The 115,343-nt window shown below is 67.9% G+C and carries 102 protein-coding genes, 3 tRNA genes, 1 other RNA gene and 1 pseudogene (1 of these 107 cut by a window edge); 43 read left to right on the plus strand and 64 right to left on the minus strand.

Going from position 1 to position 115,343, the window contains the following annotated elements; translation table 11 throughout:
- Positions 1-506, minus strand: a 506-nt coding sequence (locus tag ACWEQQ_RS20345) for a VC0807 family protein (RefSeq protein ID WP_452349273.1), incomplete at its 3' end; no start/stop codon positions are given.
- A gap of 227 nt (positions 507-733) precedes the next feature.
- Here ACWEQQ_RS20345 and ACWEQQ_RS20350 point away from each other — a divergent pair.
- Entirely contained in the window at positions 734-1,525 is a 792-nt protein-coding gene (locus ACWEQQ_RS20350) for a VOC family protein (RefSeq protein ID WP_452349274.1), read from the plus strand.
- Positions 1,526-1,671: 146 nt separating this feature from the next.
- On the opposite strand, the gene ACWEQQ_RS20355 is transcribed toward ACWEQQ_RS20350, so the two are convergent.
- The 12 genes from ACWEQQ_RS20355 to ACWEQQ_RS20410 form a co-directional block, all read right to left on the minus strand.
- A complete protein-coding gene (locus ACWEQQ_RS20355) occupies positions 1,672-2,547 on the minus strand; it encodes a fumarylacetoacetate hydrolase family protein (protein WP_452349275.1) in 876 nt (291 codons plus the stop codon).
- A gap of 19 nt (positions 2,548-2,566) precedes the next feature.
- Positions 2,567-3,739 (minus strand): glycerate kinase, encoded by a 1,173-nt coding sequence (locus tag ACWEQQ_RS20360; protein WP_452349276.1) that lies wholly within the window; start codon positions 3,737-3,739, stop codon positions 2,567-2,569.
- 9 nt (positions 3,740-3,748) lie between these two features.
- On the minus strand, positions 3,749-5,527 hold the full coding sequence (gene gcl / locus ACWEQQ_RS20365; RefSeq protein WP_452339109.1) for a glyoxylate carboligase: 1,779 nt from the start codon (positions 5,525-5,527) through the stop codon (positions 3,749-3,751).
- A gap of 2 nt (positions 5,528-5,529) precedes the next feature.
- Entirely contained in the window at positions 5,530-6,420 is an 891-nt protein-coding gene (locus ACWEQQ_RS20370; RefSeq protein ID WP_379399768.1) for a 2-hydroxy-3-oxopropionate reductase, read from the minus strand.
- A 54-nt stretch (positions 6,421-6,474) separates the two neighbouring features.
- Positions 6,475-7,296: a hydroxypyruvate isomerase family protein gene (locus ACWEQQ_RS20375; RefSeq protein ID WP_452339108.1), complete on the minus strand. Its 822-nt coding sequence runs from the start codon at positions 7,294-7,296 to the stop codon at positions 6,475-6,477.
- 161 nt (positions 7,297-7,457) lie between these two features.
- Positions 7,458-8,864, minus strand: coding sequence for a nucleobase:cation symporter-2 family protein (locus tag ACWEQQ_RS20380; RefSeq protein WP_452349277.1), 1,407 nt, complete (start codon positions 8,862-8,864; stop codon positions 7,458-7,460).
- A 31-nt stretch (positions 8,865-8,895) separates the two neighbouring features.
- Complete coding sequence (gene pucL, locus ACWEQQ_RS20385; protein WP_452339106.1) at positions 8,896-9,801, minus strand: factor-independent urate hydroxylase; 906 nt, start codon at positions 9,799-9,801, stop codon at positions 8,896-8,898.
- A gap of 6 nt (positions 9,802-9,807) precedes the next feature.
- A complete protein-coding gene (gene uraH, locus ACWEQQ_RS20390; protein WP_354840832.1) occupies positions 9,808-10,152 on the minus strand; it encodes a hydroxyisourate hydrolase in 345 nt (114 codons plus the stop codon).
- Positions 10,140-10,637 (minus strand): 2-oxo-4-hydroxy-4-carboxy-5-ureidoimidazoline decarboxylase, encoded by a 498-nt coding sequence (uraD, locus tag ACWEQQ_RS20395; protein ID WP_452349278.1) that lies wholly within the window; start codon positions 10,635-10,637, stop codon positions 10,140-10,142. The genes uraH and uraD overlap by 13 nt, the downstream gene beginning before the upstream one ends.
- Positions 10,638-10,851: 214 nt before the next feature.
- On the minus strand, positions 10,852-12,279 hold the full coding sequence (locus tag ACWEQQ_RS20400) for a nucleobase:cation symporter-2 family protein (RefSeq protein ID WP_452349279.1): 1,428 nt from the start codon (positions 12,277-12,279) through the stop codon (positions 10,852-10,854).
- A 266-nt stretch (positions 12,280-12,545) separates the two neighbouring features.
- Positions 12,546-12,935, minus strand: coding sequence for a helix-turn-helix domain-containing protein (locus ACWEQQ_RS20405; protein ID WP_452339103.1), 390 nt, complete (start codon positions 12,933-12,935; stop codon positions 12,546-12,548).
- Complete coding sequence (locus tag ACWEQQ_RS20410; RefSeq protein ID WP_452349280.1) at positions 12,928-13,167, minus strand: thiamine-binding protein; 240 nt, start codon at positions 13,165-13,167, stop codon at positions 12,928-12,930. Before ACWEQQ_RS20410 ends, ACWEQQ_RS20405 begins: the two co-directional genes overlap by 8 nt.
- Positions 13,168-13,249: 82 nt before the next feature.
- Between ACWEQQ_RS20410 and ACWEQQ_RS20415 the strand changes: the two genes are divergently transcribed.
- The 3 genes from ACWEQQ_RS20415 (at position 13,250) to ACWEQQ_RS20425 (ending at position 15,348) form a co-directional block, all read left to right on the plus strand.
- Complete coding sequence (locus ACWEQQ_RS20415) at positions 13,250-14,014, plus strand: IclR family transcriptional regulator (RefSeq protein WP_379379229.1); 765 nt, start codon at positions 13,250-13,252, stop codon at positions 14,012-14,014.
- Between the two features lie 126 nt (positions 14,015-14,140).
- A complete protein-coding gene (locus ACWEQQ_RS20420; protein WP_452349281.1) occupies positions 14,141-14,539 on the plus strand; it encodes a CD225/dispanin family protein in 399 nt (132 codons plus the stop codon).
- A gap of 320 nt (positions 14,540-14,859) precedes the next feature.
- A complete protein-coding gene (locus tag ACWEQQ_RS20425; protein ID WP_452349282.1) occupies positions 14,860-15,348 on the plus strand; it encodes a hypothetical protein in 489 nt (162 codons plus the stop codon).
- 23 nt (positions 15,349-15,371) lie between these two features.
- On the opposite strand, the gene ACWEQQ_RS20430 is transcribed toward ACWEQQ_RS20425, so the two are convergent.
- The gene (locus ACWEQQ_RS20430) at positions 15,372-15,794 is read right to left on the minus strand and encodes a MarR family winged helix-turn-helix transcriptional regulator (protein ID WP_452349283.1); all 423 of its coding nucleotides are present in this window, start codon (positions 15,792-15,794) and stop codon (positions 15,372-15,374) included.
- Between the two features lie 105 nt (positions 15,795-15,899).
- On the opposite strand from ACWEQQ_RS20430, the gene ACWEQQ_RS20435 reads away from it, so the two are divergent.
- The 6 genes from ACWEQQ_RS20435 to ACWEQQ_RS20460 all read left to right on the plus strand — a co-directional run bounded on the left by ACWEQQ_RS20435 (position 15,900) and on the right by ACWEQQ_RS20460 (position 22,723).
- Positions 15,900-17,336 carry an MFS transporter gene (locus ACWEQQ_RS20435; RefSeq protein ID WP_452349284.1) on the plus strand — a complete coding sequence of 479 codons (1,437 nt, stop codon included), beginning with the start codon at positions 15,900-15,902 and terminating at the stop codon, positions 17,334-17,336.
- A 113-nt stretch (positions 17,337-17,449) separates the two neighbouring features.
- The gene (locus ACWEQQ_RS20440; RefSeq protein ID WP_452349285.1) at positions 17,450-18,604 is read left to right on the plus strand and encodes a serine hydrolase domain-containing protein; all 1,155 of its coding nucleotides are present in this window, start codon (positions 17,450-17,452) and stop codon (positions 18,602-18,604) included.
- A 99-nt stretch (positions 18,605-18,703) separates the two neighbouring features.
- Positions 18,704-19,231: a phenolic acid decarboxylase gene (locus ACWEQQ_RS20445; protein ID WP_452339096.1), complete on the plus strand. Its 528-nt coding sequence runs from the start codon at positions 18,704-18,706 to the stop codon at positions 19,229-19,231.
- Between the two features lie 85 nt (positions 19,232-19,316).
- Entirely contained in the window at positions 19,317-20,006 is a 690-nt protein-coding gene (locus ACWEQQ_RS20450) for a DUF899 domain-containing protein (protein WP_452349286.1), read from the plus strand.
- A gap of 127 nt (positions 20,007-20,133) precedes the next feature.
- Positions 20,134-21,186, plus strand: coding sequence for a Rieske 2Fe-2S domain-containing protein (locus ACWEQQ_RS20455; RefSeq protein ID WP_452349287.1), 1,053 nt, complete (start codon positions 20,134-20,136; stop codon positions 21,184-21,186).
- A 130-nt stretch (positions 21,187-21,316) separates the two neighbouring features.
- Positions 21,317-22,723: an alpha/beta hydrolase family protein gene (locus ACWEQQ_RS20460; protein ID WP_452349349.1), complete on the plus strand. Its 1,407-nt coding sequence runs from the start codon at positions 21,317-21,319 to the stop codon at positions 22,721-22,723.
- Positions 22,724-22,769: 46 nt separating this feature from the next.
- Here the strand turns inward: ACWEQQ_RS20460 and ACWEQQ_RS20465 are convergent, their stop codons facing one another.
- Complete coding sequence (locus tag ACWEQQ_RS20465; protein WP_452339092.1) at positions 22,770-23,243, minus strand: NUDIX domain-containing protein; 474 nt, start codon at positions 23,241-23,243, stop codon at positions 22,770-22,772.
- A gap of 135 nt (positions 23,244-23,378) precedes the next feature.
- On the opposite strand from ACWEQQ_RS20465, the gene ACWEQQ_RS20470 reads away from it, so the two are divergent.
- The 3 genes from ACWEQQ_RS20470 to ACWEQQ_RS20480 all read left to right on the plus strand — a co-directional run bounded on the left by ACWEQQ_RS20470 (position 23,379) and on the right by ACWEQQ_RS20480 (position 25,123).
- Positions 23,379-23,591 (plus strand): DUF5302 domain-containing protein, encoded by a 213-nt coding sequence (locus ACWEQQ_RS20470; protein WP_452339091.1) that lies wholly within the window; start codon positions 23,379-23,381, stop codon positions 23,589-23,591.
- Between the two features lie 66 nt (positions 23,592-23,657).
- A complete protein-coding gene (locus ACWEQQ_RS20475; RefSeq protein ID WP_452349288.1) occupies positions 23,658-24,110 on the plus strand; it encodes a hypothetical protein in 453 nt (150 codons plus the stop codon).
- A 296-nt stretch (positions 24,111-24,406) separates the two neighbouring features.
- The gene (locus ACWEQQ_RS20480) at positions 24,407-25,123 is read left to right on the plus strand and encodes a DUF4240 domain-containing protein (RefSeq protein ID WP_452349289.1); all 717 of its coding nucleotides are present in this window, start codon (positions 24,407-24,409) and stop codon (positions 25,121-25,123) included.
- A gap of 84 nt (positions 25,124-25,207) precedes the next feature.
- On the opposite strand, the gene ssrA is transcribed toward ACWEQQ_RS20480, so the two are convergent.
- Together ssrA and smpB are read right to left on the minus strand one after the other, a co-directional pair.
- Positions 25,208-25,580: a transfer-messenger RNA gene (ssrA, locus tag ACWEQQ_RS20485) on the minus strand.
- 114 nt (positions 25,581-25,694) lie between these two features.
- On the minus strand, positions 25,695-26,171 hold the full coding sequence (gene smpB, locus ACWEQQ_RS20490; protein ID WP_154787106.1) for an SsrA-binding protein SmpB: 477 nt from the start codon (positions 26,169-26,171) through the stop codon (positions 25,695-25,697).
- Between the two features lie 226 nt (positions 26,172-26,397).
- Between smpB and ACWEQQ_RS20495 the strand changes: the two genes are divergently transcribed.
- On the plus strand, positions 26,398-26,682 hold the full coding sequence (locus tag ACWEQQ_RS20495) for a putative quinol monooxygenase (protein ID WP_379401741.1): 285 nt from the start codon (positions 26,398-26,400) through the stop codon (positions 26,680-26,682).
- A gap of 66 nt (positions 26,683-26,748) precedes the next feature.
- Here ACWEQQ_RS20495 and ACWEQQ_RS20500 read toward each other — a convergent pair whose 3' ends face one another.
- The 9 genes from ACWEQQ_RS20500 to ACWEQQ_RS20540 all read right to left on the minus strand — a co-directional run bounded on the left by ACWEQQ_RS20500 (position 26,749) and on the right by ACWEQQ_RS20540 (position 35,211).
- A complete protein-coding gene (locus ACWEQQ_RS20500) occupies positions 26,749-27,417 on the minus strand; it encodes a slipin family protein (protein ID WP_452349290.1) in 669 nt (222 codons plus the stop codon).
- Positions 27,418-27,777: 360 nt separating this feature from the next.
- Positions 27,778-27,850 (minus strand) — tRNA-Glu (locus ACWEQQ_RS20505).
- 113 nt (positions 27,851-27,963) lie between these two features.
- Positions 27,964-30,105, minus strand: coding sequence for a DNA helicase RecQ (recQ, locus tag ACWEQQ_RS20510; RefSeq protein WP_452349291.1), 2,142 nt, complete (start codon positions 30,103-30,105; stop codon positions 27,964-27,966).
- A gap of 105 nt (positions 30,106-30,210) precedes the next feature.
- Positions 30,211-31,116 carry a permease-like cell division protein FtsX gene (gene ftsX, locus ACWEQQ_RS20515; RefSeq protein ID WP_452339086.1) on the minus strand — a complete coding sequence of 302 codons (906 nt, stop codon included), beginning with the start codon at positions 31,114-31,116 and terminating at the stop codon, positions 30,211-30,213.
- A complete protein-coding gene (gene ftsE / locus ACWEQQ_RS20520; protein WP_354840562.1) occupies positions 31,116-31,805 on the minus strand; it encodes a cell division ATP-binding protein FtsE in 690 nt (229 codons plus the stop codon). Before ftsE ends, ftsX begins: the two co-directional genes overlap by 1 nt.
- 57 nt (positions 31,806-31,862) lie before the next feature.
- A complete protein-coding gene (locus ACWEQQ_RS20525; protein ID WP_452349292.1) occupies positions 31,863-32,024 on the minus strand; it encodes a hypothetical protein in 162 nt (53 codons plus the stop codon).
- 1 nt (position 32,025) lies between these two features.
- On the minus strand, positions 32,026-32,889 hold the full coding sequence (locus tag ACWEQQ_RS20530; protein WP_452339084.1) for a mechanosensitive ion channel family protein: 864 nt from the start codon (positions 32,887-32,889) through the stop codon (positions 32,026-32,028).
- Between the two features lie 151 nt (positions 32,890-33,040).
- Positions 33,041-34,159 carry a peptide chain release factor 2 gene (gene prfB, locus ACWEQQ_RS20535; protein ID WP_433562604.1) on the minus strand — a complete coding sequence of 373 codons (1,119 nt, stop codon included), beginning with the start codon at positions 34,157-34,159 and terminating at the stop codon, positions 33,041-33,043.
- A 194-nt stretch (positions 34,160-34,353) separates the two neighbouring features.
- Positions 34,354-35,211 carry a helix-turn-helix transcriptional regulator gene (locus tag ACWEQQ_RS20540; protein WP_452339083.1) on the minus strand — a complete coding sequence of 286 codons (858 nt, stop codon included), beginning with the start codon at positions 35,209-35,211 and terminating at the stop codon, positions 34,354-34,356.
- A 144-nt stretch (positions 35,212-35,355) separates the two neighbouring features.
- Between ACWEQQ_RS20540 and ACWEQQ_RS20545 the strand changes: the two genes are divergently transcribed.
- Together ACWEQQ_RS20545 and hisN are read left to right on the plus strand one after the other, a co-directional pair.
- A complete protein-coding gene (locus tag ACWEQQ_RS20545; protein WP_452349293.1) occupies positions 35,356-35,949 on the plus strand; it encodes an NADPH-dependent FMN reductase in 594 nt (197 codons plus the stop codon).
- A gap of 117 nt (positions 35,950-36,066) precedes the next feature.
- Entirely contained in the window at positions 36,067-36,852 is a 786-nt protein-coding gene (hisN, locus tag ACWEQQ_RS20550; protein ID WP_354840545.1) for a histidinol-phosphatase, read from the plus strand.
- Between the two features lie 20 nt (positions 36,853-36,872).
- Here the strand turns inward: hisN and ACWEQQ_RS20555 are convergent, their stop codons facing one another.
- Entirely contained in the window at positions 36,873-38,336 is a 1,464-nt protein-coding gene (locus ACWEQQ_RS20555; RefSeq protein WP_452349294.1) for an ArnT family glycosyltransferase, read from the minus strand.
- A 126-nt stretch (positions 38,337-38,462) separates the two neighbouring features.
- Positions 38,463-38,726 carry a hypothetical protein gene (locus ACWEQQ_RS20560; RefSeq protein ID WP_452339080.1) on the minus strand — a complete coding sequence of 88 codons (264 nt, stop codon included), beginning with the start codon at positions 38,724-38,726 and terminating at the stop codon, positions 38,463-38,465.
- Between the two features lie 234 nt (positions 38,727-38,960).
- Here ACWEQQ_RS20560 and ACWEQQ_RS20565 point away from each other — a divergent pair, with 234 nt between their 5' ends.
- The 9 genes and pseudogenes from ACWEQQ_RS20565 to ACWEQQ_RS20605 all read left to right on the plus strand — a co-directional run bounded on the left by ACWEQQ_RS20565 (position 38,961) and on the right by ACWEQQ_RS20605 (position 50,751).
- Positions 38,961-40,349: an acyl-CoA dehydrogenase family protein gene (locus ACWEQQ_RS20565; protein ID WP_452349295.1), complete on the plus strand. Its 1,389-nt coding sequence runs from the start codon at positions 38,961-38,963 to the stop codon at positions 40,347-40,349.
- Between the two features lie 27 nt (positions 40,350-40,376).
- Complete coding sequence (locus ACWEQQ_RS20570) at positions 40,377-41,624, plus strand: acyl-CoA dehydrogenase family protein (RefSeq protein ID WP_452339078.1); 1,248 nt, start codon at positions 40,377-40,379, stop codon at positions 41,622-41,624.
- 354 nt (positions 41,625-41,978) lie between these two features.
- Positions 41,979-42,887, plus strand: a complete 909-nt coding sequence (locus ACWEQQ_RS20575) for a serine hydrolase (protein WP_452349350.1) — start codon at positions 41,979-41,981, stop codon at positions 42,885-42,887.
- Positions 42,851-43,603 (plus strand): annotated as a pseudogene (locus ACWEQQ_RS20580) (SDR family NAD(P)-dependent oxidoreductase); the annotation flags it as partial. The gene ACWEQQ_RS20575 and the pseudogene ACWEQQ_RS20580, both read left to right, overlap by 37 nt.
- Positions 43,604-43,955: 352 nt before the next feature.
- Positions 43,956-45,617 carry an acyl-CoA synthetase gene (locus ACWEQQ_RS20585; protein ID WP_452349296.1) on the plus strand — a complete coding sequence of 554 codons (1,662 nt, stop codon included), beginning with the start codon at positions 43,956-43,958 and terminating at the stop codon, positions 45,615-45,617.
- Between the two features lie 248 nt (positions 45,618-45,865).
- Positions 45,866-47,527: an acyl-CoA synthetase gene (locus ACWEQQ_RS20590; protein ID WP_452349297.1), complete on the plus strand. Its 1,662-nt coding sequence runs from the start codon at positions 45,866-45,868 to the stop codon at positions 47,525-47,527.
- 76 nt (positions 47,528-47,603) lie between these two features.
- The gene (locus ACWEQQ_RS20595) at positions 47,604-48,179 is read left to right on the plus strand and encodes a hypothetical protein (RefSeq protein WP_452339073.1); all 576 of its coding nucleotides are present in this window, start codon (positions 47,604-47,606) and stop codon (positions 48,177-48,179) included.
- 239 nt (positions 48,180-48,418) lie between these two features.
- The gene (locus ACWEQQ_RS20600) at positions 48,419-49,894 is read left to right on the plus strand and encodes a PepSY-associated TM helix domain-containing protein (RefSeq protein WP_452349298.1); all 1,476 of its coding nucleotides are present in this window, start codon (positions 48,419-48,421) and stop codon (positions 49,892-49,894) included.
- A gap of 134 nt (positions 49,895-50,028) precedes the next feature.
- A complete protein-coding gene (locus tag ACWEQQ_RS20605; protein ID WP_452349299.1) occupies positions 50,029-50,751 on the plus strand; it encodes a hypothetical protein in 723 nt (240 codons plus the stop codon).
- 333 nt (positions 50,752-51,084) lie between these two features.
- On the opposite strand, the gene galK is transcribed toward ACWEQQ_RS20605, so the two are convergent.
- Entirely contained in the window at positions 51,085-52,197 is a 1,113-nt protein-coding gene (gene galK, locus ACWEQQ_RS20610; RefSeq protein WP_452349300.1) for a galactokinase, read from the minus strand.
- Between the two features lie 272 nt (positions 52,198-52,469).
- Here galK and ACWEQQ_RS20615 point away from each other — a divergent pair, with 272 nt between their 5' ends.
- The gene (locus ACWEQQ_RS20615; protein WP_452339069.1) at positions 52,470-53,990 is read left to right on the plus strand and encodes a diguanylate cyclase domain-containing protein; all 1,521 of its coding nucleotides are present in this window, start codon (positions 52,470-52,472) and stop codon (positions 53,988-53,990) included.
- A gap of 77 nt (positions 53,991-54,067) precedes the next feature.
- Here the strand turns inward: ACWEQQ_RS20615 and ACWEQQ_RS20620 are convergent, their stop codons facing one another.
- On the minus strand, positions 54,068-54,820 hold the full coding sequence (locus ACWEQQ_RS20620; protein ID WP_452349301.1) for a DUF6319 family protein: 753 nt from the start codon (positions 54,818-54,820) through the stop codon (positions 54,068-54,070).
- Positions 54,821-55,060: 240 nt separating this feature from the next.
- Positions 55,061-55,471, minus strand: a complete 411-nt coding sequence (locus ACWEQQ_RS20625; RefSeq protein ID WP_364607860.1) for a hypothetical protein — start codon at positions 55,469-55,471, stop codon at positions 55,061-55,063.
- A 182-nt stretch (positions 55,472-55,653) separates the two neighbouring features.
- On the opposite strand from ACWEQQ_RS20625, the gene ACWEQQ_RS20630 reads away from it, so the two are divergent.
- The gene (locus ACWEQQ_RS20630) at positions 55,654-57,618 is read left to right on the plus strand and encodes a molybdopterin-containing oxidoreductase family protein (RefSeq protein WP_452349302.1); all 1,965 of its coding nucleotides are present in this window, start codon (positions 55,654-55,656) and stop codon (positions 57,616-57,618) included.
- A 9-nt stretch (positions 57,619-57,627) separates the two neighbouring features.
- On the opposite strand, the gene ACWEQQ_RS20635 is transcribed toward ACWEQQ_RS20630, so the two are convergent.
- From ACWEQQ_RS20635 to ACWEQQ_RS20655, 5 genes are all read right to left on the minus strand, one after another.
- Entirely contained in the window at positions 57,628-58,536 is a 909-nt protein-coding gene (locus ACWEQQ_RS20635; RefSeq protein ID WP_452349303.1) for an SGNH/GDSL hydrolase family protein, read from the minus strand.
- 131 nt (positions 58,537-58,667) lie between these two features.
- Positions 58,668-61,049 (minus strand): MFS transporter, encoded by a 2,382-nt coding sequence (locus ACWEQQ_RS20640; protein ID WP_452349351.1) that lies wholly within the window; start codon positions 61,047-61,049, stop codon positions 58,668-58,670.
- Positions 61,050-61,305: 256 nt separating this feature from the next.
- Positions 61,306-61,965: a phosphate signaling complex PhoU family protein gene (locus tag ACWEQQ_RS20645; RefSeq protein ID WP_452339064.1), complete on the minus strand. Its 660-nt coding sequence runs from the start codon at positions 61,963-61,965 to the stop codon at positions 61,306-61,308.
- Between the two features lie 129 nt (positions 61,966-62,094).
- A complete protein-coding gene (locus ACWEQQ_RS20650; RefSeq protein ID WP_452339063.1) occupies positions 62,095-63,366 on the minus strand; it encodes a diguanylate cyclase domain-containing protein in 1,272 nt (423 codons plus the stop codon).
- Between the two features lie 116 nt (positions 63,367-63,482).
- Positions 63,483-64,361, minus strand: coding sequence for a DMT family transporter (locus ACWEQQ_RS20655; protein WP_379427148.1), 879 nt, complete (start codon positions 64,359-64,361; stop codon positions 63,483-63,485).
- Positions 64,362-64,569: 208 nt separating this feature from the next.
- On the opposite strand from ACWEQQ_RS20655, the gene ACWEQQ_RS20660 reads away from it, so the two are divergent.
- The 3 genes from ACWEQQ_RS20660 to ACWEQQ_RS20670 all read left to right on the plus strand — a co-directional run bounded on the left by ACWEQQ_RS20660 (position 64,570) and on the right by ACWEQQ_RS20670 (position 68,364).
- Entirely contained in the window at positions 64,570-65,190 is a 621-nt protein-coding gene (locus ACWEQQ_RS20660; RefSeq protein ID WP_452349304.1) for a TetR/AcrR family transcriptional regulator, read from the plus strand.
- Between the two features lie 57 nt (positions 65,191-65,247).
- Positions 65,248-66,810, plus strand: coding sequence for an FAD-dependent monooxygenase (locus ACWEQQ_RS20665; RefSeq protein ID WP_452349305.1), 1,563 nt, complete (start codon positions 65,248-65,250; stop codon positions 66,808-66,810).
- Positions 66,811-66,978: 168 nt separating this feature from the next.
- Positions 66,979-68,364, plus strand: coding sequence for a DUF2252 domain-containing protein (locus ACWEQQ_RS20670; RefSeq protein ID WP_452339060.1), 1,386 nt, complete (start codon positions 66,979-66,981; stop codon positions 68,362-68,364).
- Positions 68,365-68,376: 12 nt separating this feature from the next.
- Here ACWEQQ_RS20670 and ACWEQQ_RS20675 read toward each other — a convergent pair whose 3' ends face one another.
- Positions 68,377-69,357 carry a quinone oxidoreductase family protein gene (locus tag ACWEQQ_RS20675; RefSeq protein ID WP_452349306.1) on the minus strand — a complete coding sequence of 327 codons (981 nt, stop codon included), beginning with the start codon at positions 69,355-69,357 and terminating at the stop codon, positions 68,377-68,379.
- Positions 69,358-69,689: 332 nt separating this feature from the next.
- Positions 69,690-72,137, minus strand: a complete 2,448-nt coding sequence (hrpB, locus tag ACWEQQ_RS20680; protein ID WP_452349307.1) for an ATP-dependent helicase HrpB — start codon at positions 72,135-72,137, stop codon at positions 69,690-69,692.
- Positions 72,138-72,297: 160 nt separating this feature from the next.
- On the opposite strand from hrpB, the gene ACWEQQ_RS20685 reads away from it, so the two are divergent.
- Positions 72,298-73,836, plus strand: a complete 1,539-nt coding sequence (locus ACWEQQ_RS20685) for a DUF4185 domain-containing protein (protein ID WP_452349308.1) — start codon at positions 72,298-72,300, stop codon at positions 73,834-73,836.
- A gap of 175 nt (positions 73,837-74,011) precedes the next feature.
- Entirely contained in the window at positions 74,012-75,217 is a 1,206-nt protein-coding gene (locus tag ACWEQQ_RS20690) for an Ig-like domain-containing protein (protein WP_452349309.1), read from the plus strand.
- 6 nt (positions 75,218-75,223) lie between these two features.
- On the opposite strand, the gene ACWEQQ_RS20695 is transcribed toward ACWEQQ_RS20690, so the two are convergent.
- The 8 genes from ACWEQQ_RS20695 to ACWEQQ_RS20730 form a co-directional block, all read right to left on the minus strand.
- Positions 75,224-75,544 (minus strand): alpha/beta fold hydrolase, encoded by a 321-nt coding sequence (locus ACWEQQ_RS20695; protein ID WP_452349310.1) that lies wholly within the window; start codon positions 75,542-75,544, stop codon positions 75,224-75,226.
- Positions 75,545-75,753: 209 nt separating this feature from the next.
- Positions 75,754-76,404, minus strand: coding sequence for a TetR/AcrR family transcriptional regulator (locus tag ACWEQQ_RS20700; RefSeq protein ID WP_452349311.1), 651 nt, complete (start codon positions 76,402-76,404; stop codon positions 75,754-75,756).
- Between the two features lie 116 nt (positions 76,405-76,520).
- Positions 76,521-77,891 (minus strand): cutinase family protein, encoded by a 1,371-nt coding sequence (locus ACWEQQ_RS20705; RefSeq protein ID WP_452339053.1) that lies wholly within the window; start codon positions 77,889-77,891, stop codon positions 76,521-76,523.
- Positions 77,892-78,310: 419 nt separating this feature from the next.
- Entirely contained in the window at positions 78,311-78,442 is a 132-nt protein-coding gene (locus tag ACWEQQ_RS20710) for a hypothetical protein (RefSeq protein ID WP_452349312.1), read from the minus strand.
- A gap of 89 nt (positions 78,443-78,531) precedes the next feature.
- Positions 78,532-78,960: a hypothetical protein gene (locus ACWEQQ_RS20715; RefSeq protein ID WP_452349313.1), complete on the minus strand. Its 429-nt coding sequence runs from the start codon at positions 78,958-78,960 to the stop codon at positions 78,532-78,534.
- A 344-nt stretch (positions 78,961-79,304) separates the two neighbouring features.
- A complete protein-coding gene (locus tag ACWEQQ_RS20720; protein ID WP_452349314.1) occupies positions 79,305-79,991 on the minus strand; it encodes a cytochrome b/b6 domain-containing protein in 687 nt (228 codons plus the stop codon).
- On the minus strand, positions 79,978-80,685 hold the full coding sequence (locus tag ACWEQQ_RS20725; protein WP_452349315.1) for a molybdopterin-dependent oxidoreductase: 708 nt from the start codon (positions 80,683-80,685) through the stop codon (positions 79,978-79,980). Before ACWEQQ_RS20725 ends, ACWEQQ_RS20720 begins: the two co-directional genes overlap by 14 nt.
- 97 nt (positions 80,686-80,782) lie before the next feature.
- Positions 80,783-82,414 carry a tannase/feruloyl esterase family alpha/beta hydrolase gene (locus ACWEQQ_RS20730; RefSeq protein WP_452349316.1) on the minus strand — a complete coding sequence of 544 codons (1,632 nt, stop codon included), beginning with the start codon at positions 82,412-82,414 and terminating at the stop codon, positions 80,783-80,785.
- A 113-nt stretch (positions 82,415-82,527) separates the two neighbouring features.
- Here ACWEQQ_RS20730 and ACWEQQ_RS20735 point away from each other — a divergent pair, with 113 nt between their 5' ends.
- Entirely contained in the window at positions 82,528-82,737 is a 210-nt protein-coding gene (locus ACWEQQ_RS20735) for a hypothetical protein (RefSeq protein WP_452349317.1), read from the plus strand.
- Between the two features lie 456 nt (positions 82,738-83,193).
- On the opposite strand, the gene ACWEQQ_RS20740 is transcribed toward ACWEQQ_RS20735, so the two are convergent.
- Complete coding sequence (locus ACWEQQ_RS20740; protein ID WP_452349318.1) at positions 83,194-84,492, minus strand: MFS transporter; 1,299 nt, start codon at positions 84,490-84,492, stop codon at positions 83,194-83,196.
- A gap of 30 nt (positions 84,493-84,522) precedes the next feature.
- Positions 84,523-84,852 (minus strand): hypothetical protein, encoded by a 330-nt coding sequence (locus ACWEQQ_RS20745; RefSeq protein ID WP_452349319.1) that lies wholly within the window; start codon positions 84,850-84,852, stop codon positions 84,523-84,525.
- Between the two features lie 91 nt (positions 84,853-84,943).
- Between ACWEQQ_RS20745 and ACWEQQ_RS20750 the strand changes: the two genes are divergently transcribed.
- On the plus strand, positions 84,944-85,771 hold the full coding sequence (locus ACWEQQ_RS20750; RefSeq protein ID WP_452349320.1) for an MBL fold metallo-hydrolase: 828 nt from the start codon (positions 84,944-84,946) through the stop codon (positions 85,769-85,771).
- A gap of 52 nt (positions 85,772-85,823) precedes the next feature.
- Here ACWEQQ_RS20750 and ACWEQQ_RS20755 read toward each other — a convergent pair whose 3' ends face one another.
- The 6 genes from ACWEQQ_RS20755 to ACWEQQ_RS20780 form a co-directional block, all read right to left on the minus strand.
- On the minus strand, positions 85,824-86,849 hold the full coding sequence (locus ACWEQQ_RS20755; RefSeq protein ID WP_452349321.1) for a methyltransferase: 1,026 nt from the start codon (positions 86,847-86,849) through the stop codon (positions 85,824-85,826).
- Positions 86,850-87,034: 185 nt separating this feature from the next.
- A complete protein-coding gene (locus tag ACWEQQ_RS20760; protein WP_452349322.1) occupies positions 87,035-87,496 on the minus strand; it encodes a cupin domain-containing protein in 462 nt (153 codons plus the stop codon).
- A gap of 80 nt (positions 87,497-87,576) precedes the next feature.
- Positions 87,577-88,437 carry an SDR family oxidoreductase gene (locus tag ACWEQQ_RS20765; RefSeq protein ID WP_452349323.1) on the minus strand — a complete coding sequence of 287 codons (861 nt, stop codon included), beginning with the start codon at positions 88,435-88,437 and terminating at the stop codon, positions 87,577-87,579.
- A 101-nt stretch (positions 88,438-88,538) separates the two neighbouring features.
- A complete protein-coding gene (locus ACWEQQ_RS20770) occupies positions 88,539-89,369 on the minus strand; it encodes an SDR family NAD(P)-dependent oxidoreductase (protein ID WP_452349324.1) in 831 nt (276 codons plus the stop codon).
- Between the two features lie 35 nt (positions 89,370-89,404).
- Positions 89,405-90,256 carry an alpha/beta fold hydrolase gene (locus ACWEQQ_RS20775; protein ID WP_452349325.1) on the minus strand — a complete coding sequence of 284 codons (852 nt, stop codon included), beginning with the start codon at positions 90,254-90,256 and terminating at the stop codon, positions 89,405-89,407.
- A gap of 114 nt (positions 90,257-90,370) precedes the next feature.
- The gene (locus ACWEQQ_RS20780) at positions 90,371-91,255 is read right to left on the minus strand and encodes an aldo/keto reductase (RefSeq protein WP_452349326.1); all 885 of its coding nucleotides are present in this window, start codon (positions 91,253-91,255) and stop codon (positions 90,371-90,373) included.
- Between the two features lie 216 nt (positions 91,256-91,471).
- Between ACWEQQ_RS20780 and ACWEQQ_RS20785 the strand changes: the two genes are divergently transcribed.
- The 4 genes from ACWEQQ_RS20785 (at position 91,472) to ACWEQQ_RS20800 (ending at position 96,814) form a co-directional block, all read left to right on the plus strand.
- On the plus strand, positions 91,472-92,326 hold the full coding sequence (locus ACWEQQ_RS20785) for an alpha/beta fold hydrolase (protein ID WP_452349327.1): 855 nt from the start codon (positions 91,472-91,474) through the stop codon (positions 92,324-92,326).
- Positions 92,327-92,454: 128 nt separating this feature from the next.
- Complete coding sequence (locus ACWEQQ_RS20790; protein ID WP_452349328.1) at positions 92,455-93,060, plus strand: FHA domain-containing protein; 606 nt, start codon at positions 92,455-92,457, stop codon at positions 93,058-93,060.
- 199 nt (positions 93,061-93,259) lie between these two features.
- Entirely contained in the window at positions 93,260-93,988 is a 729-nt protein-coding gene (locus ACWEQQ_RS20795) for an AAA family ATPase (RefSeq protein WP_452349329.1), read from the plus strand.
- A 72-nt stretch (positions 93,989-94,060) separates the two neighbouring features.
- A complete protein-coding gene (locus tag ACWEQQ_RS20800; RefSeq protein WP_452349330.1) occupies positions 94,061-96,814 on the plus strand; it encodes a helix-turn-helix transcriptional regulator in 2,754 nt (917 codons plus the stop codon).
- A gap of 9 nt (positions 96,815-96,823) precedes the next feature.
- Here ACWEQQ_RS20800 and ACWEQQ_RS20805 read toward each other — a convergent pair whose 3' ends face one another.
- Complete coding sequence (locus tag ACWEQQ_RS20805) at positions 96,824-97,573, minus strand: alpha/beta hydrolase (RefSeq protein WP_452349331.1); 750 nt, start codon at positions 97,571-97,573, stop codon at positions 96,824-96,826.
- Between the two features lie 229 nt (positions 97,574-97,802).
- On the opposite strand from ACWEQQ_RS20805, the gene ACWEQQ_RS20810 reads away from it, so the two are divergent.
- Positions 97,803-100,514, plus strand: coding sequence for an AAA family ATPase (locus tag ACWEQQ_RS20810; RefSeq protein WP_452349332.1), 2,712 nt, complete (start codon positions 97,803-97,805; stop codon positions 100,512-100,514).
- Positions 100,515-100,541: 27 nt separating this feature from the next.
- On the opposite strand, the gene ACWEQQ_RS20815 is transcribed toward ACWEQQ_RS20810, so the two are convergent.
- From ACWEQQ_RS20815 to ACWEQQ_RS20835, 5 genes are all read right to left on the minus strand, one after another.
- On the minus strand, positions 100,542-103,280 hold the full coding sequence (locus ACWEQQ_RS20815; protein WP_452349333.1) for an AAA family ATPase: 2,739 nt from the start codon (positions 103,278-103,280) through the stop codon (positions 100,542-100,544).
- 93 nt (positions 103,281-103,373) lie between these two features.
- Complete coding sequence (locus ACWEQQ_RS20820) at positions 103,374-103,574, minus strand: hypothetical protein (RefSeq protein WP_452349334.1); 201 nt, start codon at positions 103,572-103,574, stop codon at positions 103,374-103,376.
- Positions 103,575-103,705: 131 nt separating this feature from the next.
- A tRNA-Met gene (locus ACWEQQ_RS20825) sits at positions 103,706-103,779 on the minus strand.
- A gap of 64 nt (positions 103,780-103,843) precedes the next feature.
- Positions 103,844-105,841 carry a YhgE/Pip domain-containing protein gene (locus tag ACWEQQ_RS20830; protein WP_452349335.1) on the minus strand — a complete coding sequence of 666 codons (1,998 nt, stop codon included), beginning with the start codon at positions 105,839-105,841 and terminating at the stop codon, positions 103,844-103,846.
- A 93-nt stretch (positions 105,842-105,934) separates the two neighbouring features.
- Positions 105,935-106,693: a PP2C family protein-serine/threonine phosphatase gene (locus ACWEQQ_RS20835; protein WP_452349336.1), complete on the minus strand. Its 759-nt coding sequence runs from the start codon at positions 106,691-106,693 to the stop codon at positions 105,935-105,937.
- A 127-nt stretch (positions 106,694-106,820) separates the two neighbouring features.
- On the opposite strand from ACWEQQ_RS20835, the gene ACWEQQ_RS20840 reads away from it, so the two are divergent.
- Entirely contained in the window at positions 106,821-107,096 is a 276-nt protein-coding gene (locus tag ACWEQQ_RS20840) for an alpha/beta fold hydrolase (protein WP_452349337.1), read from the plus strand.
- 161 nt (positions 107,097-107,257) lie between these two features.
- On the opposite strand, the gene ACWEQQ_RS20845 is transcribed toward ACWEQQ_RS20840, so the two are convergent.
- A tRNA-Met gene (locus tag ACWEQQ_RS20845) sits at positions 107,258-107,331 on the minus strand.
- Positions 107,332-107,864: 533 nt separating this feature from the next.
- On the opposite strand from ACWEQQ_RS20845, the gene ACWEQQ_RS20850 reads away from it, so the two are divergent.
- Positions 107,865-108,404 (plus strand): transglycosylase family protein, encoded by a 540-nt coding sequence (locus ACWEQQ_RS20850; protein ID WP_452339049.1) that lies wholly within the window; start codon positions 107,865-107,867, stop codon positions 108,402-108,404.
- 88 nt (positions 108,405-108,492) lie between these two features.
- Here the strand turns inward: ACWEQQ_RS20850 and ACWEQQ_RS20855 are convergent, their stop codons facing one another.
- A complete protein-coding gene (locus ACWEQQ_RS20855) occupies positions 108,493-109,353 on the minus strand; it encodes an NAD(P)H-binding protein (protein ID WP_452349338.1) in 861 nt (286 codons plus the stop codon).
- A 133-nt stretch (positions 109,354-109,486) separates the two neighbouring features.
- Between ACWEQQ_RS20855 and ACWEQQ_RS20860 the strand changes: the two genes are divergently transcribed.
- A complete protein-coding gene (locus ACWEQQ_RS20860; RefSeq protein WP_452349339.1) occupies positions 109,487-110,611 on the plus strand; it encodes an Lrp/AsnC family transcriptional regulator in 1,125 nt (374 codons plus the stop codon).
- A 104-nt stretch (positions 110,612-110,715) separates the two neighbouring features.
- On the opposite strand, the gene ACWEQQ_RS20865 is transcribed toward ACWEQQ_RS20860, so the two are convergent.
- Positions 110,716-113,700: a UPF0182 family protein gene (locus ACWEQQ_RS20865; protein WP_452349340.1), complete on the minus strand. Its 2,985-nt coding sequence runs from the start codon at positions 113,698-113,700 to the stop codon at positions 110,716-110,718.
- Positions 113,701-113,879: 179 nt separating this feature from the next.
- On the opposite strand from ACWEQQ_RS20865, the gene ACWEQQ_RS20870 reads away from it, so the two are divergent.
- A complete protein-coding gene (locus tag ACWEQQ_RS20870) occupies positions 113,880-114,488 on the plus strand; it encodes a PPA1309 family protein (RefSeq protein WP_452339045.1) in 609 nt (202 codons plus the stop codon).
- 6 nt (positions 114,489-114,494) lie between these two features.
- On the opposite strand, the gene ACWEQQ_RS20875 is transcribed toward ACWEQQ_RS20870, so the two are convergent.
- Positions 114,495-115,343 carry the 3' portion of a YlbL family protein gene (locus ACWEQQ_RS20875; protein ID WP_452349341.1) on the minus strand. 177 nt of this gene lie beyond the right edge of the window, so only the last 849 of its 1,026 coding nucleotides appear in the window; its start codon lies beyond the right edge, outside the window; it ends in the stop codon at positions 114,495-114,497.

The raw sequence follows: 115,343 nt of genomic DNA on the forward strand, positions 1-115,343 counted from the left end.
ACCAGGCCCACGCCCCACATCCCGGCGATCCGGTTGTGCACGCGGCGCACCAGCGGGTTGGTGCGGAAATTGTGCTCCATCTCCGCCAGCTTCGCCGGTGAGTTCGCGAAGGCCTTCCGGGCCGCCACGTAGGTCAGCGGCTTTCCCAGCAGTGCGCTCACCCCGAACGCCAGACCGATGACGGCGGTGGTGAGCGAGTCCCGCACGATCATCATCCGGGCGTCGCCGCTGATCAGCGAGCTGGCAATGCCGAAGACGAAGCCGGCCAGGATGAGCGCGGCCAGGGCGTCGACGCGCCGGGCCCGGATCGCCTCGACGACGACCACGACGCCGGAGAACACCGCGCCCGCCAGCAGCGCGAGGAAATCGGAGTACCCGGCCCAGTGCAGGAGGTAGTACGCCGCGAGCGGCACCGCGATGTCACGGGCGGTGGGTGCGAGCATGCGCAGCAGGTTCGGCCGGTCCTGCGACTGCGGCGCGGGCACTGCGGCGATGTTGTCGGCCATGGTCGGAACTCCTGTAATCGGTTTGTGCGCTACAGGAATGACGCTACGGTCGCGCCGACCTCGCCGAATCTGCCAACCATCACCTCCCGGCCATGACAGTTGTCATGCCGGCGCCGGACACGCCGTCCGCCGCCATCCCCGCTTCGGGCCCGCGGAAGACGATGATTTCCGGAGCCGGGCGTCGTCTCCATTCCCGGGGACCGAAATACCGATTCGAGGAGTTGACCATGTCCTACGTGACACAGCCGGGCGATCCGGTCTGGACCGATCTCTTCACCACCGACACCGACAGCGCCATCGACTTCTACGGCGAGCTGTTCGGGTGGAGCGCGGATGTCGCGCCCGAGTACGGCGACTACATCACCTTCCGCAAGGACGGCCTGGCCGTCGCGGGCGGGATGCGCAATGACGGGAGCGGCGGGCCCGATCAGTGGACCATATACCTGGCCAGCCCGGACGCCGAGGCGACCGCGGCGGCCGTCCCGGCGGCCGGCGGGATGATCGCGGCGCCGGTGACGACGGTCGGGGACCTCGGCAAGTTCGGCGTGTTCGGTGACAACGGCGGGGTCGGGATCGGCGTGTGGGAAGCCGGGACCATGGCCGGGTTCGAGCAGCGCGGCATGGTCGGCGGCGGGCAGTGGGAGGAGCATGTGGGCGCGCCCTCGTGGTTCGAACTGCACACGCGCAACTACGACGACGCCCTGAAGTTCTATCGCGAGGTCTTCGGCTGGAAGGACCCGTTCACCATTGGCGATACGCCCGAATTCCGGTACACCACCATCCATTCCGTGACCCCGATGCTGGGCGGCGTGATGGACTCGAGCAGCTTCCTGCCGCCGAGTGTGCCCGGATACTGGACCGTCTACTTCGGCGTCGAGGACGTGGACGCCGCCGTGCGCAAGGTCGCCGAGCTGGGCGGCAGCGTGGTGCGGCCCGCCGAGGACACCCCGTACGGCCGGCTGGCGGCGGTGGCCGACCCGTCCGGCGTGCGATTCAGCCTGGGCGGCAACAAGTCCTGACCGGCTGCCTGGCTGCGTGTACCCGATCGATAACCGGCCCCGGACAGGACGAACGGCCCGGTCCCCACAGTGACCGGGCCGTTCGGATCATCCCGCGGCGACGTCGTCGGCGCCCCAGCAGCGCTTCGGACGCCGCCGCGGGAAACTCATCCCCCGGTGACGACGGCGCCGCGCACGCCGGTGGCCAGGGTCTGCTGCCTGCCCAGTCCGGCGACCTCCACGACGACGACATCACCGTCGCGCAGATAGGGTTTCGGCTCCGGCCGGCTGACCGCGACGCCACCCGGGGTTCCGGTCAGCACCAGATCACCGGGTTCCAGGGTCATCAGCGTGCTCAGGTACCGCAGCAGTTCGCCCACCCCGGCGACCATATTGCCGGTCGTACCCGCCTGCCGCTGTTGCCCGTTCACCCACAGCTGCAGGCTCAGCGCCTGCGGTTCGGCGACCTCGTCGGGTGTCACCAGCCACGGGCCGATGGGGGTGAAGGTGTCGAAGGACTTGCCCTTCACCCAGGTCGGTTCGCCCGCAATGCCATTGCGCTCGGTGACGTCATTGGCGGTGACATAGCCGCCCACCGCCCCCAGCGCGGTGGCGGCGTCCGGGCAATCGCGCAGCGTGCGGCCGATCACCACGCCCAGCTCCACCTCGTGGTCGGTGGCGCGGCTGCCGGGTGGCAGCTCGATGGCGTCGTAGGGACCGCTCACCGTGGTGCCGGGCTTCAGGAACACCACGGGCCGTTCCGGAATGGCCGCGCCGATGGCGGCGGCATGGTCGGTGTAGTTGAGCCCGATGCCGATCACCTTGCCGGGCCGGGAAATCGGTGCGCCGACCCGCGCGGCCGGATCCACCTCGGGGAGAGTTCCGGCGGCGAGCGCGGACCGCACCGCACTCAGCGCCGCCGGATCACCCAGCAGCCGGCCGTCGATATCGGCGGTGACGGACGACAGATCGCGCAGCGCGCCCTCATCATCGATGGCCACGGGACGCTCGGCGCCCCGGGCCCCTACGCGCAGCAGTTTCATACGTCGCCTCCCGGCTGCTTCATTTCTCGGCCCCCGATTGCTCGGCGGTCACGGCCGCCACCCCCGCGCCACCCGGCAGGTGTTCGTGCGCGATGCGAATACCCAACTGCTGCAACAGCATTGCGCCGGCACTCAGGCAGCGCAGTTCGTCCGGCTCGATCTCGATGAGCGAATACGCCGCGGCGAAGCCGGTTTCGCGCAACCGGTCCGCCGGCAACGTGTTCCGGCCGCACACGGCGACCACCGGTACCCCCGCGGCCCGCGCGGCCGCCGCGACACCCGCTGGCGCCTTGCCGTGCAGGGTCTGCTCGTCGAGCTTGCCCTCACCGGTGACTACCAGGTCCACCCCGGCCAGCCGCGCGTCGAAACCGACCAGCTCCAGCATCAATTCGATGCCGGGCCGCAGGGTCGCGCCGAGGACGGCGAGCGCGGCGAATCCGACACCCCCCGCGGCGCCGGCCCCCGCCGCGTCGCGCCGATCCGACCCGAGTTCCGCGGCCAGCCGCTGCGCCCACTGCCCGAGCGCGGCGTCCAGCTCGGCCACCTGGGCCGGATCGGCGCCCTTCTGCGGTCCGTAGACCGCAGCGGCCCCATAGGGCCCGGTGAGCGGATTGTCGACATCGCAGGCCACCGTGACCTCGACGCCGTCCATCCGCTCACGCAGGGCGGTCAGGTCGATGGCGTGCACCCGGGTGAGAGCCGCCCCGCCGTCGCCGATGGGCTGCCCATCCGCGTCCAGCAGCCGGGCGCCGAGCGCCTCCAACAGACCTGCGCCGCCGTCGGTTCCGGCACTGCCGCCGATGCCGAGCACGATGCGGCGGCACCCGGCCGCGACCGCGGCCGCCATCACCTCGCCGGTGCCCCGGCTGGTGGCGGTCATCGGTCGCAGCCGGCCTTCCGGCAGCCGCACCAGGCCCGACACATCCGCCATCTCCACGACCGCGAGATCGTCGCGGCGGGCGTAGGCGGTCAGCACCGGTTCCCCGGTCGGCCCCGACGCGGTCAGCGGGACCGCGTCGAAACCGGCTGCGAGCGCGGCGGCGACGGTGCCGTCACCGCCGTCGGCCACGGGCACGACCGCCACCGAGGCGTCGGGACGCGCCCGCCGGATTCCGGCTCGCACGGCGGCCCCGACCTGCGCCGCGGTCAGCGAGCCCTTGAATTTGTCGGAGGCGATCAGCACACGAGCCATGGGAATCCTCTAGTCCAGCGGGACGGTTGCGGTCGGGGCGTCGACGAAGGCCGAGGCCAGCTCCTCGAACTCCACGACCTCGTTGATCTCACGCGCGCCCATGGACACATTGGTGACGCGCTCGAGAATGCACTCGACCACGACGGGCACCTTGAATTCGGCCATCAGCGACTTGGCCTTCTCGAAGGCAGGACCGATGTCCTGCGGCTCGAAGACGCGAATCGCCTTGCAGCCCAGACCCTCCGCGACCTTGACGTGGTCCACGCCGTAGCCGTTGACCTCGGGCGAGTTGATGTTCTCGAAGTCGAGCTGGACGTAGTAGTCCATCTCGAACGCCCGCTGCGCCTGCCGGATCAGCCCCAGGTACGAGTTGTTCACCAGCACATGGATGTACGGGATGTTGAACTGGGCGCCGACGGCCAATTCCTCGATGAGGAACTGGAAGTCGTAGTCACCCGACAGCGCGACGACCTGCTCGTCCTTGCACGCGGTGGCGACACCCAGGGCGGCGGGCAGGGTCCAGCCCAGCGGACCGGCCTGACCGGCGTTGATCCAGTGCCGCGGCTTATACACGTGCAGCAGCTGCGAGGCCTGGATCTGCGACAGGCCGATGGTGGTGACGTACCGGGTGTCCCGGCCGAACGCCTTGTTCATCTCCTCGTACACGCGCTGCGGCTTGAGCGGCACGTTCTCGAAGTGCGTCTTGCGCTGTCCGGTCGCGCGGCGGGCACGCACCTGCTTGGCCCAGTCACCGTGGTCGGTCAGACCACCCACGGCGTCAAGGGATTCCGCGACGGCGATGAACTGCTCCAGGGCCGCGCCGGCGTCGGAGACGATGCCGTAGTCGGGCGCGAAGACCCGGCCGATCTGGGTCGGCTCGATGTCGACGTGCACGAACTTGCGGTCCCTGGTGTAGGTGTCGAGACCACCGGTGTGGCGGTTGGCCCACCGGTTGCCGATACCCAGCACGAAGTCCGAGGCCAGCAGCGACTCGTTGCCGTAGATGTGCGAGGTCTGCAGACCCACCATGCCGGCGTTCAGCTCGTGATCGTCGGCGATGGTGCCCCAGCCCATCAGGGTCGGGACCACCGGAACACCGGTCAGCTCGGCGAATTTCACCAGCAGGGCGTCGGCGTCGGCATTGATGATGCCGCCGCCGGCGATGATCAGCGGACGCTTCGCGGCGTTCAGCATCTGCAGCACCTTGGCGGCCTGCGCCCGGGTGGCGGCCGGGCGAGCCACGGGCAGCGGCTCGTAGGTGTCGATGTCGAACTCGATCTCGGCCAGCTGCACGTCGATCGGCAGATCGATGAGCACCGGGCCCGGACGGCCTTCGCGCATGAGCCAGAACGCCTTCTGGAAAGCGCCGGGCACCTGGGCGGGCTCGAGCACGGTGTGCGCCCACTTGGCCAGCGGCTTCGCGATGGACGCGATGTCGACGGCCTGGAAGTCCTCCTTGTGCAGCTTGGACACCGGGGCCTGGCCCGTGATGCACAGGATCGGAATGGAATCCGCGCTGGCGGCGTACAGACCGGTCACCATGTCGGTGCCCGCGGGGCCCGAGGTCCCGATGCAGATGCCGATATTGCCGGGCTTGGCCCGGGTGAAGCCCTCGGCCATGTGCGAGGCGGCCTCGACGTGGCGGGCCAGCACGTGCTTGATGCCGCCGTGCGCCTTCATGGCGCTGTAGAACGGGTTGATCGCGGCGCCCGGCAGGCCGAAAGCCTGTGTGGCCCCTTCCTTTTCCAGGATCAGGACCGCCGCGTCGACGGTGCGCATGCGCGCCATAATCAGTTCTCCTTGTCCAGCTTGCCGCTCAGGCGCTCGACGCCGCGCAGCAGTGCAGAGTGGTCCAGGTGGCCGTCGCCATTGGCGCGGGCCGAGGCGACCAGCTGCGCGATGAGCGAGCCGGCCGGGGTCACCAGACCGGCCTCACGCGCGGCGGTGGTGAAGATGCCCATGTCCTTGTGGTGCAGGTCGATACGGAAGCCCGGCGCGAACTCGCGGTTGATCATCTTGTCGCGCTTCTGGTTCAGCACGGCCGAACCGGCCAGGCCGCCGCCGAGCACGTCCAGGGCGGGGCCCAGCTCGACGCCGTAGGCCTCGAGGAAGACCACGGCCTCGGCCACGGCCTGGATGTTGCTGGCCACGATGAGCTGGTTGGCGGCCTTCACGGTCTGGCCCGCGCCATTGGTGCCGACGTGCACGATGGTCTTGCCGACGGTGTCGAAAACCGGCTTGGCGGTGGCGAAGTCCTCGGCCGAGCCGCCGACCATGATGGACAGGGTCGCGTTCACCGCGCCCGGCTCGCCGCCGGAGACCGGGGCGTCCAGCAGGCGGAAGCCGCGCTCGGCGGCCTGTTTCGCCAGCTCCTGGGTGACATCCGGGCGGATGCTGGAGAAGTCGATGATCAGCGCGCCGGGCTCGGCGGTCTCGAAGACACCCTTCTCACCGGCCAGTACCTCCTGCACGTGCGGGGAGTCCGGCACCATCACGGCGATGACCTCCGCGCCGCGTACGGCGTCCGCGATCGAGGTGACCGCACGGCCGCCCGCGTCGACCAGCGGCTGGGCCTGGGCCGGGTTGCGGTCGAAGCCCTTGACGGCGTGGCCGGCGTTCTGGAGGTGGACGGCCATCGGGCTGCCCATGATGCCGAGGCCGATGAAAGCGATGTTGGTCATGATCTATTCCCTAATCCTCTGTATGGCAAGTTCTCTGGGTCTCTGGACGGCGGGCTACTTCGCGGCGCGGCGCTCGCGCGGCAGCCATTCGAAGGCGTCCTCGGAACGGCCGGACGGCTTGTACTCGAGGCCGACCCAGCCCCGGTAGCCGCGCGACGCGAGGTCGGTGAGCTGAAGCTCGAGCTGGAGCTCACCGGTGCCCGGCTCGTTGCGGCCCGGGTTGTCGGCGATCTGCACGTGGGCGATCCGGTCGGTGTACTCGGAGATCACCTTGTCCACGTCGTCGCCGTTCACGGCGAGGTGGTAGAGGTCGGCGAGCAGGCCGATATTGCTGACGCCCGCGTACGCCTGCACCCTGTCGATGACGGCGAGGCCGTCGACGGCCTTCAGCAGCGGGTAGCGCGGCGCGCCGGAAGCGGGCTCGACCAGGATGGTGGCCCCGATCCGGGAGGCGGCCACGGCCGCCGCCGCCAGATTCTCGACGGCCAGCTCGTCCTGCTGCTCGGGGGTGGCGCCGTCGACGCGGTTGCCGTAGAGGGCGTTGAAAGCCTTGGTGCCCAGTCGTTCTCCGATGCCGACCGTGACGTCGATATTGTCCTGGAACTCCGCGGACCGCGACGGCCAGGAGACCAGGCCGCGGTCGCCGCCGGCCATGTCACCGGCGAAGAAGTTGAGGCCGATCAGCTGCACGCCCGCGTTCTGCACGGCGGCGACGAAAGCGTCCACGTCCCGGTCCGACGGGACCGCCTCGGCGAAGGGCCACCAGAACTCGATGGCGTCGAATCCGGCCTGCCGCACGGCTTCCGGGCGCTCCAGGATGGGCAGCTCGGTGAACAGCAGCGAGCAATTCACGGCGTAGTTGAGCGAGTGGGTCATCAGGAATCCCTCCAGTTCGTTCCCGCAGCGTTTCCGCTATTTTCCACAATGCGGAAATATTTTTTCGGGATATGAAAATGCTAGTGCTCCCGAAACAACCCCGTCAAGGGAGTTCCGGGAGCTACCGGCCAGTACGGCACGAGATATACGAAATTGCCGATTCAGTCGCGGATATCGTCGTCCAGGCGCTCGCCCAGTTCGTCCTTGCGATCCTCGGCTGCCGCGAACACCGAAGCGCCCGACTTGTTTCCACCCTTGATCTCGTTGAACACCAGGTTCAACGCGATCGCCACCACCGCCGTGGCGGAGATGCCGGAGTGCATGATCACCCCGAGCCAGGTCGGGAACCGGTCCCAGAACGTCGGCGCCGCAATCGGAATCAGGCCCACGCCCATGGCCACCGCGACGATGACCATATTGAGGTTGTCGGTGAAGTCCACCCGCGCCAGCGTGCGGATACCGCTCGCCGCCACGGATCCGAACAGGACGATGCCCGCACCGCCCAGCACCGGATACGGAATCCCGGCCACCACCGCGCCCACCACCGGGAACAAGCCCAGCAGTACGAGCACCAAACCGCCTGTCGCGACCACGAATCGGCTCTTGATGCCGGTGAGCGCCACCAGTCCCACGTTCTGCGCGAAGGCACTGCACGGGAAGCTGCCGAACACCGGCGCGACCGTAGTGGACAGCATGTCGGCCCGCAGGCCGGCCGCCACCCGCGCCGAATCCACCTCGGTACCGACGATCTCGCCGATGGCGAGGATGTCGGCGGTGGTCTCGGTCATGATCACCAGGATCACGATGGTCATGGACACGATCGCCCCGGCCTCGAAGGTCGGCCCGCCGAAGTGCAGGATCGGCGGCAGCGCAATGATTTTCGCCTCGCCGACCGCCGAGAAGTCGGCGTGGTGGGTGACCACGGCCAGCAGGGTGCCGATCGCCAGGCCGATCAGGATCGACAGCCGCGAGATCGCGCCCTGGAAGAGCCGGCTGATCACCAGAATGATGAGCAGGGTCAGCCCCGCGAAACCGATATTGCCCATCGAGCCGTAATCGGCCGCCTTGGGATCGTTGCCCATTGCCCACCGGAATGCGGTGGGCAGCAACGAGAGTCCGATCACCGTGATGATCGTCCCGGTCACCACGGCCGGGAAGAGCCGTACCAGCTTGGCGAAGAAGCTGGACAGCACCAGCCCGATCAGACCGGCGACTATGATCGCGCCGAAGACCGGCCGGAGTCCGCCGTCGCTCGCGATGGTGACCATCGTCGAGACACTGGCGAACGAAATACCCTGCACGATCGGCAATCTGGAGCCGACGCGCCCGATGCCGAGAGTCTGTAGCAGGGTGGCCAGACCGGAGAGGAACAGGCCCGCCGTCACCAGCAGGGCCATGTCCGACGCCGAGAGCCCGGCCGCACCGCCGACGATCAGCGGCGGTGCGATCACACCGCCGTACATCGTCAGAATGTGCTGAGTTCCGTAGACCACCAACTGGCCCAGGGGATGTCGCGCATCCTCGGGACGGGTGATGGTCTCTGTCACGCGGCTCTGGTCATCACCCATCGCCGCACCTCCTAGATCAGCACTGAGCCATTCAGCAAAAGCCCGGGGTGGCGAGCCAGGCGTTCCCGGCCTCGTTGGCGTCGTCGCGCTCGACGGTGGCCTCGATCAGGCCGTACGGACGGTCCGCGGCGATGAAGACCTCACCCGGGTTGTCGACATTGAAGGGGCTCAGGTCCACCAGGAAGTGGTGCTTGTTCGGGGCCGAGAAACGGATCTCGGCGACCTCGGTGAACTGCTCGAGCACCGCGCGGCCCATGGAGTAGAGGGTCTGCTGCAGCGCCAGCGAGTGCACCACGGCGAACTGCCGCAGGATGGTCTTGAGGATGGCGTCGTAGGTCTTGTCCCAGTCGACGTCGGTGTGGTTGTAGCGCCAGCGGGCCACCAGCGAGGTCGCCATGATGCGGTCGCTGGTCGGCTGCAGGGTGGTGTACTTGTCCTTGAAGAAGCCGTGGAACTCCGAGCCCGTGGTCTTCAGCAGGGTCAGGTCCTGCACGCCGGAGACCACGTGGGCCTTGCGATCCGGGCCGACGCCGTCGACATTCACCACGGTGGTGCGTACGCCCCGGCCCGACTTCACGAACGAGTGATCGTGGCCCTGGCCGTCGACCTCGATGCGATCCCAGGCGTACTCCTCGATCTCGACGCGCGCACCGGTGGCGGTGGGGGCCCGGGAGATGAAGTGGTCGGCGAGGGTGAGACCGAACTCCTCGATGGAGTGCACGCCCTTCTCCTTGGCGAAGGAGAAGGCGGTGTTCTTCTGGGTGTCGGTGGGCAGCACGTCGCCCTGATCACCGGTGATGTGGGCGTCGGCGAAGTCGCCGCGCAGCGCCGAGGAGACGTTCAGGTCGCGGATCTGGTGGCGCGGGGTGTCGCGGTAGACGCGGACGACGCGGTTCTCGGCCTTGCCGTACTGGTTCTGTCCCAGCTTGATTGCCATGTGAGTTCAGCTTCCTCGGTAGGTGGAATAGGCGAAGGGGCTCATGAGCAGGGGCACGTGGTAGTGCTCGCCTGCCGCCCCGGCGACCTTGAAGGTGATGGAGACCGACGGGTAGAAGTAGGTCTGATTCGTTGCGGCGGCATAGCTTTCGATATCGAAGGTGAGCCGGTAGACACCGGCCGCGAGCCCTTCGGGGCCGAGATCGCGGATCCGGCCGTCGTCATCGGTCTTGCCCTCGGCCAGCACCCGCGCGTCCGGGCCGACCTGTTCCAGCCGCACCTCGACACCGGCCGCGGGCTTGCCCAGCGCGGAGTCCAGGATGTGCGTCGTAATGGTGCTCACTGCTCGAATACCTTTCGCAGGCGCAAGACCGCGATCTTGCGCAGCTCCTCGGCCACCACGGCCGCCTCGGTGGTGTCGTCGTTGGTGAGGCGCTGGTGCAGGCTCGCCAGAATCTGCTCGGCGGACAAGCCGGTGGCGCAGATCAGGAAGACCCGGCCGAACCGCTGCTCGTAGGCGCGATTGCCGTCCAGCAGCTGCGCGGCGATGGCCACGTCCTGGCCGACCCCGGCCTGCTCCTGGCGCGACCACGCGGATCCGGTGTCGGCGCCCTGCACCCGGTCGCCGATGCGGGGGTGCGCGGCCAGCGCGCGATCCACCTCGGCTCCGCTCAGGGCGCCGGCCAGTTCGCCGGCCCGGGCGAGCACGCTGTCGATATCGGCATAGGGCCGGGCCGCCAGCACGCCGTCGGCCCAGGCGGGCACGTCACAGCAGGTCAGCAGGTCCGGCCGGAGTTGTTCCCCGGCTGTCGAATTGAATTCGCTCAATGTCACCATCGGCGCTACCTCTCTCGGATAGCGGAAGGGTGATTCCGCTACTCGAGAAGAGTGTCACGGGCCACAACAACTCGTCAACATTTTGTTGAAAATATACAGAGACTGCAGGTCAGGGCACTCGCCGAGCATACGTGCCGACCACCCCGAAACGCGGACAGCGGCGTCGAGCCGACCGTGGTCGACCCTCCGCCGCTGCTCATCGCACCGGAGTCGGTTAGGTATTCCGCGCGGCCGGTGCCGCCGCCAGGGCGGCGCTGGTGCGGGATCCGAACAGCTGGTGCAACACCAGGGCCGCCAGACAGCCCGCACTGATCCCCGACGCCAGGATGATCGACACCGGTCCCGGCAAACCGGCGTAGAAAGAGGGCGCGACCGTCGGTGTCATGCCGATGAACAGCGCGACGCCCACGATCAGGGAGTTGATCGGATCGTGCAGATCGGCCTTGGCCAGGGTGCGGATACCGCTCGCGGCGACCGTCCCGAAGAGTACGAGACCCGTTCCGCCCAGAGCCGGTTTCGGCACCAGCTCCACCACCGCGCTCGCCACCGGGAACAACCCCAGCAGCACCAGCAGCGCACCGCTGGCGGCCACGACGAAACGGCTGTACATGCGGGTGAGCGCCACCAGTCCGACGTTCTGCGCGAAAGCGCCGCAGGCGAATCCGCCCATGACCGAGGCCAGCATGGTGCCGGCACCGGCCGCCCGCAGACCGCCCGCGATGTGCTGTTCCTCGGCGGGCCGGTCCACGATCTCGCCGAGCGCGATCATGGTCGCGGTCGACTCGGTCATCACCACGAGCATCACGATGCACAGCGAGACGATCGCACCGATCTGGAACTGCGGTGCACCGAAGTGCATGGGCGGTATGAAACCGACCAGCGCGCTGTTGCGCACCGGGCCCGTATCCAGCAGTCCCAGTGGCCATCCCGCCAGCGAACCCGCGACCAGTCCGATCAGCAGGGCCAGCTGCCGCCCGAACCCTTTCAGGAATCGATGGCACAGCAGCACGACCACCAGCGCGATCGCCGCGTCCAGCAGGTTCTTCGGCGGCACATGCGCCGAGCCCATGGAGCCCTCGCCCGCACCGCTGATCCAGCCGAGCGCGACCGGCAGCAGCGACAGGCCGATGAGCGAGATGACCGTGCCACCCACGATCGGCGGGAAAAACCGGTGCAGCCGTGAGAAATACGGGGCGGCGAGGACGGCCAGCATGCCCGCCACCAGGGTGGCCCCGAAGATGACCGGCAGCGCCTCGCCCGGCGCGGCGTCCTTGGCGATGGCCAGGATCGGTCCCACCGCCGCGAACGATCCGCCATTGATGAGCGGCAGCCGCGCGCCGAACTTCCACCAGCCCAGGGACTGCAGCAGGGTGGCCAGTCCGGCGGTGAACAGGCTCGCGGTGATGAGCAGGACCGTGTCCCGGGTGCCCAGGCCGACCGCGGCCCCCACGATCAGCGGTGGCGCCACCACGCCGGCGACCATGGCGGCGATGTGCTGCAGGCCGCCGGCGAGCAACTGCCAGGGCGGCGGGACGACATCGACCGGATGTGATTCGGGCGCTTCGGGTTCCAGGACCGCCGGTGCGGTGGACCCCGGCGTGGAGGGAGTTCCCGGGACGCCGGGTGCGGATTCAGCAGTCACGGGCGGGCCGGCCCCCTCGATCAGCGGAGGAAGCAGCACTTCCGTCGCGTAGTCGGCCCGATCGCGACGGCCGGACGACCGTCGACAGTCTTCGGTATGGCGTCGAAACTCTTTGGCCCACAGGTGAACCGCGTTCGCTCAACGTCTCCATTGGCGCAACCTCTCTCGGATAGCGGAAGGGTCATTCCGCTATCCGAGAAGAGTGGCACGGGCCACATTGGCCGTCAACAATTCGTTGAATATATATCGGTCGGCCGACAGACCGGTCAGGCGCGTTCGCGGTTCAGGTAGTTGTAGACGGTGAAGCGGGTGACACCCAGCGCCGCCGCCACGGTCTCCGCCGACTTACGGAACGTGAACGCGCCCCGCTCTTCCAGCAATCGCACAGCACGCTGCTTCTCGACGCGCGGCAGACCCGCCAGCGGCCCGCCCAGCTCGGCCGCCACCTCGTCCAGCAGCCGCTCCAGGCCGCCGAGGGTGTCGGACTCGGGCGGACCGAAACGCACGCAGGCCAGGGTCGTTCCTTCCCAGACCAGCGGGACATCGTCGGCGGTGGCCTCCTGCGCGGACACCAGGCGGCCGCCGGTTCTCTCCAGCAGCGGGGCGAGGGTCACCAGCACGGGGTGCGACTCGTCCATCGGCGAACGCTCAGTCATCCTGCTCGACCTGCATGGTCACCCGGGTCGCCCCGTGCGCGAAGGCGGTCACCATGATCTGGCCCAGCACCGGCAGCAGCTGGTCGTCGGTCCCGGCCACCGAGGTGCCGAGCGGACCGAAATCGCATTCCAGACCGGCCGACTCCGCCAGTTCGAGAGCCGCTCTGGCATGCGGCGGCGTCTCCCCTTCGCCATGGAACGGTTCGGTCGTGAACTCCGCGCGTAGCCGCATGGGCCTCAGGCTACTGGGCAGAACAGGTGATCTACGATCTGCCCTAGAATTCCGGCATTCGGAAAAACTGAGGAGGACCGGGGTGCCAGCAGCGAAGGAGCCCAAGAGCGGCACCGGCGGCGTGCAGTCCATCGAGCGCGCGTTCGCCCTGCTGGAGCTGATGGCCGACGAGGGCGGCATGATGGGCCTGTCCCAGCTCGCCACGGAGTCGGGGCTGCCGCTGCCGACCATTCACCGGCTGGTGCGGACCCTGGTGGATCTGGGCTACCTGCACCAGGAGCCGTCGCGCAAATATGTACTGGGCCCCAAGCTGATCAAGCTCGGTGAGAGCTCCTCGCAGATGCTGGCGGTGCTGGCTCGCCCGCACCTGTCCCGGCTGGTCGACGAGCTCGGTGAATCCGCGAACATGGCCATGCTGGACGGCGATCAGATCGTCTATGTGGCGCAGGTGCAGTCGCGGCACTCCATGCGCATGTTCACCGAGGTGGGCCGGCGGGTGCTGCCGCACTGCACGGCCGTGGGCAAGGCCATCCTGGCGGGTTCGGCGCCGGACCTGACCCGAGAGCTGTTGCAGCGCACCGGAATGCCGCGCTACACCGACAACACCATCACCGATCCGGAGGAGTTCGCCCGGCAGCTGGACGAGGCCGCGCGCACCGGATACGCCATGGACGAGGGCGAGCAGGAGCTCGGCGTGCGCTGTGTGGCGGTCGCGGTACCCAAAGCGCCTGCCCGGCTGGCGATTTCGGTGTCCGGCCCGGTGGGCCGGATGACCGAGGAGCTCATCGACCGCGCCGCACCGCTGCTGACAGAGGTCGCCGCCGCCCTGTCCGACGACCTCCGATAGTTCTCGAATCTCCTACGCAGCAACCTCACCGGCGGTTCTCGGTCGGCTACCAGACAGCGATGTCGTAATCGACCTCATAGAACCCGCGAAAACTCGCGGACCAGGCAATTCGAAAAGGATGCTGCCATGACGACCCCCGAACCGGCCGCGACGCCCGACGAGCCCCGAACAACCGAGCTTCCAGACGCGGCCACCGCCCCCGCAACCTCACAGCGACCCATTACTCGCCCGCCGAACAATATCGGCTGGGCCGTCGCGTCCCTCCTGTTCTTCTGGCCCCTCTCCTTCTCCGCGTTCACCCACGCCCTGAACGTCTTTCCCCTGTGGTCCGAAGGCGATGCCGACGGCGCCCGCTACGCCTCGCACCGAGCCCGCTACCTCGGCATCCTCTCCCTCTGGATCGGCGGCGCCCTCTTCGTCCTGTTCGCCATCCTCTACATCGTGGGCATGCTGGTCCTCATGCACCACGGCCATCACGGCCACCACAATTGGGGCGGCCCGGGCCCGCGGATGCACCGCGGCTGACGGTTCCGGGGCCCGTGCACGACAGTGCGCGGGCCCCGGATTTCTTCCCATACCTCGCACAACTTCGTCCGACACCTCGCAAAACCCGTCGCTGCCAACAATTCCCATAATCGGGACAGATCCGAGAGGGTTCCGGTTTCGAATCCTGATGCGAAGTCATCGACATCTCGGAATGAGGTTTCCCTATGGGCACAAGGCAGCCCACAAGTTCGGTTCAGCTTTGTCGGCGTGCGGCCCGGGTCGCCGTTGCGGGGGCTCTTCCCCTCTCCCTGGTTCTCCTGGGAGTAACACCCGCCCTGGCCGAGGAAGCGCCACCGGCCGTGGCGGATCAGCCGGCCCTGGATATCCCGGACTCGTCGATTCACATCGGCACCCTCCAGCTCGACCGGCCGTTCTTTCTGACCCCCGAGCAGACCCAGCAGATCAATACCGCGACCACGGGCACCGAAGCCGGTCTGGCGCAGTCGCTCGAAGCGGCCGGGCTCGACCATGACCGCTCCACCAGCGTCGCGAAGGCCGTCCTCGGTGACGCGGCCATCGGCGCGTCGATCGGGTCCGTCGTGGCCAGTCCGATCGCGTGGACCGGCGCACTGGTCGGCGTGGTCTCGGGCGCGATCGCCGGACTCCCCTTCGCGCCGATCGGCCTGGTCATCGTCCCGGCCATCGGCGGCGTCATCGGCTACGCCATGGTCGCCGCACCGTTCATGGCGCTCGGCGCAGGTGTCGGGGCGGCCGTCGGCGTGGCGGACGGTCTGATCAATCCGGCGCCGGCAGCCCAGCCCGGCCCGGCTGCGCCCCAGCCCAGCTGAACACTGCGCAGCTCAGCTCAACCCTATTGGGAGACAACGAGTTCCAGCAGCGCGTAGAGCTCGCGCTGCTGGTTCGCGTCCAGCACGGCCAGCGCCGGTACCGCCCCGAAGACCTGTTCATCGAGCTGGGTGCGGAGCGCCTCCCCGGCCGCGGTCAGCGTGACCAGGCGGGCGCGGCGGTCGGTTGGATGAATCTGCTTCTGCACCAAGCCCTGTGACTCGAGCCGGTCGATCGAGGTGGCCGTATTGGACAGGTCCGCCCCGAGCCGGGCGGACAGCTCCTTGAGAGTCAGCGGTTCGGCGAGGTGCCCCAGCGCCTTGGCCTGCACCGGAGTGACGCCGAGCCGGGTCGTGGTGACCGCGAAGTGGTTTCGGACCAGTGCGACGGCGCGCTGCAGCACATCGACCAGTTCGGCGGTGGTGGGCTGGCGCTGCTCATCGGTCACTCGCCCACTCTACCGGCGCGCGCCGAGAAATTAGTGGTTGACCACCAACAGTTTTGGTCGCACACTCTCATTTATTAGTGGTACACCACCAATAAATGGAGAGTCATGACAACCGCACCTCCCGTGGCGAGCCGAGCCACCCTCCGCTACCTCACCCTGGGCCTGCTCTGCTCGGTCCAGATGATGCTCAACCTCGACGACACGGTCGTGAACGTCGCACTGCCCACCATCCAGCGGCACCTGCACATGTCCGAGTCCGACCTGACCTGGATCATCAATGCCTACCTGCTGCTGTTCGGCGGCTTTCTACTGATCGGCGGGCGCACCGCGGACCTGTTCGGCGGCAAGCGTGTCTTCCTGATCGGCGTGACGGTCTTCGGCCTCTCCTCGCTGGCCACCGGCCTGGCGCAGGACTCGGCCATGCTCATCGCCAGCCGCGCGGGACAGGGCATCGGCGGCGCGTTCGCCGGCCCCGCCGCCCTGAGCATCGTCGCCGGACTCTTCGCCGAACCCCGCGAACGCAATCGCGCCCTGGGCATTTGGGCCGGGCTGGGCGGTCTGGCGGCGACCCTCGGTGTCGTCCTCTCCGGGGTCATCACCGAATATGCCGGGTGGCGTTGGTGCTTCCTCATCAATGTGCCGGCCGGAGTCCTGGCACTGGTCCTGGTACACCGGCTGCTCCCGGACAATCGCCCGCCCCGCACCGACATCCGTCTCGACGGCCTGAGCGCGGCCCTGATCACCGGCGCGATCGCCGCCTTCGACCTCGGCCTCATCGACAGCGGCCACTCCGCCGGCCTCGCCACCGCAGCCCGCATCACCCTGGGCCTGATGCTGCTGACCGCATTCCTGCTGCGCGCCGGCCGTTCCCGGGCCCCGATGATCCCGCTGTCCTTCTTCCGGGACCGCGACCGCGCCGTCGCCAACATCGCGAACATCCTCTTCTGCTCGGCCATCCTGTCGATGCTCTTCTTCCTGACCCTGTACCTCCAGCAGGTCCTCCGCTTCTCCCCGCTCCGCACGGGCGTGGCCTGGCTCCCGTTCTGTGCCCTGGTCATCGCTGGTTTCGCCACCGCCGCCGGCCTTGTCCCCAGGGTCGGCGTCCGCCCGATCCTGGTCGCCGCCATGGCCTCCGGCGCCGTCGGCATGCTGCTGCTTGCCCAGATTCCGGTGACCGCCTCCTACCCGGACCTCCTTCCCGGCATGCTGACCGCCGGTTTCGGCATGGGCCTGGGGTTCGTCTCCATCACCATCGCCGCCGTCGGCGAAACCCACGCCGATATCACCGGCCTGGCCTCCGGTTTCGTCACCACCACCCAGCAACTGGGCGGGGCCCTGGGACTCGGCGTCCTGACCACCATTGCCCTCCATCACCGCACTGCCCGGCTGGCCGCCGGCGCCTCCCCCACCGAGGCCCTGGCCCAGGGTTTCCAGCTCACGTACCTGGTGAGTGCGGGAATCCTTACCCTCGCAGCCCTTCTCGCCGCCGGCATCACCGCGACGGCGGGAGCCGCCCGCCCCGACCCGGTGCCCGTCGCCTGACCGACCGGCGAAATCCCGGCACCCCGGTGATCCGTGGCGAAGACGGCCCGAGCGGCGGCGTAGATTGTCATCCACGCTGCTCGGGCCGTCTTCTTCGATGAAGGGATCCGGTGATGGGTGTGTCTACTCGATGCCGAGTGGGTGTGGTCCTGGCGATCGTGCTGACCGTGGCCGCCGGTGCCTGCGGATCCGATCGGGGCGGTGGGACGCAGAGCTCCGGCACCAACTCCCCCGAAGCCGCGCAGATCGCCGATATCGTGCGCACCAAACTGACCCAACTCGACCTCACCGCAGCGGTTTTCGGGGTGTGGCGGGGTAAGGCGCCGATCGCCATCGGCGCGGTGGGCGACTCGCCGCTGGGCATCCCCGCGACCACCGACATGCAGCTGCGGGTGGGCCAGCCCATGGAGCCGATGCTGTCCACCGTGCTGTGGCATCTGGACGCGGCCGGCACCCTGTCCATGGACCAGCCGATCGCCACCTGGCTGCCGGCCTTCCCGCGCGCCGACCGGATCACCCCGCGCATGCTCGCCGACAGCACCTCCGGAATCTCCGACTACGTCACCGACCCCGGCTTCCTGAAACGCTTCGCCGACAATCCGTTTCGCACCTGGACCGCCCAGGAGCTGTTCGACCTGGCCAATGCCCGCCCGCCCCTGTTCGATCCCGGCACCAGCTTCGCCTACGCCCACAGCGACCTGGTTGTCCTGGGTGAGGTGCTGCAGCTGGCCAGCGGCAAATCGCTGGGGGACCTGATCTCCCAGTACGTCCTGGGACCGCTCGGCATGCGGCATTCCGCGGTGGTCCGCACCGCCCGGATCGACGAGCCGATCCTGCACGGCTACACCGACGAGCGAAAGATCTTCGAAGACGCCACCTTCTGGAACCCGACGGCCTTCCTGCACTCCGGCAACATGAATTCCACCGTCACCGACGTCGGCCGCTGGGTCCGGGCCCTCGGCACGGGAGAACTGCTCTCCAGCAGCCAGTTCCAGCAGATGATGGCCCCCTCCACCGCCGGTCTCGGCCCGCTCACCGGCCAGAAGTACTTCGCCTTCGGCGTGCCCCATATGGCCGACTGGCTGTTCATGAACCCCGCCTACGGCGGCTACCACGGCATCGCCCTCTACGACACCAAATCCGACACCACCATCGTCGTCTACGCCACCCTGGGCCCGGCCGCCAAGCCCGACACCGACAACGCCATCCCCATCGGCGCCGCCATCGCCACCCTGCTGGTGCCCGACCGCCCGCCGCCTCTGCCCTGATCTGGAACATCCGTGGAGATCATCGGGGAAGCCGTGCTCAGCGGATAGGCTGAGCGCGACGCCCGGGTCCTGACGCAGGTCGGCCGAGAGGAGTTAGCGATGAGCGCCGAGGATGCCGCAGCCGCACCGGCCCTGGCCGGTGACCTGTCGGGAATCGTCGGGCGACATCTGATCTATGCGTACGAGAACGGCTGGAAGTTCGACCTGTACGTGCGCAATTCGCAGACTGTCGCCTTCCGCTGCCTGATGGGACCGATGTTCGGGCGCTGGTCCACGGCGCAACCGGCCAAGATGATCCAGCTCAGCGGCGATATGTACAAAATCGCCTGGGTGGAGCCGACCGGGGCGGTCACCGTGCTCATCGTCTGGCTCCGCGAGCGCCGGGTGCACACGACGATCTGCTATCCGCAGTGGATGCTCGACTTTCCCGAGAGCACCGTGGGCCACTACGAGGACGACATCCCGCAGATCATCGCCGACCGCGACCAGGGCCCGACCTACCCGCAAACCCTGGTCGCCTCCACCGGTCGCATCACCTACCTCGAAACCCGGGAACCCGACGACGACACCGTCATCGACTGCCCACCGGCCAAACTCCCCCTCGATTACGCGAATCGCACCAACTGATTCGACGGGGCACCGATGAGTTCTGCGCGCCCGCGGCGTCCATGCCTACAACACGCACTCTGTGAACCCGGTGAGGGAGGATCCTGTGAGCACCAACCCGCTGCCGCCCGTCGTCGACATCGACACCTGGCGGACCGAACTCGAAGCACTGCGTATCCGTGAGAAGGCCGCGACCCGCGAGCTCGACGCCATCGCCGCCCAGCGCCGCCGCCTGCCGATGGTCGAACTGCCCGACTACATCCTGGAAGGCGAGGACGGCCCGGTCCGCCTGGCCGACATATTCGGCGGCAAGTCCCAATTGATCGTCTACAGCCACATGTGGTTCCCGGGCGAGGAATGGCAATGCCCCGGTTGCACCGGATTCACAGCGCAGTTCACCCGTTTGGAATTCCTGGACCTCTACGACGCCCGCTTCGTCATCGTCACCCAGGGCCCGATCGACGAGGCCCTCGCCTACAAGCGCCGCGTCGGCAACCAGATGCCCTGGTACTCCACGGCCAACAGCCCATTCGGCGCGGACATCGACGCCCCACCCGGCGGCGGCTTCGGCGTCAACGTCTTCCTCCGCGACGGCGACACCGTCTACCGCACCTGGCACACCAACGGCCGCGGCGTCGAACAACTGACCCACACCTTCCCCCTCATCGACCTCCTCCCCTACGGCCGCCAGGAAGACTGGCAAGACGTCCCCACCGGCTGGCCCCAGTCCCCCACCTACAACCGCTGGCCCAGCTCCAAAGACATCGCCGCCACCTACGGCAACCCGAATCCCTGAGCCCGCCAATGGAATAACGAGTACCCGGCCGATCACGAATCGAGTTGCGTTCCCGTCCAACACGATTCACAGCAAACCGACGGTTCCGTTCATTGTGTTGTAACAGGTTCCAGTTAGGGTTTGCGGCGTGTTCCTTCGACGTGATCGTTCGGGCCTGTCCGAGCTGGCGCGCGATCCGCGCGCCGACCACTATCCGATGCCGACGGTGCCCGAGGGCTGGTATGCGGTGTTGCGCAGCAAGCACCTCCGGTCCGGAAAGATCGTGAATCTGCATTACTTCGGTCGCGCGCTGATCGCCTTCCGGGGCAGCGATGGCCGGGCCACCGTCCGCGACGCGCACTGCCCGCATTACGGCGCCCATCTCGGGGCCGGGGGCCGGGTGGTGGACGGGCAGGTGGAGTGCCCGTTCCACGGCTGGCGTTTCGACGCCGACGGTGCCTGCGCCTCAGCGCCTTTCGCGTCCCGCCCGCCGCGGGTGACGCTGGGTGGTTTCCCGGTGCGCGAGCACAGCGGGCTGATCTTCGTCTATTCCGGTGCCGGCGAACCGCTGTGGGAAGTGCCCGAGATCCCCGAGGCCACCGATCGCGCCTTCGCCCGCCCCATCGACGATGTCGTGCAATCGCGCATCCACATCCAGGAGATGCGCGAGAACATCGTCGACGAATCCCACTTCCACCACATCCACGGCCAGAGCGAGCCCCCTGTCCAGGAACTCATCCCCGACGGCCCCTTCGCCGAAATCCACACCCGCTTCTGCAAACCCGTCCTCGGCTACCCGGTCGACAACAGCTTCGACGTCTTCATGTACGGCCCCGGTGTCATGGTCGTCCGCACCACCGGCGCACTGATCACCATGACCGCCGTCGCCCTCACCACCCCCATCGACGACACCACCAGCGAACTCCGCATGCTCTACTACATCCGCCGCCGCCCCGGATTCCCCTTCGCCGCCCCAGTTCTCAAACTCGCCCTCCGCCTGGTCGCCTTCGGCGAGGTCCGCGAAGAACTGGCCATCTGGGACCACAAAATCCACCGCCCCCGCCCCGTCCTCCTCCCCCACGAGAAGGGCATCAAGTCCCTCCGCCGCTGGTACGCCCAGTTCTACCCGCCCCAATCCCCTCAGGCCCTGGAAGATCTGGCGCTGCCCGGCACTACCCGCGACCTGGAAACTCTCCACTAGAAGTCAGCCCGCTACCGGCCCGAAGAAACGAGAAGGCCCGCTCCGTCCAGTACCGAGGGATGAGGAGCGTCAGTACCGTGGTGCGATGCCCGGAAGTGGTTGACGTCCCTATGTTTCCGGTGTGCGAGTGATGATGGTCGCGATGCTTGTCCTGCTGTGCTTCGGAATCGGTGGTGGTAAGGCCGAAGCGCAACCCGGACCAGCCGATCCCGAGCAGGAGCAGGTGGCCTTCGACAGCGACGGGGTGACGCTGCACGGTGCGGTCTACCGGCCCACGGGTGCCGGGCCGCATCCGGGGATCGTGCTCATCGGCGGATCGGGGCCGGGGCCTCGGGCCGAATACCATCCCGAGGCAGCGGCTTTCGCGCGTGCGGGCATCACCACGCTGGTTGTGGACAAACGCACCGTCGGATACTCGACCGGCCACCGGGACTTCTCGGTACTGGCCGACGATGCGCTCGCCGGGGTGCGACTGCTGCGCGATCGGCCCGATGTGGATGCCGCTCACGTCGGCCTGTGGGGGTTCAGCGAGGGCGGCTGGGTGGCGACACTCGCGGCGTCCCGCTCGTCGACGGTCGATTTCGTGGTCACCATCGGCGGGTCCGGACTGACACCCTTGCGCACCCAAACCTGGTATCTCTCGAATCTCCTGCGGCACAACGGCGTTTCCGGCCACCTGCCGGAGGCAGTGAGCGGCCCCGGCGCTGCTGTGGTCGACGGACTCGGCGCGTTCCCGGAAGCGGACTACGACCCGACGCCCGCTCTGCGGCAAGTGCGAGTGCCCGTGCTGGCGCTGTGGGGTGACCACGATGTGAAGGTGCCGAGCGGCGAGAGCGCGGCGATCTTCCAACGCGAACTGGCAGTCGCCGGAAATCACTCGGTGACAACACGCTTCATCCCGAATGCCGGCCACAACGGCCATCGCACCACCAACGGCTTCGACAGCGTCGGCGGCGAGCTCTTCGAGGGCAAACCGCTCGGTGAACTCGACCCCGGCTACACCGACGTCATAACCGACTGGATCCACGCGGTAGCCGCCGATCAAGCACCACCCACCAGCGCCGCCACCCCACCCCGGCAGCCGGCCAGCCGCGCACCAGGCGCCCACCCCGGTCTCGAGTACGCAGCACTGGCTGCCCTACTGCTCGGCTTCGCCACCTACCCACTCGCCGCCCTCGGCCGGATGATACGGCGACGCAGTCCATCCGAAGCCCGTCGCGGACCACGCCGGGCAGCTCGAGCAGTATCCGCCATCGGACTGCTGGCCACCCTGGGCACCGTGACCTACGTCGTAGGAATCCTGGCCATAGGTGGCAAGCTACCGCAGACAGCCTTCACCCTCGGCCAGCCACTGCCCTGGCTCCTACTCCACGGACTGGCATTGGCAGTCCCCGTAACCGCAGCCATCCTGGCCCTGTCGGCATGGCGCGCGCGAGCCCAGATGCACGCACCACTACGCCGACAGACGCTACTACTGCTCGCAACTGCAATGGCATTCGTACCCTGGGCCCTGCACTGGCAATTGTTCAGCCGATGAGCCGGCTCACCACCGCAATCCGAGCATCGCCCCGGAACCTCCCTGATCAACCAGACAAAAGCGCCAATTGCGTCATCTTCCGTGCCACCGCCCCAACTTCGGCTGCGGACAGCGGCAGCGAAACATATTGGCAGGCAGCAACATCAACATCATTGCCGTGCGGACGCACGGTTCCCACTACACCACCGACGTAATAGCACCGCGTCGACTCCCAACCTCGCCGGGACTGAAGGTCATAGAAGTATTCGACGAACTCGCAAAGATAAGCGGGCTCACCTGCCAGGCGAAGTCCCGTCTCCTCCAGCAGTTCCCGATCGAGAGCATCCAGACGCTCCTCGCCGGGCTCGAGGCCACCACCGGGAAGATCCCATCTCCCCTTCTGCCCGGTGCCATCTCGAACCAGCAGCACGGCATTGTCGCAAAGCGCTACGAGGTAAGCGGACGTCCGTTGGACCAGTTCATTGTCGGGCACCAGGTGAGCATCGCCATCGATGTCACAGCACAGATACATCCTGCTCATGTGGCCTCCGGTTCGGGCCGAACCTCCCACGAACACAATAAGATCTGCGCTCGGTCTCGCCGAGCGCCATGGTGAGCATGATCCGCTCGCGCTCGGCAACACGCCAGAGACGAAACGCAACGATAGGCTGGGCCCATGGCCGACGAACAAGAAGTCCCAGCCGAGCTACTCGCGGGTGATGCTATCGAGTCGCCGGAGGAGGCGACCAAACGGAAGTTCCGGGAAGCACTCGACCGAAAGAATGGCCACGCCTCCACAGGCGGTTCCGCCCAACACTCCGCCAAGGTGCGCGGCACGCACGCTCAGGCAGGCGGCAAACGCACCTTCCGCCGCCGAGCGGGCGGCTGATCCAGCAACGAACGGCGAAGGCCCGATCCGAGTGGACCGGGCCTTCGCTGTCGCTAGCATCCATCCATGCTCACCGCGTGCGGAGGATTCCTGCTGGCCGTCCTCTGGATGGATTTGATCTTCGACAGCCAAGTGCTGCGTTACCGCGCGGAACCCGAATTACCCACCGAGGTAATCGATTCCATCGCCGCCTACTACCGCCGGGCCACCACCACGTCTCGCCCGATGAGCACCCTGATCGCCCTGGTCATGGTGGTCCTGTTGGCGGGCCTGGTCTTCCAACTGCTCCGCGGCCACCACCCTCTCTGGGCCTCCCTGCTCGCGCTCGTACTGGCGCTCGCGGCGATAGCCCCGGCTGCCCTGCGCACCGTCCCCAACGCGGTCCGGCTGGGCTCCCGCGCGGATCCGCTCCCCGAACAGTCCCGCCTGGCCCGCCTCATTCTTCGCGACCACATCACCAGCGCGATCTGCATGCTCGCGTTCGTCATCCTGTGGTCGGTTCAGCCCGCGTTCACGTGAGTTGGATAGCGCTGCACGGCTCGACCTTTGCGGTCGAAGCAGTCGTGGCCCGGCGCGGTCAGGCGTCAACCCGGTGTTCCGAGGGCACTCAGGATCGCCAGTGCGTCCTCCCGCGTGGATGAGTACACATCCGAGGCGAGTTCGCGAAGCTGTGCCACGAGTCGACTCCGGTCCGCCGCAGTGCCCCACCGAGGATCGCTCGTGATCGCATCCCGAATGTCCTCGGCAGTCAGCAGATCCGCCGAGCACTCGACCAGTGCCGCGAGGACCAGGCATAGTTCGTACGGCGCGGCATAATGCTGGTCCAAGAAGCCTTCAGCCGTGGCATGTACGGCCGCGAGGTCCTGCCCGTCATCCTGCAGCCGACGCAGCAGACCCGATACCCCGCGGATGCTCGCATTCATAGTTGCCACTCTGACACAGTGTCATTCGTGAATAGCGATTCGTTCTGGCGCATCATCGACGCCGCCGGCACCGACCGTGCACCGTTCGCCGAAGCGTTGGTCGATCACCTGGCGGACCTCGCCCCGAATGAAATCCTCGAATACCAGGACCACTTCCTCAATATCCATGACGCCCTTTACCGCTGGGACGTGTGGGCCGCCGCATACCTGATCGGTGACGGTTGCTCAGACGATGGGTTCGAAGACTTCCGCGCCGGCATCATCGCGCTCGGCAAAGACTGGACCGACAAGGTATACGCCAACCCCGACAACCTGGCCGACCATCCGGTCGTGATCGCCGCCGCCGCAGAATACGACCAAGACGCGATAGCCGACGAAACCGTCCTCTACGCAGCCATGACCGCGTACGAACGAGGTACGGGCGAGGACACCTTCACCGCAGCATGGCAACAGTTCCAGGCCACCGACCCGGACAGCGAGCCGATGACGGCAACCGATGAGGACCTCGACTTCCCCGACATGGGCGAGCCGTTCGATTTCTCCGACCACGAGCAGATGCTGCAGCGACTCCCCCGGCTCGCCGCCCTCTACCTCCACCGAGATTCGTAGACGGCGAACGGCGACCACGCGTGGCACCGTCACAGGCACGCGGAACGAAAAAGGCGAGTGCTCGCCATGAGCACTCGCCTCCGTCAGTGGAGCTGCCGGGAATCGAACCCGGGTCCTCCGCCGCATCTTCAGGGCTTCTCCGTGTGCAGTTCGCTATGCCTCTGCTCGGATCTCTCGGTCACGCGAACAAGCCGAGATGACGATCCCAGTCGCTGTTGGATGTCCCGTCCGGCGCCGCGACCGCGTCGGACGGTAGAGCCCTCTAGCTGATGCCAGGGACCGGGTCGAGGGCGAACCCGGGCTGACAGACACGCTTCGTTGCTTAGGCAGCGAGAGCGTAGTCGCGCTGATGAGAATCGGCGCTTATAGGGTTACAGCGACGCTTATACGGTGGTCTCCTGCCTGCACCGACACGCTTCCCCTGAATCAACGTACGCAGTCGAAACCGTTCAGCCCCGTCTGTGTTCACCGATTCAGATGAACTACCCGGCTCTCACCGGGCTACCTATCCTAACACCGAACAAACCTTGGTTCATTCCATTAACGCGCCGTCAGCCGGGGGTCCCGGGGGTCAGCCGCGCATGCCCTTGATGCGGCGGCCGAGTTCGCGGGTGACCTCGCGTTCGGCGTCGCGTCGGGCCAGGTCCTGGCGCTTGTCGTAGTCCTGCTTGCCCTTGGCGAGGGCCAGTTCGACCTTGACCTTGCCGTCGGAGAAGTACATCGACAGCGGGACCAGGGTCAGGCTCGACTCCTTGGTCTTGCCGAGCAGCTTGTCGATCTCGCGGCGGTGCAGCAGCAACTTTCGGGTGCGGCGCGGCGCGTGGTTGGTCCAGGTGCCGTGCCCGTACTCGGGTACGTGCAGGCCGCGCAGCCACACCTCGCCGTCGTCGATGGAGGCGTAGGCGTCGACCAGCGAGGCTTTGCCCTCGCGCAGGCTCTTCACCTCGGTACCGACCAGCGCGACCCCGGCCTCGTAGGTCTCGAGGATCGCGTAGTTGTGCCGCGCCTTCTTGTTGCTGGCGATGACCTTGCGCCCCTTTTCCTTCATGTCTCCTCTATCGTCCCGTCGCTGCCCGGAGTGCCCAACCAGCTTACGGATGCTCCGGCCCGAACCCGCACGGTGACGGAATCGGGCCTCGTTGTTCAACCACGCCGGCCGGCGTCTTGTTCCGGTGGCCGGGACGCGCCCAGCCCGTCCCGGCGGGCCCGGTGTTAGTCATGAGAACAGCGCTGGCGTGAGCCAGTTCACAGCGACTCTCCTCGAAAGGACTTCCGTGCACACGGCTTTCATCCGCATCAAGGTCGATCCCGTGGCAGCCGACCGGGTCGCGCAGGCGATGCTGACGCTGACCGCGCCCACCCTCGCCGAACCGGGCTGCCACACCTACGAGTTCTACCGCGACCAGGACGACCCGTCACTGTTCCTGTGCTTCGAGCACTGGGATTCACGCCAGGCGCTCGACGCTCACGGCTCGACTCCGCACGTGCAGGCCTTCCTCAGCGAGTTCGGGCCGCACATCCAGGTGTGGGAGCAGAACCATACGACCGCGCTGGCCTGAACCGGCCCCGGCCGGAACGGGATGTTCCGGCCGGGGCGGTGTCGTGCCTCTCGGTGCCCGTACTGCTCAGACATTCTCCCGCGAGTCGAGGACCACCTTGGTGCCCGGAGCGGCCGCGACCTGCAGGGTCCGCAGGCGCAGCAGGACCGGGTTGTCCGCCAGGAGCTTCGCGGTATTGGCCAGCGAGCGCAGGGCGGCAGCCTCGGCGCGGGCGCGCTCGAGTTCGGCGCGGCCACGTTCGCGCGCCAGCACCGTTTCGAGGGCGGCCTTACGGAGCTCGCCCGGGAGCATGAGGTCCTTGGCGCGCAGGCTCTCGACGCGAATGCCGAGACGTTCGACGGCGGCCGCCACGCGCTCGGTGCCCGCGCCGAGCCGGGTGCGGTCGGCGACCAGCTCGTCGAGGGTGTGCGCGGCCACGAGATCGCGAGCGACCTCCTGGACGGTCGTGTAGAGCACCGTCTCCGCGGACTGGGCTCCGGTGGTGAAGGTCACCGGATCGGTGACCGCCCAGTCGCCGACGAAGCTGACGCGCAGCGACAGACCGTCGCGGGTCAGCAGCTCCTGGCCGCCGACCTGCAGCAGACGCGGGCGCATATCGACCGTGACCAGGGTGCAGCGCTCCTTGTTGTAGCGGTGCCGGCCGGGGCCGAGAACCTCCCGCAGGGTGCCGTCCTCGAATCGCAGCGTGCGCTGGTATTCCATGACCGTCTTGTATTCCATGACCGTCGTGAACATGCGTATCTCCTTCCCCCACAGTGGTTTCGGCGTGACCGGACACGCCTCGCCCGGTCACGGGACCGCGGCGGGGGCGTCCCCCGACCGAAGTCGGAGAGCCCGCAGGGCCACGGCACCGCACCCGACCGGGCGAGGCGTACCGGTGAAGGGAATCGAACCCCGGCAGATTTGTTCTGCGCCAACCTGAATGACGTGGCCGCTCTCGAACGGGGAATACGATCCGGAGATTCCGGGGCACCCCTCGAACGACCGGGACCCACGGTAGCCACGGTATCGCGGTGCACGCCAATGATTTTCGGGCGCGGATGAGACGCGAAATACAGAAATGCCCTTCAGCATTCGCTGAAGGGCCTTTCTCAGTAGTCCCGACGGGATTTGAACCCGCGCTACCGCCTTGAGAGGGCGGCGTCCTAGGCCGCTAGACGACGGGACCAGGTCGCTTGCTGCGATCCGTGGACCGCGGCAGCTCCGAAAGCTTATCGTGCCGCCGCCCAGCAACCAAATCGCCTGCTAATGGACCTGCGCGAGGTCATTTCCGGACACCGATCACTGGTAGTCGGGCGGGAGCTCGTCGAAGTCCGGTGGCGCTTCGTCGGGCCAGGGGATCTCGTCGGCGGGGGTGACGGTGGCCTGGCTCGGTTTCGGTGCAGCGGCCGATGTGGTGCCGAACCGCGAGGAGCGCCGCTCAGGGGCCGCCGATTGTGGGCTCGCATTCGAGGCCGCGGACCGAGATCCCTGGGACGAGGCCGCCGACCGGCCGCTCGGCGTGGCGACGGCGGAACCGGAAGCCGGTGCGGAGCTTGATGTTTCGGTGCCCGAACCGCCGGCGGCGATCACTTCCAGCACGCCCTCACCGTATTTGGCGCGCTTGTTCTCCCCGATGCCGGAAATACCCGCGAGGTCGGACAGGGTGGCGGGTTTGCGGGTGGCGATCTCGCGGAGGGTGGCGTCGTGGAAGACCACGTAGGCGGGGACGCCCTGCTCCTTGGCGGTGGCCGCACGCCAGGCGCGGAGCTTTTCGAACAGGTCGGTGTCGGACTGGCTCAGGTCGCCGACGGCCAGGCGGGATGCCTTGGCGGGCTTGGCGGTTCGGGCGGCCTTGGCGCGTTCGGGCTCACGCCGGAACATGACCTGGCGCTTCTCGAACAGCACCTGGTTGCTGGCGTCGGTGAGGGTGAGCACACCGTAGTCGCCGTGCACAGCGAGCAGACCCTGGGCCAGCAGCTGACGCACGACGCCGCGCCACTCGATGTCGCGCAGCTCGGTGCCGATGCCGAACACCTTCAGCTCGTGGTGGGCGTGCTGCTCCACCTTGGGATTGCGCTTGCCGATCAGGATGTCCACGATGTGGCCCGCGCCGAAGCTCTGACCGCGTTCGCGTTTGAGCCGCAGCACGGTGGAGAGCACCTTCTGGGCGGGCACGGTGCCGTCCCACGCCTCCGGCGCGTTGAGGCAGGTGTCGCAGTTGCCGCAGCGCTCACCCTGCTGACCGAAGTAGGCCAGCAGCTGGACGCGGCGGCACTGCACGGTTTCGCAGAGCGCGAGCATGGCATCCAGGTGCAGTTGCAGCTGGCGCCGGTGCATGGCGTCGCCGTCGGAGGAGTCGATCATCTTCCGTTGCTGCACAACGTCACTGAGGCCGTACACCATCCACGCGGTGGACGGCTGCCCGTCACGCCCGGCACGGCCGGTCTCCTGGTAGTAGCCCTCGACCGACTTGGGCAGATCCAGGTGTGCGACGAAGCGCACGTCCGGCTTGTCGATGCCCATGCCGAAGGCGATGGTGGCGACCACCACGAGCCCGTCCTCGCGCAGGAACCGCGCCTGGTTGGCCGCGCGGGTGCGATTGTCCAGCCCCGCGTGGTACGGCACGGCTTCCACGCCATTGGCGGTCAGGAAGGCCGCGGTCTTCTCGACGGAATTGCGCGAGAGGCAGTAGACGATGCCCGCATCGCCGGCGTGCTCGGTCTGGATGAACGCGAGCAGCTGGTGTTCGGGCCGATTCTTGGCCTCGATCCGGTACTGGATATTGGGCCGGTCGAAACTGGCCACGAAGTGCTTGGCGCGGGTGAGGTCCAGCCGCTCGGCGATCTCCTTGCGGGTGGCCTCGGTCGCGGTGGCGGTGAGCGCGATGCGCGGCACGTCCGGCCAGCGCTCGTGCACCATCGACAGGCCCAGATAGTCGGGCCGGAAGTCGTGGCCCCACTGCGAGACACAGTGCGCCTCGTCGATGGCGAAGACCGAGATCTTGCCCCGATCCAGCAACTGCGCGGTGGACTCCAGCCGCAGCCGCTCCGGTGCGAGGTAGAGCACATCCAGCTCACCCGCCACGAATTGCGCCTCGACCGTGCGCCGTTCGTCGGGGAACTGGGTGGAGTTCAGGAATCCGGCGCGCACGCCGACGGCATTGAGCGCGTCCACCTGGTCCTGCATGAGCGCGATGAGTGGTGAGATCACCACGCCCACGCCCGGGCGCACCAGCGCCGGAATCTGATAGCACAGCGATTTGCCACCACCGGTGGGCATGAGCACCAGGGCGTCGCCGCCGGCGATCACCTGGTCGACGATGTCCCGCTGCGGTCCGCGAAAACTGTCGTACCCGAACGTCTTTCGCAGCACCTGGTGCGCCGGATCACTTCCGGCGTCATCCAGGTTTCCGACTACGGTCTCGACCTCCGGCGCACTCACGCCCGCAATCCTACGGACACCGCCCGACACCGGAATGCCGTTGGGGCCAATGGCCCGAACTTCGCACCCTCTGCGAGTTGACAAGCCTCAGGAAGAGCGTGGCACTCACTCGCGGACGTAGTACCGGAGCGCGGCATATGCCGTGAGAGCGGCGAATCCGACACCGATCGGGGTGACGATCATCGCGACGGCCGCGATGTCGTCGCCCGTGATCCGCGGCAGCACCTGGTCGTTGAACAGCGACCCCAGCGCCCGGTTGATCACCAGCGGTTGCGCGACGAACAGACCGCCCACCGCCAGCACCGACCCCACCAGCGCGGCCAGCACCGCCTCCAGCAGGAACGGCAGCTGCGTGTACCACCGCGTGGCGCCGACCAGCCGCATGATGCCGACCTCGGTCTTGCGGGCCAGCGCCGCCACCTGAACCATATTGGCGATCAGCAGCAGCGCGGCCAGCGCCTGCAGCGCCGCCAAACCGAAGGCCGCATTGCGCAATCCGACGAAGAAGCTGACCAGGCGATCCACGATGTCCATGTCATTGAGCACGGTCATGACGCCGGGCCGCTTGGAGAAGTCGTCATAGATGGACCGGTATTGGGTGACATCGTCGAGCTTCACCCGGAACGAGGAGGGCAGCCCGTCCTTGCTCACCTCGTCGGCGAGCCCGGGCTGATCCTTGAAGGTGGTCTCCTTGACCTCCTTCACCGCGTCCTGGCTGTTGACGAACTGCACGTTCGCCACATAGTCGTGCTTCTTCAGATCCGCCATCAGCGAGGCGCACGGCTGCCCGGTGCAGTCCGGATCGGTCTTGGAGACCTGATCGTCGAGATACAACCGGATCTCGACGCGCTGGACGTAGTAGTCCTGGATCTTGTCCGCCATGCGGACCGCCAGCAGACCGCCGCCCAGCATGGTCAGCGACACCGCGGTGGTGAGGATCATGGCGATGGTCATGGTGACATTGCGGCGCAGGCCGGTGAAGACCTCGCTGAACAGGAATCCCGCGCGCATTACCGGCCCACCCCGTACACGCCCATCTCGTCGTCGCGCACGATGCGCCCGCGGTCGAGTTCGACCACGCGCCGGCGCATGGCGTCGACGATGGTGTTGTCGTGGGTGGCCATGACGACCGTGGTTCCGGTCCGGTTGATGCGTTCGAGCAGCGTCATGATGTCCTGGCTGGTCTCCGGGTCGAGGTTGCCGGTCGGTTCGTCGGCCAGCAATACCAGCGGCCGGTTCACGAAGGCGCGTGCGAGCGCCACCCGTTGCTGTTCACCGCCGGAGAGCTCACCCGGCAGCCGGTCGGCCTTGCCGGCGAGACCGACCATGTCGAGCGCCTCGGGCACCGAGCGATTGATGAATGCTCGTGATTTGCCAATCACTTCCAGCGCGAAGGCCACGTTCTGTTCCACGGTCTTCTGCTGCAGTAGCCGGAAATCCTGGAAGACGCAGCCGATGCGCTGGCGCAGTTTGGGAACCTTGCGCCCGGGCAGCCTGTCGACCCGGAAGTCGGCGACCCACACCTCACCGGTGGTCGGCTTCTCGTCCTTGAGCAGCAGCCGCATGAACGTGGACTTTCCGGAGCCCGAGGGCCCGATAACGAAGACGAACTCGCCTTTTTCGATATCGACGGAGATATTGTCCAGCGCCGGCCGCGTCGAGGTCTGATACGACTTGGTGACGTTGCGCAGGGTTATCACGGGGAGCCAGTGTAGCCAGCACGCCACTGCGGCCGACTACACCGCGCGGACTCGGGCTCAGCGGCCCGCGTGCTCGGAAGAGTTCGGCAGATAGTTGCTGAGCATGGTGTTCACGATCGGCGGGGTGCTGCCGGTCTCGTGTTGGGCGGGCTTGACGAAGACATACAGAACGAATGTTCCTACCCACACGGCCATCAGGATCGCCGTGGACTTACGCATTCTATTGATCAGCACCGACACTGAGACCCTCCCGGCGCAACGCGGCGGCCACTCGCACCCGCAGCTCGCGCCCGACTTCGAACTGTTTGCCCGGCAGCGTCCGGGCGACCATCTTGATGTTCATCTGGTTGACGGTGAGATCTTCGACACCCATGACGGTCGGCTCGTCCAGCAGCAGTGCTCTGAGCTTGCGATCGGCGAAGGCCTTGGCCCCCACCTCGCGCAGGATCTCGTTGACCTTGTTGATGTCGGCGGTGGCGGGAACGGGCACGTCGATGGCGGCGCGCGCCCAATCCTTCGACAGGTTGGTCACTTTCACGATCTGACCGTTCGGGACGGTTATCACTTCGCCGTCGGCGCTACGCAGCGTCGTGATGCGCAGCGTGACGTCCTCGACCGTACCCTCGGCCTCGGTCGAATTGCCAGTGACCGCGATGCGCACGACATCGCCGAAGCCGTACTGCCTTTCGGTGATCAGGAAGAATCCGGCGAGCAGGTCCTGCACGATCCGCTGCGCCCCGAAACCCAGGGCGGCGCCGAGCACCGCGGCCGGGGCGACCAGTCCGCCGAGCTCGAAACCCAAGCGCCGCAATACTTCCAGCGACACCAGGAAGTAGACGATGGACAGCACCACCCAGGTGATGACCTGCGCCAGCGCATGCCGGTGCTTGGCCGCCTCGGAGCGCACCAGCGAATCGCTGCTGCGGAAGCCGGCGTCGATCTTGCGAGTGATGCGGTCGCGCACGAAGGTCGCGGCGCGACTGAACAACATGGCGCCGACGACCAGCAGCACGATCTCGAGACCGCTGGACCGTAGCCAGTTCCCGAAATCGGCTCCGGTGCCCGCGGCGAGAATCGTGCCCATTTTGCCTCCGCTTCGCTCCGGTGGTTCGCGGCCCTCGTAACCCCGGTCTTCCCTCCTCCGCTCCTCCGCTTCCGCGACAAGGCGGAGGTCTATCAAGCCGCAGTCCAGACCGGGGCGGGTCGCGAACACCGAAGTGAGCCGCCAACAATGGCTAGTTTGTCGCCTGCTCCCGCATGCGCCAGCGGATGCCGGATTCGATGAAAGCATCGATGTCGCCGTCGAGCACGGCGGAGGGGTTGTTGACCTCGTAACCAGTGCGGAGATCCTTGACCATCTGGTACGGGTGCAGCACGTAGGAGCGCATCTGGTTGCCCCAGGACGCGCCCTCGTTGGTCTTGAGCGCGTCCATCTGGGCGCGTTCTTCCTGGCGCTTGCGTTCCAGCAGCTTGGCCTGCAGCACACGCATGGCCGAAATCTTGTTCTGCAGCTGCGATTTCTCGTTCTGACAGGTGACGACGATGCCGGTCGGGATGTGGGTGAGGCGGACCGCGGAGTCGGTGGTGTTGACCGACTGGCCGCCGGGGCCGGACGAACGGTAGACGTCGACCCGGACCTCGTTCTCGGGAATCTCGATGTGGTCGGTGGTCTCGACCACCGGCAGCACCTCGACCTCGGCGAAGGAGGTCTGGCGGCGGCCCTGGTTGTCGAACGGGCTGATGCGGACCAAGCGGTGCGTGCCCATTTCCACCGAGAGCGTGCCGTAGGCATAGGGCGTCTTGACCGCGAAGGTCGCCGACTTGATGCCCGCCTCCTCCGCATACGAGGTGTCGTAGATCTCGACCGCGTACTTGTGGCCCTCGGCCCAGCGCACGTACATGCGCATGAGCATCTGCGCCCAGTCCGCGGCGTCCACGCCGCCCGCGCCGGAGCGAATGTTGACCAGCGCCTCACGCTTGTCGTACTCGCCCGAGAGCAGGGTCCGGACCTCCATGGCCTCGACATCGGCGTGCAGGCTGGCCCGCTCCGAATCGGCGTCGGCGAGCGCGGCCGTGCGATCCGCACCTTCTTCCGCCTCGGCGAGCTCGTAGAGCACGGGCAGATCCTCGAGCCGCTGGCGGAGGTCGCGCACCCGGCGCATTTCACTCTGCGCGTGGGAGAGCTGACTGGTCACGCTCTGCGCGTGTTCCTGGTTGTTCCACAGCTCCGGGTCGGCCGCCTGCTGCTCCAGCTCGTCGATGCGGCGAGCCAGCTCGTCGATGTCGAGCACCGACTCGATGGTCTTCAGAGTCGTGTCGAGTTCGGCCAGATCAGCGGAGACGTCAGGATGCACGATGTTCAAGGCTACCCCGCCTCCCCGAGCCTTCAGCGGACGGCCAAGTGCCATAGTCACTTAGGCACCCGTGCCGGCGGGTTGGGAGCCAACCCGATTTTGGACGTACCCGGTGAGTTACCCCGACCGTTGCGCAATCAGCTGTCACCTCTCGCACGGGACAAGACCCCGCCACCAGGTGCTATTCCGACAAATCACCCGGCGACAGCGCGCAGTCCGCCCGGGCGGCGGCCGACGAGGCGGTCCAGGGCCGTGGCGGTGGCGGCGTCGGCCGGGAGGTAGACCATGAGGAATTGGTCGTCGTCGGCGGAGAGGTTCAGGGTTTCGTAGGCCAGGCGCAGGGGACCCGCCTCGGGGTGGGTGAGGCGGCCGACGCCATTGGTGTCGGGAAGGCCGGGGAGGGTGTCGAGGCGGCGGGTGAATTCCGGGCCGACGGTGGCGGCCAGTTCATCCATGAGGGCATCGACGTGGGGATCGGCGCGGCCGGGGCCCTGCTTGAGGGTGGCGACCACCTTGTCGGCCTTGTGTTCCCAGTCCGGGTAGGCGTCGCGGGCGCGCGGGTCCGACAGGACGTAGCGGGCGTAGCTGCCGGGCAGACCGCCGTCGAGCAGGCCGATCGGGCCGAACAGGGCACGGTAGCCGTCGGTCACCGCGAGGATCTCGCTGAGCCGGTTCATGATGGCCGCGGGCGCGGGTTCGAGCTGATCCAGCATGGCCTGCACGGCCGGGCGGATGCGGCGGTTGGGCCCGGAACCGCCGCGGCAGTTGAAGTTCGGATCCCCGGCCTTGGCGAAATTGAGCAGGTGCACCCGTTGCGCCGGGGTCAATCGCAGCGCGTCGGCCAGCGCGATCAGCACGGGCGCGGACGGGTGCCGGTCGCGGCCCTGCTCCAGCCGGGTCAGGTACTCGACGGAAACTCCTGCGAGCGTGGCCAATTCGGCGCGGCGCAGGCCGGGCGTGCGACGACGCGGACCCGTCGGCAGGCCCACTTCGGCGGGCGTGACCGCCTCCCGGCGTAGCCGCAGGAACAGGCCCAGCTCGTTCTCACTCACGTATTCGACGCTAGCAACGGGCGCGGTTCTTATCGTGTCCCTGCCACTACCACCCTCAGCGTGGCCTCCCTAGCGCCCGGCCGGGCTCGCAGAGTTGATCTCGAGCGGCCGACCGGCTGCGGCGAATCTCGAAGGAGACCCACAATGACCAGCACTCCCCTGCGCCTCGCGGTGATCATCGGCAGCGTCCGCGAGGGCCGCTTCGGACCGGTGGTGGCGAACTGGTTCGCCGAGCGAGCCCGCGCCCACGGCGGGTTCGAGGTGGATGTCATCGACCTGGCCGACTACCCGCTGCCGCACGCCCTGCCCGCCGTCTCGCCGCTCATGGACCCGAACCCGGTGCGCCCCGGCAATACCGCCGAGCTGGCCGAGCGACTGGCCGACGCCGACGCCTTCGTGGTGGTCACGCCCGATATCAACCGCAGCTTCCCGGCCTCGCTGAAGACCGCGATCGATTGGCACTTCACGCAGTGGGATCGCAAAACGGTCGGATTCGTCGGCTACGGCGGCAGCACCGGCGGCCTGCTGGCCATCGAGTCCCTGCGCACGGTATTCAACGAACTCAACGCCCACACCGTCCGCTCCACCGTCACTTTCCCCCGCTACTTCCTGCACTTCGCCCCCGACGGCACCCTGCCCAACCCCACCGAGTTCGACGACTCCGCCACCCACCTCCTCGAGCAACTCCACTGGTGGGCAACCGCCCTCGCCGCCGCCCGCACCGCCGTCCACGCGTGATGGGCGGGTGGCACGCCGGCGAGCACGAAAACGGGCAATTCACCTCACCGGTGTGCCACTCGGTGTTAGGGACGTGGGACACCACCTGTTAACGGGGGAGGACTAACGTGCTGGGGCGTGACCGGATACTCCGCTGACCTGGAACTCGCGCTGAAGCTGGCCGACGCGGCCGATGGGATCACCCGTGAGCGGTTCGGGGCGCTCGATTTGAAGATCGATTCCAAGCCGGATCTGACGCCGGTGTCGGATGCGGATCTGGCGGTCGAGCGGACGCTGCGGGAGATCCTGGCCGTCGAGCGGCCGGGGGATCTGGTGCTCGGTGAGGAGTTCGGCGGGGATGTCGAATTCAGCGGCCGGCAGTGGGTCATCGACCCGATCGACGGGACCAAGAACTTCGTGCGGGGGGTGCCGGTGTGGGCCTCGCTCATCTCGCTGCTCGAGGACGGCGTACCGGTGGTGGGCGTGGTCAGCGCGCCGGCGCTGGCGCGACGCTGGTGGGCGGCGACCGGTCACGGCGCGTGGAGCAGCTTCGAGCAGGGTGAGCCTCGGGCCATCTCGGTGTCGGCGATCGCCGAGCTGGGTGCGGCCAGCCTCGCGATCTCCAGTCTGTCGGGCTGGCGGGCCATCGGGCGCCGGGCCAAGCTCATCGCGCTCACCGACGAGGTGTGGCGGGTGCGCGGGTACGGCGACTTCTTCGGGTACACGCTGCTGGCCGAGGGCGCGGTCGACATCGTCACCGAACCCGAACTGTCGCTGTGGGATATGGCGGCGCTGGACATTCTCATTCGCGAGGCGGGCGGCACCTTCACGGCGCTGGACGGCAAGCCGGGACCGCACGGCGGGAGCGCGGTGGCGACCAATTCGCATCTGCAGGACCAGGTGCTGGCGGCCCTGCAGGCCTGATCCGGGCCGGAGGTCCGGCCTCAGCCGAGTTGCCGCATGGCGGGCCACATCTCGGACCAGGGGCAGCGGGGTGTGCGGCACAGGATGATCGCGCGCTCCTGCTCGAGATTGCGGATGTTCAGGCCATTGTTCAAGTGCCCCAATGGTTCCGGGTCCACGCAGAAGCGGCTCACCCGGTCGGCGGGCATGCCGAGGACGAGCACCTCGTGCGCGCCCGGCGGCGGGCCCCACCACCAGTACGCGTTGTGCACGCTGTGCGGGGTCGGCAGGTGGTAGCGTCCGCCGAAGTGTTCGAGGGCGGCGGCCTCACCGTAGTTGGCGGTGAGGAGGTCGGCGTCGGGCGCGGAATGCGCTCGGACATCGGCGATCTGCGCGGTGAATTGCGGCCAGCCGACGGTCTCCCCCGCCTCCTTGTTGATCGCGAGCAGAGCCGACGGGTCCCGGAGGGCGGACATCGGGAGCACGGGCAGGAAGACCACCGCCGAGAACACCGCGTTCAAGGCGATGACGAAAGTCAGTGCGGCAAGCCGTATCCGATGCCCGCTCAGCCGCGGCTCCAGTCCGACCACGCCCGCGGCCACCAGCAGCGGATACATCCCGCCGAGGTAGTACGCCTTGCCGACCATGACGAGGTAGCCGACGAACAACATCGCGTAGGCGACGGCGAAGGCCCGGTAGCGCCGCCACAGCCACCACAGGCCGAACGCCCACAGGGGCACCAGCAGGACGCCGATCAGACCGAATTGCAGGAGCACGAAACCGATTCGCGAATTCGAGCTGCCCGAGGAGCCGCCCGCGATGGCCCGGCTCAGCGCCCACTGCGGCCAGCCGTTGCGCGCCTGCCACACCACGTAGGGCGCGCTGATCACCGCCGCGATACCGAGGGCGAGCGGGAAATACCTGGTGGCAAACACTTCTCGCGGTCCGACCACAAGCAGTGAGAAGGCCAGCGCGGCAAGGGGAACGACGATCAGGGCCTTGTTCTGCACCCCGATTCCGGCCAGCGCGCCGATCGCGAGCCACCATCGCGGGTCGGCATCCGGCCGCAGGAGATGCAGGACCAGCAGCATCAGTACCGACCACACCGCGAGATCGATGTCCGCCGTACTGAGCGTGTGCCCGGCCCCGGCCACCACGGCCGCCGACGCCATGGTCCCGGCGGCGACCGCCTGCGCCGCCCGGCCGCCGCCGAGTTCGCGGGCGGCGAGTCCGGTGCAGATCACCACGATAGTGGCCGCCAGCGTCGCCGGAAGACGCAGCAGCAGTAAGGAATTCGGATCGATGGCCGACATCGCACGGGCCAGCAGTGGCACCAGCGGCGGCTGATCGGGATAGCCCCAGTCCAATCGCCGTCCCGCGGCCAGAAAGTAGAGCTCATCGCGGTGGTACCCGTACCGTCCGGAGAGCGCGGTGAGCAGCACCGCGAAAATTCCGGCTATCCAGTACGTTTCGCCACCCGAGACGTTGACCGGCCGTTCGCGCATCCCCCGCATCGTCGCATCTCCGGGGCAGCCGGGCCACCGGTGCCGGGGGTACCCGGCGCGGGCTGCGGTCCCGCCACCGGGCGCGTTGCTACGCTCAGCTATCCAGCGTCGCTACGCCGTTGTCTCTCAGCCGAGCGGTACGCAGACCGAGCCGAGGTCGAGGAACGGGCCGCCGGGGGCAGCGGAGCCCACACCGACCGAACCGAGTCCGATCTCGGTGCCGACACCGCTGATGCAGCCACCCGTGCCGCCGGATCCGGTACCCAGGCCGACACCGGAACCGCTGATGCCCACATCGACCGGCTGCAGCTGCACGTCGGCGCTGGCGTTGGGGGCGGCGAGGAAGAGACCGGCGGCAATGATGCCCGCCGTTCCGAGCGCAATCTTCATATGTACGAACCTCCATCAGGAGCGGGTTATGCGCCGACACCCTAGCCCACCTCGGGCACGTCTGAAGCATATTTGTTTCACTAGATCCGAGTGATACCGGTCGGTAAGTTCGAACGACCGCCCTGACCTGCCGATTCGACAATCCTCGACGCCAGTTCTTACTCTGAAGTAAGATAGTCTTACTCAGGAGTAAGATTGCTGGGCAGGATCACCCACCTCCTCGATAGAAAACTGGTGATTATGAGCACTCGAGACACCGCAACGAAGCGGGATACCTCCGCCGTTGGCCTCAACCCGGTCAAACGCGACTGGATGGGCGCGGCGATGCGGGTCATGACGACCATCACGGGATCGGAGCTGGCGGAGAAGTACAAGCTGCGCAAGCCGATCGAACGAATCACCTACGAGGGCACCAAGACCGGGTTCCGCACCCTGGGCGCGGCGACCCGGGTGTTCGAGAAGGTCGCCGGCGGTGGCGCTCCGAAGCGGCTGCCCGCCAACGAGTCTCGCAAGAAGGACTACTTCGACCTCACCCCGACCGACGAGCAGCAGATGATCGTCGAGACGGTGCGCGACTTCGCCGGCGAGATCCTGCGCCCGGCCGCGCACGAGGCCGACAATTCCGCCAAGGCCCCGCGCGACCTGCTCGAGCGCGCCGCCGAGCTGGGCATCACCCTGATCAACGTGCCCGAGGAGCTCGAGGGCGCGGCGTCCGAGCGGGGCGCGGTCACCAATTCGCTGGTGGCCGAGGCGCTTTCGTACGGCGACATGGGCCTGGCGCTGCCGATCCTGGCGCCGAGCGGTGTCGCGATCGCGCTGTCGCAGTGGGGTACCGACGCGCAGCAGCAGACCTACCTGGGCGCCTTCACGGGTGAGAACGTGCCGCAGGCCTCGGTCGTCGTCGCCGAGCCGCAGGCCCTGTTCGATCCGTTCGCGCTGCGGACCAAGGCCACCCGCTCTCCCAGCGGTTTCCGCCTCAACGGCGCGAAGACCCTGGTCCCGGCCGCGGGTGACGCCGAGCTGTTCATCGTCGCCGCCGAGCTGGACGGCCGCCCCACCTTCTTCATCGTGGAGTCCGATACCGACGGTGTGGTGATCGACGCGGACCCGAGCATGGGTATGCGCGCCGCGGGCCTGGGCCGGCTGGTGCTGAACAATGTGGCCGTGCCCGCCACCGCCCTGCTGGGCGACTCGGAGGGCGCACAGCGCGCCGAGGAGTACGCCGACGCCGTGCGGCTGGCCCGACTGGGCTGGGCCTCGCTGGCCATCGGCACCGGTCAGGCCGTGCTGGACTACGTGATTCCGTACGTGAAGGAGCGTGAGGCGTTCGGTGAGCCGATCGCGCACCGCCAGGCGGTCGCGTTCATGGTCGCCAATATGGCGATCGAGCTGGACGGTCTTCGGCTCGTGACGCTGCGGGGTGCGTCGCGCGCTGAGCAGGGGCTGTCCTTCGCCCGTGAGGCCGCGCTGGCCAAGAAGCTGGCCACCGACAAGGGCATGCAGATCGGGCTCGACGGCGTGCAGCTGCTCGGCGGCCACGGTTTCACCAAGGAGCACCCGGTCGAGCGCTGGTACCGCGATCTGCGCGGCGTCGGCGTGGCCGAAGGCATCGTCCTCATCTGACCCGACTTCTCAACGGAGAGACACCTCATGATCAATCTCGAACTCCCCAAGAAGCTGCGGGCCAGCGCCAACCAGGCCCACCAGGTCGCGCAGGAGATCTTCCGTCCCGCGTCGCGCAAGTACGACCTGGCCGAGCACGAATACCCGGTCGAGCTGGACACCATGGCCGCCATGGTCGAGGGCCTGTCCGACTCCGGCTCGGCCGACGTCTCCGGCGCCACCGGTGGCCGCAAGGCCGGCGAGAAGACCGAGGGCGCTGGGTCCAAGGACGCGCACGCCACCGAGTTGCTCGGAAACACCAACGGCGGCAATATGTCCGCGCTGATGAACGCGCTGGAGACCTCGTGGGGCGATGTCGGCCTCATGCTGTCGATCCCCTACCAGGGTCTCGGCAACGCCGCCATCGCGGCGGTCGCCACCGATGAGCAGCTGTCGCGTTTCGGCAAGGTATGGGCCGCCATGGCCATCACCGAGCCGTCCTTCGGTTCCGACTCCGCGGCCGTGTCCACCACCGCGGTGCTCGACGGCGACGAGTGGGTGCTCAACGGCACCAAGATCTTCGTGACCGCCGGTTCACGCGCCACCCACATCGTGGTGTGGGCGACCGTCGACAAATCGCTGGGCCGCGCGGCCATCAAGTCGTTCGTGGTGCCGCGGGATGCCAAGGGCCTCACCGTGTCCCGCCTCGAGCACAAGCTGGGCATCAAGGCCTCCGACACCGCCGAGCTCCGCCTCGAGGACTGCCGCATCCCCAAGGACAACATCCTGGGCTCGCCGGAAGTCAATGTGGAGAAGGGTTTCGCGGGCGTCATGCAGACGTTCGACAACACCCGCCCGCTGGTCGCCGGCATGGCCGTCGGCGTCGGTCGCGCCGCCCTCGAGGAGCTCCGCACCGTCCTCACCGACGCGGGCATCGAGATCTCCTACGACAAGCCGGCCAGCAACCAGCACGCCGCCGCCGCGGAATTCCTCCGCCTGGAGGCCGACTGGGAAGCCGCCTACCTGCTGTCGCTGCGCGCCGCGTGGATGGCCGACAACAAGAAGCCCAACTCCCTCGAGGCTTCCATGTCCAAGGCCAAGGCCGGCCGCATGGGCACCGACGTCACCCTCAAGGCCGTCGAACTCGCCGGCACCACGGGTTACTCCCAGCGCACCCTCCTGGAGAAGTGGGCCCGCGACTCGAAGATCCTCGACATCTTCGAAGGCACCCAGCAGATCCAGCAGCTCATCGTCGCCCGCCGCGTGCTGGGGCTGTCGAGCGACAAGCTGAAGTAGCAAGTCCCCCGAGAAAACCGGTGCGGGCCGCATTCGTGGCCCGCACCGGTTTTCTCGTTCCGGACGCCGTGATCCGGGTCAGTTTACGAACGCCTTCCACAGGCTGCCGATAACCGGAACGGAGTCGGCGCTGCCCGTGCGGGTTTGCGCGGCCGTCACGTTCACGGCCGACGTCGCGGTCGGCGGGCGGACAATGGCAGGCCGGCCGGGGCTATCGCAGCCATACTCTGATTCAAGCTGGGAGTATCGGCGTTGCAGTTGCTGAAATGTGATTTACGCGGATAGGTTTCGCCGGTGCGTGGATTCAGTAGGCGGATGCTATTGGGGGCCGGCGCTATTGTCGCTGGGGGGATGATGCGGGCGGGGACGGCGCGGGCGGGGGTGCCGCTGGTGGGGCCGGCATTCGATGCGCAGTATCGGGCGATCACGAAGGTGGCCGGCGGGCGGTGGCATTGCCTGGTCAGCGATTTGGGATCGGGGAAGCCGGTTCCGGTGGTGGAGGAGGACGCGGACTTCGTCATCGAGGGGGCCAGTGTGCAGAAGCTGGCGGTGATGACGGCGCTGATGAGTGAGGTGGATGCGGGGCGGATCAAGCTGTCCGACACCACGACTCTCGATGCCGACATGGTGGCCGAGGGCAGCGGGCTGTATTTGAACCAGGCGGCGTTCGGGGATCAGCTCACGGTGGCGAATCTGCTGACCACGATGTTGCAGGTTTCGGACAACACCGCGGTGCGGCTGCTGTCGCGGTTCGTGTCGGGGGAACAGGTCAACGCGACGTTGGATCGGCTGGGTTTCAAGGAGACCCGGGTGGTGCCGTTACCCGGGGAGAGCCGGTTCTACCTGGGGAATACGACGGCGCGGGAGAACAACGACCTGCTGTTCCGGCTGGCGTCGGGGACGCTGCTGTCGAAGGAGTCGACCCAGGCGGTGCTGCGAATCATGACGTGGACCTCGGTGGGATACACCGACGGGATCCGGCGGAACATGTCCTCGGACGAGCGGGCGCGGTTCGCCACCAAACACGGTGCGTCCGAGGACAAGCGGCACGATACCGGGATCATGTTCGATGCGGCGGGGGCGCCGCTGGTGGTGTTCTCGTTCTTCGCCGATCAGGCGCCGGACGCGGACAACTACGGGGCCACGAATCCGGTGGTGGAGGCGCATGCCACGCTGGGACGCGGGTTGCTCGACACCTATACCCATCTGTCGCCGCTGCAGTCGTTCATCGATCCGAAGAAGATCGCCTCGGGCGGACACTGAACGCCGGGCAGCGGAAGCATCAGCCCGCCAGCAGGTTTCGCATGGCGGTGAAGACCTCCGAGGTGCCGCCCAGGGCCGCCGAGCGGGTGGTGAAGGAGGCCGGGCGGATCGACGTCCTGGTCAACAATGCGGGCTACGGCATCGTCGGCGCGATCGAGGAGACCACCGAGGCCGATCTGCGGGACGCCATGGAGGTCATGTTCTTCGGCCCGCTGCGGCTGACCCAGCTGGTCCTCCCTCAGATGCGCGAGCGCCACGCGGGCGCCGTCGTCCAGCTGACCAGCATGGGCGGGTTCCTGTCCTTCGCGGGCGTGGGCGCCTACAGCGCCGCCAAGGGCGCGCTGGAGCTGGCCGGTGAAGCCCTTGCCGCCGAGGTGAATCCGCTCGGCATCCAGGTGCTGATCGTCGAACCCGGGGAATTCCGAACCGGTTTCGCCAAGCCCGCCGCCCTCACCATCGGTTCCGCCATCCCGGACTACGCCGGCACCGTGGGCGCCATCCGCGACGGCCTGCCCGCCTCCGACCAGCAGCAGCAGGGCGATCCCGGCAAGGCCGCGGCCGCCGTCCTCGCGGTGGTCGGCCAGGCGGACGCCCCGCTGCGCCTGGCCCTGGGCCCGGACGCGGTCGGCGCCATCCGCGACAAGCTGGCCACCGTCGCCGCCGAGCTGGACGCCACCGCCCACCTGGGCCTGACCACCGGCTTCGACGAGGCCTGAGCCCGGATATGCGAACAGCCCGCCGATCGGTCGGCGGGCTGTTCGCGTGAGCGCCGGATTACAGCGCGGCCAGCGACGCGCTTCCGGTGCTCATGGCGGCGACGATGTTGGCGAGTGCGGCGAGAATTTCCATGGGGGTACCTCATCGGTTCGGGGAAGGGGAACCCGCAGCCTGGGCGACCCGGGTTACGAGCGAGCTATCAACAGGTGAACACAGTAGGGCCATTCGCTCAGAATTGCCGTGTGTCTGTTGTGACCGAATTTGTGTAACGGCCGTCACAGACCGCTGTTACGGTGACGCTACCGCCGTCGGGTCCGGGCGGTGGACGGCTCGTCAACGGAGGTGGTCCGGATGGCCTCGGTTCTGCATTCGGCTCGGCAGCGCATGGCGCACACCGGTGCGGCGCTCAAGGGTCTGAGGCGTTTGCGGGAGCTGGGGTTGAGCGATCCCACGGACCCGGTGGGGACGGTCCGATTGCTCAGGGACGCCAGGGTTTTCGGGCCGCCGGCGACCGCGGTACGGCGCGCGGCACGCCTGTTCGGGGACCGACCGGCCCTCGCCGACGAGCGGGGTGAGCTCACCTACCGGGAGCTGGACGAGCGGTCGAACGCGCTGGCGCGCGGATTGCAGCGCAATGGCGTCAGACCCGGAACCGTGGTGGGCGTGCTGGCCCGCGATCACCGGGGCCTGGTGCTGACCATGGCGGCGCTGGGCAAACTCGGCGCGCGGCTGGCGCTGATGAACACCGGATTCGCCAAACCGCAGTTCGCCCAGGTCTGCGAGCGCGAGAACGTGCGAGTCGTATTGCACGACAGCGAATTCCTCGGCCTGCTCGACGCCCTGCCGGAGGATCTTCCGCGCATACTGACCTGGGTCGACGAGGGCACCGAAATACCGTCCGGCGCAAAAACTCTGGACGAGCTCATCGCGGCCAACGCGCCGACGCCGCTGCCCGCGCCGAAACAGCCGGGCGGCTTCATCATCCTCACCTCGGGCACCACCGGCCTGCCCAAGGGCGCCCCGCGCGAGCGCACCGGACCGCTGTCGACGGTGCAGATGGTGGACCGCATCGACTTTCCGCAGCAGGGCACGATGGTCATCGTCTCCCCCATCTTCCACTCCACCGGGTTCGCGACCTGGCTGACCGCGTGCGCCTTCGGCAACAAGGTGGTGATGGCGCGCCGCTTCGACGCCGAGCGGACGCTGCGCCTGATCGCCGAGCACCGCGCCGACATGCTGGTGGCGGTGCCGACCATGCTGCATCGAATAGTGGAGCTGGACAAGGAGATTCGCCAGCAGTACGACACCTCGTCGCTGACCGGGATCGTGCTCGCCGGTTCGGCGCTGTCGCCGGAGCTGTCGGTGCGCACGGCCGAGGTGTTCGGGCCGGTGCTCTACAACCTCTACGGCTCCACCGAATGCGCGATCGCCTCGGTCGCCCGGCCCGAGGATCTGGCCCTCGCACCGGGGACGGCGGGACGGGCGCCGCTCACCTGCGAGGTGGCGCTCTTCGACGACGACGGGCGGCGCGTCCTCGCCAAGAACGTGACGGGCCGAGTCTTCATCCGCTCGGGCTCGCCGTTCAAGGGCTACACCGACGGGCGGATGAAGGAGGTCATCGACGGGTACATGTCCAGTGGCGACGTCGGGCACTTCGACGATCGCGGACTGCTGTTCATCGACGGCCGCGATGACGACATGATCGTCTCCGGCGGCGAGAACGTCTTCCCGCAGGAGGTCGAGAACCTGCTGCTGGAGCGCCCCGACGTATTCGATGCGGCCGTGGTCGGCGTGGACGATGTGGAATTCGGTAAGCGCCTGCGCGCGTTCATCGTTCCCGAGCCCGGCGCGAAGCTCGCGCCCGAGGAGATCAAGACCTATGTGAAGGCCAATCTGGCCCGCTACAAGGTGCCGCGGGACGTCTTCTTCCTCGACGATCTACCGCGCAATGCGACCGGCAAACTGCTGCGCCGGGTCCTCGTGGAGTACGAGCCACCCGTCGCGAGTCAGTAGGCGGCACAGCGCCGAGTCAGCAGGCGGCACAGCGCCAAGTCAAGAGGCGGCACAGCACCGATGACGTCCGCGACCCAGCGGCAATCCTGGGATCCCCACCAGCTGCGCGGTTTATTCGTAACCGCGAGTAACGGAGACCTCGGCCACACCCCGCTGCCTGCGCTTGCTAGGGTTAGCACCGCACTGGATCTCGATGTTGCGGTCCGTCGGCCGACTCGTCCGGCGGGGGATCGCGGAAGGTTGTACCCATGTCACTTGCCCTTCCATCGGCTGGCACGGTTCTACGCAAGGCCGGCGATACGGCGCTCAGCGTCAATGCCATGGTCCGAGGGGGACTCTTCAATCCGCTGCGCCCCGATCACGCGGTGCGCTCGGCGCTCAATGTGCTGAAGTTCGGTCCGTTCGCGGGCGCGGTCGTGCACGCGGCCAACACCAATCCCAAGTCCGCGGCCATTGTCGACGAGCGCGGAGAGCTGACCTTCGAGCAGCTCGACCAGCAGTCCAATGCCTTCGCGCGCGGCCTCGCCGCCCAGGGCCTGGGCCCCGGCGATGTGATCGGCGTACTGGCCCGCGACCACCGCGGCATGGTGCTGAGCCTGGTCGCCGCCGGCAAGCTGGGCGTGCGCGCGGTGCTGATGAACACCGGCTTCGCCAAACCGCAGTTCACCGATGTGGCCGCCCGCGAGAACGTCAAGGCGGTGCTGCACGACACCGAGTTCTTCGATCTGATGTCGGCCATTCCGGCCGAGATTCCGCGCATCCTGACCTGGGTCGACGAGCAGGACAATGCCGACCCGTCGATTCCGACCATCGAGTCGGTGGCGGCCGGGCAGTCCACCGCGCCGCTGGCCCCGCCGGAGAAGCCGGGCGGCATGGTCATCCTGACCTCGGGCACCACCGGCACCCCCAAGGGCGCGCCGCGCGACAAGGTCAGTCCGTTCATCACGGCCCAGTTCCTGGATCGAATCCCGTTGCCGCGCAACAGCACCGTGGTGATGGCCGCCCCGATCTTCCACGCCACCGGCCTGTCGCAGTTCACGCTGTCGATCGCGCTGGGCAACCGGGTGGTGTTCCAGCAGCGCCGCTTCGATCCCGAGGGCACGCTGGCCAATATCGAGAAGTTCCGCGCACAGGGTCTGACCGTCGTCCCGACCATGCTGCAGCGCATCCTGGACCTGCCGGAAGAGACGCTGGCGAAGTACAACCCGGCGGAGACCCTGAAGGTCGTCTTCGCCGCCGGCTCGGCCATCCCGCCGGACGTGGTCACCCGCACCCTCGACTACTTCGGCGAGACCCTCTACAACGTGTACGGCTCCACCGAGTGCGCGGTCATGACCGTGGCCACCCCGTCGGAACTGCGCAAGGCCCCGACCACCGCGGGCAAGGCGCCGGTCGGCATTCGCATCGCGCTCTACGACGAGAACCGCAAGCGCATCTCCGCGCCCAACGTGACCGGCACGATCTTCATCGAGAACGGGCACTCCTTCAAGCAGTACACCGACGGCCGCACCAAGGAATACGTGGACGGCCTCATGTCCTCCGGCGACGTCGGCCACTTCGACACCGACGGGCTGCTGTTCATCGACGGCCGCGACGACGACATGATCGTCTCCGGCGGCGAGAACGTCTTCCCGCAGGAGGTCGAGAACCTGCTGTCCAACCGCCACGACATCCTGGAGGCGGCGGTGGTCGGCGTCGACGACCGCGACTTCGGAAAGCGCCTGCGCGCCATCGTGGTTCCGGGGCCCGACTCCAAGCGGGACGTGCAGGAGATCAAGGACTACGTGAAGGAGAACCTGGCGCGCTACAAGGTGCCGCGCGAGGTGATCTTCCTCGATGAACTGCCGCGCAATGCCACCGGGAAGCTGCTGCGCAAGCCGCTGATCGAGATGGAAGTCACGGAGAATTAGCCAAAGCCGTTAGCGCCCCGCCGGTCAACGGCAGGGTACGGATAGGGTCGAGATCAGGCCTGGCTATTATCAGCGCGTGAACATCGAATCCGGCCGCTCTACAGCGCATTCCCGCAGCGATGCTGCGGTATTGCGCGGTGGGGCGGCCGGTTCGGTATCCGGGGCGCTCGCGGTGGCCGCGCACGGCTGGATCTCGGGGGCCGCGCCCCTGGAGTCCGGTCCGCTGACGCTGCTGGTCGCCGCCTCGGCCGCGGTCGGCGCGGTGGTGGCGAGCGTGCACACGCTGCGCACCACGGCCCTCGGGCTGGTGGTCGCGCTGATCGGCGGGCAATTCCTGGGTCACTTCAGCATGATGTGGGGCTCGCCGGGCAGCATGCACCATCACCACCACAATGCCTCGATGTGGAGTCCGGCCATGCTGGCCGCGCACATCGTGGCAGCGTGCGCAGCGGCCGTCGTCATCCTCGGTGCGGAGGCGGCCTATCGGATCGGCACCACGGTGCTGTCCTGGGCGCTGCCGCTACCTATTTCACTACCGGTGCACATCGGGCCGCCGCTGCTGCCCATCGCGCACCGGGATCTCGTCGTGCTGCGCATCTTCGCGGCCGACGTCTTCCGCACTCGCGGACCACCCGCGCTGGTTCGAGGCTGATTCCCTTCTTTTCACACCCGGGCACACGGACTTTCGCGTCCGTGTGACTTCGCTGTGCGCCCGCGTCCGTCGCGGTGGCGTCATGCGCGTCCGGGCTTCCCATGACCGCTGTGCGCACGCGGTGGCAGTCGCGTGCGCACCATGAGGGGGTCATGGTGTGCCCTGACATGCGTCGCCTCGACGTGTTCGCTCCCTGTACCGCGTGTCCCGGGTGTTCCCTCGAACCCGAAAGATCGCTGGTGACAATCACTGACAGCGGTGTCGATACGACACCGCCGCCCTCCCCTACCCGGACGACGGAGCCGCCGCCGTCCGGCCGGCCCCCGAAACGTGGCGCGGGCAATGCCTTTCAGGCGCTCATGCTGCGACTGCACTTCTACGCCGGCGTCTTCGTGGCGCCGTTCATCCTGATCGCGGCCGTGACCGGTGCGCTGTACGCGATCTCGCCGACGCTGGAGACCATCACCTCCAGCGGCCTGCTGCACACCGACTCGACCGGCCCGGCCAAGCCGCTGCGGGAGCAGGTCGCCGCCGGGCAGGCGGCCGAGCCGAACCTGGCGCTGGTGGCGGTGGCCCCGGGACAGCACGCCGGGGAGACCACGCGCGTGCTCTTCAGCGATCCGTCGCTGGGCGAATCCGAGCGCCGCGCGGTGTTCGTCGACCCGGTGACCGCGCAGCCGGTGGGCGACAGCGTCGTCTACGGCAGCTCGGGCGCGCTGCCCATGCGCACCTGGATCGACCAGCTGCACAAGGATCTGCACCTGGGCGCGTTCGGCCGCTACTACAGCGAGATCGCGGCCTCGTGGCTGTGGCTGGTGGCGCTGGCCGGGCTGGTGCTCTGGTACCGGCGGGTGCGGGCGCGGCGCGAGAAGCGGTCGCCCGGCTGGCTGCTGCGGCCGGATCGGTCGCGGACGCGGGCCCGGACACTGAATTGGCATGCGGTGGTGGGTGTCTGGATCCTGCCGGTGCTCCTGCTGCTGTCGGTCACCGGTATGACCTGGTCGAAGTACGCGGGTGAGAACGTCACCCAGCTGCGGCAGGCGATGAGCTGGACCACGCCCGCGGTGAGCGCCAAGCTGCCCGGGTCGACCGGTCCGGCCATGTCCGCGGGCGGTGAACACGATCACCACGGTGGCGGTGCGGCCGCGGCCGTGCCGCCCGCCGACAAGGCGGCACTGGTCGACACCGTGTACGGCGTCGCCCGGGCCAACGGCCTGACCGGGCCCTTGGAGATCAGCATTCCGGCCAAGGACGGCATGGCCTTCGTGGCGCAGGAGCTGCGCCGGCCCGGCCAGTACACCCGCGATGCCATCGCGGTGGACGGCGCGACCGGCAATGTCACCGACAAGCTGCCGTACTCCGACTGGCCGCTCATGGCCAAGCTCACCAACTGGGGCATCCAGTTCCACATGGGCCTGATGTTCGGCCTGGCCAATCAGCTGTTGCTGCTGGTCATCATGGCCGGACTGGTGACGGTGATCGTGCGCGGCTACCTCATGTGGTGGCGGCGCCGCGCGACCAAGGAGTCGAGGCTCGCCGCGGGCAAGGCCCCGCGCCGGGCACTGGCGCAGACCCCGCTGATCGTCCTGGCGCCGTTGGCAGCGGCCGCCGCGGTGGTCGGCTGGTTCGCGCCCATGATCGGCATTCCGCTGCTGGGCTTCCTGGTGATCGACGTGCTGGTGGGTGTGGGAGCCCGCCTGCGCGCCACCGCATAGTCCACGAAAACCGCTGAGCGACACGGCCTCCGGGCCGTGCCGCCGGCCAGTCACATCCTTCCGCGGCTCACGCACATAGCAGAGCCGCGCCATCCGTGCGGCCCCTGACCCGCACTGACGAAAGACGAAACCTGATGAAGCTCAACAAGTTCGCCGTGTCCGCTGCCCTCGTGACGACCGCGCTCGGGGTCACCGCCGGAACCGTGAACGCCGCGCCCGCCCAGTCCGACGCGGGTGTCGTCAACTACAGCGCCACCACCGGCGAGAGGGACCTGACCATCCGCACGGATGCCGGGGCGCTGGTGGTGGACAACGGCGTCCTGAAGATCGAGGCCGCCGACGGAACCACGGTCGCGGGCACCGAATTGTCGTTCCGGGTGGACGATTTCGTTTTCCCGATCGCCGCCGACATCCACGACCGCGTCGCCACGCTCACCCCGCAGTTCGACACCGCCCACGCGGTCTACCAGCCGGTCGCGCTGCCCTTCGAGAACAGCGCCCCCTGGAAGTCGGACTACGAGCGTGAACAGGCCGCCTGGAGCCGCATGACCAGCACCATCTCCATGGGCGCCACGGTCGGCACCCTGGCCGGCGGCCTCGGCGGCGCGGCTCTCGGCTGCCTGCTCGGCGCCGTCGGAGCCGCCGGCCTGGTCACCCTCGGCTCCGCAGGCGTCCTCGCCGCCATGTTCGTCCCGCTCCTCGGCGCAGCCGGCACCGGCTGCCTCATCGGCGCAGGCGCCGTCGGCTTCGTCGGCACCATCGCCGGCCAGCTGTTCGTAACCGCCCCGGTAGCCATCGCCGCCGCAGTCCAGTACTTCACAACCATCACCCAGCCCTCGATCACACCCGCGAAGTAACCCGAAACCCGTTGCCGCCGGCCGATCCACAACTCCACGATCGGCCGGCGGCACCGTGGTTACGACCGAAAAACGGGTGTCCCGTCACCATTTACACCGGCCCGGACGACAGCAGCACACCAACGGTCTCTGTTCACTGCTGTCATACCGCCGAACTGACCGAGGCCGGGCGAATGACCCACGCGCACTACAGTTTCGCGGCCTCGACGACCAGCGCGTTGCTCGGCGGAGCGCTACCGCTCGAGTCCGGCCGCACGTGGATCCTTCTACGGCGGACAGCCGCTGACGACGAGTTGGATGTACAGCGCGGTCGGCCTCTTTCACGACGTCGAGTCAGGCAAGGCGGTGGGCGCCGGCCGAGGGGGTCACCGTGTAGTCGTGGGGTGGGGGGAATCCCTTGGTGGTGAAGGATTCTCGAATGGCGGTGACGATGTCGGGAGTGTCGTCGCGGTCGGCGAGGGCGAGGATGCTGCCACCGAAGCCGGCACCGGTCATGCGGGCGCCGTGCGCGCCGGCGGCGAGGGCCGCGTCGACGGCGGTGTTCAAGGGTGGGGCGGAGACTTCGAAGTCGTCGCGGAGGGATTGATGAGCGGCGGTGAGGAGAGGGGCTATGGTGCGGGGGTCGGCGCCGGTGCGCAATTGTTCGGCTATTTGCAGGACGCGGGCGTTTTCGGTGATCACATGGCGGGCGCGGCGGCGGAGGACGGGGTCGGTGAGGCGGTCGGCTTCGGCGGCGAAGGGGATGTCGCGGAGGGTGGGGGCGTCCAGTTGGGCTGCGGCGGCGGCACATTCGGCGCGGCGGGCGGCGTAGTCGCTGTCCACCAGGCGGTGGGGGGTGCCGGTGTCGATGATGAGCAGCGTCAGGCCGAAGGCGGCCAGGTCGAAGGGGATCTGCTCGGTGGCTCCGGTGCGGGTGTCGAGGAAGAGGAGGTGGCCTGCGGTGCACAGGAGAGCAGCGGACTGGTCGAGGGTGCCGGTGGGGACGCCGGCGTAGACGTTTTCGGCGGCGCGGGCGATGTCGATGAGCTCGGTGTCGGTGATGGCGGGGGCGAACAGGTCCCGCAGGGCGATGGCGACCGAGCAGGACAGGGCCGCCGAGGAGGACAGGCCCGCGCCGATCGGGACGCTGCCGTCGAGGTCGAGGTGGACGCCCGGCACCTCGTGGCCGCGGCGCGCGAATTCCCGGATGACGCCGAGGGGGTAGCGCGACCAGGCGGGGAATTCGGACCAGCCGCCGGCGGCGAGGGCGGCCGTGCTGGTGTCGACGGGGTCATCGGGCGCCTGCCGGGATCTCAGCCGCACCACACCACCCGGTCCGGCCGCCGCGGTGCAGGTCACACCCAGTGGCAGGGCCATCGGGAGCACGTAGCCGTCGTTGTAATCGGTGTGCTCGCCGATGAGATTCACCCGGCCCGGGGCCCACCAGCGTCCCGCCGTCGTTTCCACTTCCGGCTCCTGTTCACAGGTTCGCGCAGGCCGTACGGTTCGATTCGCTGGGGAGCATAACGAGTCTCGCGAAAAGTGATCCTGCGGGTTCGCCGAACTCCGCTCCGGAGCGGCCGTTTTCATGTCATGATCGGATCGGTTGCCCAGATAGTGGCAGCGCCTTTTCTCTACCGGGCACTCTGCCACCGCTGCGCGGGACCTATGCTCGTACCGCAACACTCGGTTGATGATCGGCGGTGTCTTTTCGAGTACTGCTCGGACAAGGGGGGCTGGTGGGAACGGACGCACAACCGGCCGAACGGTCTGGTCCGCGCTTCAAAATCTGCTGGCGCACCGTGTTGTTCGTCGGTGGCGTACTCATTCTCGGACTGCCCATGGTGGTCAATACCCGCGCGGTGGCCCTGGGCACCCTGTTCGTGTCGGTGGCCATCAGCCTCACCATGATCGGGCTCGGTGTACGCAGGTACCACCCCCGCCATCCCCTGCCCTGGTATCTGCTGTCGGCGTCCGCCGTGCAATTCGCCATCGGCACCGGGCTGCGCCACATCTCCGAATCGCAGCGCCACCCCTTCGACGATCTCTTCACCCTCAGCGGGTACTGCTGCGTCGGCGTGGCCGCGGTGCTGTGGCTGCGCCCGCGGCAGAACAGCACCGATCACGATCTGCTGCTGGACTCCGGGCTGATCGGCCTGGGCGCGCTGCTGCTGTCGTGGACGTTCCTCATCTCACCGGTGCTGCACATGACGCACCACACCTACTTCACGACCATCACCTCGGTCGCGGATCCGATCGTGGACGCCCTGCTGCTCACCGTGATCGTGCACTCGGTGATCACCTCGGCGCGCTCGGAAACCTCGCTGCGGCTGGTGCACCTGGCCATGCTGGTGATCCTGGCCGGTGACCTGGCCTACAACCTGGAGACCGCGGGCTCGGCGGTCTTCGGCCGCCAGATCCAGCTGCTGCCACTGCAACTGGGCTTCACGCTGATCGGCGCGGCCGCCCTGCACCCGAGCATGGTGGTCCTGGGCGAGCCGCGCGACATCCATCCGCACAGGTCCCGGCAGCGGGCCAGCATCATCGCCATCGTCATGATCGTGGCCTCGCTGGTGCCGGTGGTGGGCTCCAGCCTCGACACACTCGACCGCGTGGTGGTGTCCTCGCTCTTCGCCCTACTACTAGCGGGCGTACTACTACGCAGTGAACGCGCCATCGAACGCAGCGCCCGCAGCGAACGGCGCGCGCAGTATCAGGCAGACCACGACATGCTCACCGGACTCCTGAACCGCGCCGCCCTGTTGCGGGCGCTGCATCGTAATCGGGAGCGTTGGGCCGGACAGCCTTTGGCCCTGCTGTTCATCGACCTCGACGGCTTCAAGCGGGTCAACGACAACTACGGCCATGCGGTGGGTGACGAGCTCATCGCCAATGCCGCCGCCCGCATTCGCCGTGTGATCCGCCGCGATGACGCGGCCGCCCGCTACGGCGGTGATGAATTCGTGGTGCTCGCCCCGCTCGCGCAGCAGCAGGCCCGCCAGCTGGCGGAGCGGCTGCTGGCCACCCTGGGGGAACCGTTCGAGCTGAGCGCGGCCGAGGTGCGAATAGCGGCCAGTATCGGAATCGCCTGCACCAAGCCACGAGAGACCGAGACCACCGTCTACGAGCTACTGCGCGAGGCGGATTCGGCCATGTACCACGCCAAGGAATACTCCCTCGGCTACATCTTCCACGACGACCTGCGCCGCAGCCGTCCCGAATCCGGTCCTCGCACCTGGCAACGCGAATCCGCGATGTGACCCGGAAGCGGCCCAGCCCTGCACGAAAAGGGTTGGGCCACCGGTCCTCGCGCCGGAGTTACCCGGGTGGAATCTCGTCAGGCCAGGTCTTCGAGTAGCCGACGGGCCGATTCGAGTTCGGCCTGCAGCTGCGCGACCTTGGCATGCTGGGCGGCGCGGACCGACTCGTGGATGGAGTCGACGACCTCGGCGAATTCGGGGTGGAGAATCTTGGCGGCCTGGGCCACAGCGGAACTCGTGACGGCAAGGCCCTTGATGGTGCGCTTCTTGCCGTTCACGACGTCCAGGGTCCACTCCCCCTCGGCGGTGCCGCTGAGGGTGACCGTCACCTCGGGAGCCTTCGGCTTCTTGGCGGCGGCGCTGTTGGCGGCATTGCGGGCCGGACGCGACGCGGCGGGCTTGGCCTTGGCCTCGGGCGCGGATTCCGCAGCCGGCTGCGGGGTCTCGACCTTGGCTTCCGGAGCGGGCGAAGCGCTCGGCGCGCTGGCCGGCATCGTCACGGGAGACGACATCGTCACGGTGGGTTCCTTCCTGGTTGCCGTTTTCGGTTGAGCTCCGGCCGGTTTGGCCGGGTTCTGCCGGGCCGGTTTGGTCAGGGTCACCTCGGTGGGACCGAAGGACAATACATCCTTCGAACCCGTCGGCTTCACCTGCAGGAAATCCCCCTCGGACGGATCCCCGAGGGACATCACCTTTCCGGAACGGCCTTCCGGGACGCCGACCGCCACCGCGGTGAACCACACCATCGGTGGCCGGCCCGCGTCGATTTCCGCGGCGATCTGCCGAATTTCGGTATCCGACAAGGGCTGTGGCTTGGTACGGGTCGACATGGGGCACTCCGGGCGGACGGGGCGGACATCTGCGTGCCAAGAGCATGCACCATGGCACCGACAAATCCACATCCGGAGAACGCACATGGTCACCGCCCGAGAGCCAGTGAACCGTCAGCTACTCCTACTGGTGCGGCCCACAGAGCATGGCCGGCGCTCGTGATCCTAAGCGTCCGCCCCTGTCCCCGCGCAACTTTCGAGGCAGCGCGACCGCCCGGCCGCCCGATTCGCGAGCATCGGTCAGAGTTGCTCGACCCCGCGCAGCACACACCGGACGGTCTGTGGCCGTGACACCGGATTCAGCCGCGTCTCCGTGGTGAAGTCCTGCGTCGAGCCCGGCGCCACCAGCACCTCGGTGCGTGTCCGTTCCAGATCGGTGGATTCCGGCGACATGAAACTGATCACTACCAGATACCGGTGCTCCACCACATCCCGGTTGCTCACCACCGCTGTCGCCTGCCAGCCCGCCGAGGTCCCCGCGCAGGCGGTGACGAAGGCGCTGCGCTGCATCTCGCCCGAGTCGCTGGCGGCCATCTCGCTGTTCGCCTGGTGTACGTGCGCGGCATCGGTGTGGCCGGCGTGGGCGCATCCGGTCAGCAGTGCCGCACATCCCGAGACGACACCGACGAGACCTCGGCCGGGGGTGATCATGAATCTCCCATTCCACCGCGCACTTCCGCCCCCGCACTCCTGTTGCGGCTGATTAGCCGCGCGCCGAGAGTACCCCAGCTCGACAGCGTGTCGTCACATGACGGCATAGGCGTGTCGCACCCGGAAACCGGCCGTACGCTCGCCTTTCGCGCGCCCGAGCGGACCTGCCTACGATCGATCGGGTGAAGGTTCTCGGAGCATGCCCACTCGACTGCCCGGACGCCTGCTCCTGGGTGGTGGACGTGCAGGACGGCCGGGCGACCGGCCTGCGCGGCAACCGCGAGCACCCGGTCACCCGGGGCGCGCTGTGCGTGAAGGTGAACCGCTACCTCGACCAGGTCCACTCCCCCGAGCGCCTCACCCGGCCACTGCGCCGGGTCGGCCGCAAGGGCGAGGGCCGCTTCGAACCGATCACCTGGGACGAGGCGCTCGACGAGATCGCCAACCGGCTCACCGGCATCATCGCCGAGTACGGCGGCGAGGCCGTCTGGCCCTTCCACGGCACCGGCAGCCTCGGCTACATCCAAGGACTGGAGGGCTTCTCCGGCCGGCGGTTCTTCAATGCGCTCGGCGCCTCCCTGCACGACCCGACCATCTGCTCCGTCGCGGGAAGCACGGGTCTGAAATACACCCTGGGCACCGCGGGCGGCATGGACCCGGAGCAGCTGGCGCAGTCGCGGCTGATCCTGCTGTGGGGCACCAATCCGCTCAGCTCCGGGCATCATGTCTGGAAGTTCATCCAGGACAGCGGCGCGTACACGGTGGCCATCGACCCGGTGCGCACCCGCACCGCCGAACGCTGTGACGAACACCTCGCCCCGCTGCCCGGCACCGACGCGGCGCTGGCGCTGGGGCTCATGCACGTCATCGTCGGGCTGGGGGCCGAGGACACCGAGTTCCTGGAAACCCGCACCGAGGGCTGGCCCGAATTCCGCGAGCGCATCGCGCAGTACCCGCCGGAGCGGGTCGCCGAGATCACCGGGCTGCCGGTGGAACGCATAGTGGCTCTGGGCGAACGCATCGCCCGCACCCGGCCCACGGCCATTCGCGCCGCGCAGGGAATGCAGCGGCACGCGGGCGGCGGGATGGCGCTGCGCACCCTGGCCTGCCTGCCCGGTGTCACCGGCGACTGGGCGATTCCCGGTGGCGGACTGCACTATTCGACCAGCGGGCACTTCCGGCTCGACACCCCCGCGCTGATGCGATTCGATCTGCTGCCGCATCCGGTGCGGACGCTGTCCATGACCCGCATGGGCGAGGTGCTGCTGAATGCCGACGGGCCGCCGGTCAAGGCGCTGTTCGTGATCGCGGCGAATCCGGTGGGCTCCAATCCCGATCAGCGCCGGGTGATCGAGGGCCTGTCCCGCGAGGATCTGTTCACCGTTGTCCTGGAACACTTTCCGACCGACACGGTCGACTACGCCGATATCGTCCTCCCGGCCACCATGCAGCCCGAGCACCTCGATGTGCTGGCCGCGTACGGCAATCTCTATCTGGTCTGGAACGAACCGGCAGTGACCCCGCCCGGTGAATGCCTGCCCACCACCGAGACCTTCCGCCGGCTGGCCCGGCGCCTGGGGCTGACCGAACCGGCGCTGTACGAGTCGGATGAGGACCTGGCGAACCAGCTGTTGAAACAGTACGACGTCGACCGGCTGCGCGCCGACGGCTTCCTGAGGATCGATCCGCGCCCGGTGCCGGTGGACAAGCTCCGGTTCGTCTCGGACCGCGCGGCGCGGGCCGGCCACGATCCGCTGGCCGGGTACACCCCGCCCGCCGATCCGGGCGACGGACTGGTGCTGATCTCCGCGGCGTCGCACTATTTCCTGAACACCAGCTTCGGCATCGATCCCGAATTACGCAGGCGCGCAGGCGAACCGACCGTCACGCTCCATCCCGGGGACGCGGCGGCGCGCGGCATCGCGGACGGCGATCCGGTCACCGTCCGCAATGACCGCGGCTCCTTCGAGGCCGTCGCCGAGGTGTCCGACCGGGTCCGGCCCGGTGTCGCCGCGACCACGAAGGGCCGCTGGGCCAAGCACTCCGGCGGTGCGACGGTGAATGCGACGGTCGCGGAACGTGATTCGGACTTCGGCGGCGGCGCGGTGTTCCACGACAACCGGGTATCGATCACCCCGCGCCGCTGACTGCGCCGGTCAGGAGGTGGCGTCCAGGGTCTCCAGGACCCGCCGCGCCTGGTAGTCCGCGCCGAGCTGGTTGGGGTGGAACGGCACCGCGAGCCCGACCGGGCTGCCCGAGAACGGCAGCAGCCCCTCCACCCAGCGGGTGCCGACGGGCCGGCAGGCGTCGTGCCCGGAGCTGCCGTCGTAGGTGTCGACGAACTCGACTCCGGTCTCGGCGGCCACCCGCCCGAGCATGTCGTGCAGTTCGATCAGCTTCTGCCCCAGCCAGATGGCGTCGGCGTCGGAGATGGGGATCTCCGGCCAGCAGCCGCCGTCGAGGCCGATGCCCTCGAAGTAGTCGAGCAGCAGGATGCGGGCGTGCGGGGCGCGCTCGCGAATGCCGGCGATGGTGGCGGCCACCCGGGGTTCGGTGCGGGCGATGTTCTGCGACATCCGGTCGACGCCTCCCACCACCATCTCGTTCAGGCAGGGGCTGACGGCCGGGTCGAGGGTGATGCAGTCGGTGACGGTGGCCGCGAGATCCGCGTCATTGCCGCCGATTTCGAGGGTGACCAGGTCGGTGTTCTCGGTCAGCCGGTCGAACTGCGGCGCGTTGTCGCCCAGCGCGGTGTGCTGCGGCCGGGTCATGTTGGCGGTGACCGCGCCGCCGCAGGTGGCGTCGCGGAACACCGGCACGGCCAGGGCCGCGGCGACCTGCTTGGCGTAATTGTGGACGCTCTGTACGCACGGCGCCGGGGTGAAGGCGGTGGTGAGCTGGCTCAGGGTGGCGTCGGCGGCCCAGGAATCGCCCAGGGCCACATACTCGTTGACGGCTGTGCCGGTGTCGGGGGCGGCGGGTTCGGCCTGGGCGGCGGCGGTCGGCACGAGGGCGGCGGTGAGCACGAGGGCGGCCACGGTCAGCAGTGCACGCGAGGTCTTCATGTCGGTTCTCCCCTGGACCAGCCCAATACCGAACATTGAACTGTATTCAGCTCGGAAACCTAACAGCTGCAGGACCGCCGCGCGCGGCGAATTCAAACAATCCTCGGTCGCAACCGCTCCCGGCCCCCGGCTCAGACCCGATCCACCGACTCCCAGCGCTCGCGCCCCGGCGATTCCACCCGCTCGTAGCCCAGCAGGACATCGTGGGCGATCTCGCCGTCGGCGACCGTGACCCGGCTGAACGCCGCCGGATATCCCCGGGCCATCACGGTGTAGCGGCCCTCCGCCAGATCCGGCACGGCATAGCGGCCGGTGTCGTCGGTGCGGGTCACGGCGATCAGATCCCCGGCCTCGTCCAGCACCGTGATCTGGGCATCGGGCACGCCGTGCCCGCGGTCGTTGCAGGCCGATCCGGCCAGCACCGCGCGCGGCGCCAATTCGATGTCGTGGCGCAGCATTCCGCTGTCCGGCACGGTCAGGGTGACCGCGGAGGGACGCATGTGATCGGCCACCGCGACCAGCGTGTAGGTGCCGGCCAGCACGCCACGGCAGATGAAATCGCCCTCCGGGGTGGTGACCGTCGAGCCGACCACGTCACCGAACGCGTCGGTGAGGGTGATGGTCGCATCGCCCAGCGGCGCACCGCGTCCCACCGACCGCACCACGCCCGACACCTCACCGGATCCGAGCAAGGCCACATCCAGGCGGTGCGGGCGGCTGCCGACCGAAATGGTCACCGCGGCGGGCTGATACCCGAACGCCGAGACGATCAGTACGTAGCCGCCCGCCCGCGGGACCGCGATGACATAGCCGCCGTCGGGTTGGCCGACGGCGCGCGAAACCTGGCGTCCGCGTTGGTCGATGAGGGTGAGCACGGCGTCGGGCACCGACTGCCCGTCCTCGCGGTGCACGCACCCCGACACCGACAGCCCCGACGGCGCGGAGATATGGAATTCCGGCTCCGGCTCGGGCTCGAGTTCGGGCTCGATTTCCGGCTCGGCGATCTCCTCCACGACCGGCGTCGGAACATCCTGCAGCGGAATCTCTTTCATGAACATGAGCACGAACGCCGCCACCACCGCCACCGCGGCCGCCACGACGAACACCCCGCCCATGGCGTGGGTGAATCCGGTCAGGATGGGTACGCGCAGCTGGTCCGGCAACGCCGCGATGCCGCTGGTGTTGCTCTGGATCCGGCCCAGCTGCCCGGCGTCGAATCCCGGCGGCAGCTGTCCGCCGAAAGCCGCCAGGATCTTGCGCGGCAGCAGGTTGAACAGGATGGTCAGGAAGACCGCGACGCCGAGCGTGCCGCCCATCTGCCGGAAGAAGGTGGCCGACGCGGTGGACACACCCATATCCGAGCGCGGCCCGGCGTTCTGCGCCGCGATGATGAGCGTCTGCATGCACCCGCCGAGGCCGAAACCGATGATGCCGCAGTACAGCAGCGGCTGCCACAGCGGGCTGTCGTAGTGCACCAGCGCGAACAGCACCGACCCGGCGCCGATCACCAGCGAGCCGAGGATCGGCAGCACCTTGTAGCGTCCGGTGAATTTGGTGATGAGCCCGGACAATTGCGCGCCCAGCATGATGCCCACCACCAGCGGCAGCATGAAGAGCCCGGAGCGCGTGGGCGAGTACCCGCGCACCACCTGGAAGTACAGCGGCACCAGCACGATCGCGCCGAACATGGCGACACCGACGATGAACCCACCGAGGATGGCGATGCTGAAGGTGCGATTCGCGAACAGCCGCAGCGGAATCAGCGCGCTGTCCTTCATGAGGAATTCGACGATCAGGAACAGCACCAGTCCGGCCGCCGCGATGCCGTAGCAGAGCAGCGCGCGATGGGAGCCCCAGCCCCAGTCCCGGCCCTGCTGGGCGACGATGAGCAGTGGAACCGTGCCGGCCGCAAGGGTTATCGCCCCCAGCCAGTCGGTGCGGTGGCGGTGCCGCGCGAAGGGCACGTCCAGCACCTTGCCGACCACCAGCAGCGCCAGCACCCCGATCGGCACGTTCACCAGGAACACCCAGCGCCAGCCCGCGAGCCCGAGAATGTGGTCGGCATTGGAGAAGAAGCCGCCCAGCACCGGTCCCAGCACCGTGGCGATGCCGAAGACCATCATGAAATAGCCCTGGTACCTGACCCTTTCGCGGGGCGGCACGATATCGCCGATGATGGTGAATGCGAGTGACATGAGCCCGCCCGCGCCGACGCCCTGCAGCGCACGGAATCCCGCGAGCTGGTACATGGAGGTGGCGAAGGTGCAGCACACCGAGCCGGTCACGAAGATGCCGATGGCGATGAGGTAGCAGGGTTTTCGGCCGTAGATGTCGGCGAGCTTGCCGTAGAGCGGCGTCGAGATGGTGGCGGTGATGAGGTAGGCCGTGGTGGCCCAGGCCTGTTTGTCGAAGCCGTGCAGGCTGTTGGCGATGCGGACGATCGCCACGCTCACGATGTTCTGGTCCAGCGCCGCCAGGAAGACGCCCAGCAGCAGGCCGGAGAGGATGGTCATGATCTGACGGTGCGACAGCGTTCTCTCGATCGGCGCTGCCCGGTCGCTCGGCGCCGGGGCGGCCGGGGCGACCCGGACCGGCGCCGCCACCCGCGCCGGGGTGGACACCGATGTCTGGGTGGAGATGTTGGTCATGTTTGGGGCCCTTGTCGGATTTCGGCTGTCCGTGCGTGCGGTGCTACTCGAAAAGACCTCGCCATGAAGCAATTCGGGCAGCTTACTCCCGCCGATCGGGGCCCCTCACACGAGGTGGTGGTTACGCCTCCGTTTGCGCGTAGAGCGGAATACCGGTGTGGAAGAAGCGAATGAGCCGCCCGATGCGCACGCAGTGGTCGGCCCCGCGCTCGAAGTGGTGGGCCAGCAGCGCGATATCGATGGCCATGGCCGACCCGTGCGGCCAGCCGTCATCGGCCGCCAGCTCCACCAGCCGGCCGCGCAGCCGCTCCAGGTTGTCGTCGTGCGGCACCAGGGCGCGATCGCGCGGCGGGTTCTGTGCGGCAATGACTTTGCCCGCCAGATCGGCGAGATCGGTGACCGCGGCCGACATTTCCGCGAGCAGGTCGAGGACGTGCTGGGGGGCCACCGCATTCGGGTAGCGGCGCACCACCACATCGGCCACCCGGCTGAGGGCGCGGCTGACCGCCAGTAGGTCGTCGGCGATCTGCATGGCCGTCACCACCTGGCGCAGGTCGCGGGCCACCGGCGCCTCCAGGGCCAGCAGGATGACCGACCGGTCCTCACATTTCGCGTGCTCGATCTCCACCTGCTCTTCGAGCGCGAACACCTCGTAGGCGGCGGTCAGGTCGCTGCCGAGGAGCGCCGCCGCGGCCCGTTCGGAAGCCTCATGCGTCAGCCGCGCCATATGCGCGAGCTCATCGGTCAGCGCTATCAGCTCGCTGGAGAATTTCGTGCGCACTCGCATATCTTGGCCGCCCACCCGCATGCCTGCACACTATCGCGGCAAAACCTTTATCCCCGAATGGCTCTCGGTTCTCTTCCCGAGGCAAGAACCGACCGCCCAGTCGGGCGTGCGGCGGCTCCATGGCTACTGCCTGGCTGCGGGGTCGTTCTCGGTGCGGTGCAGTACCCAGGTGCCGCGGCCCGCGGCCTTGGCGCGGTACAGGCCGACATCGGCTTCGTCCAACAGCTTTTCGGCATTCGCGCCGGCAACCGGAGTGACAACGGCGCCGATGCTGGCCGAAATCGACAGCAGATCGCCGGAACCGACCGGAACCGGGTCTCGCAGCGTCGCAAGCATGGTCTCGGCGGTCGCGTGGGCCGTGTCGTCGTCGCAGGGCGGCGCGAGCAGCGCGACGAACTCGTCTCCTCCGATGCGGGCCGGCGTGACCGTCGGCGAGGTCAGGGTCGCGTCGAGCCTGCGGCCGACCTCGGCCAGCACGCTGTCTCCCGCGTGGTGGCCGTAGCGATCGTTGATCATCTTGAACGCGTCGAGATCTAGGAAGCACAAACCGATGTGATCGCCGGGACGGGCCGCCGCCACAATGGCCTCCAACTGCTCGAGCAGGCAATGACGATTCGGCAGACCCGTCAACGGGTCATGACGGGCCTCCCACCACAGTTTCTGCTGCATGGCCCGCCGTTCGGTGATGTCCTCCCCGACGGCGAGCACGCGCACCTCACGCCCGTCCGCGTCGTGCACCAGCGTCATCGTCCATGCGCCCCAGCAGACGGTGCCGTCGGGGCGGCAGAAGCGGCCTTCCAGGTGCGCGGTGCCGCTTCTGCGCTTGAGCAGACCGACGACCGCGTGCCGGAGTTTGTCGCGGTCGTCGGGGTGCATCAAGTCCAGCGCGGACACCCCCGGCAGGTCCTCCTGGTTCATCCCGACCATCCGTGCCGTCGTGGAATTGGCCTCGAGCGTGATGCCGTAGTCGTCGTAGAGCGCGATAGCCACCGCGGCGTTGTCGAACACCACGCGGAAGCGTTGCTCGGCAGCCTGCTGGCTGCGGGCGTGGACGTCCAGCAGCTCGGTGGTGTAGCCGCGAGCAAGCTCTCCCAGCAGCGCGCCGAACCGCTGTGCTCGATCCGGGCGCCGTGACCGCTCCAGCAATCCGGCCAGCACCGCCGCGGTCGAGGTCATCATGGCGGGGACCGTCAGGTTCGACCGGACCATCTCGACCCCGACTCGGCATGCGGGCGACGGATCGAACGACTCGGCCGACAGGGCAGCTTCCAGCGTGACGATCCATCCTGTCGTCAACTGGCGGATGTCGGGCGGCACAGCTGTCGGCACGCCACCGCAATCGACCAGGGCCGCCGACCATTCCCGCGCCATCTCGGCAACCTCACGACTGTCCATCCGTGAGGACCTTCCTCCATAGCCGAACCATCGAGGTCCAGCACTTCCCTCCCCACTCGCTAACAATGAGCATACGAAAGAAGCGCTGTGCCCGTGCCGGGCACCGGCCGACCGCGCTAGGCCGGCGCGGGCTCGGCCGCGGGCCGCACCCGGGCCCGGGCGGTGCCGAGGATCGAGCCCAGGATCACCAGCGGGAAGCCGATCGCCATGCCCGCGGTGAGGGGCTCGTCCAGCAGCGAGACACCGATCAGCAGTGCCACCGCGGGATTGATGTAGGTGATGACGGTGGCGCGCGACGGGCCGACCTCGCCGATCAGGGCGAAGAAGACCACGAAGGCCAGCGCGGTGCAGATCAGGCCCAGGCCCACCACCGACCAGCTCGCTCCGGCCGGAAAGCGAGAAGGCATCCGCCACAGCGCGAACGGCAGATAGATGGCGGCGGCGAAGATCAGCGACCCGGTCACCACGCCGATCGGCGGCAACTCGGCCAGCTTGCGGTCGATGATGATCGGGCCCAGCGCATAGCCGATGACACTCACGCCGATGGCCGCCAGCGCACCCAGATTCGAGACGTCGATATCCAGACCGACCAGGGCGGTCACGCCCGCGAAGCCGATCACCAGGCCGAGAATGCGCCGCGGATCGAGGCGTTCGTGCCCGAGGCGGGTGGTGAGCACGATGGCGATCAGGGGCACCGCCGCGATCAGCAGGCCCACCGTCGAGCTGGTCAGCCTGGTCTCGGCGCGCCCGATGAGCAGCCACGGACCGGTGATCTCGACGATCGTGTACACCAGCACCCAGCGCCAGTGCCGCAGTGCCGGCCGCAGCACCCGGGTGGACAGCGCGATGGGCAACAGCACCAGCGCACCCAGCAGGGTCCGTCCGAAGGCCACGAAGACCGGATCGAAATCCCGCACCGCGACCCGGATCATGGCGTACGGCACACCCCAGATCACACCCATACCCAGGAACAGCAGCCAGCCGCGCTTGCTCACCGCCCCACCCCACAACCTCGTCGCACGACACGCTCCTTCCGAATCCCCGGGAGCGTAAGCCACGCCGCCGACACGCTGAATCGGTCGTCCGAACGCCATGGGCGTCCGAACTATTTCGGTCAGGCATGCGACAACCGCGAACCGAGCGGCGAAAACTTTCCCAGCGAGAAATATTGCCCATTGGGCACGTTTTGTGCATACTGGAGTCATGCCGGACGAACAGACCCTCGGTCTCCGCGAACGCAAGAAGCTCGATACCCGGAAAGCCTTGAGCGACGCGGCACTTCAGCTCATGTTCGAGCGCGGCCTGGAGAACGTGGTGCGCGAGGACATCGCCGCCCGCGCGGGAGTGTCCGTGCGCACCTTCAACAACTACTTCTCCGGCAAGTACGACGCGCTCGCCTACCGGCATCTGGCCCGGATCAACAGCGCCGTCGAGATTCTGCGCTCCCGTCCGGCGAACGAGCCGCTGTGGGAGTCGCTCACGGCGGCGCTGCTCGAGCCACTCGAGGCGGAACTCGCCGAGTCGCCCGGGTATCTGCCCTCGCCCACGGAGCTCGCCGAGGTCCGGAAACTGGTGGCCGCCCCCGAGACCCGGGCCCTGCTGTCCAAGGGCGTCGAAGACAACCTGATCACCGCCATCGCCGAACGCACCGGCACCGACCCGGAACTCGATCTGTACCCGCGGCTGGTGGCCGGGGCCGCCGGCGCCGCGCTGCAGGCCGCCTTCGAGGTCTATGTGCGCACGGCGCCGACCGTCCCCGTCACCCATCTGCTCCGCCAGGCCCTGTCCGCGCTAGCGGCGGGCCTGCCGCAACCGCCGGCATAGCAGCGCCGCTCTCGCCGGTTTCTCCAAATACCCTCAACGACAAGAGGTTTATTTGCCATGCCCGAAAACACCGTCGACATCGTCATCGCCGGAGCCGGACCCAACGGCCTGATGCTCGCCTGCGAACTCGCACTCGCCGGCCTCCGCCCGATCGTGCTGGATCGGCTACCCGCACCCAGCCCCGAACCGAAGGCCAACGGCCTGGCCGGGCAGGTGGTCCGGGTCCTCGATATGCGGGGGCTGTACGGCGCGTTCAGCGGCAGTCCGGCCGCACCGGCCCCGACCCCGCGCTACATCTTCGGCGGCCTGCCCCTGGATCTCACTGCCGTACAACCGAATCCGGTGCACCTCGTCTTCAAGCCGCAACCGGAGATGGTGGAGATCCTCACCAAGCGCGCCATCGACCTCGGCGTGGACCTGCGCTGGGGACACGAGCTGACCGGCATCGAACCCGCCGGCGACCAGGTCACGGTCACGGTGTCCGGACCCGACGGGCCCTACCCGCTGACCGCCCGCTTCCTGGTCGGGGCGGACGGCGGAAAGAGCCTGGTGCGCAAGCGGATCGGGATCGAGTTCCCGGGCATCACCTCCGACGGGCACGTCAGCCGGGTCGGCCATGCCACCCTGCCCGACGAGTTCCGTTCCGGCGACGGCGGCATCGAGATTCCCGGGGTGGGCCGGTTCGGACTCGGCCATCACCGGCTCGAACGCGGCATCTTCATCTACGCCGAACTCGATCCGGGCCGGCCGATCATCGGAACCATGGAATTCCAAGGCGGCGAGCAGTTTTCCGACGACGAACCCCTGACGTTCGAGGAACTGCGCGCGAGCGTCGAACGCGTCCTCGGCGCCCCGCTGCCCATCACGCCGCCGCCCGGCCCGGGCCCGCACACGCTGCGCCGCACGATCGGCCAGAACACCCGGGTGGCGCAGCACTACCGGCAGGGCGCCGTCCTACTGCTCGGCGATGCCGCGCACGTGCATTCGGCGATGGGCGGGCCCGGGCTGAACCTCGGCCTGCAGGACACCGTCAACCTCGGATGGAAGCTCGGGGCCGAAATCCGGGGCTGGGCTCCCGAGGGCCTGCTCGACACCTACGAGTCCGAGCGTCACCCGGTGGCCGAACGCGTGGTGATGTACTCGCTCTCCCAGGCGGCTCTGGTCTCCCCCGGTCCGGAAATCACCGCTCTCCGAGAGCTTTTCGGCGAACTGCTGCGGCTCCCCGCGGCGGCCGCCCATATCGCCGGGCTGCTGGCGGGCTCGGACATCCGCTACGACGTCGGCGACGATCATCGGCTGTCCGGCTACTTCTTCCCCGACTGCGCCCTCGAAACAGCCGGCGGCCCCACCCGGATCGCCGAACTCCTGCGCGACGCCCGGCCCCTCCTGCTGACCTTCGACACCGCCCTCGATCCGGTCGCCGCCGCGGCGGGCTGGACCGACCGCGTCACGCCCATCGCCGCCACCGCCACCGACGCACCGGCCGCAGCGCTGCTGATCCGGCCGGACGGCTATGTGGCCTGGGCGACCGACGACATCACCCCGGCTGCTCAGGAGAGTCTCCGGAACGCACTGCGCCGATGGTTCGGCGCACCCACTCCCGACGCCGCGGCCGATTAGGAGGGCCGCGCGGGCTCGATCAGGAGTCGCTGGGCAGCCAACCTGATCGAGCCCGTCGGCACTTGTCGCCGGCGGTGTCCGGACCCGTGGCCCTGCGACCAGCGTGATCGCGCCGGCCGCAGGGCCACGGTCCTGGGAATCCGCGTGCGGTCGAACTAGAGTCCTCCCATGGCGACATCGGAGGCGGAGTCGGCGGCGGGCGGTAACGGGGCGGCGGAGGCCGGGCGGGCCGCACGGAAGCAGGTGCCACGTCGATCGCTCGGTGAGTGGAAGCCGGCGGCGGATCGGGAGGATCCGATAGCGGTGCTGGAGCGTCAGGCCGCGACCCGGGTGCCCGAGCTGGTGGAGATCCGGTACGCGCGCATGGCGGCCGGGCAGTTCCCGTTCTATCGGGGTGCGCCGGCGATCATGGCGGCCGATCTGGCGAGCGGGCCGAACACCGGGCTCACCGTGCAGTTGTGCGGGGACGCGCACCTGTCGAACTTCGGCTTGTTCGCCTCGCCGGAGCGGTCACTCGTGTTCGACGTCAACGACTTCGACGAGACCCTGCCCGGGCCGTTCGAATGGGATGTGAAGCGGCTGGCAGCCAGCGTGGCGGTGGCGGCGCGGGCCAATGGGTGCGACGACGCCGAGGCGAGCGGGGCGGCGGCCGCGGCGGCGCAGGCCTATCGCGAGGCCATGGTGCGGCTGGCGGGTCTGGGCGAGACCGACGTCTGGTACGAGATGGTGGACGCCGAACGGGTCGCCGAGCTGCTGCGCCCGCACGACCGCAAGCAGACCGAGAAGGTGATCAGCCGGGCCCGGGCGCGCACCAGCCTGCAGGCGCTGGACAAGCTCACCGAACCCGGGCCCGATGGCGTGCCGCGCATCAAGGCCGAGCCGCCGCTGCTCAGACCGGTACCGAGAGAGCTGCACACCGAACTGCTCTCGGTGCTCTCGAACTACCGGGACACGCTGCCGGAGGAGCGCCGGGTGCTGCTGGATCGGTACGAATTGCGGGATATCGCCTTGAAGGTCGTGGGCGTGGGCAGCGTGGGCACGCGCTGCTTCATCGCGCTGCTGACCGGCCGCAATACCGGCGATCCGCTCTTCCTCCAGGTGAAGCAGGCCGAGAATTCGGTACTGGCCGCGCATCTGCGGAGCAGCAAGTTCCAGCATCAGGGGCACCGGGTGGTGCACGGGCAGCGGCTCACCCAGGCGGCCGGTGACATCTTCCTGGGCTGGGCGACCGGGCCCGATGGGCTGTTCTACTACTGGCGGCAGCTGCGAGACATGAAGGGCTCCTTGGTCATCGACGAGATGTCGGCGGCGCAGCTGCGGCTGTACGCCAGCCTGTGCGGGCACACGCTGGCGCGTGGCCACGCGCGATCGGGAGATCGGGTGGCCATCGCCGCGTATCTCGGCAGCAACGACGTCTTCGACCAGGCCATCGGAGCCTTCGCGCTGGCCTACGCCGATCAGACGGCAGCCGATCGCGAATCCCTGCTGGCCGCCATCGAATCCGGTCGCATCACGGCTGCCGAGAACCTCGCGCCGGAGAAGAACGGGCAGTAGGCGGGCCGGGCGCTACTCCGGGTTGACGGCGATCACCAGCTTGCCGGTCGAGGAGCGACCTGCCATCAGCCGGTGCGCTTCCGCGGCCTCGGCGAGCGGGAACTCGGCGGTGATGGGCAGCCGTACCTTGCCGGAGGTGGCCAATTCGAAGGCGTGCGAGGCAATCTCGTGCAGGACGTCCGGGGCCTCGACGCTCAGGCCGAGAATGGAGAACCCGGCCACCGAGCGGCCCTGCGGGTAGAGGTCGGGCGCGCCGACCTGCCACGGGCCCGCACCGCCCGCATTGCCGAAGGAGACCAGGCGGCCGAAGCGGGCCAGAGAATCCATTGTACGGCGCAGGGTTTCACCGCCGATGGACTCCAGCGCGAGGTCCACGCCGCGACCGCCGGTGGCGGCGGCGACCTCCGCGTCGAAGGACTCGTTCAGAAACGCTGCGTCATAACCGTATTCGCGGGCGTACTCGGCCTTGGCCGGGCTGGACACCACGCCGTACACCGCGCCCGCGCCCGCGAGCTTGGCGATCTGCGCGACCACCGTGCCGACGCCGCCCGCCGCGGCCTGCACCAGCATGGTCTCCCCGGGCTGCAGGCGGCCGACGGTGTGCACCAGGGCGTAGGCGGTCGGCAGCACCGTGGGAAGCGTTGCGGCGGTGCGCAGATCGACGCCCTCCGGCACCGGGAACACCGTCGCGGCCGAGACGACCGCGACATCGGCGTACGCGCCGCCGTCGGTGATGGCGGCCACCGGCTGGCCGACCCGCAAACCCTCGACACCCTCGCCCACGGCCCGCACCCGCCCGGACAATTCCAGGCCCGGCACGAACGGCAGCCCCGGCACCCGATAGCCCACGGCCCGCGCCTGCAGATCGGCGAAATTCACTCCGACATAGGCGACGTCGATGGATACCCGCCCAGCCCCCGGCTCCGGCACCGCGAGCTCCACCGACCGCAGCACCTCCGGTCCGCCATATTCGTCGAATCGAATCGCACGCATGCCGCCACACTCCCTCTCCGCCTGCTCACCGGCGGGTCGAACCACATCATCCGAACGCCGGACGCACCGCTTGCAGCACCCGGGCGTCACCGGCTATTCCGCATGCTGCCCTTGAAGTCTCACTCCCGCCACCCGGTCCGGCCGGACACCGCTACCCGCAGCGATCGGCCGTCGCCGGACAGAGCGGTGCGTTCTCTTCAGCCTGAGCGATCGAACCTCGTAAGCCCGAGCATTGGACCACGCCGGCCGGCGATCGGCCGTCGCCACCGGGTCCGGTGAGCCACCGTCAGTCGAAGCGATGGGTCCGCGGCGGTCGGAGCAATGACCCCCGGTCAGCCAGAGCGATCGGCGTTGCGAGCGGTGCCGCGGTGGGCGGTGACCGTGGTGGGGTCCTCGGGCCAGGAGTGTTTCGGGTAGCGGCCGCGCAGGTCGGCGCGGACCTGGGGCCAGCCGGTGCGCCAGAAGGACGGCAGGTCGGCGGTGACGGCCACCGGGCGCTGCGCCGGGGACAGCAGGTGCAGCAGGATCGAGGCACGGCCGCCGGCCAGGCGCGGCGGCTCGGTCCAGCCGAAGATCTCCTGCACCTTGACCGCGAGCACCGGCGGGTCCGCGGAGTAGTCGAGGCGGACGCGGCTGCCGGAGGGCACCTCCAGTCGTTCGGGGGCGAGCTCGTCCAGGCGTGCGGCCTCGGGCCACGGGAGCAGGCGGCGCAGGGCCTGACCCGCGTCGGCGCGCTCCAGGTCGGCGCGGCGGCGGGCGGTGGAAAGCTCTGGGGCGAGCCAGGTTTCGGCGTCGGCCAGCAGCGTGTCGTCATCGACGGCGGGCCAGGGCGCGCCGAGGGTGCGGTGCAGGAAGTCCAGGCGCTGCCGCAGGCTGCGGGCATCCTCGTCCCAGCGCAGCAGATCCAGGCCGGTGGCGCGCAGTCCGCGCAGCAGGGCGGCCGACACCAGGCTCGGATCCGGTTCCCTGAGCGGCTGCTCCGACAGCACGATCGCGCCGAGGCGCCGCACCCGGCGGGCCACCAGATCGCCGTCGGCCCAATCGACCTCGTCGGCGGTCTCCAGGAGGTTCGCGGCGGCCTGCCGGGCGAGCTGCTCATCTGCCTTGGCGGCCAATCGGATTCGCCCCTCGGCCTGACCCGGGTCGCGCCCGGCCACCGCGATGGCGAGCCATTCGGCGTCGCCCAGCCCGCTGCCCGGTGGCAGGGTCACCGCGGTGCCGCCCGCCATCAGGTAACTGGCCGAACCGGGGGCCCGGCGGCGGGCGAGCCGTTCCGGATAGGCCAGTGCGGCAACGAGAGCCGGGTCGTCCACGCCGTCGCCCTCGACGAGTTTCGCCAGCCGCTGCGCCTCCCGCTGCCAGCGGGCGGGCCGGTCGCCGCGCAGGCTCCGCAGTGCCACGGCCAGATCGATACCGGGAGCGAGGGAATCGTCATCGAGTAGCGCGACCACCTCGGCGGCCGCCCGCGCCCCCACCTCGCGCGCCCCGTCGAGCAGTGCGCGCGCCAGGCGCGGATGCAATCCGACAGCCGCCATGCGCCGTCCCCGATCCGTCACCGCCCCATGGTCATCCACCGCGTCGAGCGCCCGCAGCACCGCCCGCCCCGCCGCCAGCCCACCCGCCGGCGGCGCATCCCACCAGGCCAGCGCCTGCCCGTCGACGGTGCCCCAGCACGCCAATTCCAAGGCCAGCCGGGTCAGATCGGCGGTGCGGATCTCGGGTTCCGGATACGCGGGCAGGGTCGCGTGCTCGTATTCCGGCCAGCACCGCCACGCCCACCCCGGGCCTTCTCGGCCCGCGCGTCCGGCCCGCTGCTCGGCTACCGCGGCCGAAACCCGCACGGTCGCAAGCCCGGACAGCCCGCGCCGATGATCGATGCGCGGCACCCGCGCCAGCCCCGAGTCCACCACCGCCCGCACCCCCGGCACGGTCAGACTGGATTCGGCCACCGCTGTGGACAGCACCACCCGCCGCCGCGCGCCCGGCCGCAGCGCCACGTCCTGGGCCGCGGCGGACAGCCTGCCGTGCAAGGGCAGCACGTCCACGTCGGGCAGTCCCGACAACAGGTCGGCGGTCCGGCGGATCTCCCCCGCCCCGGGCAGGAAGACCAGCACATCGCCCGCGCTGCCCGCCAATGCCTGGCGGGTCACCCGCGCCACCTGCTGCTCGATCCGCTCCCGGGCGGCCGGCGGCACGTACGCCAGCTCGACCGGATAGGCCCGGCCCCGCACCTCCAGCACCGGCGCGGCGGGCTCCCCCTCCCCGCCCAGCAGCGCCGAAAGCCGTTCCGCCGCAACGGTCGCCGAAGTCGCCAGCACCCGCAGGTCCGGCCGCAGCCCGGCCCGGGCATCCAGGAGCAGGGCCAGCAGCAGATCCGCGTCCAGGTGTCGTTCGTGGCACTCGTCCATGACGACCACGTCGACCCCGGCCAGCTCCGGATCGTTCTGCAGCCGCCGCACCAGCAGCCCGGAGGTCACCACCTCGATCCGGGTCCCGGCCCCCACCTTCCGGTCCCCGCGCACCGCATACCCGACGGTCTCTCCGACCCGCTCGCCCAGCAGCGCCGCCATGCGCGCGGCCGCCGCCCGCGCGGCCAGCCGGCGCGGCTCCGCCACCACCACCCGTCCGCCGGTGGTCGCGGCCAGAGCCAGCGGAACCAGCGTCGTCTTGCCGGTTCCGGGCGGCGCGACCAGCACGGCGGTCCCGCACTCACCCAGGGTGGCCGCGATGCGGTCCAGCGCCGGGCGTACGGGGAGGTCGGGAAGATCAGGCAGCTTCATTACCGCTCAGTCTGCCGCCCTGGCGACGCGCCGCCGCCACCGGCGTGGGCGGTGACGGCCCGGAACGACCGATACCCTGACCGGTTCGTGCCGTTACGCGCAGCGGGCGGAGCCGGACTAGGGTGAGTCAGCCGATTTTGGACGAGGAGCCGCACACCACATGGGAATTCGATCCCGCCGCTGGTCGAGTCATTCCGGATTCCCTGCGGCGCCCGCACTCTCGGGCGTCGTCGCACTGGGCGCGATGCTGCTGCCCGCGCCGCCCGCCGGGGCCGCGCCGCATCCCTGGGCGCCCGCGCCGGTGAACAGCTGCGGCGAGACCGGATTCGATCCGCTGGACCGCCGAGCGGACCCGAACGGCGTCCAGCCGCAGGGCAATCAGACCATCAAGGTCCCGGTGCCGGTGCCCCAGATCGTCACCGTCCAGGTGCCCGGCCCGAAGCCCGACAACACCCGCGTCGATCCGGTCGCGCTGCCCGCCGATCCCTGCGCCAATCCGTGCCCGGAGGTCCGCGACACCGTCCCGGCCCCGGCGAATCAGCCCGGCGGCGGCAGCGCGTCGCTGCCGCAGGTCGAGATCACCACCGAGCCCGAACCCATCCCGATCGTGGTGCCGGGCGGCGAACCACCCGAACCCCAGGCCGCGCCCACCGCGGCCGTCCAGTCCGCCGCGCCCGCGCCGGTGGCCGCGGCGGTGGCCGCGCCGCAGGTGGATTCGGTCCAGCTGGTCAACCAGGTCACCGGGCAGGGATCGGTCAATCGCACGAACATGCGCTGGTCGGTCGACGGCACCGACCTCGGGCTCATGTGGGAGACCAAGCCCGGCCAGGTCGCCGTCATGTTCGGCGACACCTTCGGCAAGGGCTGGAAACCCACCGGCGCCGGCACCGACCAGCAGGACTGGCGCAGCAATGTGCTGGCCTACAGCAGCACTCGCGATCTGTCGCAGGGTCTGATCCTGGACGACTTCGTGCAGAACAGCCGCTGCCACGCCGCCGAACTGCTCGACAGCCGCAAGATCAAGAACTTCGAGACCACCACCATCCCCACCTCGGGATTCGCCGTCGGCGACCGCCAGTACCTGACCTACATGTCGGTCAACCACTGGTCCCAGATCCCCGGCATGTGGTCGACCAACCTGGGCGGCATCGCCTGGTCCGACGACGACGGCCGCACCTGGACCAAATCGCAGTGGGCCCGCTGGGACAACCTGTTCGGGCTCGGCCGCTTCCAGGTCGCCACCATGGTTCCGCACGGCGACTACGTCTACATGTTCGGCACACCCAACGGCCGCCTCGGCGTCATCGGCCTCGCCCGCGTCCCCGCCGACCAGGTCCTGAACAAATCGGCCTACCAGTACTGGATCGACGACACCTGGACCCCCGCCGACGGCCCCAACGAATTGCTCGCCACCCCACTGGTTTCCGGCACCGCCAGCGAACTGTCCATCCACTACGACCCCGAGTCGAACCAGTGGCGGATGGTCTACCTCGACGTCACCCGCAACCAGATCGTCCTCCGCACCGCCACCGAACCCCAGGGCGCCTGGTCGGATCCGACCCCGCTGCTCAGCACCGACGACTACCCCACCGCCTACGGCGGCTTCATCCACCCCTGGTCCACCGCCAAGGACCTCTACTTCACCATCTCCACCTGGAACAGCTACAACGTCTACCTCATGCACGCGACGCTGAAGTGATCGCGCGACGCTGAAAGTGATACCGACCCGCTGAGCACTCCCGCTCGATTGCCGCCAGGTGTCGGTTACGCGACGGAACGGTGGAGATCCCGTCCGGCGTCGTGATCTTGTTGGCCGGCGGCGCGATGCTGACACGACCGAGCCGGGTCCGCGATCAGGTCGAAGGGAGCGCGCGTTGGGGCTGCGACGTCGTCAGGTATTGACCGGGATCATGGGGCTGGGCGGCCTGTTCGTCGCCGGCAGCGTGCCGTACCGGGGCAACGGGCTGCTCCCGCGCGCCTTGCGGCCCGCGGCCATCGTGTTTCCGCCCGTGGCCGCCGGGCGTGAGTTGAGTCCGCGCCAACTCGGCCGGGTCGGTGTGCTCAACGGGACCTTGACCTCGGTCTCCTGGATCGACGAAACCGGCCGACCGCTACCGGGCGCGCTCTCCGCGGATCGCCTGGCCTGGATCAGTTCCGAACCACTCGGCTACGGCCACACCTATACGGCGTCGGTGGTGGCGAACGGCGAGACCGGCGACGTCGGCACCACCGCCGTCTTCACCACTGTCCGGCCCGACACGCTGACCAGCGTCTCCTTCCGCTCGAACAATCTCCTCGACATCCAGGATGGTGAAACCTACGGCATCGGCCTGGTGCTGGTCGCGCACTTCGACGAGGCCGTCGACCGAGCCGCCGCGGAACGCACCCTCCGGGTCACCACCGAGCCCCACGTGCCGGGCGCGTGGTACTGGCTCGACGATCGCAATGCGCACTGGCGTCCGGAGAACTATCACACGCCCGGCACCCGGATCACGGTGGCGGCGAACCTGTTCGGCACCCGCCTCGGAGACGGCGTGTACGGCCGGGACGACCAGCGGGTCTCCGTGGTGGTCGGCCCCTCCCACATCGCCATCGCCGACGACAACACCAAGCACATCGAGGTCTTCGAGAACGGCAACCTGGTTCGCAGCATGCCCACGTCCATGGGCCGGGGCGGTACCGCCGTGGTGGGCGGGCGGGTGCTGTCGTTCTGGACCCATCCCGGGGTCTACACCGTCCTCGACAAGAACAGCGTCGTCAGCATGGACTCCTCCAGCTACGGCCTGCCCGTCAACTCCGGCCTCGGCTACCGCGAAAACATCAGAAACGCCGTCCGCATCAGCCACGATGGCATCTACCTGCACGAACTCGCCGCGACGGTCTGGGCGCAGGGCAATACCAACGTCTCGCACGGCTGCCTCAACCTCAGTCCCGCGGACGCCGCCTGGTTCTTCGACTTCGCCAACCCCGGCGATGTGGTCGAGGTCCGCAATACCGGCGGCGATCCGCTCGACATCGGGCAGGGCGGTGACTGGACCATCCTCTGGCCGGACTGGCAGCGGGGCAGCGCCCTGGCCTGAGGGTCGTCAGCGGTCTGCGGGCAGGAAGTCGTCGAGCGCCGCCGCGACCAGCGTGGGCTGCTCCAGGGTCTGCATGTGCGGGGTGCCGGGCAGCTCGCGGTACTCGGCCACCGGGATGCGCTCGGCGACTCGCGATGCCGCCGCCGTAGGACAGACCCACCACGTGCGCCGTCTCCAGACCGAGCGCGTCCATGACACCGAGTCGAAACGCTCCATGGGTGGTGTCTCCTCGTGGTGTTGCGTTGCGGCCGGGCGAGCGGCAGCGGGGGTCAGCGGGCGCGGGGCCGTGAATCCCGCGATCCTCTCCCGCATCGCCCCGCTGGGCATCGAGCCTCCATTCCGCGCCCGCTCCAAGGTATGTGCGGACCCACCCCTCGTTGGGCCCGGACCGGGCAAATCTATCGGTGTTCGGACGGCGGGACGGGGATGGAACGCGCCTGCTAGGGGACATTTCGTGCCAAAGTGCATGATTCGATCCGCATGACTCGACCACGAATGGCGTTCAGATCACATTCACGGTAAGTCGGCGGGTTCGGTCACGCTGCGGGCCAACCGTTCTCGGTCCCGGCGACCTTGTTGGTTGCGACACCTCGCAGGATGACGTCGAGTACGTCGCGCAGTTCGCCGGCTATCCGCTCCCGGTCGGTCGTGCGGCGGGCCCAGCGGTACACGACCCCGAGGTAGGCGTCGCGGAGCAGGTTCCCCAGCAGGACCGGATCCACGCGTGCGTCGATGTCGCCGCGCCGGACGCCGATCTCGACGATCCGCGCGAAAACCTCGGCGGTGTAGGGCTCTTCGGTGAGGGGCCGGCCCGTCTTCACCCACGCCGTCAGCATGATCTCGGTGACTCCGCGCTGCGCCTCGCTGAGCTGGGCGAGACCGGCCATGCACCGGTGCAACAGCGCGCCGGTGTCGCTCGCCCCGGCCCCGAGCGGCTGCTCGATGCGGTCCATCAGTGTGCGGCGCCGGTCCTCGGCCCACTCGGTGATGAGGTCTTCCTTGCGCGGGAAGTGATTGAAGAAGGTGCCGCGCGACACGTCCGCGCGTTCCGCTATCTCGTCGATCGTCGTTGCGTCGTAGCCCTTTTCGGCGAACAACTCCAGCGCGGACGTGTAGATCCGGGCACGGACCCGCTGCCGGTTGCGCTCTCTGCGGCCGATCACGGGTATATCGGTGGTAGTCACCATGTTTCGCTCCCCCTCAGGTCCGGCTCCCCACCGGTCCATGAATCACACAGATCCTAACCCGCCCCAACGCGGGCAGCCCCGGAACCAGTGGTTCCGGGGCGGGGAGCGGCGTCCTGTCAAGCAGCCAGGGAGCCCAGGAAGCCCAGGAGTATCTGTGCGTCGTCGCCGTAGTCGACGTGCGCCTTCGAGGCGTAGAAGGTGGCCATGTCGACGCCCTGGCGGCTCAGTTCCAGCAGATCGTTGATGCTGTCGATACCGCCGATGCTGAGCAGGGTTTGCGCGGCGACGCGGAGATCACCCCGTACGGCGTTGGTGAGGGGGCCGAGAACGGAGCCGGCCAGATCGAGTCCGGCCGGGGCGAGGGTCGCCACTTCGGCAGCGGCGCCGGACGCGTCGTTGCGAGTGAGGGATTCGACTGCGCGCCAGAGGGTGTCCTGCATGCGGCCGACATTCCCCGCGATGCGCAGGATGTCGATCTGGGTCAGGGCATCGGCGATCACGCTGGCAGCGGCGGTCCAGCCCGACGGGTCGATGGCCGCCGCCGCCCGGATGACCGAGCCGATGAGAGGCAGGTCCACGCCCGCGGCGGCCTGGACCATCGGAGCCAGGGCCATATTGAGGTTGCTCGCGATCTCGTGCGCGCCACTGATATCGCCCGCTTGGATCAGATCGGGGAGGTTGGTGAGGCTTTGGAGAATGGCGGGCAGGTTCGCCGCGGTCGCCGTCCAACCGGCGCCGACCTTCACAGCCTGCGCGAGCAGTGTGCTGGGATCCGTGCCCGCGGGAATCAGGGATGCGATCATCGCGGAGTCACCGCTGAGCACCCGGCCGAGCGCGAAAAGGAACGGGGACGTGGCGGCATTGAGCGAGCAGTACAGGTCGCCTTCGACGCACAGGGTGCGCACCCGATCGGTCAGCGCACCGAAGTCCTGACTCCGCGTCCCGGCGATGCCGTGACCGGGTTGCGGGTCGCCCAGCGAGAGAGTGGTTCTCGGATCGCGATGCGGATCGGCCAGCAGCCCCACGCCGACCACCCGATCGGCGCTGATCGGCCCCTCGCCATTGCCGATCTCGGTCGCGAAATCGCCGATTCCGTCCGCGCCCTGGCTGTACCCGGCAAGGAAGACTCGCGTCGAACCGCACAGGCTGCTCGCCATCTGGTGCAGCCGGGATTCGAGGGTGCTCAGGGATTGCGCATAGCTCAGTCCCTGATCGAAAGCGCTTGCCGCATACGGGGCATAGAGCACGGTGATGTCACTGCCGTACTGCCGTTGCAGCCCATCGCCGATCGGCCGGAGCATGCCGACCGGCACCATCGGATCCGCATCGAAACGCGTCTCCCAGGTCCCCGGCGCGAGAATCGCGGTGTACGGGGTGCAGGGCAGTGCGCCGTGCGTCTCCGCCCGCGCATCGCCGGCCACCGTGGTCCCGACCGTGACGCCCGCGGCAACCAAGATCGCCGCGCACGCTGTCGCCAGCCTGCTCATTGTCCAATTCCTCTGGTGCCGAAGGGGTTTCGGGCGGTGCGGCGGCAGGTCCTCGTTCCGCTGCGCAGCATAGACAATTCTCGCCATTCGCGGTCGGTTTCGCAGGCTTTTCAGACACATAATCATTTCAGACCACGTCAGGGGCCTGCGGGCCACCCCGCCGCGTCGTCCCTGGGCGGCGGACTCGCTTCGGTCTGCTGGTCGACTACGCACAGCGCGAACCCGAGCACCACGACCACCCCTATCCCTGTTCGAGATTCCGGCAGCGTGTTTCCAGTTGGTCCGGCGCGGCGACGGGTGGCCGAGGGAATGCGGTCATGAGAGGAACTCCAGCAGTGCGGGGTTCACGATCTCGGGGTGGGTCCAGGCAATGGTGTGCGGACCTCCCGCGACTGTCGATGGTGTCGCTGTTCTCGCGACTAGCGCATGAGTTCCCGCGCGGATGGTCCGCGACCGTGCAGCACGGCGGTCTCCGACCAGATCAGCATCGCTACCGGGCCGCAGACGAAAAGCTCTGCGATGACGCGTTGTTCGGACTTCGGCGGGTTCATTGCATGAGCCTTTCGGGATCGCCGTCGCTCCGCGATGGCATGGATTGTGGGAGAGCGAAGTACGAGCGCCTCGACCTACGGCATGGAGATCACGCGGCCCGCAGTGGGGTGGCGAAGGACTTGCGCAGCGAGGGCGGCCCGACCAGAGGTAGCAACGCCGCCAGGATCTTGCCCTTGAGCGCCTGCGGGGTCCGGGTCAGCTCGACGTCGACCCGGCAGCCGGGCAGGTCGGGCGTGATGCGGAAGACCCAGCCGCCGCCCGCGCCGAAGAGCTTGGAGTCCAGCGTGGTGATGGTGACGGTATCCCCGGCCGGATCCCATTCGTAGCGGGCGCGTTCCCATGCGGCGGCGGTGCCTTCGGTGACCTCGGCCCAGTTCTCGCCACGCTCGTGGACGACGAAGTGTTCGGCGTCGATAGTCGGCCACACCTCTGGACGGGTGGGTCCGAAGTCGGTGAGCACGTGCATGACTTCGGCGGGAGACAGGGTGGACGTCAGGTGAAATCGGACGGTAGCCATGGGAATACCTTCGCCGCCGGCGGCGGGGCGCCGAATCTGTCAGATGACGCTGTCTTGACGTAATCCCGTTTCGGCAGGGTTTCCGGACTCCGGTGTCATGGACGGTGGAGGGGACACACCCTGGGCTGCCACGCATCGAACCACTCCGCGCTCAACAGATTTGGGCGAGACGCCCGATTCCTGCCGGGAGCCAGGTTCAACGCGGATGCCGCCGCCATTACGTCAGCACAGCGTCATCCGACGGATTCGGCTGGGCGGTCTCCGCGGGGATGTTCGAAAGAAATCCGGAACCGCTTGTGCGGCAACCACACCCGCTTCAGACCTTATCCGGGATTCTTCGCGCACTACACAAAGGATTCGGGACTCCGATCCGTGGTCGGCTGGTCCTCGACCAGCCACAGGGGATGCTCCCGGTCCGCCCAGACCCGGTCCACGTACCCGGTCCGCATGCCGCGCCGCGCCTCCGGATCCTGGTACGCCTTTCGCATGTGACCCGCCAGCACGGCCGCGATACCCCACGCGAGGACGTCGTGCACGAAGATCGCGCTGGTCCGGGAGATGCCCGGGAGCAGGTGCATGAACCACATCAGCAGGCCCGTGAACATCATCACCAGCACGGCGCCGGCGATCCAGCCCGCGTAGAGCTTCTGGCCGGCGTTGAACTTACCGGCGGGGCGCTCCGACGGAGCGGTCAGGCGCCGGCGGACCGCACGCAGCCAGCGCCGGTCGTACGGCGCGAAGCGGTTCAGCCTGCGGAGATCGGCGCGGAAGGCCGGCGAGAACAACCCCAGCAGGACCGGCACAGGCAGTAGGACGCCCGACCACTCGTGGACAATCACCACGATGTCTCGTCGACCCACCAATTGAGCCAGCGGCCCGATATACAGGCAGGCTGCGGTCGTCGCGCACAGCAGCATCAGCGTTCCGGTGGCGCGGTGGACCACCCGCTCGGCTGCGGTGAACCGCCGCACACCGCGCCGTCGAGGCCACCGTTCGGGATGCCCTCCCGTCTGCGGTTCACTCCGTGCCATCGAGCCAGCCGTCCACGTCGTACCCGCGCTCCTCCCAGTAGCCGGGGATGACCCGGCTGGTGACCGATATGCCGGACAACCATTTGGCGGACTTGTAGAAGTACATCGGCGCCACATAGAGCCTGACCGGGCCGCCGTGCTCATGCGTGATCGGCGCGTCCTGCATCCGCAGAGCCACCAGCACGTCGGAGCGCCGGGCCTGCTCCAGCGTGAGGCTCTCGGTGTACGCACCGTCGAAACAGCCGAAACTCAGCGCTTCGCCGCCTGCGCTGACCCCGGCGTCGTCCAGCAAGTCGGACAGTTTCACACCCTCGAACGGCACCTTCTCGACGCGCCAGCCGTCGGTGCATTGCACGTCGTGGACGACCCGGGTCTGGGGCAACGCGCGCAGGTCCGCGAGCGTGTACGTCCGCGCCCGGTCCACCAGGCCGTCGATTTTCAGCTCGTAGTCGGTCTCGCCTTTGCGCGGTACCGAGCGGACAACGCTGTAGTACCGGAACCCGCCCGGGTTCGGGAGCAGGCCGGTGAGTCCGGTCGGATCGTTCTGAGATGCCTTGGCCAGCAAACCCTCCCAACCGGCCTGCACGTACGGCGCTGTAATCAGCCCCGCCGCACCGAGGCCGAGCATGCCGAACATCGTTCTCCGAGCCACGGGAGCGCCGCCCGCCATGTTCTCGGGTTCGGTCTCCGGCATCTTCGGCTCCTTTCGTCGTCTGGAATGTCTGCGCGAACTGGGCTGGGCCCGTTCCCTTTTCGAGAGGGCGGCCCAGCCCAGGCCGGGATGGTCGGTGCTAGGGCGAGGGTGCGACGCAACGGAAGCTGGTCGGGGACGTCGGGTCGCCGTCGCCGCTGTAATGGGAGACCAACGGGAGACGGCAGAGGTCGCGCGAGACAGTCTGGCCGGTGGCAGTGGTCAGGGTGGCCCGCAGGACGTCCGGTGCCTGGCCATGCTCAACCCACGCTGTCAGGGCGGTCAGGTCGTTGACGGTGCTACCGGTGAGGGCGCAGTGCGCGGCGCCCGGTGCCAGGAAGACGCGGTAGAAGTCGTCGACCTTGGTGGTGCCGCCCATCTGCGCATCCACGCGGTTGCGGTAGTCAACGGTGCCCGCAGTGGGGATCAGCTGGTCGGCGTCGCCCTGCCAGGTGATGATCTTGCCGCCCGCGTCGCGGAACGCCGAGAGGTTCGGGTCGGAGGTGCCGATGATCGAGTCGTACTCGGAGCGGGCCTTCTGGAAGATCTCGTCGAACTGCGCGTAGGTGAGGTTCGCGGTGTTGAAGGTGGGCTGCTTCTCGACGAACGTGGCGACCCACTGCGCGGGGACGGGGAACGGCGAGCCCACGGTGGCACCATCGGCGCCAGTGGTACTGGCCGTCAGGTTGCTGAAGTCGGCGCCGATCGGCAGGCCGTACCATAGCCGCTGGCCGTTAGTGTCCCGCGGACCGTCCCAGATCTTGCGGACCACGTCGGCGTCGGCCTCGCTGATCGTGTACTCCTTACCGTCGCACTGAACCTTGGTGCCGATCAGCCGGCGCGGGTCGAAGTTGCACCGGCTCGGGTCGCTGATCAGACCGTCGGCAAGGCCGTCGACCGCATCACAGGCCTTGACCGCGGCCTGGTTGAATGCGTTGAACTCGCACGTGGTCGGGTAGGTGTGCGCCTCTTTCATCACCACCTGCGGCCATAGCGTGGCGACCTCGAACTGGTTCCAGTTGATGGCCGGGGCGTCGGCGTTGATGCCGTTGAAGTCGGCCGGGTACTTCTGGGCCTCCATGTAGCCCTGTCGCCCGCCGGTGGAGCAGCCGTTCCAGTAGGCGTAGGACGCGGCATGGCCATAGATGTCGGTGACGACCTGCTTGCCGACGACGGCCAGCTCGTGCACCGAGCGGGAGGCAAAGTTCTCGAGCAGAGCGGTGTTGACCTGACCGCTCAAGGTCAGCGCCCAACTGGTGTCCAGGCCGCTGGTATCCACGCCGGCGTCTGTGGTCGCGGCCGCGTAGCCCTGCTTGATGGCCGTGGCCACGCTACCGATGTTCCCCGCGGCGTAGGCGGCGCCACCGACCGCCTGGAATCGGCCGTTCCAGCCGGACTCCGGCAGCCAGACCTGCACCTTGGCGTGGTCGTTCGCCCCGGGGTGGGTCAGCGTGACTGTCACTTCACAGTGCGCGGGGACGTCGGGCACGGGGTAGCCGCCCAGCGGCGGGCTCCCGGGGACCTGAAACGTTCCCGCAGGGACGTTGGTCGCCGTCAGGGACTCCACGGTGGCGCCGGCCGGTGCCGGTATCTGGAATGTGGAGCAGCTGAACCCGGTTGCGCTCGCGGGAGCCGCCGTGGAATCGTCCGACCTGTCCACCAGTGCGTAGATGGCGGCGCCGCCGGCCACCGTGATGCCGACGGTCGCGAGTGTCAGAAGCCGTCTTTTCAAGATCTCTCCTCGGTTGGAACGTCCCCCTCACTGTGGCCAGCGCACCAGCACCGGCACATCAGTCACCTGACGCTCCAGCCGACGTAATTCGACGCCGCAGGAACGGAACCGCGATGCGCTCAAACGATCAGATGGAGCTTCTCAGCGAAGAAATCGGTGAGCTGCTCCACAGCCGGACCGACGTACTGCTCCCTGTCATAGAGATCGACGTGACTGGCACCCTCGATCCAGTGAATCGTCTTGGGCCCCGCAGCCTTCTGGAAGGCAGCGCTCCCATGCAGGACATCAAGACAGCCAAACGTCATGAGGCACTGAACTTCTGAGGAGCTTGCTGCCCTCTTCGACCTCCAGCAAATTTGCGACTGGGTGGTATCGAAGCTGCGGCTGTTGGCCTCGAGCAGACGCTGGGCGATGTGGGCCCGGCATGTCCCCCCGGTATGGACGAAGACGCAGCTGCATCCGGCGCCAGCTCGCGAAAAAGGCCCGGAACCTGATGGTTCCGGGCCTTTTGCCTAGTAGCGGGGACAGGATTTGAACCTGCGACCTCTGGGTTATGAGCCAACGAGGACCCGTCACACACGGTCCCTCTGCGTACCGGGGAATCCGTTCTGTGCTGGTCAGCGGTGTTTCGTTCGTCCATGCTGTCCGTGTCGTATCACGCGGCCCGCCGGGTTTCGCCGTCGCCGGTTGCCAAATCTGTTGCCAATTCCGGCCGTTTCGGGGTGGGACAGGCCCGTGTCGCTCCCGTACCGCTGTCTTTCCACGGCTTCTGCGCAGGCTCAGCTCACGCGGCGCGCATTGCGCATTGCGAGTACGCCGATGACGCTGATCAGGCCGCCTACCGACAAGTACAGCGCGACGGGCCACGAGGCTCCGCCGGACCAGTGCACGAGTGCGGTTCCGACCAGCGGAACCAGGCCGCCGCCGAGCACTGCCCCGATCTGGTAACCCAACGACAGACCGCTGTACCGGACGCGAACGTCGAATGCTTCGGTGAACGCTGCGGCCAGCGGGCCCAGCATGGCACCGGTGCCCGTCTGTGCGATGCAGATCGCCAGGGTGAGGAGCAGGGGTTGCATGGTATCCAGCAACCAGAAGAGCGGGAATGCGACCAAAGTATTGAAAATCGCTCCGCCCAGCATGATTCGCAGTGCACCGTAGCGGTCGCTCGAGCACCCGAACAGCAGGGCGGAAGGCAATAGGAGGATCTGAGCAAGCAATGTCGCGTGCTGCAATACCGGCTGCGCGATGTGCAATGTGTTCGACCCGTAGGACAGGACGAAGGTGATGAGGGTGAAGGTCATCATGGTCAGCCCGGTATTCACGGCCGCCACGGTCGCGATCCGCCGCCACGCTGTTCGCCACACCCGCAGCCACGGCCAGCGGACCAGATCGTCCTTGTCCCTTTGGATTTCGAATTCAGGCGTCTCCGGCAATCCCGCGCGCACCAGCAGCGTTACCACGGTCGGCACCGCGCTGATCAGGAACGGCAGACGCCAACCCCAGGTGATGAACGAGGTACCGGCCACCGTATGCGCAAGCAATGAGGCGAGGACGGCCAGGACCGAACCGCCGACCAGAGCGGTGATGATCCAGCTTCCGTACCAGCCACGACGACCGGGTGGCGCATGCTCGACGGCGACCAGAATCCCGCCACCGACTTCACCGCCGACGAAAAAGCCCTGTACTACCCGCAGCAGCACCAGTGTCAACGGCGCCAGCACACCGATTGCGGCGTAGGTCGGAAGCACGCCGATCGCCACCGTCGCAAGCCCGCCGACGCCTACCGACAGCAGCAGTACAGGCTTGCGCCCCAACCGATCACCAAGATTCCCCAACACCGCCGCCCCGAACACCCGGGCGACGAAACCCGCACCGAAGGTCGCGAACGACAGCAGCACACCGACCCATGGAGCCGCCGCCGGAAAGAACAACTTCCCGAACACGCTCGCCGCCGCGAGCCCGTAGGTCAGAAAGTCGTACAGCTCGACCACGCTGCCCAGCGCACCGGCCAATGCCGCCCGCCGCCCGTCCGGCGAAATCACAATCCGCTCTGTGTCCGGGTAAGTCCGATACATTTCGTTCTCCTCCTCGAATTGGCGCGGCTCTCACGCCGCTTGCAGCGGGCGGGCGAGGGACTTTCGCAATGAGGACGGGCCGACCAAGGGCAGCAACGCCGCGAGCAGCTTGCCCTTCACTGTCTGCGGGGTCCGAGTGAGCTCGACATCGATTCGGCTGCAGTCGGATTCGGGTGTGATTCGGAAGGTCCAGCCGCCGCCTGCGCCGAAGCGCTTGGAATCCAGGGTGGTGATGGTGACGGTGTCGCCGCCGGGGCTCCATTCGTAGCAGGCACGTTCCCAGGCGACGGCAGTTCCTTCCACCCCCAGGACTTCAGCGGGCGACAGGGCGGACAGGAGCTGAAAACGTACCGCAGTCATGGAAATACCTTCGCGGCGGAGGGCGTACCGCCGTATCAGTCAGTTGACTCTGAGGTGACGTAATCCCGCTTCGGCAAGGAAAAGGCTGCGGTTGCCTGTCGAAGTCGCTCCTCTGACAGGGATTACGTCATTCAACGCTCGCGACGGAATCCGCTTGCTCCATAGCGTCTTCGACATGAAAATCGAGCAGGTTTCCGACTCGGTACACATGGTGTCGGGAACCAACGTCAACTGGGCGTTGGTCAGCGACGGTTCGGGTGTCACGATCATCGACGCCGGCTATCCGGCGGACACGGCCGCGGTATTCGATTCCGTACGTCGAATCGGTCATACGCTGGGCGATATCGCCGCTGTCCTACTCACCCACGCCCATCTCGACCACATCGGCGCCATACCCGTGCTCGTCGAGCGAACCGGAGTGGCCGTCTACACCGGCGAACAGGAAGTCCCGCACGCCAAACGTGAATACCTGCAACAGATCACCGCACCCGAGATGCTGCGGGAACTGAGAACGCGACGCGGGGCCCGGTGGGTGATGCAGACAGCACGCGCGGTCGCCGGTCATATCGGAATGCGGGTACCCACCGCCCAGGCGGCGGACCCGGCTGTCCTGACGGCGCTGCCGGGCGGGTTCGTCGCAATTCCCACACCAGGGCACACCAACGGTCATACCGCCTACCTCATGCCCTCCGAAGGCGTGTTGTTCTCCGGGGACGCTCTCGTCACCGGCCACCCCCTACTACCGGGGCCAGGCCCCCAACTACTGCCAAACGTGTTCAACCACAACGAAACTCGAACAATGGACAGCGTGCAGGCGCTTGCCGTCGAACAGGCACACGTCCTGGTCCCAGGACACGGACCCGCGATACACCAGCACCTGCCGACCCTCATCGCCGAAATGCCCCAGCGCCAAGCTTGATCGGCCGCATCGGTGAAGCTGGTGGCCGCGTTGTGCGCGGCCACCAGCTGTCTCAACGCAGCGTGGCTTCCAGGATCGAGTAAGGGCTCGGCGTGGCCACCACCCGGTCGAGCGTGAATCCAGCACTGTCTAGCAGTTCCCGGTATTCCTGCTCGCCGCGTTCCTTTCCGGTGAGCATTCCCAGCATTGTCAGGTCGATCGCCTTGGTCAGGTGAGGCGTGTCACCGGCGGGCACCATTCCCTCGATGACGAGAACCCGCGCTCCCGGTGCTGCCGCAGCGGCGATGGAGGTCAGGATGCGCCGGCTCGACACGTCGTCCCAGTCGTGCAGGATATAGCCGAGGACGTAGATGTCGGCGGTCGGCACCGCAGCGAAAAAGTCTCCCGCCACGACGTCTACACGCTCGGCCAGACCCGCGGCTGCGATGGTCTTCTCGGCTTCGGGTGTGATGTTGGGCTGATCGAACACGATCCCCTGGCGGTCGGCTTCGCCGCGTGACAGAAGTTCGACGAGAACGCTGCCGTCACCGCCGCCGATATCGGCCACCGTCCTGCCCGCCGGAAGCCGGTAGCCGTCGAACATGCCGGTGCGCAAGCTCGACGTCACCTCAGCCATGGCCCGGGCGAATTGTGCCGCTCGCTCCGGGTCGGCCGCCAACCAGGTCAAGACCGGTTGTCCGTAGTACTTCTCGGCCGCGGGCCTGCCGGTGCGCACGCCGTAGAGCAGCTCGCTGAACGGCAGGTAGTGGGTCTCCATCCACATACACGCCATGTCGTAGAGCGACTGTGCGTGCGTCTCCGACAGGGTTGCCCCCAACGGCGTGATGCTGACGCGGTCGTCATCGGTGGCGAACAATCCGAGCGGCGCGAGCGTCCGGATCAGGCGACGCAGCGCATCGGGCTGCGCTCCCGTGCGCTCGGCAAGTTCAGCGACCGCCTTCGGGCCTTCCTGCTCGAGAATCGTGGCAATTCCCAGCTTCGCCACTACATAGGCTGCCTGGGACGTCTGGAATCCGCCCAGGATCTGCATCATCACCGCGGTAGGCGGCAGCGCTGGAACGGTCGTACTTGCGGGCATGACAGATCACTCCGTATCAAGCCGGGCAAGGCCCGGCGTTTCGACGATGGACCCGCGATTGGCACGCTGCGGCTCAGCGGGTCGTTTACTTTGCGGGACAGGTCTTTCAGAGCGCGCGCCGCAGATGCACCACATAGAAGGGAGAATCCACCGTCGGTCGGTCCGTCCGGGCGCAACGACTCTTCTTACCGGTCACATTCGGGGGCAGGCACATCCTCCGACAGCGGGCTGTGAGACGGCAGAACGTAGAGCACGTCCAGCACCAGTGGCTCGGAACCCAGATTACGACCGATGTGAATGTAACTGGGGCTTGGGGTTTCGACCAGGGACTCGCCCGCATGGTAGACGCCGTCGAGTGAGCAGTCGGAGTGGTAGTGCGACAGGACACCGCTACGTACCGTGCCGTAGACGGGGCCGTCGTGGTAGTGCCAGCCCGTGGATCCGCCAGGCGCGATGGTGATTTCGCGGAGAATGTAATCGGTGCCGCCGATGCTGGTCTGGCCGAGAATCGTGCCGGTGACACCACTGGCGGGGGATGCGGCGGCCGGATTCGCCATTGCGGTGGTCACGGCGATGGCCGCCAGTCCGGTAATCGCGACACATAGCCCACGCCGAGGCGAGTTCCGTTCGGCCCGAGTCGATTTCATGTGTTCTTCCTAATGCTCAGAATGGAGTCTGATCGGCGGGAATGCCCGCAGCCGGGGCCGCGGGTCATTTCGCAACCGGTTCAGCTGTGGTTCTCGGACTTCGGGCGGGGCATGAGCGTCTGCCAGAGCGGGCTGGCTTCCTGGCGATTGCTGGCATTGTGTTCGTCGAGGTACCAGTCCTGGCCCAGGAGTTGCTTGACGCGGGGAATCGCCTCACCGTCGGGGCCGCTGTAGTAGTGCACTTTGCGGGTGTCGCCGTCGGTGACCATGCGCCAGATCACCTCCGCGGTCAGCGCCGGGTCGGAACGGACCACGTTGGCGGAGAAGAACCGGTCCATCGGCTCTCGGTAGGCGGCAGGCATGTCGGCGGGCAGGTCGACCTTGTTGAAGATCTCTGTGTCCATATTGCCCGGGTGCAGGGCTTTGACCGCAACGCCGAACTCGGCGAGTTCGGCATGCAGGCCTTCGGTCAACGCCGCGACCGCGGCCTTGGAGGCCTGATATACCGAGGTGTAGGGGTAGCCCGCGTCGGCGCTGATCGAGCTGACGTTCACGATCACCCCGGAACGCTGCTCGCGCAGAATCGGAATGAACGCCTTGTTCAGTGCGATCAGGCCGAAGACATTGGTCTGGAACTGGCGGTGAACCTGGTCCATGGTGCTGGCCTCCAGCGGCCCGGACTGGAGGTAACCGGCATTGTTGATCAGGGCGTCGACCCTGCCGAACTGAGCGCGGGCGATTTCGCCGAATTCCAGGTCGGCGAGCCCGTCGTTCACGTCGAGTAGCAACGTCTTCACATTCGATTGCCCGACATGGGCATCAAGGTCGGACTCCTTACGGACCGTTGCGACGACGTTCCATCCCGCTTCGCTGAATCGACGCACGGTCAGGCGTCCGAATCCACTCGAGGTGCCGGTGATGACGATGGTTTTCGCAGACATGCGTCTGTCCTTCCGTTCTGCCGCAAAGCCGCACTTCGCGACTAGGGTAAGAATCAATTCCGTTGCGACTCTTCAGAGTTCGGCGCAACCGAAATTCGGGATCAGTTGGTGAAGCCGCCGCCGCAGATGAGGGTTTGCCCGCTGACGAAGTTGGATTCGGGGATGCACAGCAGGTAGACGGCACCTGCCGCTTCGATCGGGGTTCCGGCGCGACCGAGCGGGATCAGCTGTTCCATGGCGGCGAACTGGTTCGGGTCGGCGCCGACCCTGACTCTGCGGCCCTCGATGTCGATGGTGCTGTCGCCGGTTGCCGAGGCCTCGGTGAGGCGGGTTTTGATGAGGCCGAATGCCACGGTGTTGACCGTGACGTTGTAGCGACCCCATTCCTTGGCAATGGTCTTGGTCAGGCCGGTGATGCCCGCCTTGGCCGCGGAGTAATTGGCCTGTCCCACATTGCCTCCGGTACCGACTACCGAGGAGATGTTCACGACCTTGCGGCACGGGACCGGCTCCCCCGCTTCTTCGGCCCGCTTCGTCTGGGCTGCGATCACCGGCTGGGCGGCCCGCAGGATCCGGAACGGGGCCGTGAGGTGCACGCCGAGGATGTCGTTCCACTGTTCGTCGGTCATCCGCTGGATCACCGAATCCCAGGTGTAGCCAGCGTTGTTGACGATGATGTCGAGCCCGCCGAAAGAGTCGACGGCGGTCTGTACGAAGCGCTCCGCGAAACCCGCCGCGGTGACGTTGCCCGCGCATTCGACGGCCTTTCCGCCTGCAGCCTCGATCGCCGCGACGGTTTCCTCGGCGGGTCCGGCGTCGAGGTCGTTGACCACGACGGCCGCACCTTCGGAAGCGAGTTTCAGTGCGATCTCGCGGCCGATGCCGCGGCCCGAGCCGGAAACAATGGCTACCTTGCCATCCAGTGTTCCCATGGAGCTCAATACCTTTCAGAATGCGACGATGACGATCAGTGGGCCGAGTTCGAGGCGGCCCGCTCGATCACCGCGGCCACCTGATCGGGATGCGATACGGCGACCGAATGCGAGGCAGCGATCTCGGTGACCTGTGCGTGCGCCCGCTCGGCCATGAACCGCTGTGCGGCGACCGGGATATTGAGGTCCTCGGTGGTGACCACGTCCCAGCTGGGCTTGTCGGTCCACGCGGCGACGGTCGCCTTCTCCTCGAGGGCGGCTTGCAGGATCGGACGCTGAGCGGCGGCCGCCGGCGCCGCGCGGTCGGCGGGGACGTCGGCGGCGAACTGGTCGTGGAACTTGTCCTGCTTGATATACAGATCCGTGCCGGTGCTGCCGTCGGGGTTGGTGAACGGCACCGGGTCGAGCGTGCCAGGCAGGGTAGATCCGGGGAACTTATTGGTCAGCTCCAGCGCGGACTCGCCGACGGCGGGCAGGAACGCCGCCACGTAGACCAACGCCTTCACCTGATCACTGCCCGCTGCGGCGGTGCTGATGACCGATCCGCCGTAGGAGTGCCCGACCAGCACGACGGGACCATTGATATGGCTGATCAATCCTCGCAGCGTGGTGGCGTCCGAGGCGGGTCCGCGCAGCGGATTCGCCGCCGCGACAACGGGATACCCGTCCTTGCGCAGCTTGTCGACGACGTCGTTCCAGCTCGACCCGTCGGCGAAGGCCCCGTGCACCAGCACAACGGTCGGCTTGGGTGCGTCCTCGGTCGGCCCGGCATGGGTGGTGGTGCTCGCGGTGCACGCGACGGCGAGGCTGCCGGCCGCCACCGCGGCCGTGACCGCGGCGATGGCCCGGCCCGCGCGGCGGATACGGGGACGTCGAATGTCGTTCATGTGATTGTCCTTTCGGGGAATTGGGCGGCAGGTTGCGCGGAGTCCACTGTGGGTCGCGCAACGCCGCCGCCACATCGGTCGGCTGACGGCGACCGTGACCTAGTCGCCGCGTCGTCACCCAGCGGCGGTGGGGGCCGCGACGCTCGAGAGCCGCTCGAACTGCGCGTCGGACAGCCGTATCCGGGCTGCGGCAATGTTCTGTTCGAGGTGAGCCCGGGAAGTCGTACCCGGAATAGGCAGCATCGTGGGTGACCGGTGCAGCAGCCACGCCAACGACACCTGCACCGGGGTCGCGTCGAATTCGGCGGCGACCTCGGCCAGGACGCCGGTCTCGGTGGCATGCGCGCCCGACCCCAGTGGGAACCACGGGAGGAACGCGATGCCCTGCGCGGCCGTGTATTCCACGACGTCCTCGGCCACGCGGTGGGTGAGGTTGTACAGGTTCTGCACGCTGGCGATGGGCGCGATTGCCGCGGCTGCCCGGATCTCCTCGACGCTGACCTCGGACAGGCCGATGTGACGGACCTTGCCCTCGTCGACGAGCTGACGGAGTGCGCCGACCTGGTCGGCGAGCGGGTAGGCCGGGTCGATGCGATGCAGTTGCAGCAGGTCGATGCGGTCCGTTCGCAGCCGCCGCAGCGACAGTTCGGCCTGTTGACGCAGATAGGCCGGGTGCCCGAGCGGAATCCATTCGGTCGGAGTCGGGTGGACGGCACCGACTTTCGTCGCGACGACGACATCGTCGCGGTACGGTGCCAAGGCTTCGGCGATCAATTCCTCGGTCTCGCCGAGCGCGTAGGCATCGGCGGTGTCGATGAGGTTCACCCCCGATTCGATCGCACCTCGCAGCAGCGCGAGCGCGGCCTGCCGGTCGGCGGGCGCTCGCCACACATGCAGCATCGCCTCGTCGAAACCGGGTTCCTGTGCGCCCAATCGCATGGTGCCGTAGCCGATTCGGTTGACGGTGAACTCGTCGCCGAGCTGAAATTCGGTCGTCATTCCGGAGTTCCTTTCGTGCTTGTGGAGTCAGCACAAAACTAGGAATTCGCGACCGGCCGCCGCGACCGTCGAATGACGTAATCACTGATGACAGCGGCACATTGGGCATCCGGGCGGCGTTACGCCGAAATCAGCGTCAGTTGACTGATGCCGTCGGCACCTTCTCGGATTCAGACTTCAAACCAACATCCACTTCGACACCGAACAGGAATCGCAATGGCCAAGCTGACAGTCGGTCGTGAGAACAGCGACACCATCGACATCTACTACGAAGACCACGGCAATGGCCGACCGGTCGTGCTCGTTCACGGGTACCCGCTGAACGGCGCCTCGTGGGAGAAGCAGCAGCGGGTGCTGCTCGACGCCGGTTACCGCGTGATCACCTACGATCGCCGCGGTTTCGGCAACTCCAGCCGCCCGACCATCGGCTACGACTACGACACCTTCACCGCCGACCTGCACACCCTCGTCGAACATCTGGACCTGACCGACGCCATCCTGGTCGGATTCTCCATGGGGAGCGGCGAGGTCACCCGGTATCTGAGCCGGTACGGGTCGGCGCGCATCGCGAAAGCCGTACTGATGGGCGCGATTCCGCCGTATCTGCGCAAGACCGAGGACAACCCGGAAGGTGTGGACCAGGCGGTGTTCGACGGCATCAAGGCCGCGGTCCTCGCCGACCGGCCCGCCTATTTCAAGGACTTCCTCGACAACTTCTACAACGTCGACGTGCTCGGCGGCACCCGCATCAGCGAACAAGCCTGGCAGAACAGCTTCAACGTCGCGTTGAACGCTTCGACCCATGCCGCCTACGCCTGCGTCGACACCTGGCTGACCGACTTCCGCGACGATCTGCCCGCCATCGATGTGCCCGTGCTGCTGATCCACGGTGACGAGGACCGGATCCTGCCCTACTCCGCGACCGCGGCACGGCTGCCCGGCCTGATCAAGGACCTCACCGTGGTCACCATCGAGGGCGGTCCGCACAACATCGCCTGGACCCACCCCGAGGTCGTCAACCCCGCACTGCTCGACTTCCTCGCGAACGACGGCGACACGGGAGCACGCTGACCTCCCGACCGCGGATACGCCCCGCTGAAATTGCCACGGCCGCCATCGATCTCGATGGCGGCCGTTCACGGCTCACCCCGAGCACGAGCGAGGAGTCGACACTGGGGACCGATCACGACGGCCCGTTCATGAGGGTCTACGACAACGAAGGCCGACACCGTGAGCTGTCGTTGTCGCCCAAGCAATCACGAATGACGATCGGTCGTTCCCCGCGGGCGGACGTATCGCTGTTCTGGGACGAGGAGGTGTCGCGCCTGCATGCCATCGCCGAATACCTGGGCGAGCAGTGGACGCTGCTCGACGGCGGCCTCTCGCTCAACGGCACGTTCGTCAACGGCGACCGGTTGACCGGTCGTCACACGCTACGACCCGGCGATGTCATGCGTATGGGCAGTACTCGCATCACTTTTCACGACTTCACCGAAGGCGTCGAGGACGATCGGACAAGAGCCGCCCGCGATGGTCTGCCGACCCCGAGCTCGCTGACCGCGTCGCAACGCTCGGTCCTGATCGCGCTGTGTCGCCCCCGGGTCACCGGCGCCGACGGATTCGCTCTACCCGCCACCAATCAGCAGATCGCCGACGAGGTGTTCTTCTCCGTCGACACCGTCAAGGCCCATCTGCGCACCCTGTTCAACAAATTCGGCGTAGAAGACCTCCCCCAGAACCAGAAGCGCGCCCGACTGGCCAACCTGGCGATCAAGTACGGCATCGTCTCCGAACGAGATATCTGAACCCCTTTCGGCCGGCACCGCCCCCCAGTCACCACCCTGGCGTAAGGCCCGGGTACCAACCAGGGTTCGTCCCTGGGGCGATCGGACGTTCCCCGGGGTGATCGTGGACGACGGATGCCGAGCGGCATCCTTCGCTACGAAGGAGCTCGAAGTAGTGGACTTCAAGAACGGCGGTCCTGGCGGTCTCGGATGCAGACCGATGAGTCGCCCTTCGCTGCCCACACTCCATGGTCGCGCCCACGAACGGGAAGTGCTCGATCGGCTGTTGGCCGATGTGCGTTGCGGACACAGCCGGACGCTGGTGTTGCGCGGGGAGTCGGGTGTCGGCAAGACCGCCCTGCTCGCCTACCTCGCCGGCCGGCTCGAGGAAGGCCGGATTGTCGGCACGGTCGGGGTCGAGAGCGAATCCGAGATCGCATACTCGGCCCTCCAGCAGATATGCACACCTCTGCTGGACTATCTGGGCCGGTTGCCTGCTGTTCAGAGGGCAGCCTTGGCGACGACATTGGGGATCGGTGCCGGTGAATCGCCCGGGCAACTGCTGACCAGGCTCGCCGTGCTGGGTCTGTTCGCGGAGGCCGCGGTCGATGAACCGCTGATCTGTGTCGTGGACGACGTGCAATGGATCGATCGGCTGTCCGCGGCCATCCTGGCGTTCGTCGCCCGCAGGCTGGACGCCGAGTCGGTGGCTCTGGTTTTCGCCGTGTCCGGTCCGGCCTCCGAACTCGTGCCCTCCGAGGCCGGACTTCTCTCCGGCCTGCCGGAGCTACGGGTGGACGGGCTCTGCGCTGACGACGCCCGAGCGTTATTGGACGAGGTGCTGGCCGGGGCCATACCTCCCCGTGTGCGGGACGGGATCGTTGCCGAAGCACGCGGCAACCCATTGGCGCTGTTGGAGCTGGCGCGTGGTGAAAACACTGTCCTTTGACTGGAAGACCAGCTGACTGGAAGACCAGCCGAAAAGCAAGTTCGCAGCAATCGTGGAAGAGGATCGACTGGCATGGAATCTACCGACACGACGATGGTGGGCAGAACTGCCGAGCAGGCAGCGCTGCTGGCGTTCACCATGTCCACCACGGGCCAGGCTCTCGTTTTGCGTGGCGACGCCGGGGTCGGCAAGACTTCGCTGTTGAACCATGCTGTCGCACTCGCGGAGCAAGCGGGTTGCACCGTTGTCCGGGCCGCCGGGGTCGAAGCGGAGTCGAACCTTCCTTACGCCGGGCTGCATCAGTTCCTTCATCCGCTGCTTTCGGATGTCGAAGGGCTGGATGACGGGAGCCGAGCGGCATTCGACGCGGTATTCGGCGGGGTGCGAAGCGATCCGCCGTCGGTCATGACGCTGGGCATCGCTGTTCTCACCCTCCTGTCACGCGCCGCCGCGCAGCGGTCGCTGGTGCTGGTCCTCGACGACGGGCAGTGGCTGGACGACTCCAGCGCCGACGTCTGCGGTTTCGTCGGCCGGCGTTTGTCCGGCAGCTCGGTGAAGCTGCTGGTCGCGATCCGCACCGATATCACCTCGCGCTTCGACACCGCGGCACTGCCCGAGCTGCCGATCTCCACCCTTCCCGACGAGGACGCGGCACGCCTGCTCGACCGGTACTACCCGAACCTGGGCAAGGACGTCCGCCGAACAGTCTTGGAGCAGGCGCAGGGCAACCCGCTGGCGCTGCTCGAGATGCCCGCCCACCTTGCCGGACAGCCAGGCGACACGTCACTGGAAGACTTCGGTCCGCAAGGTGTGTCGCTGACCCGGCGGTTGCAGCGTCTGTTCGGCACGCGCATCGAATCCCTGGACGCGAGCGTGCGGGCTGAACTTCTGATGGGTGCCCTTGACGGCACCGGGTCACGGTCCGACTCCGACACGGTCCACGGTGTGCGCTACCGCATGCGCGACGCCGACCAGGCGGTGGCCACCGGGCTGTTGGACGTTGATCCGGCCACCGGCGACTTCACCTTCCGGCACCCGCTCGTGCGTTCCACGATCGTGCAGATGGCTACCCCTAACCAGCGCCGCGCCGCGCACCGAACATTGGCACAGGTCCATCAGGAAAATCTCGAGCGCCAGGCAACGCATCTGGCAGCGGCGACCGTCGACCCCGATGCGGAGGTGGCCGATGTCCTGGAAGCCGCGGCCGAGTCGGCGACCCGTCGCGGCGGTGCCCTGGCGGCCGTGGCCTGGTTGACCCGCGCTGCCGAGCTGAGCACGAACCGCGCCGAGCGTTCCCGGCGATTGGCCGATGCGGCGTTCGTCGCCGGTCACGCCGCCCGCCTCGGACAGGCCGATCGACTCGTCCGCGCCGACCTGGTGCCGGGTACGACAGAGTCGCCGGTCTCAGCCCTGACCTACGCGTATCAGGCGCTCTACCAGGATGGGGACGTCCGTTCCACGCACCGGCAGGTCGCCGCGGCAATCGTGAAGCTGCGCGACGGCGGAACGGGAGCCTCCGACGAGGTCCGAACCCGGCTGGTGATCCTGTTGTTGGTGATCAGTCAGTACGCCGGGGACCGCGCGACCTGGGAGCACACCCACGAACTCCTGGCCTCGATGAACGAGATGGTTACCGAACGCGAGCGGTTGTACAGCGCGGCCTGGAGCGATGTGACCCGTCACGGCGCCGACTTGGCCATGACTGTGGAGCTGGCCACCGCGAGCCTGCCGGACCTGGAACCTTGGGATGTCAGCCGCCTGGCCGTGGCGGCGTATCACCTCGATGTGCTGAGCCGGTACCGGCCCTACCTGCAGCACATCGTGAACCGCGAGTTGACGACGGGAGCCCTGACCAGCGGCATGGTCATGCTGCACCTGATCATGCTCGACCAGATGGCGGTCGGTGAGTGGAACGAGGCCGAGGAAACCGGGCGGCGGGTCTTGACGATTGCGACAGAGCACGGATACGGCTTGTTCGCCACGCAGAGTCGCGCGTATCTGGCCCAACTCGCGGCGCTTCGTGGACAATCCGGGTCGGCGCGAGATCTGCAAGCCGAGGTCGACGCGTGGGCTCGCCCCCGCGGACTCGGGTTCCTCACCCAGGTGGCCGACTCCGCGGGCGCGATCGCTGCGTTGAGTGCCGGCGACTACGAGGCCGCTTACCTCTATGCCATCGGCATTACCTCCCCGGGGACGTTCCACGCCTACATGTATCAGGCCTCTCGTACTCTGCTCGACCTTGTCGAGGCCGCTCACCAGACCGGCCGGGCCGACCAAGCCCGCGCTCATGCTCTCGCCGCCCGCGATGCCGGCCTGCCGGACGTATCGCCACGTCTGGCGTTGATCACCTACGGTGCGCTCGCGATGACCGCTGAAAGCGAACTAGAAGCCGCCGAGATGTTCGCACGGGCCGAATCACACCCGGATGCCGAACGTTTTCCGTTCGAGCTGGCCCGGATCCGGCTCACCCACGGGATACGGGTGCGGCACGTCCACGGGCGGGCGGCAGCCCGGCAATACCTGGTTTCCGCGGCCGAGGCGTTCGAGCGGCTCGGCGCGGAAGGCTGGGCGGAGCGGGCACGAGTCGAGGTTCACGCCACCGGTGCCGCGTCCCGGGCCTCGACGCTGAACCTGACCTCGTTGACCTTGCAGGAACGCCGCATCGCCGATTTGGCCGCGGCCGGCCTGACGAACAAGGAAATAGGTCACCGGATGCACCTGTCGCCGCGCACGGTCAGCTCGCACCTGTACCGCATCTTTCCGAAGCTGGGCGTCACCACCCGGGCCGCGCTTCGAGATGCGTTGAGCCGGACGGCAGCAGACTGATCCGACCGGTCAGTCTTCTGCCGTCACGGCGGCTATGCCGTTGGCGGCCAGCCAGGTCAGGACGTGATCAGCGACCGAGCGCCAACCACTGTCGAATACGAGCGAGTGGCCCCGATCGGCGAACTGCTTGAGATCGGTCACGGCGGGTGAGTCGCCGTACAACTTGTACACCGAACGGGTGACGGCATCCGAGACCATCCGATCCTCCTGCCCGGAGATCAGCAGCAGCGGACCCCGCGCAGGGTTGGCCATGTTCACGACGGTGTCGGCCGACCCGATGGCGAGGCAATCGAGCCCGAGGTCCGCCAGCAGCCTGCGTGGGGCCGGAACCGCGTACCGTTCGAAAAGCTGCACGGCCTCCGTCTCACCGACCGCATTGGCGACGAGGTGCCGGAAGATCGTCCGAGACAGCCGACCGGAATCCAGACGCCACCCGCCGGGCTGACCCGAGGCATTGCTCAGCGGTATGCCATCTCCCGGCAACGGGGCGACGGCAATCGCCGCACGGCCCAGACCCGCGCCGAGTAGTTGCTGTGCGATGAGTCCGCCGGCCGAGTGCCCGATGAGAACCGGCGGGTTGTCGTACGAGCGAACGATCTTCTCGTAATGGGTGGTGAGCGCTGCGAGCCCAAGGTCCTCCAACGGCCAGGCCGGGATGCGCACCGCGAACCCGTATGAGGTGAACAACTGCGCCCAGCCTTGCAGGGACGACCTGTGGAACCACGCACCGTGGATGAGGACTACATGGGTTTGTTTCACGAACTGCCCTTCCGGTTACGCCCGGCGATCTGCCACCGGCGCAGAGGTTTCCCTCGAGGATCACCGACTGGAAGCCCGGCGGAAACCGTCAAATGACTCAAGGAGACTCTCGAATGAGTAGGGGAAACAGACCGTTTGGTCCCCCAGGGTCAGCGGCTCGAATCCGAGGTGAAACCCTGGAAGGGTAGGGGCTGGGGCAGAGGCGCGTATCCACCGCAGAGAGATCACGATGTTGTTTGGACGAAGCACCGAGTGCGCGAGACTGGACGCCCTACTGAAGGCGGTGCGGGATGGACGCAGCGACGCGCTCGTCATGCTGGGTGAGGCAGGCGTCGGGAAGACCGCGTTGCTCGACTACGCCCGGCAAACCGGCGCGGACGTCCGGATCTTGCGAGTCGCCGGCGTCGAGTCCGAAATGGAACTGCCCTACGCCGCCTTGCATCAGCTGTGTCTGCCGCTCCTGGACGGAGTCGATCAGCTGCCGACGCCCCAGTCCGAGGCGCTGGCAACCACTTTCGGCTTGCGAGCCGGCGAGGCACCTACCCCGTTCCTCGTCGGGCTCGGCGTGCTCAACCTGCTCGCCGAGTCGGCACGGGAACAGCCGCTGCTGTGCATAGTCGACGACGCGCATTGGCTCGACGACGCATCGGCACAAGTGGTCGCCTTCGTGGCACGTCGGCTGCGGGCCGAGTCGACCCTCATGCTGATCGCAAGCCGAGAGCCGATTCCGAGCATGCGCGGCATGACCGAACTGACGGTCCGGGGCCTTGGCGCGGATGCCGCTCTGCAACTGTTCAATGCGGCGCTGCGCTGGCCGCTCGACGGCGGCGCTCGCACCGCGATCCTCGCCGAAGCCCGGGGTAATCCACTGGCACTGCTCGAGCTCGCGCTCGCCTCGCCCGACCGACTCGCAGGCGGTTTCGGGCTGTTCGCCGCTTCCGCGCTGTCGGGACGGATCGAAGAGAGCTTTCAGAATCGGATCGCCGAGCTGCCCACCGACTCTCGGGAGCTGCTCCTGCTGGCGGCTGCCGACTCGACGGGCGATCCGGTGCTGATTTGGCGAGCAGCGGCAGTCCTCGGGCTGAGCCCCCGGGCGGGGGACGCCGCCGAAGGAGCAGAGTTGCTCACTATCGGAGTCCGGATCACGTTTCGCCATCCATTGGTGCGCTCCGCCGTTTATCACGCCGCCACCGCGGATGCCCGGCGCCGGATCCACGGGGCCCTCGCCGAGGCGACGTCACGGGAGGCCGATCCGGACCGCCGCGCATGGCATCTCGCCCATGCTGCCGAGAGCCCCGACGAGACGGTGGCCGCGGAGTTGGAGGCATCGGCGGACCGTGCACAGGCCCGCGGCGGATTGGCCGCCGCGGCGGCGTTTCGCGAGCACGCGGCCATATTGACGGCGGACCCGGCACTCCGTGCGCAGCGTGAACTCGCCGCGGCCAGGGACAAGTACCAGGCCGGTGCCCCGCAGGAGGCCCGAATCCTGCTCGACAAGGCGGAGTCCGGCCCGCATGACCAACTGCGCTCCGCCCTTATCGGTCAATTGCGGGGGTATTTGGCATTCGCCGCCGGAGACACCGCCCGCGCCGCGGCACTGCTGTTGGAAACGGCACAGCGCTTCGAACGGCTCGACCCGGTCCTGGCCCGCGAGATTTACCTGGAGACCTTCGGCTACGCACTGCTGGCCGGGCGGTACGCCGACGACGTGACGCTGGCGCACGTGGCCGCCGCGGCCGCAACCGCGCCTCGGCCGTCCGGACCCTTTGGCGCACAAGACCTTCTACTCGAGGCGTACGCCGTGCTGTTCACCGAAGGCCATGCCAAGGGGACCCCGCTGGTACGGCGGGCCCTGGACGCGTTTCGCCGCGACGACCTACCGGGTGAAAAGGCAACGCGCTGGCTCATCATCGCCGCACACGGCTCCTACGAGATCTGGGATGACGCGGTCTGGGAAGCCATCACCGAACGGAACGTCCAGCACACCCGGGAGACGGGCGCCCTGACGATGTTGCCGGTTGTGATGACGCAGCGGATCGCCGCACATCTGCATGCCGGTGAGTTTCAGGCGGCGGCCGACCTGCTCGCGGAGTCCAGGATCGTCGCCGAGGCGACCGGAATCGCCCGGCCGGCCTACGACATCGCGGCGGTGGCCGCTTGGCGCGGACAGACATCCGCCCGCGATCTGATCGAGATTGCCGCGGTGACTGCAGCCGAACGAGGTGAGGGACTTGGATTCACCCTGATCAATTACACGAAGGCCGTCCTGCACAACGGTTTCGGCCGCTTTGCCGAAGCCAGGGACGCCGCCGCACTGGCGGTCGCGCACCCCGGGGAGGCCGCGTTCGCGGCCTGGGCCGCGAGTGAGCTGGTCGAGGCGGCGATCCGCTGCGGTGATCAGGCGTCGGCCGAGCAGGCCATGGATCGACTCGTCCGAACCACCGCGCCGAGCGCGACCGAGTGGGGGCTGGGTGTCGAGGCGCGCTCACGTGCCCTGCTGAGCGAAGGTTCCGCGGCCGACGAGCTCTACCGTGAGGCGATCGACCGGCTCGGCCGCAGCCGGGGCGCTGTCGCGCTGGCCCGGGCGCATTTGCTCTACGGCGAATGGCTGCGCGGACAGGACCTATTGGTCGATGCCCGTGGACAATTGAGCACGGCGCACTCGATGTTGGTTCGGATCGGCGCCGGAGCATTCGCTGAACGTGCGCGCCTCGAACTCATCGCGTGCGGCGTTTCGGTACCGCAAAGGTCCGCCCCGTCGGCGGGTGAGTTGACCGAGCAGGAACGCCGGATTGCCGAGCGCGCGCGGGATGGGCGTTCGAACACGGAGATCGGGGCAGAGCTCTTCCTCAGTGGCAGGACGATCGAGTGGCACCTACGCAAGGTGTTCGCCAAGCTCGGCATCAGCTCGCGCCGAGAGCTGCAAACGGTTCTCTCCTAGTCCTTTCCGAGATCCCGGTCGTCGGGGTCATTGATCGGAAAGGGCACCGTCGAGCTCGCGACGGGAGGAGACCCCCAGCTTGGTGAAAACCTTGCGCAAATGCCATTCAACTGTCCGTGGACTGAGGAACATCTCGGCGCCGATTTCGGCGTTCGGGCGTCCGGCGGCCGCGAGCCGGGCGATCTGCGCCTCCTGAGGAGTCAGCAGCGGCGTTCCGACGGTCCGCTTGCGGACTGTCTCACCGGTGGCGAACAGCTCTCGCCGGGCTCGTTCCGCGAAGGCCCCCATGTCCATGGCCACGAACCCGTCGTATGCGGCGCGCAGCTCACCGCGGGCGTGTGTCCGCCGGTTCCGGCGGCGCAGCCATTCTCCCAGCAGCAGCCGGGTCCGGGCCTCGAGCACACCGAGTTCGCCCTGGCCGAAGTGGTCGATGGCCTCACGGTAGCGGTCCTCGGTCTGCCCGGCCGAGCGGGCCGATCCGGTTGTCTCGGTGAGCGCTTCGGCGAAGGCGTGCGCGCCGAGGGCCCAGGGTGTGCCGGTCCGTGCCCAGTCCGCCAGTCGCTCGCGGGCCTCGGCCGCGACGGTCTGCTCTCCGGTGCGAGCCGCCGCCTCGACGAGTTCGCACACCGCCCAGTGGTGCAGAGCGAAGTCCCGATACTCCAGGGCGGCACGAGCGGATTCCAGTGCGCCCGAATAGTTTCCGAGACCATTGTGGAGCACCGCCCGCGTGCAGCCCGCGACGCCCAGCAGTCGGCCCAGGCCGCGCTGTTCACCGTCATGTTCCAGGATCTCGATGGCGCCCAACGCCTGTCGCTCGCTTCCCCGGTAGGCGGCGAGCATGGCCGGTGCAATCGTGGACGGGTTCAGGCGCATGGATTCCTCGGCGGCGGCGATCTCGGTGAGCAGATCCCGCGTCTCGGCGAATCGTCCGGTGTGGATCAGGGCGATCGTGCGGTAGGTCAATGCGGTCGGGAGGAGCGACAACGTGCCGGTGGCCCGCGCGGTGGTGGCCGCGCGCTCGGTGATGCCCAGGCAGGTGTGGAGGTCGCCCAACTCCACCGCGGCGGCCACCGCCAGCCACAGCATCCCCGGGTCGCCGTCGGCGACGTAGTCACCAAGTGCCTTCTGCAGGAAGGGAACCGCCGCGCCGGGACCATCGACGGACAGCGTGACGAACGCGCGCAAGAAGACTCCCGCCATGTCGTCCCCGGGCTGCAGGCCCTGGGCCGTCTCGGCGGTCCGCCGCAGCCCGTCGGGTTCAATTCGGCCCGCCCACATGGCCGCGCCGAGCGCCGACAGACAGGTCGCGCGTGCGGCTGCGGGGTCCAGATCCCGGAGTTGGTTCGTGGCGGCGAGCAGCGGCTGGACCGACCCGAACCCCGGCTTTGCCAGGTACGACGCCATGGCTCGCAGCCGGGTGGCCTCGGCTTGCTGCCGGCGGTCCAGGGGCCCCAGCTCGGCGGCGGCGAGCAAGTCGGGTACCCAGGTCGGCGCGCCCGCGGCGAGATATATCCCGGCCGCCGCCAGCACCCGCCGCGCCCGCTCCTCCCAGTCGGGAGTGAGCGCGGCGGCCCGTTCGAGGAAGGAGGCCGCCGCTGCTCGGCCACCGCGCGCCAGCGCTCGATCAGCCGAGCGTTCCAGCGCAGCGGCGATCTGCGCGTCGGGCCCCGCCGCGGAGTGGGCCAGATGCCAGGCGCGGCGGTCGGGGTCACGCTCGGCGTCAGTGGCCTCGGCGAGCGCCCGGTGCGCCGCACGCAGAGCAGCGGCATCGGCACCGCGCCACAGCGCCGAACGCACCAATGGATGCCGGAACCGCACCGCGGTTCCCAGGGTGATCAGGTTCGCAGCCTCTGCCGGTGCGGCGGCTTCGAGCCCGACGCCGAGTACCCGGAGGGCACGCCCGAGAAGCGTGCCATCCCCGACCGGCTCGACTGCCGCGACCAGCAACAGGGTGCGGGTGTCGTCCGGCAGCGCATCGATGCGTCGGCGGAAGCTGTCTTCGAGCCGGGTCTCCATCGGCGCGCCGCCGGGACCGCCGAAGCCGAAGACCAACTCGGTCGACGACAGACTGCGAGGGAGTTCCAGGAGAGCGAGCGGATTCCCGCCGGTCTCCGCGACGATCCGGTCTCGCACGCGGGCGTCGACCGGCCCCGGCAATACGCTGTCGAGGAGTGCCCGCGCATCCGCGTCAGCGAGCCCGTGCACGAGAAGGTCCGGCAGACCGGAAAGCTCTTCCACACACTTCCCATCGGTGGCGCGCTCGGCGAAGACCATGGCCACCGACTCGGCGTCCAGCCGCCGCCCGACGAACGCCAGGATCCTCTGCGACATCAGGTCCAGCCATTGCGCGTCGTCGATCAGGCACAACAGCGGAGTCTCGGCCGCTGTTTCGGCGAACAGACCCAGAACCGCCAGCCCGACCAGCAGCATCTCAGGGGGATGTCCCGCGCGCAGGCCGAACGCGACACGCAGCGCCTCCTGCTGCACCTGCGGCAGTCGGTCGAGGTGTGAGAGCAGGGGGGCGCAGAGTCGTTGCAGCGCTGAATACGCGAAATCGGACTCCGCTTCGACGCCGACCGTGCGCACGGTCCGCATGCCCGTCACCTGTTCGGCCAGATGATCGAGAAGCGCCGATTTGCCGACCCCGGCCTCACCGCGCAGCACCAGTACCCCGCTGCGCCCGTCGCGCACCTCGCGGAGCAGGCGGTCCAGCGCCTCCAGCTCCCGATACCGCCCGACGAGCGGGCGTTTCGCGCCCCGCAGCATGCCACCTCCGGCTAGATGTTCCTCCCGGAGGAGCTTTACCCATCCTACGAACTGACCGAATCGCACGGATCGACCGTGCGCGAGTGCCGACCGCTACTCGTGGTCGATGCTGGGTAGTGTCGCGGCGATGGCGGCAGTGTGGATGCTGGCCTGGCCCACCGTATTGCCGACAATGACGTACCCCATGGTCCCGTGCCCCAGGCTCGCGGAAGCCATCGACATGAGCCGCCGGACGCTGAGTTCGAGATCGTGATCGCCGAAGGCGCCGACGGTGAAACGCTCGCGCGACGCCAACCAGAGGTGTTGTGGGAGAACACTAAATGGCAGCCATCGCGCCAGAATTAGACCACCGGACGCTGGAGAACGTGATGCCAAATCAACGCGAAAACGGCCCGGAACCTACTGGTTCCGGGCCGCTTCCCTAGTAGCGGGGACAGGATTTGAACCTGCGACCTCTGGGTTATGAGCCCAGCGAGCTACCGAGCTGCTCCACCCCGCGTCGGTGAATACAACATTACACACAAGTGGGGAAGGGAACCTAATCGACTGGTCAGAGCCATTTTTCAGGGTCGGGAGGGAATCGGGCGCAGGGGTTCGTGGGTGCGATCGGCGGGGGCTGGATCGGGTACGGAGGCGGCGAGGTAGCGGGCGGCGATCATGATCGCCAGGGCGGCGGCGAGGATGAGGAGCAGGGCCGCGATGGAGATCCAGAACATCCGGTCGTAGAGGGCGATGTCGGTGCGGATGATGGCACGGCGGGCGAAGGTCATGGGGGCGATGTCTTTGAAGGGGCGGAACAGGAGTGGGGTGGTGCCGGCGGGGAAAACGCCGCCGAAGGCGAAGATTTGGAACATATAGAAGGAGAAGGCCGCGATGGAACCGGCGACGCGGCCGAAGAGCACGACGAACAGTTGCGCCGTCACCGCTGCCACCAGGCCGACGAGGGCGATGACGGCGACCATGGCGGGCCACTGTTGCGGGGACCAGCCGAGCCAGCTGCCGTAACCGGCGGCGAGGGCGGACAGGGCGATGACGCACGCCGCGCCGACCGCGGTGCCGCGCAGAACGGGGGCCGCGGCGCGCCGCCAGGGTGAACGGCTGCGGGCGGCTCCGCGCAAGGGGCGCACCAGCATCCACAGGACAATGGCCGCGAGGAAGGAGCCCATCACGACGAGCACGGGACCTGCGCCGCGGGCGATCTCCTTGTGGCTGCGGTCGCCGTCGCGGACGAGCTGACTGGGTTCCTGGTTGCGGATGTCCATGGTGACGGGCTGGGCCATGACGTCGGCCGAGGCGTTGGGGTCGCCGATGTGCGGTGCTGCGGCCGCACCGTCGCGCAGGCCGTTGTCGAGCTGGGTTGCGCCGTCGCCCAATTGGGTGACGCCCGCCCGGAGGTCGCGGCCGCCGGCGACCAGCTGGTCCAGGCCCGTGGACAGGTCGTTCGCGCCGCTGCCGAGTTGTGCTGTGCCGTCCCGCAATTGGGTGCTGCCGTCGGCGAGGGCCAGCACGCCGGAGCGGTAGTCGGCCTTGGGATCGGTGAGCTGCCGGGCCAATTCCTTTGTGCCGTCCCGCAACTGGGTCAGCTGGCCGACGAGGGAATCGGGGTCGTCCGGCCGGACCTGGCCGATGAGGCTCTTCAACTGGGTGACCGCGTCGGCCACCGCGGGGTCCGGGTTCCTGCTCAACTGGTCGAGCAGCGGATCGAGCTGGGTCGCGAGCCGTCCGGCGGGTTCGAGGGCGTCCAGCAGCGGCGTGACGACCTGGTCCACACCATCGCGGATCTGCCGTGCTCCGGAGCCGAGTTGATCGGTGCCGGTGACCAATTGGTTCGCACCGTCGGCGAGCTGGACCGCACCGGTATGGAGCCGGCCCGTGCCGGTCGCGAGTTGCGCCGCGCCGGTGGCGGCCTGATCGAGTCCGGCGGTCAGCTGGTCGGAGCCGTCGGCGAGCTGCGTGGTGCCCTGGGCCAACTGGGTCGCCCCCTTGGCGGCGTCGCCGAGGCCGGAGCCGAGACTGTTCACGCCGACCAGGATCTGACCGGCGTAACCGCGCCCGATGGTGGCCGCGATCTGGTTCTGCGCCTCGGTGACAACACTATTGGCCACAGCCGGTCCCAGCGTGCCGTTGAAGTCGTTGTACCAGACCATGATCCGAGCATGCTGCGGCGCGGGATCGGTCACGCTCAGCACGTTCCGGGTGAAGTCGGCGGGAATGACGACCGAGAAGGCGTACCGGCTCTCCCGCAGCCCACGCACCGCTTCCGCGCTGCTGACCCGGTGGAACTGGAGTTCACCGCTGGACACCAGATTGTCGAGAATCTCGGTGCCCATGTTCTGGGCCTTGCCGTCGGAGATGCCGCCGGCATCATCGCTGGCGACGGCGACCGGAATCTGCTTCAGGTACAGCTCCGGATCCCACATGATCCACATGTAGACCGCCGAGACCAGTGTCGGCACCACCAGGAGCAGCACGATCGAGGCGCGCGCGAATGTGGATCCCCACGGCTTGCGCCGCAGCAGACCGCCGAGGTGACTGCGGATGGATGTCGATCTGTCTGCCACGGCGAACCCCGATACTGCGCACTGCCAAAGTCGGGCCCAAGATAACTGGTCACCCGTCCAAAATGTGCGAATTCGGGGAAATATCCGCCCGGCTCAGCGGCTCGCGTCCACCACCAGCGCGGTGGTGTTGTCGGTGCCGCCGCGACCGAGGGCCGTCCCCACCAGCGCCTCCGCCGCCTGACCCGCCGAAGTCCCGTGGGACAGAATCGACTTGATGATCGGCATATTGAGCTTCTTACCCACCCCATCGGTGCACAGCAGCAGCCGGCCCGCGCTCGATCCGGTGGCCGCGCGCCCGATGTCGCCCGGCTGCACGGTCCGCACCGAGGTCGTGACCAGATGCCGCATACCCGGCAGCGGGTCGCGCCCGCGCGCCCGGAAGTACTCGGCGACAGTGTGATCGGTGGTCATGCGGTGCAGCACGCGACCGTTCCACCGGTAGGCCCGGCAGTCGCCCACCCAGGCGATATCGCAAGGGCCGTCCAGCTGACCACTGCTCGGCAGCACCGCGACCACCAGCACGCTGTCGGCGCTCGACTCGGGTAGCTCACGCAGCAATTCCCGCTGTGCCGCCAGGATTCCGGCCTGCGCGCCGTCCCCGACCGCCGCCCGCGCCGCGGTCTGCGCCACCAGCCGCGCCGCCCGGGCCGCCGCCAGATGATCCCCCACCCCGTCGGCCACCACGAAAGCGCTGCGCCCGAGCCGCGCATCGGTGAACGTGGCGAACGCGTCCGCATTGATCGTGCGCCGCCCCAGCCGGCTCACCCCCGCCCCGGCCACCAGGCCGAGCCGCGCCTGCGCATCGGCGTCGACAGCGGCGACATCCCCAACCTCGATGGCTTCGGTGTGCACGACCGGACCTCCTGGGACTCCGTCTCACGGGGTGCTGTCCTGCAGCACTACCCCATTCAACGGCCGAAACCCAAGCTCCGCTCCCGAAATGTCTGTGTGCTTGCTGAGTAATTCGGGCGGTTCACGAATGAGGTGCTACGCCGCAACGCGTAGCACGGATGCCGCCGCGACGTTGGAGCCCGACTGGCCGCTCGGCGACTTCGCCGTCCTCTCCCAGCCGATCCTCTTCGCCGGAGGCGCGCTCGACACCACTGTCCGCTTCAGCGACCTGTCGGCCATGCGCACACTCATCCCGAACCTGCTCGATCCCCTCGTCATCCCGGGTTGCGGCCACTGGATCCAGCAGGAGCGCCCGGACGAGATCAACGCCGCCATCCTGACCTTCCTCGACAAGGTCGGCTGACACGAATTCCGCGCGACTCCCCGCCCGCCCCTGATACACCGGTGGAGAACCCCAGCCTGGCCGCCCGAGGCAACACATCGGGTTGATGCTCACCGGCATGAACGGAGAACCGTGAATATGCGAAGGGCCCGGAACCTGATGGTTCCGGGCCCTTCGCCTAGTAGCGGGGACAGGATTTGAACCTGCGACCTCTGGGTTATGAGCCCAGCGAGCTACCGAGCTGCTCCACCCCGCGTCGGTGAACACAACATTACACACGGGCTCGGAGATGCACCAAATCGGCTGGTCAAGCCAGGTTCCGGGGCGAGAAACAGTCGAGCCAGCGAGGGTGGCGGAGCGAATCAGACCGGACGGTTGCCCCTAAAGCGGAGTGATCAGGGTGAAAATCTTCCATTTGAGAGTCTCGCGCGCACGTTTGGTCGTTCATTTGAGCATGAAACGTGACCGGAATCACAAATTCTTGGTGAGTTGAATCACATCACGGCCAGATAACAGACCGCTCGGGATTGGCATTTGCAGCATAGCCAACCTGCATCAACACCGTTTTTCGGGTCATTCGCTTCATGCAATTCCGGAGTTATCAAGACGTGATCTGCCGAGATTTACTCGTTATCGTCAGTTGCGGCCCGGATCAAACCTGAGATGGGCTCCGACCCGAACCGCTGCACTCCGGAAACCCTGTCCCGCGGTCGGGCACCCCGACTCCTGGGGACAGGGACACGGCGGAGCATTTGCGCCGGGCTGGTCGGCACAGGGAGGGAAAACACCATGAAACAGAACCGGAAGATCAACACTCGCGTCCTCGGCCTCGCCGCCGTCACCGGCGCACTTGTTGCCGTCCCGTTCGGCTTCACCGCAACCGCCTCCGCCGCCCCGACCCACGACTGGGACGGCGTCGCCCAGTGCGAGAGCGGCGGCAACTGGGGTATCAACACCGGCAACGGCTACTACGGCGGTCTGCAGTTCTCGCAGAGCACCTGGGCCGCCAATGGCGGCGGCGGCCTCGCCTCCAATGCCAGCAAGGCCGAGCAGATCCGCGTGGCCGAGAACGTGCTGTCCACCCAGGGCGCCGGCGCCTGGCCGGTGTGCGGCCAGTACCTGCGCGCGGGCACCAGCGAGCCCGAGCCCCAGGCGGCCCCGGAGCCCGCAGCCCCGGCTCCCGTCCCCGCCCTCCCGACCGATCGCCAGGCCGTCATCGACCAGGCCAAGAGCGTTGCCGGCGGCCTCGCCCAGCAGTTCGGCGTGCAGGACCAGTACAACCAGGTCCTCCAGTCCAACGCCGCCCTCATCGAATCCTGGGGCAAATAACCCGAATCTCCTTCCCACACCGGAAGAAATGGAAAGGTGCTGCGTCAATGGCGACGCAGCACCTTTCGCTATTCGGAGGCAACAATTCTTATCGTGCGGCAGTAAATTCCGCACGATTATCGAGAGCCCATTCCTGAAAGGTTCGCGGTGACCGGCCCGTGACCTCCGCGACCGTCGGGTGCACCAGCGAGGTGAAGGACTCCAGCGCCGTGGCGCGCAGGGCCATGATGGCCGTGGCCAGCTCCGGCTCCACCCCGAAGCGCAGCAGATCCGCCCGCGCCCGGTCGGCCGAGATCTCCTCGAAACGCAGTGGGCGGCCGAGTATTTCGGCGAGGGTCGCGGTCTGCTCGCCCGGGGAGAGCGCCTGCGGACCGGTGACCGTGTAGACCTGACCGGCATGGCGCGCCGGGTCGGCGAGCGCCGCGACGGCGACGGCGGCGATGTCGCGCGGATCCACCACCGCGATGCGGCCCTGGCCGAAAGGCGCACGGACGGTGGCGGATTCGCGGATCGAGGGCGCCCAGTGCAGCGCGTTGGACATGAATCCCATGGGGCGCACCATGGTCCACGCGATCCCGCTCGCGCGTACCGTGTCCTCGCCGGCGCGATGCCAGGCGGGGATCGGGTCGGTCGCGGCCGCGTCACCGGCTCGCCCCGACGACAGCTTCACGATGTGCTCGACGCCCGCAGCCGCGGCGGCCCGGGCGAGATTCGCGTCGTGTGTGGGGATCTCGGGGCCTGCGGTCGACAGGAAGACGCCGCGGACACCGGTCAGCGCGGCGGGCAGGCTGTCCGCGTCGGCGAGATCGGCGCGCACGACCTCCACACCGGCGGGTAGGCCGGCCGCCTCGGGGCGGCGGGTGACGGCCCGCACCGGCAGACCCTCGGCCTGCAGCCGATCGACCACCGCGCGGCCGACGGTGCCGGTCGCTCCGGTCACGAGAAACATGGGTACTCCGTTCGTCGGTGGGGGCGGGTGTGTCCCGCTCCTTCATCCTGCGAACGGCGCGGAATAGCGGCTATCCAGCGCCATCGGATTGCGGATATCTTCCGTATCAGTCTGATCTGCGATGATTTCTTCCATGCTGGACGAGGTGGAGCGCGGCGTTGTCCACGCCCTGCACATCGATGGACGCGCGCCCTTCAGCCGCATCGGCGAGGTGCTCGGTGTCTCGACCCAGACCGTCGCCCGCCGCTACCGCCGCCTGCGCGCGGAGTTCGGGCTGCGGGTGGTCGGGCTGCCGGACCCGGGGCGCACCAGCACCACCCAGTGGCTGGTCCGGCTCACCTGCACCCCGGCGGCCGCGCGAAAACTGGCGCACGCCTTGGCGAAACGCGGCGACACCAGCTGGGTGATGCTCACCTCCGGGGGCACCGAAATCTTCCTCATCGTCGACGGCCCCGGTCCCGACGCACCCGCGCTGCTGCTCGACGACCTTCCCCGAACCTCGGCGATCACCGGCATCTCCGCGCACTACGTACTGCACACCTACCTCGGCGGCCCGACCGCCTGGCCAGGTCGACTCACCACGCTGGACGCCGAACAACGTCGGAAACTACTGTCGGACACCATTTTCAGCCCTGATGAGCCGTCGGTCCCGGGCGCAGCGAACTCATCCGCCGACAACCGCCACCCGGTTCCGACGACCGAGACGGAGGAACCAGCCGGGCACGCCGAGATACACGGCTCAGACTCGTCCGGTACCAGTCGACAGTCGAATTCCCGGGCCGGCGTTCGCAAACCGGTCTCCCCCACCGACGCGCCACTGTTCTCGGCATTGCGTGCCGACGGCCGCGCGACCTTGGCGGACCTGGCTGCCGCCACCGGCTGGTCACAGTCCACGGTGGCGCGGCGCATCGCCGACCTGCGCGCTGCCGGGACACTCTATCTGGATGTCGACATCGACGATCGCGTCTTCGGCGTCACCACCCGCGCCCTGCTATGGGCGACCGTCGCTCCGGGTCAGCTCGACGCGGTCGCCGAATCCCTCTCCCAGCACCAGGAATTGGCGTTCGTCGCGGCGACGACCGGCCGCACCAACCTGATCGCCGAGGCCCTCTGCCCCGACCCGGCCGCACTGCACCGCTATCTGACTCGCCGCCTGGGATCCTTCGACGCCATCCACGCGCTCGAGACCACCCCGGTCCTCTACACGGTCAAGTCGACCGCGCCTCCCACTGCGCTCACCTCTCGACCGGGTCGCTGAAATCGGAAGCGCACCAGCCACACCACCCGCCTCGAGACATCGACCCCAGGAATGCGAAAGGCGCTGTCACCCACAGGTGACAGCGCCTCGCGCTAACGGGTCAGTTACCCACCCGTCTTCTCGTAGTTGTTCACGGCGGTCTGCAACTGCTCCAGCGCCTTGCCCAGTTGGCCCAGATCGCCGGACTTCTGTGCGTCCTGAACCGCCCGCAACGCGTCGTCGAGTTGCTTCACCGCCGCATCCTTGCCGACGGACCCGGTGGCCGGGGGCGTCGCCGGTGCGGTCGGCGGCGTCGCGCCCTGGGCCGGCGGAGTGGCCGTCTGTCCCGGCTGATCGGTTGCGGCGCTGCCGGTTCCGGGCAGCACCTGGTCGAGCGCTTCCTTGACCGTCGATCCGTAGCCGACCTTGTCGCGGTAGCTGGCCAGCACCTTCACCAGCTGCGGGAAGGACGGCGCGTTGGGCCCGCCGGTATTGCGTTCCAGGTACCAGGGTTCGACGTACAGGATGCCGCCGTCACCGACCGGCAGGGTCAGCAGATTGCCGTATTTGATCTTGTTGACATTGCCACCGGTCAGCAGGTTCCGGTCTCGGGACACTTGATCGGCCGTCGTCATGGACGTCTGCGTCTGGCCCGGGCCCGGCGTCTGTGAATCCGCGGGCAGCTTCAAAACGGTGATCTTGCCGTAGTTGTCGGGATCCGAATGCGCCTGGATGTAGGCGGACAGGAAGTTCCGCTTGTAACCCACCATCACACTGGTCAGGTTGAACTGCGACTTCCCGGTCTTCGAATCACCGAGCAGGACGTAGTACGGCGGTTGATGCGCCCCGCTGGCCGCGCCCTCCTGGGTCGGATCATTGGGCACCGACCAGAAGGCGTTGTTGGTGAAGAACTCTCGCGGATCGTCCACGTGGTACTTCGCCAGCATCTCGCGCTGCACCTTGAACAGGTCCTCCGGGTAGCGGAAGTGCGCGCGCAGCTCGTCGGAGATGGCGCTCTCCGGCTTCACCGCGTTCGGGAACACGCCCATCCACGCCTTCAGCACCGGATCGGTCTTGTCCACCTCGTACAGGCTGACGGTGCCGTCGTACGCATCGACAGTGGCCTTCACCGAGTTCCGGATGTAGGAGACCTCCTTGCGGGGTAGTAGACGCCCCGTGGTCTGGTCGATGGAGTCCTCGACGACGCCGTCCAGCGAGGTCTTCTGCGCGTACGGGTAGTTGTCGAGGGTGGTGTAGGCGTCCACGATCCAGACGATGCGGCCCTTCACCACGGCCGGGTACACATCGCCGTCGGCGGTCAGCCACGGCGCCACCTGGGTGACGCGGTCGCGCGGATTGCGATTGAAGATGATCTTCGAATCCGGTCCGATGGCGCCCGAGAACAGGATGTTGCGCTCGGCGTACTTGGCCGCGAAGGCCAGCCGGTTGAACCAGTTGCCGAGCGGCACGCCGCCCGCGCCGTCGTAGGTGAACTGGTCGGTGGGGGTGTCGTATTCGCGCTTGGGCTGGTTGTTGCTGCCCACGATCGCGTAGTCGGCATCCGACTTGGAGATCAGCTCGCCGTAGTAGATGCGCGGCTGATCGACCGGGATGGCCTGCTCTTCCTTGGGCGTGAACAGGTCGCTGACCGTCTTCTTGTCGCCGACATTGAACACCGGATAGCCGTACCCGCCACCGGAATCACTGCCCGCGGACTGACCTGCCTGCTGGGATTCCTTGGGCGGAGCCGCGTTCACCTTGTTGGCGGGCGAGGCCACGAAGCCGTTGCCGTGTGTGTACACGGTGTGCTTGTTGATCCAGTCGGTCTGGTTGCCGGACAGGTTCTGCGGCTGCAGCTCGCGCGCGGCCACGATGTAATCGCCCATCTCACCGTTGATGGTGTAACGGTCGATGTCGAGCGGATCCGGGAAGCCATAGAAGTTCTGCAGCTGCAGATTGCGCTGAATGAACGTCTGGGTCAGCAGGTTCGGGTCCAGCAGCCGGATGTTCTTGATGGTCTGCTGGTCGGCGGGCACGGTGACCGGGTCCTTGGTCGCCTCGCCCTTGTAGTCGACGTACTGGACCTTGTCCTGGGTGAGCCCGTAGGCCTCGCGGGTGGCCTCGATATTGCGCTCGATATAGGCCTGTTCCTTGGTGGCCGCGTTCGGGCGCACCGAGAACTGCTCCACCAGCAGCGGCCACACCGCGCCCACCAGCACCGAGGACAGCACCAGCAGCGCCGCCGCCATGGCCGGAATCCGCAGGTCGCGCAGCACGACTCCGGCGAAGAATGCGATGGCGCAGATGACCGCGATGGACAGCAGGATCAGCTTGGCAGGCAGCACCGCGTTGATATCGGTGTAGGAGCCACCGGTGAAGGTCGGCTCCTTGCGGGTGCTCGACAGCAGCGCGTAGCGGTCCAGCCAATACGCGACCGCCTTGAGCAGCACGAAGAGTCCGGCCAGGATGGCCAGCTGCACGCGCGCCGAGGTGCTCAGCGTGCCCTCGCGGCCGGACAGCCGCAGCCCGCCGAAGACGTAGTGCGCCACCAGGTTCGCGAAGAAGGCGATCACAACGGAGACGAACAGCCAGTTCAGCACCATCCGATAGAACGGCAGATCGAAGGCGTAGAAGCCGACGTCCAGATGGAACTGCGGATCCTTGACCCCGAAGGAGCTGCCGTGCAGGAACAGCTGCACCGTCACCCAGCTCGACTGCGCAACCAGACCCGACAGCACGCCGATGAGCACCGGGATGCCGATACCGAACAGACGCAGCCGGCTCATCACCGTCGTCCGGTAGCGGGCGATCGGATCGCCGGGTCCGTTCGCCGGCACGAACACCGGACGCGACCGGTACGCCAGCAGCAGCGCCAGCCAGATGATGACGGCCACGACCACCGCGACCACCAGGAACAACAGGATCCGGGTGAACAGCACGGTGGTGTAGACGTTGCGGAATCCCACCTCCCCGAACCACAACCAGTTGGTGTAGGCGTCGGTGAGCCGGGGCCCGACCAGTAACAGTGCGGCCAGCACCAGCGCCGTGACGAGCAGAATGCGGCTGCGTCGCGACAGCGAAGGTAAGCCGGTCGGGGGGCGCATGCCCACGATGCCACTCTCCCAGGTCCGGCGACGCCCGGGCCGGGATACCGGCACGCAGCGTCGCAGTCCGATGATGCGAGTTGGTCCCAGGGGACCGTTCGCGCCCCACTCTACGTAAAACGCCCGCCGCGCGGCCGAACACCTGCCGCGTGGGCCGGACATGAGCGGGATGCGAGGATTGCCGGGTGAATCCTGAGCAGTGGGCGGCCTCGGCCCTGTACCGGTGTATCCGGGAAGTCGCGGAATATGTCGACGGCGAAGGCTGGGACCGCCCGCCGCAGATGTTCGCCCTGGTACCGACCGCGGACCTGGCCGCCGCCGAACCCGCGCTGCTCGATCAGCTGGACGAGCAGAACGCCCTGACTCCCATTGCGCAGGAACCCTTCCCCGAGGACATCGCGGGCGAGGCCGACGCCATGGCGCTCGACGAATTCCTCGCCACCACCAGCTGGCCGCCGTCGGTCGAGGGCTGTGTACTGGTACAGCAGATCGTGGTGCTGCCGCCGGCCGCCGAGCAGACCCTCGACGATGCCATCGCTCCCCTGCTCGCCGACCGCGACGCCGCCGACCAGGCCGCCCGCCGCGCGGCCATGACCCACGCCGAGCGCCGCGACGCCCGCCTGTTCGTCGGTGTCCTGCGCGACGGCACCTCGCTGTCGCTGCTGCAGGTCCGGCCCAGCGAGGAGAACGAGGATCCTTTCGGCGACCTCGATCTGCGCACCGCCCCGAACCTCGCCCCGAATCTGGTCGAAGCCCTGCGCCACACGCTGGAGAACGATCCCGACGACTTCTGAACGAGGTCAGCCGCAGCTGGTGACTTCCTTGCCCGCGTTGATGTCCTCGAGCGATTGGACTGCGCCGGACAGGTTTTCGACCTTGACCAGGCGCAGGCCCGCGGGCGTGCGCTGAGCGGCCTCGTTGCAATTGGCGGCGGGGACCATGAAGGTTTCGGCACCGGCTTCGCGGGCGGCGATCATCTTGTACTGGATGCCGCCGATCGGGCCGACCTTGCCGTCGGGGTCGATGGTGCCGGTGCCCGCGACGAACTTGCCGCCGGACAGGTCACCGGTGGTGAGCTTGTCGACGAGGGCCAGGGTGAACATCAGCCCCGCCGACGGGCCGCCGATCTCGCCGAGGTTGAAGTCGACCTTGATCGGGCCCTTGTTGACCTCGTCGGGAGTGATGCCGAGGTAGCCCTTGCCGGAATCGTCTGGGCGCGCGCCCAGGGTGATCTCGGCGGTCTGCTCGACGCCGTCGCGGCGGACCACCACCGGGATGGTGGTGCCGGGCTTGGCCGAGGAGACCGCGGTCACAACGTCTTTGGTGGTGGCGATCGGCTTACCGTCGATACTGACGATCTCGTCGCCCTTCTTCAGAACGTCCTTGGCCGGACCGTCGTCGGCGACATTCGCCAGCTGCACCGCGGTCGGCAGCTTCAGATAGTTGAGGGCCGCCAATTCCGCGGAGTCCTCGGAATCCTTGAACTGCTGCTGATTGGATTTGTCGACATCATCACGCGACTGTCCCGGCGGATAGACCTCCGCGCGCGGCACCAAACCGTGCTGGCCGTCGATCCACAAGCCGATCGCCTCGAAAATATTCAGCCGATCGCGAACGGAGACGGTCGTCATATTGAGATTGCCGGACAC

Source organism: Nocardia sp. NPDC004123, from assembly GCF_053603795.1.

What these genes read in the sequence shown, in the direction of transcription:
- ACWEQQ_RS20350 (WP_452349274.1), top strand. Translation starts at nt 734, where the DNA reads ATGTCCTACGTGACACAGCCGGGCGATCCGGTCTGGACCGATCTCTTC.
- ACWEQQ_RS20355 (WP_452349275.1), bottom strand. Translation starts at nt 2,547, where the DNA reads ATGAAACTGCTGCGCGTAGGGGCCCGGGGCGCCGAGCGTCCCGTGGCC.
- ACWEQQ_RS20360 (WP_452349276.1), bottom strand. Translation starts at nt 3,739, where the DNA reads ATGGCTCGTGTGCTGATCGCCTCCGACAAATTCAAGGGCTCGCTGACC.
- gcl (WP_452339109.1), bottom strand. Translation starts at nt 5,527, where the DNA reads ATGGCGCGCATGCGCACCGTCGACGCGGCGGTCCTGATCCTGGAAAAG.
- ACWEQQ_RS20370 (WP_379399768.1), bottom strand. Translation starts at nt 6,420, where the DNA reads ATGACCAACATCGCTTTCATCGGCCTCGGCATCATGGGCAGCCCGATG.
- ACWEQQ_RS20375 (WP_452339108.1), bottom strand. Translation starts at nt 7,296, where the DNA reads ATGACCCACTCGCTCAACTACGCCGTGAATTGCTCGCTGCTGTTCACC.
- ACWEQQ_RS20380 (WP_452349277.1), bottom strand. Translation starts at nt 8,864, where the DNA reads ATGGGTGATGACCAGAGCCGCGTGACAGAGACCATCACCCGTCCCGAG.
- pucL (WP_452339106.1), bottom strand. Translation starts at nt 9,801, where the DNA reads ATGGCAATCAAGCTGGGACAGAACCAGTACGGCAAGGCCGAGAACCGC.
- uraD (WP_452349278.1), bottom strand. Translation starts at nt 10,637, where the DNA reads ATGGTGACATTGAGCGAATTCAATTCGACAGCCGGGGAACAACTCCGG.
- ACWEQQ_RS20405 (WP_452339103.1), bottom strand. Translation starts at nt 12,935, where the DNA reads ATGACTGAGCGTTCGCCGATGGACGAGTCGCACCCCGTGCTGGTGACC.
- ACWEQQ_RS20410 (WP_452349280.1), bottom strand. Translation starts at nt 13,167, where the DNA reads ATGCGGCTACGCGCGGAGTTCACGACCGAACCGTTCCATGGCGAAGGG.
- ACWEQQ_RS20420 (WP_452349281.1), top strand. Translation starts at nt 14,141, where the DNA reads ATGACGACCCCCGAACCGGCCGCGACGCCCGACGAGCCCCGAACAACC.
- ACWEQQ_RS20435 (WP_452349284.1), top strand. Translation starts at nt 15,900, where the DNA reads ATGACAACCGCACCTCCCGTGGCGAGCCGAGCCACCCTCCGCTACCTC.
- ACWEQQ_RS20440 (WP_452349285.1), top strand. Translation starts at nt 17,450, where the DNA reads ATGGGTGTGTCTACTCGATGCCGAGTGGGTGTGGTCCTGGCGATCGTG.
- ACWEQQ_RS20445 (WP_452339096.1), top strand. Translation starts at nt 18,704, where the DNA reads ATGAGCGCCGAGGATGCCGCAGCCGCACCGGCCCTGGCCGGTGACCTG.
- ACWEQQ_RS20460 (WP_452349349.1), top strand. Translation starts at nt 21,317, where the DNA reads ATGATGGTCGCGATGCTTGTCCTGCTGTGCTTCGGAATCGGTGGTGGT.
- ACWEQQ_RS20465 (WP_452339092.1), bottom strand. Translation starts at nt 23,243, where the DNA reads ATGAGCAGGATGTATCTGTGCTGTGACATCGATGGCGATGCTCACCTG.
- ACWEQQ_RS20470 (WP_452339091.1), top strand. Translation starts at nt 23,379, where the DNA reads ATGGCCGACGAACAAGAAGTCCCAGCCGAGCTACTCGCGGGTGATGCT.
- ACWEQQ_RS20475 (WP_452349288.1), top strand. Translation starts at nt 23,658, where the DNA reads ATGCTCACCGCGTGCGGAGGATTCCTGCTGGCCGTCCTCTGGATGGAT.
- ACWEQQ_RS20480 (WP_452349289.1), top strand. Translation starts at nt 24,407, where the DNA reads ATGCTGGTCCAAGAAGCCTTCAGCCGTGGCATGTACGGCCGCGAGGTC.
- smpB (WP_154787106.1), bottom strand. Translation starts at nt 26,171, where the DNA reads ATGAAGGAAAAGGGGCGCAAGGTCATCGCCAGCAACAAGAAGGCGCGG.
- ACWEQQ_RS20500 (WP_452349290.1), bottom strand. Translation starts at nt 27,417, where the DNA reads ATGTTCACGACGGTCATGGAATACAAGACGGTCATGGAATACCAGCGC.
- ftsX (WP_452339086.1), bottom strand. Translation starts at nt 31,116, where the DNA reads ATGCGCGCGGGATTCCTGTTCAGCGAGGTCTTCACCGGCCTGCGCCGC.
- ACWEQQ_RS20525 (WP_452349292.1), bottom strand. Translation starts at nt 32,024, where the DNA reads ATGCGTAAGTCCACGGCGATCCTGATGGCCGTGTGGGTAGGAACATTC.
- ACWEQQ_RS20530 (WP_452339084.1), bottom strand. Translation starts at nt 32,889, where the DNA reads ATGGGCACGATTCTCGCCGCGGGCACCGGAGCCGATTTCGGGAACTGG.
- ACWEQQ_RS20545 (WP_452349293.1), top strand. Translation starts at nt 35,356, where the DNA reads ATGACCAGCACTCCCCTGCGCCTCGCGGTGATCATCGGCAGCGTCCGC.
- ACWEQQ_RS20555 (WP_452349294.1), bottom strand. Translation starts at nt 38,336, where the DNA reads ATGCGCGAACGGCCGGTCAACGTCTCGGGTGGCGAAACGTACTGGATA.
- ACWEQQ_RS20560 (WP_452339080.1), bottom strand. Translation starts at nt 38,726, where the DNA reads ATGAAGATTGCGCTCGGAACGGCGGGCATCATTGCCGCCGGTCTCTTC.
- ACWEQQ_RS20570 (WP_452339078.1), top strand. Translation starts at nt 40,377, where the DNA reads ATGATCAATCTCGAACTCCCCAAGAAGCTGCGGGCCAGCGCCAACCAG.
- ACWEQQ_RS20575 (WP_452349350.1), top strand. Translation starts at nt 41,979, where the DNA reads ATGCGGGCGGGGACGGCGCGGGCGGGGGTGCCGCTGGTGGGGCCGGCA.
- ACWEQQ_RS20585 (WP_452349296.1), top strand. Translation starts at nt 43,956, where the DNA reads ATGGCCTCGGTTCTGCATTCGGCTCGGCAGCGCATGGCGCACACCGGT.
- ACWEQQ_RS20590 (WP_452349297.1), top strand. Translation starts at nt 45,866, where the DNA reads ATGTCACTTGCCCTTCCATCGGCTGGCACGGTTCTACGCAAGGCCGGC.
- ACWEQQ_RS20605 (WP_452349299.1), top strand. Translation starts at nt 50,029, where the DNA reads ATGAAGCTCAACAAGTTCGCCGTGTCCGCTGCCCTCGTGACGACCGCG.
- ACWEQQ_RS20620 (WP_452349301.1), bottom strand. Translation starts at nt 54,820, where the DNA reads ATGTCGACCCGTACCAAGCCACAGCCCTTGTCGGATACCGAAATTCGG.
- ACWEQQ_RS20625 (WP_364607860.1), bottom strand. Translation starts at nt 55,471, where the DNA reads ATGATCACCCCCGGCCGAGGTCTCGTCGGTGTCGTCTCGGGATGTGCG.
- ACWEQQ_RS20635 (WP_452349303.1), bottom strand. Translation starts at nt 58,536, where the DNA reads ATGAAGACCTCGCGTGCACTGCTGACCGTGGCCGCCCTCGTGCTCACC.
- ACWEQQ_RS20640 (WP_452349351.1), bottom strand. Translation starts at nt 61,049, where the DNA reads ATGACCATCCTCTCCGGCCTGCTGCTGGGCGTCTTCCTGGCGGCGCTG.
- ACWEQQ_RS20650 (WP_452339063.1), bottom strand. Translation starts at nt 63,366, where the DNA reads ATGGACAGTCGTGAGGTTGCCGAGATGGCGCGGGAATGGTCGGCGGCC.
- ACWEQQ_RS20660 (WP_452349304.1), top strand. Translation starts at nt 64,570, where the DNA reads ATGCCGGACGAACAGACCCTCGGTCTCCGCGAACGCAAGAAGCTCGAT.
- ACWEQQ_RS20665 (WP_452349305.1), top strand. Translation starts at nt 65,248, where the DNA reads ATGCCCGAAAACACCGTCGACATCGTCATCGCCGGAGCCGGACCCAAC.
- ACWEQQ_RS20670 (WP_452339060.1), top strand. Translation starts at nt 66,979, where the DNA reads ATGGCGACATCGGAGGCGGAGTCGGCGGCGGGCGGTAACGGGGCGGCG.
- ACWEQQ_RS20675 (WP_452349306.1), bottom strand. Translation starts at nt 69,357, where the DNA reads ATGCGTGCGATTCGATTCGACGAATATGGCGGACCGGAGGTGCTGCGG.
- hrpB (WP_452349307.1), bottom strand. Translation starts at nt 72,137, where the DNA reads ATGAAGCTGCCTGATCTTCCCGACCTCCCCGTACGCCCGGCGCTGGAC.
- ACWEQQ_RS20685 (WP_452349308.1), top strand. Translation starts at nt 72,298, where the DNA reads ATGGGAATTCGATCCCGCCGCTGGTCGAGTCATTCCGGATTCCCTGCG.
- ACWEQQ_RS20695 (WP_452349310.1), bottom strand. Translation starts at nt 75,544, where the DNA reads ATGCCCAGCGGGGCGATGCGGGAGAGGATCGCGGGATTCACGGCCCCG.
- ACWEQQ_RS20700 (WP_452349311.1), bottom strand. Translation starts at nt 76,404, where the DNA reads ATGGTGACTACCACCGATATACCCGTGATCGGCCGCAGAGAGCGCAAC.
- ACWEQQ_RS20705 (WP_452339053.1), bottom strand. Translation starts at nt 77,891, where the DNA reads ATGAGCAGGCTGGCGACAGCGTGCGCGGCGATCTTGGTTGCCGCGGGC.
- ACWEQQ_RS20710 (WP_452349312.1), bottom strand. Translation starts at nt 78,442, where the DNA reads ATGAACCCGCCGAAGTCCGAACAACGCGTCATCGCAGAGCTTTTCGTC.
- ACWEQQ_RS20715 (WP_452349313.1), bottom strand. Translation starts at nt 78,960, where the DNA reads ATGGCTACCGTCCGATTTCACCTGACGTCCACCCTGTCTCCCGCCGAA.
- ACWEQQ_RS20720 (WP_452349314.1), bottom strand. Translation starts at nt 79,991, where the DNA reads ATGGCACGGAGTGAACCGCAGACGGGAGGGCATCCCGAACGGTGGCCT.
- ACWEQQ_RS20725 (WP_452349315.1), bottom strand. Translation starts at nt 80,685, where the DNA reads ATGCCGGAGACCGAACCCGAGAACATGGCGGGCGGCGCTCCCGTGGCT.
- ACWEQQ_RS20735 (WP_452349317.1), top strand. Translation starts at nt 82,528, where the DNA reads ATGCGCTCAAACGATCAGATGGAGCTTCTCAGCGAAGAAATCGGTGAG.
- ACWEQQ_RS20740 (WP_452349318.1), bottom strand. Translation starts at nt 84,492, where the DNA reads ATGTATCGGACTTACCCGGACACAGAGCGGATTGTGATTTCGCCGGAC.
- ACWEQQ_RS20745 (WP_452349319.1), bottom strand. Translation starts at nt 84,852, where the DNA reads ATGACTGCGGTACGTTTTCAGCTCCTGTCCGCCCTGTCGCCCGCTGAA.
- ACWEQQ_RS20755 (WP_452349321.1), bottom strand. Translation starts at nt 86,849, where the DNA reads ATGCCCGCAAGTACGACCGTTCCAGCGCTGCCGCCTACCGCGGTGATG.
- ACWEQQ_RS20760 (WP_452349322.1), bottom strand. Translation starts at nt 87,496, where the DNA reads ATGAAATCGACTCGGGCCGAACGGAACTCGCCTCGGCGTGGGCTATGT.
- ACWEQQ_RS20765 (WP_452349323.1), bottom strand. Translation starts at nt 88,437, where the DNA reads ATGTCTGCGAAAACCATCGTCATCACCGGCACCTCGAGTGGATTCGGA.
- ACWEQQ_RS20770 (WP_452349324.1), bottom strand. Translation starts at nt 89,369, where the DNA reads ATGGGAACACTGGATGGCAAGGTAGCCATTGTTTCCGGCTCGGGCCGC.
- ACWEQQ_RS20775 (WP_452349325.1), bottom strand. Translation starts at nt 90,256, where the DNA reads ATGAACGACATTCGACGTCCCCGTATCCGCCGCGCGGGCCGGGCCATC.
- ACWEQQ_RS20780 (WP_452349326.1), bottom strand. Translation starts at nt 91,255, where the DNA reads ATGACGACCGAATTTCAGCTCGGCGACGAGTTCACCGTCAACCGAATC.
- ACWEQQ_RS20785 (WP_452349327.1), top strand. Translation starts at nt 91,472, where the DNA reads ATGGCCAAGCTGACAGTCGGTCGTGAGAACAGCGACACCATCGACATC.
- ACWEQQ_RS20790 (WP_452349328.1), top strand. Translation starts at nt 92,455, where the DNA reads ATGAGGGTCTACGACAACGAAGGCCGACACCGTGAGCTGTCGTTGTCG.
- ACWEQQ_RS20795 (WP_452349329.1), top strand. Translation starts at nt 93,260, where the DNA reads ATGAGTCGCCCTTCGCTGCCCACACTCCATGGTCGCGCCCACGAACGG.
- ACWEQQ_RS20800 (WP_452349330.1), top strand. Translation starts at nt 94,061, where the DNA reads ATGGAATCTACCGACACGACGATGGTGGGCAGAACTGCCGAGCAGGCA.
- ACWEQQ_RS20810 (WP_452349332.1), top strand. Translation starts at nt 97,803, where the DNA reads ATGTTGTTTGGACGAAGCACCGAGTGCGCGAGACTGGACGCCCTACTG.
- ACWEQQ_RS20815 (WP_452349333.1), bottom strand. Translation starts at nt 103,280, where the DNA reads ATGCTGCGGGGCGCGAAACGCCCGCTCGTCGGGCGGTATCGGGAGCTG.
- ACWEQQ_RS20840 (WP_452349337.1), top strand. Translation starts at nt 106,821, where the DNA reads ATGAGGTGCTACGCCGCAACGCGTAGCACGGATGCCGCCGCGACGTTG.
- ACWEQQ_RS20850 (WP_452339049.1), top strand. Translation starts at nt 107,865, where the DNA reads ATGAAACAGAACCGGAAGATCAACACTCGCGTCCTCGGCCTCGCCGCC.
- ACWEQQ_RS20855 (WP_452349338.1), bottom strand. Translation starts at nt 109,353, where the DNA reads ATGTTTCTCGTGACCGGAGCGACCGGCACCGTCGGCCGCGCGGTGGTC.
- ACWEQQ_RS20860 (WP_452349339.1), top strand. Translation starts at nt 109,487, where the DNA reads ATGCTGGACGAGGTGGAGCGCGGCGTTGTCCACGCCCTGCACATCGAT.